Genomic DNA, 115343 nt, shown 5'->3' on the forward strand with positions numbered 1-115343 from the left:
CGCAGTGATGACTGGGATAAAGGTGATTCCGGACTTTACACGACACAGGAGTGGCTTGACTCGTTTATTGAAAATGATCCGGAAATCGAAGAAGATATCCGCAAAGTGTTCGAAGGATTTGGCGCGGCCATTGTCCCGTATCCGGTAACAGAACGTTGGCTTTCGTATATTCGTGAAAAAGGAATGAAAATGTACTATCTGTCCAATTATTCCGACGAAATGTACTGTCAGTCAGAGGAGCAATTAAGCTTTTTGAAAACATTTGACGGAGGGGTATTTTCCTGGAAAGAGAAATGTATGAAGCCGGATCCAAAGATTTATGAGATACTTCTTAAGCGTTATAAAATCGTTCCGGAACAGGCACTGTTCTTTGATGACAGACTTGAAAATGTGGAAGGTGCACGAAAGGTGGGCATAAATGGAGTCGTATTTAATACAGATATTCCATTGCAGATGCTTGAAAAATAATGTAATATATCAGAAGATAGTTTTTTCATAGGATGATAAATTATTCAGCATTACTAGATTATGTTATGTGGAGGAATACAAAAAAGATGATAAAGGTCGTAAAATTCGGAGGAAGTTCACTGGCCAGTGCTGCTCAGTTCAAAAAAGTAGGAGCTATTATCCGAAAAGAAGAGACAAGACGTTATGTGGTTCCGTCAGCGCCTGGAAAGCGTCATTCTGGTGACACAAAAGTGACAGACCTTTTGTATAAATGTTACGGACAGGCAATTTTAGATGATGACAGAGAAGAGGATTTTGAAGAAATCCTGAAAGTTATCAAAGATCGATATGATTCTATTATTAATGGATTGGAGCTTACGATCTCTCTGGACGATGAATTTAAGACGATCCGGGAAAATTTCAGCAAAAAGATCGGGAGAGATTACGCTGCTTCCAGAGGAGAATATCTGAATGGTATTATCATGGCAGCTTATCTGGGATATGAATTTATTGATGCAGCTGAAGTCATTTTCTTTGATGAAGAAGGAGAATTTGACGCTGAGAAGACAAACGAAGTATTATCCGAGAGACTGGCGCATACAGAGCGGGCAGTCATTCCTGGATTCTATGGATCTAATCCGGACGGAACAATCCATACATTTTCCAGAGGAGGATCTGATATTACAGGTTCTATCGTAGCAAGAGCAGTACATGCAGATATGTATGAGAACTGGACAGACGTATCAGGTTTCCTGATTGCAGATCCGCGTATTATCAAGAATCCAAAGGCAATCGACGTGATTACTTACAGAGAGCTTCGTGAGTTGTCTTACATGGGTGCAACAGTTCTTCATGAAGACGCAATCTTCCCTGTAAGAAGAGAAGGAATTCCAATCAACATCCGGAATACGAATGCTCCGGAAGACAAGGGAACTCTGATTGTTGAAGCAACATGCCAGAAACCGAGATTTACGATCACTGGTGTGGCTGGTAAGAAGGATTTTGCCTCCATTACAGTCGAAAAAGCCATGATGAACTCAGAGGTAGGGTTCTGTCGTAAAGTTCTGACAGTATTTGAAGATAATGGAATTTCTATTGAACATATGCCATCTGGAATTGACACTATGACAATCTTCGTTCATCAGGACGAATTTGCTGAGAGAGAGCAGAAAGTGATTGCGGGAATCCATCGTGCAGTTGAACCGGATTTCCTGGAACTGGAATCAGATCTTGCGCTGATCGCGGTTGTAGGACGCGGTATGCGTGCCACAAGAGGAACTTCCGGAAGAATATTCTCAGCACTGGCACATGCAAATGTTAACGTAAAGATGATCGATCAGGGTTCCAGTGAGCTGAATATTATCATTGGTGTGAGAAATCACGATTTTGATGCAGCAATTAAAGCAATTTATGACATTTTTGTAAATACAAGAATTTAAAGGAGAAACTATGATCATAGATTTTCATACGCATATGTTTCCAGATAAAATTGCTGCAAGAACAATTGATTTCCTGTCAAAGACAGTCGGTGACATGAATCCGTTTACCGATGGAACATGGAAAGGACTAAAAGAATCTACAAAACAGGCAGGTATTGATCATTCTATCGTGCTTCCGATTGCAACCAGACCAGGTCAGTTTCATACAATCAATGAATTTGCAACACATTTTCAGGAAGGGACACTCATTTCTTTTGGAAGTCTGCATCCGGAAAGTGAGAATTATAAAGAAGAACTGAGACAGATTCAGGATATGGGCATGAAAGGAATCAAACTTCATCCGGATTATCAGGATACTTATTTTAACGATATCCGTTATAAGAGAATTATTTCCTATGCTACTGAGCTTGGACTGATAATCAGCGTGCATGCAGGTCAAGATCCGAAGTGTCCGGATAATATACACTGCACGCCGGCCATGGCAGAAGAAGTATTGAATGAAGTGGAACCAGAGAAACTGGTGCTTGCGCACATGGGTGGTAATGAGCTCTGGAGTGAGGTGGAAGAACGGCTGGTTGGAAGAAATGTTTATTTCGATACAGGTGTGATTCTTGACCGTATGCCGCAAGAACAGTTTCTTCGTATGGTACGCGAACACGGTGCAGACAGGATTGTGTTTGGAACTGATTCTCCGTGGGCAGATCAGAAAAAGTTTGTAGAGATTTTGAAGGAAATGCCTTTGGAAGAGGAAGAACGAAATCAGATTTTTGCTGGGACAGCAGTAAAATTACTGGGATTATAATTACACATTAATTGTGAACGGTTCTGCAGTTTTTGATAAGCGATGAAAATTATTTTTGAATTTTTGGAAAAAGACTTGATTTTTGAAAAATCATATGCTAATATATACAGGTATGCCGCACAATGAGGTTTTAAAGTCTTGCAAAATTATTTTGCAGACACCGTAATTGGCGAGTAATGATAATAGGAGGTGCCATATGTACGCAATTATAGCAACAGGTGGTAAACAGTACAAAGTAGCTGAAGGCGATATCATTAAAGTAGAGAAGCTTGGTGTTGAGGCTGGAGAGACTTATACTTTCGACCAGGTGCTCGCAGTAAGCAACGACGGATTAAAGGTTGGTAATCCGACTGTTGAAGGTGCAACAGTTGAAGCTTCTGTAGTTGAGAACGGTAAAGCAAGAAAAGTTATCGTTTACAAGTATAAGAGAAAAACTGGATACCATAAGAAAAACGGTCACAGACAGCAGTACACTGCAGTTAAGATCGAGAAGATTAATGCATAATTAATTTTTGGAGATTATCCATGATTCATGTAGTCATTTATCAAAATGAGAAGGAAGAATGTACAGGATTTCAGACAGAGGGACATGCTGAATATGCAGATCCAGGACAGGATATTGTGTGTGCAGCAGCATCGGTATTGATTATCAATACGATGAATGCAATTGAACTTTATACAGAAGATGCATTTTCTGTATTTTCTGATGAAGAGACAGGCATGATTTCCTGGCATCTGGAAGGTAATCCTTCTAAAGAAGCCGGACTTCTTCTGAACACGATGATTCTCGGACTCAAAGGAATGGCTGATGACGAGAACTACGAAGAATATATTGATTTAACTTTCGAGGAGGTGTAACAACCATGATGAACTTAAATCTTCAGTTTTTTGCTCATAAAAAAGGAGTTGGTTCTACAAAGAACGGTAGAGATTCCGAGTCTAAGAGACTTGGTGCTAAGAGAGCTGACGGACAGTTTGTAAAAGCTGGTAATATCCTTTACAGACAGCGTGGAACAAAGATTCACCCAGGTCTTAACGTAGGACGTGGCGGAGATGATACATTATTCGCTCTCGTTGATGGCGTTGTAAGATTTGAAAGAAAAGGAAGAGATAAGAAACAGGTTTCTATCTATCCAGTAGCATAATTAAGAATGAGCAAAAGATGCTGCAATATAACTGATGCTAGTTGTTAGTTATGTGCAGCATCTTTTTTCTTTATCATAAAACAGCATTTTATTATAAAAAAGGAGAAAGAACATGTTTGCAGACAGAGCGACAATATCGATCAGATCCGGAAAAGGTGGCGATGGACACGTCAGTTTCCGAAGAGAATTATATGTTCCCAACGGCGGACCGGACGGCGGTGACGGTGGTCGTGGCGGAGATGTAATCTTTGAAGTAGACGAAGGATTGAATACTCTTCAGGATTACAGACACCGCAGAAAATATGCAGCGAAAGACGGTGAACCAGGCGGAAAGAAGAGATGCCATGGTAAAGACGCTGATGATATCGTATTGAAAGTTCCTGAAGGGACTGTCATCAAAGAGGCTGAGTCAGGCAAGGTCATTGCCGATATGTCTGGAGACAACAGACGTCAGGTCATCTTAAAAGGTGGAAAAGGAGGCCTTGGAAATCAGCATTTTGCGACAGCGACTATGCAGATTCCGAAGTATGCACAGCCTGGACAGCCGGCAAAAGAGCTGATGGTAAAACTTGAGCTTAAGGTAATCGCTGACGTTGGACTGGTAGGTTTCCCGAATGTCGGAAAATCTACACTTCTTTCCAGAGTAACCAATGCACAGCCGAAAATTGCAAATTATCACTTTACAACACTCAATCCGAACCTTGGAGTTGTTGATCTTGAAGGCGCAAATGGATTTGTTATCGCAGATATTCCGGGACTTATTGAGGGAGCATCTGAAGGTATCGGACTTGGACATGAGTTTTTGAGACATATTGAGCGTACAAAGATGATGATTCATGTTGTAGATGCAGCAGGAAGTGAAGGGCGTGATCCAGTGGATGATATTCATAAGATCAATGCAGAACTACATGCATACAATGCAGAGATTGCAAGCCGTCCACAAGTCATTGCAGCGAATAAAATAGACCTGATTTACGATGATGGTGAGTCAGAAAATCCGGTAGAACGTTTGAAAAAAGAATTCGAACCACAGGGAATCAAAGTATTTCCAATTTCTGGTGTTACAGGAGCAGGAATCAAAGAACTTCTTTATTATGTTTCTACTGAGATCGAGAAGCTGGATGTTGCGCCAATTATCTTCGAGCCTGAGTACTTCCCAGATGAAGAACTTATTAATCTGGATCTTCCATATACAGTTGAGAAAGAAGACGATATGTATATAGTAGAAGGACCAAAGATTGAGAAGATGCTTGGTTACACGAACCTGGATTCGGAAAAAGGATTTGCGTTCTTCCAGAAGTTCTTAAAGGATACAGGAATCCTGGAGCAGCTTGAAGAACTTGGAATAGAAGAAGGAGATACTGTGAAAATGTATGGCCTTCAGTTCGATTATTACAAATAAAATAGAAAGGAAATTAAAATCACGTTATGACAACGAAGCAGAGAGCATATTTAAAGGGTCTGGCTATGACTATGGATCCAATCTTTCAGATTGGAAAAAGCAGTATGACACCAGAATTTACAAAAGCAATCGCTGAGGCACTGGAAGCAAGAGAACTGATTAAGATTAGTGTTCTGAAGAACTGTGCAGACGATCCAAAAGAATTGGCAAGTATGCTGGCAGAGCGTACACATTCTCAGGTTGTTCAGGTGATCGGCAAAAAAATTGTTCTTTATAAAGAAGGAAAAGATAAGAATAAGAAGATTGTCCTTCCGTAAATGATATCAGAAGAAGCAGTAACAAAAAAATGTATGGTATCAGTGAGGTGATATCTATGAAGATAGGAATTATGGGAGGTACATTTGATCCGATCCACAATGGACATTTACATCTTGCCCGGACTGCACTTACGCAGTTCGATCTGGATCAGATCTGGTTTATGCCAAATGGAATGCCTCCGCATAAAAAACAGTCTTCTATTGAGTCAGATATTCATGAAAGAATTGCCATGACCCGGATTGCAATAAAAGCTAATAAGCAGTTTTATCTGCAGGAATATGAAGCGAAGCGGGAAAAAGTATCTTACTCCTATAAAACGATGGAACATTTTCGGAAAATGTATCCGGACGATGAATTTTATTTTATTATAGGAGCAGATTCCCTTTTTTCAATCGAAACATGGAAACACCCGGAAAGACTTTTTAAGGCATGTATTATTCTTGCAGCGTGCAGAGATGAGGCGGCGACCAAAGAGTCCTTAAATGGACAGATACAGATGCTTAAAGGAAAATATGGAGCATATATAAAGTTCCTTGCAATGCCTTTAGAACACGTATCGTCTCATGAAATCAGAAAACTTATAGAATCAGGAGAACCTGTGTCAGAATACATTCCGGCAGAAGTCGAAGCTTACATCAGAAAGGAAGGACTGTATGGATCAGGAAATCGAAAAAATCAGTAAAAAATTAATGAAAGAACTGGATGAAGACCGCTATCGCCATACACAGGGGGTAATGTATACTTCAGCAGCACTGGCAATGCGTTATGGCGCAGATTTGAAAAAGGCTTTACTTGCCGGACTTTTACATGATTGCGCAAAATGCATTCCAGGACATACAAAGATAAAAATGTGCGAAAAATACAATCTGGAGATTTCAGAAATCGAACGAAAGAATCCAAGTCTCTTGCATGCAAAATTAGGTGCTTATCTAGCGAAAGATAAGTATGATATAGAAGATGAAGAGATTCTTATGGCAATTCGCTCTCATACGACAGGACGTCCGGGAATGAGTCTTTTAGAAAAGATTGTATATATTGCAGATTATATGGAGCCGGGGCGCAAAGAGCTGCCCAATATGATGGATGTGAGACATTTGGCATTTGAAGATATTGATAAGTGTCTATATCGTATTTTGCGAGATTCCCTGGTGTATCTGAAAGCGCAGGACATGCCAATTGATCAGACAACCGAAGAGACTTATCAATATTACAATGAACTTTATTCCAAACATTAATAATTAATAGCAGATATGCGATGGGCGATGGCGTCCACGATAGGTGACGGGCAACAAAATCACTCGCATTCCTGCAAATTTAAAATAACAGGAGGAGACAGAATGAATCAGGCACTGGAAATGGCACGCGTAGCATATCAGGCACTGGATGAGAAAAAGGGTGAAGATATTCGTGTGATCGATATATCTGGGATATCTGTCATTGGAGATTATTTTGTTATAACAAACGGAACCAGTGACAGTCAAGTACGTGCACTTGTTGACAATGTAGAAGAGAAGATGCATAAAGCCGGATATGAGTTGAAAGAGCAGGAAGGTAATAACAGCGGTACATGGGTACTTCTGGATTACGGTGATATCATCATTCATATTTTTGACAGAGAAAACCGTCCATTCTATAATCTAGAGAGAATCTGGAGTGATGGAAAAGACGTTGAGATGAATGAATTATCTTAATAAATGAATTTAGATGATGCCAGGATTGTGGGAGTGCAACGCACGGAACAATCCGTAGGCATCATAGTTGGGGCTTTTGACCCCAACATCATTTAGATACAACAGAAGAGTGGAATATAAAAAACGGTATGGCGCAGTGATATGTACCCAGAATCCTGGACACATATTTATGAACTAGGCTGAACACATGGATGCTATCCTGTATTGTACAGGTGGCATCCATTTTGTTTTTGCCTGAATTCTTTTGTTATTATAATAATCTATATATTCTTCAACCGCTTGTGAGAATTCTTCGAAGGAAGAATAGTCTTTCTCATAACCATAATACATCTCATTTTTCAATCTTCCAAAGAATGTCTCCATAATACAATTGTCATAGCAATTACCTTTCCGTGACATGGATTGTACAATGCCATGTTCTTGTAAGGCATTTCTAAAATTGACATGCTGATACTGCCACCCCTGATTAGAATGAAATATTAATCCTTCGACAGAAGGAAATTTTTCAAAAGCTTTATTTAGCATTCTTTCTATCTGGCCAAGATTAGGAGTCCTAGATAAATCATATGAAATAATTTCGTTTGTATTCATATCTAGCACTGGCGATATATAACACTTTCCCCATGAAAAATTGAATTGAGACACATCTGTGGTCCATTTTTGTAAAGGCGAAGTTGTGCTGAAATCTCTGCCTATTATATTATCAGCAATCTTACCAACTTGTCCCTTATAGGAATGATATTTTTCCTTTGGTCGTTTGCCGGCTAATCCTGATTCATGCATAAGACGCTGAACTCTCTTATGGTTCACCTGATACCCGCGATTAATAAGTTCCTGGTGAACCCTTCTTACGCCATATCTGCGTTTGTTCTCCTCAAAAATATTTTTTATTTCTTCTAGTACTTCTTGATTGCGTTCGGCAACAATATCGTTTCTGTTAATCTCAAAATAGTAAGTAGATTTAGCCATATGCATTGCTTTTAGGAGATACTTTAGTTGATATCCTTTTTCTCTGAGTTCTTTGATGATTGCTGCTTTTTCGCCTTGAGTTGCGCAACCCATTTTTCTTGCCTCAAGGCAATCCGTTTTTTTATTACTTCATTCTCGGCTTTGATATATTCATTTTCAGTTCTCAAGCGTATCAGTTCTTCTCGTTCCGATTCTGTTAAAGGTAATGGATTTGTTGATTTTTTCATTCTCGGTTCCTTTGTTGGTCGTCCTCTTTTACTTTCTACCAATCCATTATATCCTTGTAATTTATATTTGTGTACCCATTGATAAAGCAGTCCTGCATTAATGCCTGCTTCTATGGCAACTTTCGTTCTTGGTGTGCCTGCAATAACCTTTGAAATCAGTTCAAGTTTTTCTTCGGGTGTCCATACCTTATTAAACACCTTATGTTTTAAAACTTCTGGACCATGTAAATCAACCAATCTGGACCATTCTCGTATATGCCTTTTGAGAGTATTGGGATTCAGCCCCTCTGGGATGTCAGGATACGAACCCGAATGATACAATTCAACACACATCATTTTAAACTCATAACTATAACGCATAAAAATACCCTCCTTACTGATTGTCCAGTAAAGAGGGTACATATCACAGGTCATACCGTTTTTATAATAAAGATACCAGGGTTCCAATATGAGCATAAAAGTGGAGTGAAAGCAGGATGTGAAAATGAAATCCTATGAGTTACTATGGAAAAGCACTTGTGCAATGAAATACACAAGTGCTGAAGCCGTACTAAAAATATGAAAATTATTTAAAGAATCTAAATACACCAATCACCTTGCCAAGAATCTGGCAGTCTCTTACGATGATCGGATCCATAAAGTCGTTCTCCGGTTGAAGTCTGATAAATCCCTCTTCTTTATAAAAAGTCTTTACAGTTGCACCATCATCGATCAATGCAACAACCATATCTCCGTTATCTGCTGTCTGCTGTTGTTCTACCAGTACCATATCCCCGTTAAGAATACCGGCATTGACCATACTCTCACCGCAAACAGTCAGCATGAAGGTCTGATTATTCGGCATGAATTCCATCGGAATAGGAAAGTAGTTTTCGATATTCTGCTGTGCCAGAAGAGGTTCTCCGGCTGCTACACGACCGATTAGCGGAACATTGACCATCTCACGTCTGTTAAAATTAAAAGACTCATCTAAAATCTCAATTGCCCTCGGTTTTGTCGGGTCACGCTTAATATATCCATTCTTCTCCAAAGTCTCAAGATGAGAATGGACAGAAGAAGTAGATTTTAGATGAACAGCTTCACATATGTCACGTACTGCAGGTGGAAATCCACGTTCCAGTATCTGTGATTTGATATAATCTAAAATCTCTTGTTGTTTTGGAGTAATCTTACCCTGTGCCATAATTATAATAACCTCCCGTATATTCACACCAGCTCTTTTAGATAGTTATAGTTTAGCAGTATATGACAGAGCAACAAGCCCTTTTGTAAAACTATATAAGAACTGTACAAAATTGTTTCATTAACGTTCGTTGGCTTGATATAGAGCCTCTAATTTGATGGTTATATTTTATCACAGGGCATATTAAAAAGCAAACAAATGTTTAGAAAATATGTTCGGATTTTTATAAAAAGATATTGACATCCAAACAACTGTTCGATATAATATAATCACGAACAAAAGTTCGAGAACATTCATTCGATACTACAAAAAGATATAGTTACAATTTAGAATTTCATGTTAGGGAATCAAAAAAGAGGAGTGTAAAAGTTATGAGAATGGGTAACGAATATGCAGTAGAAAGAACAATGGGAAGAACAGAATCAGGAAAGTGTCAATCGAAAACGCATAAGACATACAGAGACACATTAACACTTTGGATTGTAGCATTTATTATGATTGCTGGATTAAGTATTGCACTTGGAAGCAATCTGGTATCCGCCCACGATAAGAGTGAACAGCCAGAACAGAAATTTTACAAGAGCATTGAGATCAAAGAAGGTGATACGTTATGGGGAATCGCTAAAGAATACAGAGGTGATGACTACGATTCTATTTATGACTATATTGATGAAGTAATGTCTATTAATGGACTTACATCAGATCAGATCCACGCAGGACAATACCTTACAGTAGCTTATTATGACACACAGGCAAGATAATTAGTCTGTTGTGTAAATAATATAGCGTTTAAGATATATTTTATTACTCAGATATATAAGAATGTTATTCTCTTATATATAAACACTCACCCATGGACAGGGCATAAGATTAGAGATAGTTTTATGCCCTGTCTTTATACTAAGAAGAGAATTGACAATAGAATTACAAGAAGTTATCATAAATATATTAGACGTAAATAAAATAGTTAATTTCATTATAGGGAGGCATAGACGTGAGTGAAAAATTGAAATTTAGTTTGCTGATATGTTTTTTCTTTTTATTAATGATAATTTCAATATGTCTTATTATAAAACGTTGGAATCGATATAGTACATTTTCAAACGGAACATATAAAAATGCAGGGCAAAAATTAATTTTCGAAATTTTCTTTTCGAAGGAGGAAGCAATACAAAGATTATATAGTCCTGCTGAAAGTGATACTTTGGATTATGAATTTTGGAACGATAATGGAGAGTATTATATAAAAGTAAAAGGTATTAAACGTTTTCAGCAAATGAACGGAGTTTTAACGGCTGCTTTTAAAGTGGATTTTATACAACAGAACGGTAAGAATTATATGGTTGTAGACCACATTAATAATATGCAGCTTTTATATTCGGCTGGATACGAAGCAGAATTATTTGAATTTATGACTAAAAAACTAAACTGTGTTCCTGTTTCAGAAGAAATTATAAAAGTAGATTGTTATAATTAATTTTAGATTTAGATTTTTTAGCAATATAACATATATATATATAGGAGGAACCAAATGGAATATTTAACATTTGTGGAAGAATTAAAAAAACATATACTAAAGAATGAAAAATGGAACATTTCCGAAGAAAATTATAAATTTTATCCCGACGGATATAACGCTGAAAGTGATATCGAAAAAGAGTTTATACGAAATACAAATGTAAAATATAATCGTGTGGAATCGGACACGTTAATCGGTGACTTTCTTAATTTAACTGTAACATTAGAGGGCAGGACAGATACTTATTGCCGATTCTCTGTCAAAGAGTTATATAATGAATATCAGGAATATGGCTGGGAGAGAGTTGATTTTATTATCAGTGAAAATATTAAGCTGGCATCATTTTACAGTCCGGATGAGATTATGAAGAATATTACAGATTATGAGTTTATTCGTAATCGTCTGATTGTCCGGCCAATAAATTTTACCGATAATAAATATGAATTAAAGGATTGTGTATACAAGAAGATTGGTGATATTGCACTTGTATTATATGTATTGCTTTATGACGATGAAAAAATGGGATTAGGCACTGTGAAAGCCCAAAAAGCATTTATTGATAAGTGGGAGAAGGATTATGGGGAGATATGGGAAGATGCATTACGGAATACGAATGTCTGGGCACCGCCGCGTATGTACATGCGTGCAGAAGATTTAATTGATCCACCATATACTCAGGGAGCGTTTATGGCATTTGGATATAAGTTTGAAAAGATAAATCCGTTATTTGCACCGACAATTACGACAGTGAAAAAGAAAAATGGAGCAATTGCAATGTTTTATCCTGGAGTATTAGAGAAACTGGCAGAAATTTGTGGCGGAAGTTATTATGTATCATTTACAAGTATTCACGATGTACGAATTCACCCTGTATCAACAGTGCAGCCGAGACGGATTCTTCGCTCTTTAAAAGATGTAAATAAAATGTTTAATCAAGCGAGTGATATTCTGAGCCGTCAAATATTTGTTTATGATAACGAGAAGAAAGAATTAAAACCTATGGAAATGTAACTTTGAAATATTTTCAGTTGGCAATCCACCTGTAAATGTTCCAATGTTAATTAGATAATATAAATAAAAGGGAGGTCCTAGTTATGCCATTACCAAAAGAACAACATAAATATACAGTTGATGATATTTTGGCTTTACCAGATGGTCAGCGTGCAGAATTAATAGACGGACAGATTTATGATATGGGAACACCGACAAAAACACATCAAGATATACTTGGATATTTATTTTTTAGTGTACAGAGCCATATCATGAATAATAAAGGTTCTTGTCAGGCAATGTTGGCACCATTTTCCATTTTTTTGAATAACGATGATAGAAATTATGTCGAACCGGATTTATCTGTAATATGCAATCCATCAATTCTTGATGAAAAAGGGTGTCATGGAGCACCGGATTGGATAATTGAAATTGTATCTCCAAGTAGTGAACGGATGGATTATGTTGTAAAAACATTCAAATATCGGACTGCTGGAGTTCGAGAGTATTGGGTTATAGACAAAACCTTGCAAAAAGTAACAGTTTTTGATTTTGAAAATGACAATATGTTTGAATATGATTTTACACAGAAAATTCCCGTTTTGATTTATGATGGCGAATTGGAAATTGATTTATCCAGATTTATTTAGCTATGATTTAGGAGGCTAAAGTTCATTCTAGAGTTATTTATATATATGTTCACATTAGTAAAATCAATCTATACGACAAACACCGATTTTTCCAAAAGATGTAGATATGAAGATGAAGTTATGGTATAATTTACGTAGATTTTTATATGAAATAAAGGATATTCCAATATTCAAAGGATCATATAGACACATAACGTAATTAATACGAGGGGAAAATATTATGGCAGACAAAACAATAACTAAATCATCAACTATGACAAGCGATTATTACAAGCAGACACAGATAGACCAGACACTGAGACTTAGAGAAGTCTTAAAGACTTTGCCGCCATTCGCGAAGGATTATTTCCGGGCTATGGAGCCCAAATCGTCTGCAAAGACGAGAATCAATTATGCATATGATATCCGGGTGTTCTTTCATTTTTTATTAGAAAATAATCCGATTTACAAGAATTATACGATGGATCAGTTCCGGGTTCAGGATCTGGAGCGTATTGAGCCTGTTGATATTGAAGAATATATGGAATATCTGAAGGTTTATAAGCGTGAGGACAACGAAATGATTACCAACGGTGAACGTGGGTTAAAACGTAAAATGTCAGCGCTTAGAAGCTTTTATTCGTATTACTTTAAGCATCAGTACATTGCCACGAATCCGACGCTTTTAGTAGATATGCCAAAGCTTCATGACAAGGCGATTATACGTTTGGATATTGATGAGGTGGCAATGCTTTTGGATTATGTGGAATCTGCAGGAGAACATCTGACTGGACAGGCACTTGCATATTATCAGAAAACAAAGAATCGTGATCTGGCGATTCTTACACTTCTTCTCGGTACTGGAATCCGTGTTTCAGAGTGTGTAGGTTTAAATCTTACAGATGTAGATTTTAAGAATAATGGAATTACGGTTACGCGAAAAGGCGGAAGCCAGATGGTTGTTTATTTTGGTGATGAGGTTGCGGATGCACTTGAGAATTACATTGAAGCTGACAGGAAAGTCATTACTCCCCTCTCCGGCCATGAAGAAGCCTTATTTTTGTCAACGCAAAGAAAGCGTATGGGGGTTCAGGCAATTGAGAATATGGTGAAGAAATATGCCCGTCAGGTAACTCCGAATAAAAAAATCACACCTCATAAGCTTCGTAGTACCTATGGCACGTCGCTATATAAGGAAACAGGTGATATTTATCTTGTGGCAGATGTCCTGGGGCATAAAGATGTTAATACGACCAAAAAACATTATGCAGCTATTGATGAAGACAGACGCCGTATGGCGGCGTCTGCAGTGAAATTAAGAGAATAAATTTTAAAAATTAAAATTTTTTTGATTTTTGATGTAAGAAAATAGTATTCAAACAAAAAACTAAAACAGTTGAATAAAAAATAAGAAAGCAGAATCTATTTCTGACTGAGAAAATGTTCCGCTTTCTTATTTTTTATTGTTATATAAGACTGAAGTTAAAAGGTCTCAACTATGATACCCGGGATTTTTTCATTTAGTATATCTTTTTATTAATTTTCTGATCATCTTTGATTTCAATCAGTTTAAGAATCGCGTCAACAGTACCTTCAATGCCGAGTTTGGAACTATCCAGACAGAACTGATAGCTGTTTGCATCTCCCCAGCGTTTGTTTGTATAATAATTATAATAGCTGCTACGCTGTTTATCTGTCTTACGGATCATATCTTTTGCCTTTGCATCTGTCAGATCAAAATCACGTGCGATACGGCGGATACGGGCATCCATATTTGCATGAATAAATACGCTTAAAAGCTCAGGATTATCTTCTAATGCATAATCTGCACATCTTCCGACAAGAACACAAGGTCCGGCTTTTGCAATCTTTTTTATCGCATCAAATTGTGCAAGAAAAACCTTATGATTTAATGGCATATCCGTATAACTTCCGGATGAATAACCAAAGGAATATGTATCCATTACTAGAGAATACAGAAAGCTGTTTGTTGGTTTTTCATCATGGCTTTCAAAAATCTCCTGGCATATTCCGCTTTCTTTTGCTGCAAGATCCAGCATATCTTTGTCGTAACATTTAATACCTAATTTTTCAGCTAATTTATGACCTATCTCGCATCCTCCACTACCAAATTCACGTCCGATTGTAATAATTGTATTTGTCATATTTATCACGCTCCTTTAAATATATAGACATTATACTATAAATTGCGTGAAATGTATAGAAAATTTAATTTAATTTCTCTAATAAATTCAAAAAATAATCAGGTAAAGGAGCATTTACTTCAATATATTCATTAGTACGTGGGTGGATAAATCCAAGTGTTCTAGCATGCAGGGTCTGCCCTACGAGCTTAGAAAATGGACATTTTTTGGGGCCATATACCTGATCACCGAGAAGTGGGTGTCCAATACTTGCCATGTGTACGCGAATTTGATGTGTACGCCCGGTTTCAAGCTTACATTGGATATAAGTGTAGTCGCCAAAGCGTTTCAGCACTTTGTAATGGGTAATGGCATTTCTTGCATTTTTAGCATGGATGCTCATTTTCTTACGATCTGTTGGATGACGTCCGATAGGTGCATTTACAGTTCCTTCTTCTTCTTTGATATTTCCATGTACAATGGCTTCGTAAATTCGATTAATAGAGTGTTCTTCTAATTGCACAGCAAGGCTCTGGTGAGCCATGTCATTTTTACAGATGATCAGAGAACCGGTTGTATCCATATCGATGCGGTGTACGATTCCGGGACGGGAAGTGCCGTTGATACCGGAGAGCTCATTACCACAATGATACATTAAAGCATTGACCAATGTTCCACTGTAATGCCCAGGGGCAGGATGGACTACCATTTGTTTTGGCTTATTGACGACAATTACATCTTCATCTTCATACAAAATGTCCAGAGGAATGTTTTCTGGCTCGATATCGGGTTCTTTTGCCTCTGGGATACATACTTCTACCCTGTCACCTAAAACAAGCCTGTAATTGGCTTTTACAGGCTTGTTGTTGACTTTAATATATTGTTCTTTAATTAATTTTTGAAGATATGATCTAGATCGTTCCGGCATCTCCTCAGCAAGATAACGGTCAATACGGTCTCCTTCTTCATTTTCAACTGTGAAATATTCTGTCAAGGTCTTCCTCCTTATAATAAAACAACAATAAAAAAGCAAGTATAAATGTTCCGACTGTTACATAGATGTCAGCTACATTGAAAACTGGAAAGTCGATCAGTTTAAAATAAAAGAAATCCACGACATACCCTAGTTTTAACCGATCAATAAAATTGCCAATTGCACCAGAGAAAATAAATACGGCACAAATTCGTAATGGCAGTAGTTTTTTTGTCATTGGGACATGCAGATAGAACCAGATAATAAATACTGAAATGATCAGTACAATGATAAAAAAGAAAATCTGTTTATTCTGCAGAATGCCAAATGCTGCTCCGTGATTCTCTAGGTATTCAAACTGAAACACATTTTTGAACAGAATAAAAGGATCCTGTCCTTTTAGATGATCCACAGCTAAAGTTTTTGTGAACTGATCGAACCATACACCAACTAATACAAGTAATATTGCTGAAATATAATGTCTGCCGCGTGATTTTATTGAATCCATAATTTATAAAAGTCCTTTCTGATTCGAAGTTTCAAAAATACTGTCATATTCCGGATATTTTAAATATATTTTCTAAGAGAAATCATGTAACGTCCTTTTTTTGTCTCGGACAGAATTCCTGCATAAGCGATTCGTCCAAGTCCACGGACGGAAATCAAATCGCCTTCATTCAGATGATAGCCATTATTCGTGATCAGTTTACCGTTTACAAACACTTTTGCAGCTTCGATATATGTGGTCAGTTTACTCCGGGAAAGTGGGTATGCGACCGAAAGCACAGTGTCAAGGCGCACGGAAGGAACTGTTCCTTTCAATTCCTCAAAATGAGGTTCATAGGAAATATCTGAAAGTTCTCTGCGTTCCACGGTGATAGTTGTATGCCTGATCCGTGTGAGATTTTTCATAATATAGTCTGAAATCTCCTCTTTTACAAAAACAATAGCACCATCGTCTGCTTGAATAATATCACCGATCTTGGTACGACTGGTTCCAAGATTCATAATAGCCCCCAGATAATCACGATGTGTCAGATCTTCTGCAAAACGCTTGTTCACCGGACAGATTTTAAGAGCCTGCATTGGGTAACCGTAGTCATAATAAAGAGCATCAGGTAGAAATGCAACCATCTGACGCTCTGCTAACTCATAACCTCCATACGTTTCGAACCTCGCTTTAAACTGATCTTTCGGGGTCCTGTGCAGGATATTCAATTCATTCAAATTCAGAAAATCTGAAAATGTAACAATATCACGACTGAATGCAAGATTAGATAATTCAATCAGCCGTTTTTCCAATAATTGTTCCTCTTTATTCATAAACGCTCACTATTATAAATACTCTGAAAAACTTTTAATTAAAATCTTGTACGCATTGAAGATGTGTCAAGAGAAGTGTTCAGTAAATCCTGTAAATCTCCGGAAATGTCAACATTAGTAGGTGTGACAAGGAAGATGTAATTGGATATCTTCTGAAGATTTCCACTGATTGCATATGTAGCACCAGATGTAAAATCAATGATTCTCTGAGCAACCTCAAGATCCAGTCCTTCCAGATTCAGAATAACAGTACGTCCGCTTAATAATGTTTCTGTGATCTCTCTGGCATCTTCTACAGATGTCGGTTTAATAACACAGACTTCCATGCTTACACCTGTGCGACGTGCTGGCTGACGCATCGGAGTTACTTTATTATTAGAACGGGCCGGACGCTGCTGAGACTTGGCAGGAAGTTCGTAATCGTCTTCGTCACTTTCATCATGAGTCTTTTCTCTGCGGAAGATACTCTTTTTTGGCTTTTCTTCGTATTCATCATCATATTCGTCATCATCAAAGAAGTCATCTTCATCATACTCATCATCATCACTTAACTTCATGATGTCCAAAAACTTATCTAATACTCCCATTTTGTAATATCTCCTATCTTACGTTTGTTTGAGCATAATTACGGGCACCAAAAATGGCTGTTCCCACACGAACCATTGTTGCACCTTCTTCAATTGCAACTTCATAATCATTGGTCATACCCATGGAAAGTATACTCATAGACATATTATGGGCGTTTTTACGCGCTATGTCAACAGATAATTTCCTTAATTCTGCGAAAATTGGTCTATTTTCTTCTGGATTATCAACAAATGGAGCGCTTGTCATGAGTCCCATAAACTGAATATGTGAAAAATCAGAAGCTTTTTCAACAAAATCATCTAATTCTTCCGGAAGAAATCCGAATTTGCTCTCTTCTCTTCCTACATTTACTTCAATCAGGACTTTTGCAATTACATGTTTCTTAGCTGCTTCTTTTTCAATCGCTTCGGCAAGTCTCAAACTGTCAACAGAATGAATCAAATCCACTTTATCAATGATATATTTGATCTTGTTGCGCTGAAGATGGCCGATCATATGCCAGTGAATATCAGCAGGAAGTACTTCCGACTTATCCATGATTTCCTGAACTTTATTTTCACCGAAAAGACGGATTCCAAGATCATAAGCTTCCTGGACCATTTCTGCCGGTTTGGTTTTACTGACTGCGATCAGAGTAACTTCTGAGCGGTCACGCCCACTTCTTTCGCATGCAGCCTGAATTTTCTGTTCTACATTTTCCAGATTTTCTTTTAACATTTTTATCAGCTCCTTAATAAACAATATCATTTTCTCTTACATCTTTGCCAACAAGTGCAATATGGTCATAATTAGCCAGACCATAGGAATTTCCAGATTCAACGATATAGTATTCATCACTTTCACACAGTATATGGATTTGTTTAAATACAGCATATCCTTTATTGATATTATAGACTCCCTGTAAAGATTTTGTTTTCTTAAGCTTGTATGTTTCAGGTGAATCAGGTTTTATTAAAGTTGTATTTTTATCAAATGCATTTGGATCCAGATAAACCATGCCAGTTTCTGTATCTCGATAATAGATATCAACTTTTTTAAACTGGGCATCGTCAGAATCGTTATTGATTAAAACACCAGTTTCTTTACTGTTGCCGCCTTGTGTCAGATAATTTTCCGGTACAAGATAAAAGTCTTTTTTTGTCACAGAGGACTTTGGAATTTTAAGTCCGGATTCATCTTCTAAAATTAATTCAATATCCAGATAACGGTCTTTCGCATAGCGGACCATGGAAGTATGAAATGTAAGGATACCAAGGTTTGTGTTTTTGGCACTGTATACTTGAAAAGAGGCACGTTCTTTCACCTGATCTTTTGTGAACTGAACCTTTACGCTTTTCGTATCAGCCAGATTTTTAGCTGTTTTATCATCCAGTGGAATGACCAGTGACCAGTCATCATCTTTCACAAGTTTATAGATAGCTTCTCCGGAATTTACCTTTGAATTGTTTTTTATGTTTACGGAATTATAGTTCTTTTTTGAAAGCATATCAGCAGTGACATCACTGACGGTCAGATTCTCATATCCATCTGTAGAATAAAGAATCACACCGTCGGACTGAGCATTGAATACCTGAAGCCCGTCAGTACCTGCCTGTACCATCTCATCTAATTGTGCCTGGCGACTTTGATTAGATTTGCTTTCCAGAACAGAGGAAATTTCATCTCTTAAAGAATAAACCTCGTTGAAACTGCTGCCATTGTAATTTTCACTAAAGGACTGGGTCTTTAAATAGATGGAATCTCGTTCTTCGGCAGTCAGTTCCTGCGAATCTGTAGAAACTGTGTCATTAAATTCTAATTGTTTTGGAGAAAGAGAATATACTTTTGTTTTTGCACCAACTTTGCTGGCTTCTGACACAAAATAGTTAATATAACCTGACTGCTCGGCAGTCACGACCTCTTCATTGCGGATTGCCAGTCCGGTATAGGCATTATCTTTTAAAATGCTGCCCTCTCTGACTTCATATGCCGAAATATGCTTACTTGTCAGGTACATAAGAACCGTGACAAGCAGATATATGAATACCACTCCAAAGATGACAATTCCGATATTAATATTCCATTTTTTCCGAAATGCAGTAATATTTGTAGTATGATTTTCTGCCAACGTCGGCCTCCTTTTAATGATTCAAGATTCTTAGACAAGTCGTAATATTTAGATCTGCAAAGCAGACAAAGTATTATAAATTATCAGAGCCATCTAAAGACCTTAAAGCTGCTCCATGTAAATAATGATACATTTTTCCCTGGTAGCTGTCTGTTTTCTGCATCGTGCTAAGTAGTTCATCTTTTAGTTTCCACCAGCTTGTGCCCCAGTTACAAAAAACGGCATCATTTTCGGGAATACGGCTGAAAAGCCGTTCCACGGCAATTTCTGGATTAAGGTATTCCAAAAATGTAATTGCACGTGTGATATATTCTTCTTTTGAACACAGAGTTATTGTACCATTTTCATAAGCTTCACACAACCTTGTGTTTTTAGCAATATAGAGAGAATGGAGTTTGACTGTGCTGACCTGAAGTGCAGACAGTATCTTTGCAGATTCAATAGCATCAATCAGATCATCACCTGGCAAGTTGAGAATAACATGTGCACAGGTGTCAAAGTGATAATCTCGGATCATCCACACAGCATCAATAAATTCGGCTAATGTATGTCCGCGATGTATATTTCTTAATGTATGGTAATTTACAGTCTGAAGTCCAAGTTCCAAAGTAATCTCTACTTGAAATTCTGAACGGATTTTTTCAAGAATTTTCAAATAATCAGAGCGGATACAGTCCGGTCTGGTCGAAATGGAAATTTCTACAACATCCGGAAAGCTTGCGCCTTCCCGCATATATTTTTCAAATCTGTCAATGGGTAAAAATGTATTCGTGTAGTTTTGAAAATAAGCAATAAATTTATGTGCATGATATTTTTTTTCAATCTTTTCTCGAGTCAGAGTTAATTGTTCTCTCACAGATAATTGAGGATTTAAAGCTTCAAATCCTGTTCCCTGTTCCGCACAGAAATCGCAGCCACATGCTCCGTTTAAACGGTTTGGGCAGGTAACAGGAAGATTGACAGGAAGTTTATAAACCTTTTCATGATATTTATTTTTTAAATAATCTGAATAAGTGTAATACATAAATATGGTCCTTTTGCATAAATCCTTGAACTTTGTACATAATATAGGTAGTACAAAAAAGGAGGAATCTATATGAAATGGTTTGACAATACAGCTCTTACAATTGTAATTATCGGGGCTGTCAACTGGTTGCTCGTTGGGATATTCCGGTTTGATCTGGTAGCTTTCTTATTTGGAAATCTGTCCTGGTTATCCAGGATTATCTATACAATCGTAGGTATCTGTGGACTTTACCTGATCAGCTTGTACGGTCGCATGAAAGATATGACAGATGTCTGCTCATAAAGCAGGCTAAGAACAAACCAAGGGGTATCCCTATGAGGATGCCCCTTTTGATATACCTTTTTAGTGCAACTAAATTTTACTGAGCATAGATGTCATATCCTGATAAAGAAGAGGCTTTGATCCGGCTCCCATAATAATGGAAATGTAGGGATTTCCAGAACTGTCCTTTGTAAGGAGAATTAGGCAGTTTCCGGCTCCTTTTGTTGTACCGGTCTTGCCGCCGATGATCGTGACATTATCAGGAGGAGTCGCTTCTCCTTTTGCATAATAGTTGGTAGGCTCCCATTTCACATCTCGTTTTGTTCCATCTGCACCGGTAATATGTGCAGTATAGGAACTGCTGTTAATAATCTTTACAAAATCATCATGTTTGATACATTCATTAAAAATCAGATACAGATCATAAGCAGTCGTATAATGGTTATCGTCATGAAGACCACTTGGATTCACAAAATGACTGTTTGTTGCCATGAGTTTTTTGGCTTCAGCATTCATCATCTCTGCAAATTTTTCTGTACTGCCTGCAATGTGGTCAGCAATGGCAACAGCATTGTCGTTGCCGGAATATAAAAGAAGACCGTTCAACAGATCTTCCAGTGTGAGCTGATCACCTGCTTTGATGCCACATGTCTGTTCATCTGCTGCAAATTTACCAGAATCAGCTTCATCAGCCACTGTGACCGTATCAGATAAATTTCCATTCTCCAAAGCAACCAGGGCGGTCAGGATCTTCGTTGTGCTTGCAGGATAGATTTTCTTATGAATATTATAAGCACAATCTGTTTCGGCGTTATTCACGTCAAAAAGCCCTACTGCATGTACGGACTCTGGTTCAAAACCAAGTGGATTACCAGCAGCAGAAGCATTTTCGGAAACTGAGTCAGAACCAGTATCGGAAGATTTAACAGATAACGGAATGTCTTCAGATGCTGTACACAGATTTTCGGCAAATAGCTGCCCCCGATACAAAGTTTTTGTATAATTGGAAGTTTCATATTCCTGTACCAGAGATTCTGTTTTGTTGCTGCCTTTATAGATATTGACAGCTGCAATACACTGTATCATAAGAATAACAGACAGGCATGCGACCCATCTGTTTCTTATTTGTTTTTTTCTTTTATTTCGTTTATTTCTTGCTCTTCTGCTTTTGGAAGAGTTATCTGTACATTTCACGCCAGTCTAAATCTCCTCTGTCAATTGCTAAAATAATCAGTTCAGCTGTTGCAAGATTTGTTGCCATTGGGATATTATAAGTATCGCAAAGGCGGAATAAATCATTGACCTCCGGCTCATGAGGTTTTGGGTTCATAGGTTCTCTTAAAAAAATTAATGCATCAATATCATTCTGAGCAATCTGAGCTCCGAGCTGTTCCTTTCCACCAAGTGGACCAGCTAGATATTTGTGAACATTCAGATTCGTTACCTCTTCGATGAGTCTTCCAGTTGTACCGGTAGCATAAAGTTCGTGTTTACTCAGAATTCCACGGTAAGCAATACAGAAATTCTGCATCAGTGTTTTCTTTGAATCATGAGCGACAAGACCTATATTCATTGCGTTCACTCCTTTATTGATATTTTTTTTGTTGCAGTCCGACATTTAAGACAAATCCAATACCGATATATAAACTTACAAGTGATGTCAGGCCATAACTGATAAATGGCAACGGTACTCCGGTATTCGGAAGCATATTTGTTGCTACACTTATATTAATAAAACTTTGGAATCCAATCAGACCTCCAACGCCACTACATATGATCTTTCCAGCGAGATCCCGCGATCGCATTCCAATCAATATACATTGTATCACAACAAGTAGTAATAACGCAATAATAATACAACATCCAACAAACCCAAGTTCCTCGCCAATAATGGCGAAGATAAAATCCGTCTGTGGCTCTGAGATATAGTTACCATTTTTTACAGAGGTAGTAGTATTGTTATTCAGACCTTTTCCGGTAAGCTGACCAGATCCGATTGCCATCTCAGAGTTATTCTGCTGATATGCTTCATCACTGGCATACTTTTCAGGCTCCAGGAAAGCAAGAATACGCTTTTGCTGATAGTCTTTCAAAAATGGCTGGTTTGGCTGGACAGCGATACTTAAAAAGATAATAGCCACTGGAACTAATATAAGAAGTACAGTTCCGATAAATTTGTAACTCAGTCCTCCAACATAGATCAACAGGCAGATGACAAGTGCAGTGCAGATCGTAGTAGAAAGGTTCGGCTCTACCAGAATTAAAGCAAGCGGAATTCCGGCAAGCACTGCATATTTAATCAATGTGACTGTATCGTTAATATCATCTTTGTGATCCATAAGAAATCTTGCAAAAAACAAAATTAAAAGAATTTTTGCTAGTTCTGATGGCTGAAAAGTTGTAAATCCCAAGTCAATCCAACGCTTTGCGCCGTTGGCTGTGTGCCCGAAGACAAGTACAGATAACAAACTTAATATTGCAACTGCGTATATAATCCAGTAAAAATTAAGAATCCATATATAATCGATCAAAGATACAATCATCATAAGAATGAATCCTACACAGACACCAAAAATCTGCTTGTTCTGAACAGATGCCTTCGCACTGCCTACAACCATAACGCCAATCACGGATAATGCAAATACAAGCAGAACAAGGCTGAACTTGTAATCTCTGAGTTTATAAGGTTTTGTTAATCTTGGTAATCTCACGTTTCTTCTCCTACATATGAAATGAAAATATGTGTTCTGTATATTTCAACATGAAAGTTATCTTCTGTAAGTTCCAGATATTTGGATAATGTCTGGAATAAATCTCTGGAAATGTTCTCATATTCTGCCGGAGAACAGCTTATGCGGTCTGACACGATCAGCAGTTTCAATCTGCTTTTCGCAACAGACACAGAAGATTTTTTTAACATGCTGTATGTACCCTCCTATTTTTTATGAAAGACACCGGACAGCTTTGAAAATAGTCCTTGATGTCCGGAAAGATTCAAGAAAGGTACTTCAAGGCCGAGAATACGCTTGCATATATTTGTATAGGCTTTTCCGGCCAGGGAATCCAGGCTGATGACCGGTTCCCCCTGATTCGTGGCAACAACAACCTGCTCGTCATCTGGAATGGCTCCAATCAGTGGAATGGAGAGAATTTCAGTCACATCATCAATGGACATCATATCCCCTCGTCTGACCATATCCATTCGGATGCGATTAACGATTAGCGAACTATTGCGAATCTGATTTTTTTCCAACAGTCCAATGATGCGGTCAGCATCACGGATTGCGGAAACCTCCGGTGTTGTGACAACAAGAGCACGATCAGCTCCGGCTATTGCATTTTGGAATCCCTGTTCGATTCCGGCCGGACAGTCTAAAAGTACATAATCAAATTCCTCTTTCAATTCTGAAGCCAGCTTTTTCATCTGTTCCGGTGAAATTGCTGATTTATCTTTTGTCTGGGCAGATGGAAGCAGATAGAGATTTTCATATCTGCGATCCCGGATTGCTGCCTGTTTCAATCGACAGGTTCCTTCAATCACATCGACCAGATTATAGACAATCTGATTTTCCAGTCCCATAACTACGTCAAGGTTGCGAAGACCAAGATCGGTATCAATGACAATGACTTTCTTTCCTAACCAAGAGAGTCCCGCACCAATATTTGCTGTTGTAGTGGTCTTACCTACACCGCCTTTTCCTGATGTAATAACAATTACTTCGCCCATGAATAACTTCCTCCTGTCAATGGCTTTGTTTCATGCTTTTAAATATTCTTTTCGCTATGTGTTTCATGAACCATTTTGTCTTTTGAAAGGCAAGCTGCTCCTAGCCTTCATTTGAAGCATTTGAACCAATGCTTGAAGCTGTTCCGGTTATCAATTCATTTTCCGGAGTGAGCTGGTAATAATATTTCATAACGTCTCTGGCTACTTCTGCTGCATAAGTAGAACTATAACCATTGGCGATACGAGTTGCAAAAGCAACTTCCGGTGAATCGCTTGGCGCAAATCCTATGAAAAGCGCATGGTCCGGATGCGTTTTACTCTGCTGAGCTGTTCCGGTCTTACCGGATAACTGGAATCCGCTCCTGTTAATATCCGAAAATGTACTACTATGAGATACAAGTACTACATTACGCATTCCTTCGTGTACAGCATCCCATGTGCTCGCAGAAATATCTGACAGAGTATTATCGATTTTTGGCTGTGATTCTTCAATGACATTGCCTTTGACATCAGTGGTCTTGTTCAGGAGTGTCAGATCAAAAAGTGTTCCTTTATTTGCAATCGTAGTAACATAGCGGGCAAGCTGACTTGTCGTGTAGTTGTTGGTACCCTGTCCAATTGCAGATGGTACAGAAGAATCATCGGAAATTTGTGGATCAGCCTCTGGAATTTCCATTCCAGAAGTGGTTCCAAGTCCAAACATCTGAGCATATTTTGAAAGCTTCTGGAGTCCAAGTTCACTGGAATAGTAAGCATTCGTTGCATCACCTTGATTATTATCCTGGCTGATGGAATTGATTCCGTTGTCTTTCAGACTTAATCTGTAACCGACTTCATAAAAGAAACTGTTACAAGAGTTCTCAATTGCACCTGACACATCCAGACTGCCATGTGCATTTGGGTAAATCCAGCATTTTGGATTTGGTTCAATCTTTTCATAAATACCATGGCACGGAAGATGGGAATCTGTACTGATAACACCTTCGGTAAGTCCGGCTATGGCAGACAAAGGTTTGTAAGTAGATCCCGGTGCGGTCTTTTCCTGTGTCGCATTATTGTAGAATGGACGGGAACTTGCTGTTACAAGCTGATTGTAATAAGTTGAGTCCATATTGTTTGCAAGTCGGTTATTGTCATATCCCGGATAAGATACACATGCCAGAACCTGACCTGTGGAAGTATCTGTCATGACAAAAGAACCTGTACATGGTTCCAGACCGAGCTGTCCAGGTGTAATCTCCAGTGTCTGGATCTTTCCACGCATAAAGTCATAAGCTGTTGTTGCGCCACTTGCGAGTGCATTATATTGAGATTCATCGTAATTAAGTATATTCTGCTCGTAGAGAATCGTACAAAGTTCACGACCAGTAATGGATCCGGCTTTGATCATGTATTTGTAGATCAGCTTGTCAAAACTGTTATCTGATTGTAAATGTTCATTTAAGTATGAAATAATTGCCTGAAAAGTTTCCGAGGAATCCGAATATTTACCCCCATTGCTTGTATAATTTTGAAGCTTTGAGGTATCAATCCAGTTCTGAGAAACAGCATAATTTAAAAATGTGTAAACATTGATGGTCTCATCTGTTTTCCATGCTTTATAGGTTTCATCATTTTTGTCGATGACACTGGAATTTAAAATGCCGGTATTATTTGTCAATATATCTGTAACAATATAACTCAGATAAGCCTGCATTTCCTTAGAATCATCTTTGTATGCAGCTGCATTAGGATCTGCAAGTGTACTGGAAAGACTTGCCAGAACCTGCTCTTTGTATCCGGAAAATGTATTATAAACTTCTTGTTCGGTTGATTTTGCATCATTCTCACTGAAATGAGTCATATTTACAACATCATTGGTAATGAGTGCGTTATAAACATCGCCAATCGGAATCATAACGTCACTTCCGTCACTGACAGAATTCCGATCAAAATCCAAAGCGTTTTGGATTTTGGAAAGAAGAATTCCGGCAAGCTCCTGTTCCAGAATATTATAGGCTGCTTTTTGAAGATTAGCATCCAAAGACAGATATACATCATTGCCAGCTTTTGGTTCTGTAGACTGAACGGTGTCCAGAACTTTACCAACGTTATTTACATATAATTTCACTTCACCCTTTTTGCTGCGAAGTGTGGAATCCAGGACTTTTTCAAGTCCGGATTTTCCGACAGTATCCGTTTTGGAATAAGTTTCCTGATCCTCTTTACTAAGTGCATCATATTCGTCTGTTGAAATCTGTCCGGTATAGCCAATTACATTTGAAAAACATTTACTGTCTGTATATCGGCGTAAGGATTCTTCTTCAATGTTAACGCCCTGCAGAGAATCACTGTTTTCCATAATATCAGCCACAGTCTGGTCACTGACATCGGATGCAATCGTAGTAGAGATATATTTCTGATAACTGTTCAGAGACATTGCATAACGTACATTGACCAGTTTCAAAATCATAGTCTTGTCCAGCTTTTTCTCGTTGATACCATAACCGTAAGTTTTATCGGTACATAAGTAATGCATGATGTCGGCAGCAGACTGGGACTTTTGCTTGTCCGATAATTCATCAATGGTTTTTTTGCCGTATACATCTGCGATGAAACGCAGGCGCTGGGTATCACTTTCTGCTACAAAAGAGTATTCACTATTGGCATCCAGAATAATACCAAAATCATTGATGACGGAATCACCATTACTTTCCACAATATTAATAACTTTCGTTACAATTTGATTTAAAGCTTTATTTTTTTCGGATTTTTTATCATAGTCTCCATTATCCTGAATGGTAACAGAATAAGCCAGTTCATTGTAGGCAAGCAGAACACCGTTGCGGTCATAAATATTGCCGCGGGTTCCTTCGACCTCTTTTGTTTTTTGAATCTGAAGTTCATATTTGTCGGTATAGTTCTGTCCTTTCACAATCTGCAGATAAAATACTCGTTGAAGTAATACTGCTGACAAGACGCAGAACATGATAATTGCAATAAATGTTCTTGATTTTACGATATCACTTATGCCGGATTTGATCCGGTTCCACAAATTATACAAATCGGCTTGCACTCCTTTGCTCTTCTGCTTCTAGTTTTTTGTTAATGTGTAAGATGATCTGATATACGATCAAAGTTGCTAAAATAGTGTATACAAGTTCTGGCAGGATAATATGAATCAGATAGGTTCCGAAACTAAAGTCACCTTTCAGGATATATCCGCAAAAGCAGATAATGCCACCGTAAATTAGTTCACTGCCACTGATAAGTACTAAAGGCAGTTTAATATCTTCATCATAAAACAAACGTTCAAATGTTCCGTTTAAATATCCAATCACAGTATATAAAAGTATATAAAATCCAATTGTGTTTCCCCAGAAAACGTCTGTCAAAAGTCCACAGATCACACCAACAGCCATACCTTCTTTACGTCCTCGCATAAATCCGAAAGATGCTGTTACGATTATAAAAAGATTTGGCTGCACGCCGGCAAAAGCCAGTGATGGGAAAATGGTACTTTGCAAGAGAAAACACAGGATAATAATTGCCAGTGTTATGAGCTTTCGTTTCATAGATCACTACTCTCCCTTTGCTGTGTCGGAAGCAGACTCATCGTCTGCCCCGTTCGTCATATCTTCTTTTGTCTTTGTGAGAACAAGGACTTCCTGAATTTTGCTAAAATCTACCGCAGGTGTGATATAACCGGAACGAGTCAGGTTATTGGAATCCACATTGATCTCACTGATATATCCGATAAAGAGACCTTGAACAAAGCGGTCACTTACATAGGAAGTAACAACCTGTTCACCGACCTTTATGTCATTGTCATTATTAGCCAGCTTTTCAAAACGAAGACGTCCATCGTCCATTAATTTCAAATCTCCACGCACGATGCAGGTATCTGAAGTAGAGAGGATCATAGCACTTACGTTGCTGGAATTGTCAATGATTGAACGTACTCTCGCATAGTGGGGACCAACTTCTGTGACAAGTCCTACCAGCCCGCTCCCGGCCAGTACGTTACAGTTCACTTTGATGCCGTCTGCACTTCCTTTGTCTATAGTAAAATCACTGAACCAGTTCGTTCCGTTGTTCGCAATGACATGTGCACCGATTTTTTCGTAATCAGAGTAGTTCTGATCCAGTTTGTACAGATCGCGCAGACGTTCTAATTCGTATTCGTCCTGGCGAAGTCTTGTATTATCAATAGTCAGTTCATCTACTTTGGACTGCAAAGTTTCATTTTGCTTTTTCATATCCTGAAGTGTCTCAAAGTTATCAGAAAGATCACTTAACCATCTTCCAACATAGCTGATACCTTTCTGCATTGGAACAACTGTATAATCACCGATAAATCGAAGCGGCCCCCCGCCGTCTGTCACCTGATCGATTCCCAAAAGAATCACACAGATGACTGCAATGATTGCCAACCAGTATTTACTTGGAATTGAGGATTGGTTTTTTATCTTCATATTATCTCATCCACCTATAACTTTCGTCTAACATTGAGTATGCTAATTTACTGAGATCCTTGGAAAGCATGATTTTCTTTAACCCATTAACTGCACAAATGCCCGGTTTTTCAGCAACAGTTGTGTGGATTTTAGTCATACTTTCTACATAAGCATCCAGACCGCTCATATTCGCAATTCCACCAGTCAGATAAATCCCATTCTGGTAAATAGCTTTTCGGATCTCCGGCGGTGTACGGTCCAACATAGAGCGGACGGCTTTCATACATTCCAGAAGAGTATCTTTAAATGCGGCTCTTACAAGTGTGATGGAAATGGTCTTTCGCATAGGGAGTCCGGTGATCAAATCCCTTCCTGCTACAGAGAAAGCGGTCTCAGAATCGCCGTTAAAAACATCGAACTGCTGTCTTAATATTTCTGCCGTTCTACTTCCAATCAAAAAATCATGACTGTTCCGTACAAGATTCACAATTTCCTGATCCAGTGTTGTACCGCCAAGTTTTAACAGGCGGTTAAAGACGATACCACCTTCGGTGAGGACGGATAATTCGGTTGTCTCACCACCGAAATTAATAATCATAACACCCGTTGTATTTTGGACATCAATACCAAGACCGACTGCATCGGCAATGGAACGTTCTACGATATTAACTTCTCGTGCCTTTGCATTTGAGTGGATCACAAGGTCAAAAAAGGCTTTTTTCTGTACCTCAGTTACATCAGTTGGTACCGCAATCACATATTCTGCACCCCGGCTGAAATGTCGGTTCTTTTTTAGAATATTCTGAAGCAGGTTCTGCATATCATTGAAACGGGAAATAACGCCGTCACGCATTGGAAATGCAACTTCAATATCCGGTGGAGTCTTTTCATACATCTGATAAGCATCTTCACCGATTGCAATAATTTCTTTTTTATCCTGAACTGCAAGCACATTCTTTTCTTTCCAGATGGTATCTTGCTTTTTGTCATAGACTTTGATTTCGTAGGATCCCAGATCCAGTCCATAGGTGTTCCTTGCCATATGATTCAAATCCTTTCTACAGCATTCCTTCTTCGCGAAAACTCACATAACAATTATTCCCAATGATGATGTGATCTAAAAGCTCGATCCCGATTAGAGCTCCCGCATCCTGAATGCGCCTTGTAATGAGCCGGTCTTCCCTGCTTGGTGTCGGCTCACCACTTGGATGATTATGTAAAATAATAACAAATACAGCATTCTTTTGTAATGCTTCAATAAATAATTCTCTTGGCGTAATTAAGGAAGCATTCACCGTTCCTTTTGATATATTCGTTTCGCCAATGAGTTTTGATTTGGAATTCAGCATGAGCAGTTTCATGATTTCCTGCTTTTCATGCCGGAGATCTTCCATGTAGTACCTTGCAATCGAATCCGGATTTTCAAAACTTAATAATTCCCCGGCAGAGGCTTTGGAAAGTCTCTTCGCAAGCTCTGAGATACAGGATAGCTGGACTGCTTTCACGCGTCCGACACCGTGAATTTTCTTCAATCGCTCAATACTGAACTGATGAATACCGAGAATTCCGCTTTCGCCGTTGTGATAAAGAATACGGCTGGCAAGTTCGAGAGCATTCTCCCCTCTCGTACCGGTCCGAAGCAGCACAGCTAAAAGTTCTGTGTCACTCAGAGCACCGGCGCCGAGCTTTTCGCATTTTTCATAAGGCCTGTCGGCACTCGGTATCTCTTTCATGGTAACTTTTTGATTCATATATTCCTTTAGATTCGATGATTCTCTTCGGTAGACTATAAGAAGCGGTAAATGATAATTGCAATCACAACGCCTATAATGCTGGCAATTGTAATCTTGATCGTAAGACCAAATGTAATGACCAGAAGTCCCAGATTGACTACAATCGGTGTATCAAGCCCGAACGTCTGCCCATAGCCAAGCCAGCTAAGTGCCGGCACCCCTTCTGCCAGCATGCCAATAAAGCCTCCAAGGACGATTCCTGTTAATAACAACAGAAAAAGTGCCCAGGAGTTCTTTCCGCCTGCTCCTTTCATATGTACTCCTCCTCATGTTTCTTCTATCTGAAAACTCCATACATTTTAGCACATTTCTGAAAATGTGTATAGACTTATACCCTTAAAAAATTCTTAAACATTCTTAGGATTGTCGAAAGCCATGTATTTTTGACTGACAGCTTCTGCCACTTTCAGTCCATCCATGGCGGCTGATGTAATACCGCCTGCATATCCTGCACCTTCCCCGCATGGATAAAGTCCTTTTACAGAACTTTGCAAGGTCTCGTCACGCAGAATACGGACTGGTGAAGAGGTACGGCTTTCTACACCGGAGAGGACTGCATCATCGCGGTCGTAGCCTGGGATTTTCTTTCCAAATTCCGTAATTCCCTCTTCCAGGCATCTCGCAATAAACTCAGGGAAAATGCTCCTTACATTGCCCCAGCTATAAGCACCTTTCATCTGTGGGGCTATAGCACCTGCACTGGAAGATGGCACATTTTTCTTAAAGTCACCAAAAAGCTGGACCGGAATCTTCCCTTGCCCTTCAGCAAATGCAGCCTCTTCTAATTGGCGCTGAAAAGCCAGACCTCCGAGGATGCCTTTTTCTGGGAAATCTTCCGGTGAGACGGTTACGATTACTGCACTATTGGCATTTTTGCCATTTCGCCCGCTATAACTCATGCCGTTTACTGCAAGTCGGTTCTCTTCAGATGAAGCATTTACTACATAACCGCCTGGACACATGCAGAAAGTATAGACACCTCTGCCCTCTTTTGTCTTAGCTGTTAATTTATATGCAGCAGCAGGAAGGCTCTCAGGTGCATTTTTACCATATTGAGATTCGTCAATCATATCTTGTGGATGTTCTACGCGTACGCCTACAGCGAATGGTTTTGGCTCCATTTTTATATCTGAGAGATTTAAAAGCCCAAAAGTGTCTCTGGCGCTGTGACCAATGGCAAGTATTGCAACGTCCGTCAGTAAATCTTCTCCGATGTTTGTTCTGGTATCTTCCAGATGAAGCATCGCAAGTGCCGGCTCATCTGAAAAATCAATGCTGCGTTTTGTACGGATTCCTGTCACTTTTGTATGAAAACGAACTTCACCACCCATAGAGATGATTGCCTCACGTATATTTTTAACGACCTTTGCCAGAATATCAGTTCCGATATGTGGCTTTGCATCATAAAGAATGGATTCCGGTGCCCCATATTTCACAAAAAGACGTAGGACTTCCTTTCCTCTGTTATGGGTATCGTGTACAAGCGTATTTAACTTCCCATCCGAAAATGTACCTGCACCGCCTTCGCCGAACTGGACATTAGACTCAGGATTTAGTTTGCCTGTTTTCCAGAAATCTTGTACGTCTTTCTGGCGCTCTTCCATAGAAGCACCACGTTCTAAAAGAATTGGACGGTATCCCATACGTGCAAGCGCATAACCACAGAACAGACCGGCCGGTCCGGTCCCGATTACAACAGGCCTGTAAGTCAGTACATGTGTTCCGGTCGGAGTGCAATGATAGCTATCATTTTCTTCTTTTATTGTAATATTTTTATTCCGGTTCTTTTTAATGATCCGCTTTTCATTCTGAACGTTTGCTGCAATCGTGTAAACATAAAAAAGATTTGGTTTCTTTCTGGCATCCAGAGATTTTTTTTCAATATGCCAGGTCAGAAGATCTGAACTGGAAATTTTTAATGTTGTATATATTTTCTTTTCGAGGTCACTTTTTTTATGAGTAACCGGAAGCTTTAACTGACTGATTCTGATCATGTTTTCCTCCTTGTACATGTAATCGATAACGAAAAAACCAAAGCCATTTTAGCTTCCGCGAAAAATGGCCTTGGTTTAGTATAGCTCATATTTATGTTTCAGACAAGTATACGATTAAAGTTTCCAGATATCCCGGTTATATTCGGCAATGGTCCGATCAGAAGAAAAATATCCGGCTTTTGCAGTATTTATTAACATTTTTCCAGCCCAGTTCATACGATCCTCGTAGTCAGCCATTACGTTCTCTTTCACAGCAATGTATTCTTTTAAATCGAGCAAAGTCATAAACCAGTCTTTACTGATCAAATCTTTGTATAACCGGCACAGGTTTTCCGGGTCACCGATACGTATCATTTCTTTGCTGATAATAAAATCAACGAGATTTTGTATCAGTGGATCATTGTCGTAATATTGGTCAGAATGGTATCCGGACGTCTCATATAATTGAATCACTTCCTGACTGGATTTACCAAAAATATAAATGTTATCTTTTCCGACCAGATTACAGATTTCAACATTGGCGCCATCCATAGTTCCCAGTGTCACAGCTCCGTTCAGCATGAATTTCATATTGCCGGTTCCACTTGCTTCTTTTGATGCAAGCGAAATCTGTTCAGAAATATCACAGGCAGGTATTAGATGAGATGCCTCTGTAACATTATAATTTTCAACCATAATCACTTTTAAATAAGGTGATACCTCAGGATCTGATAACGTAAGCTTTTGGAGGCAAAGGATCAGATGGATGATATCTTTTGCAAGTGTATAAGCAGGTGCAGCTTTTGCCCCAAAGATCATGGTGATCGGCCTCTGTGGAAGCTGGCCGGATTTGATCTGTTTATATTTATAAATGGCATAAAGCGCATTTAACTGCTGTCTTTTGTATTCGTGCAGTCTTTTGATCTGAATATCAAAAATGGAATTCGGATCAATGTCCAAATCTTGCTTTTCTTTTAAATGCATACATAGTTTTTGCTTATTCTTCTGCTTGATCTTAAGAAAATGATTCAATACCTTAGTATCGTTCTGATACTCAAGAAGTTTTTCAAGTTTCGAGGAATCTTTCTTCCAGGAATCACCGATTAGACTGCTGATATATTCCGAAAGTTCCAAATTACAGTGCATCAACCAGCGGCGGAATGTAATACCATTTGTTTTATTATTAAATTTTTCCGGATAGATCTGATAAAAAGCTTTTAATTCGGAGTTTTTTAAAATATCTGTGTGGAGGGCTGCAACTCCGTTTACACTAAAGCCATAGTGAATGTCCATGTGAGCCATATGCACACGGTCTTGCGAATCAATGATCGCAACAGACTCATCTTTATATTTTTCTTTTGCTTTAGCGTCTAATTTTTCAATAATCGGAACCAGTTGCGGCACGACCTCATTCAGATAATCGAGCGGCCATTTTTCCAAAGCTTCTGCCAGAATCGTGTGATTTGTATAGGCACATGTTCTGGATACGAGATCAGTTGCAGTATCAAAGTCAATGCCTTGCTCCATGAGAAGCCGGATAAGTTCCGGGATGATCATAGATGGATGGGTATCATTAATCTGAATGACAACATGTTCAGGAAGCGAAGTAAGTTCAAAATTCTGTTCTTTTAGTTCTTTTAAAATAAGCTTTGCACCACAGCAGACCATAAAATACTGCTGATAAATACGGAGCAGATGTCCGGCTTTGTCACTGTCATCCGGGTATAAGAATAAAGTCAGGTTTTTGGGAATATTTTCTTTGTTAAAATGAATGCCATCTGTCACAAGTGATTCATCAATGGAGTCTGCATCAAAAAGATGTAGTTTGTTGATTCCGTTACCATATCCGGGAATGTCAATGTCATACATGGACGCCTGTAAAGTAAAAGAACCAAACTGAACCGGAAAATGAACATCTGTTTTTATAAGCCAGTTTTCTTTTTCAATCCATGGATTTTTCAACTCTTTTTGCTTTTTGTTTTCAAAAACCTGTCGGAAGAGACCGTAATGATAATTCAGACCAATTCCCGATCCCGGAAGTCCAAGTGTTGCTATAGAATCAAGAAAACAAGCAGCCAGGCGGCCGAGCCCGCCATTTCCAAGTGATGGTTCCGGTTCGAATTCTTCAATTTCCTCCAGAGATTTTCCGTTTTCATGTAAAAGCTTCTTTATATCATCGTAGATTCCAAGATTGATCAAATTGTTGGAAAGAAGTTTTCCTATCAAAAATTCTGCCGAAATGTAGTAAATCTTTTTTGTTCCTTGATTTGCTGTTTTCTCTTTGCATAATTCTTTTGTCAGATGAAGCAGTGCATAATAAACACTTTTATGATCAGCTGCTTCAATAGATGTCTGAAGCTGGTCTTCCAAATATTTTTTGTAATTCATTGTTACTCTCCTTTTTGTTGTAAACTGCGCGCGCATAATTGAGTAATTTTTTTAATTTTTGCTGCCAGATTATCCGTGAAGCTGTCTGCGTCTGAACGCCAGATCCAGTTTCCGCCTAATGTAGAAGGGGTATTTATGCGTGCTTCGCAGCCAAGACCTAAGTAGTCCTGAACAGGAATAATACATGTATCTGCCACACTTCTCATAGCGAGCCGAATATAATCCCAATGAATGTCTGCTTCCGGAGTAAATCGATTTCCAATATATTCCAAAGCCATTTCTTTATCTTCTTCTTTTAAAGCTTGATACCATCCTTGAAGCGTATCATTATCATGGGTACCGGTGTATACAACACAGTTTGGATGATAATTGTGTGGAAGATAATCACTGTCTTCCCTGGAATCAAAAGCAAATTGAAGAACTTTCATACCTGGGTACCCACTATCTTTTAAAAGTTGTTTTACGGAATCTGTCAAAAATCCAAGATCCTCAGCAATAATTGGAAGATCACCAAGTTCTTGTTTTATTTTGTGAAATAAATCCATACCAGGCCCCTTTTCCCAGTGCCCGTTTTCAGCAGTTGGATCACCATAAGGAATGCTGTAATATTCATCAAAGCCCCGGAAATGGTCAATTCGTATAATATCATATAGTCTAAAACAACCTCGGATCCGGTTTACCCACCAGGAAAATCCGGTTTCTTTGTGATAATCCCACCGATATAAAGGATTTCCCCAAAGCTGTCCGGTAGCAGAAAAACCATCCGGAGGACATCCGGCTACTGCTGTTGGCTGTCCACTTTCATCTAATTGGAACAACTCTGGGTGTGCCCACACATCTGCACTGTCATAAGCAACATAAATTGGGATATCTCCAATAATCTGAATCCCTTTTTGATTTGCATATTCTTTTAACATGTTCCATTGTTTGTAGAATTCGTATTGTAGAAACTGATAAAAATGAATTTCATCTGTAAGTAAGTCCTGATAATGCGAAATTGCATCTGGTCTGCGAAGACGGATATTTTCCTCCCATAGATTCCAGCCAGCTCCATGAAAATAATCTTTTACAGACATATAAAGAGCATAGTCTGAAAGCCATTCATTTTGTTCGTTCAGAAAATCCACGTAATCAGAAGAATTCATGATCTGCTGTTCTTTTGCATGTTCATAAGCTACCTTTAAGATATGAAATCGGTTCTGATAAAGCATGCCATAATCTATCTGATTCGAATTATTACCAAAATCTGCCTGCCTGCATATGTCGTCTTCAAGCAGTCCTTCCCGGGCCAGTGTTTCAAGATCAATAAAATAAGGATTTCCGGCAAAAGTCGAAAATGACTGGTAAGGAGAATCCCCATAACTGGTCGGGCCAAGTGGCAGAATCTGCCACAGTGACTGGCCGCTTTTTTGCAGCCAGTCGACAAATTTATAAGCTTCCTTTGAAAATGATCCGATTCCGTATGCACCAGGAAGTGCAGATACCGGCATTAAAATTCCACTTTGTCTCATGATATAAACTCCTTTTTTCAGGCATGTACCTAACCTTTAACGGCTCCTGCTGCCACACCCTTGATAATATGTTTCTGACAGGACAGATAAAAGATGATGACAGGGATAACTGCAAGAATCAAAGCAGCCATAACAGCACCCATATCAACACGGCCGTAGCTTCCCTTCATATACTGGATTGCGATAGAAATTGTCTTATATTTGTTCAGATCCAGTACCAGATAAGGAAGTAGGAAGTCATTCCAGATCCACATTGTCTCAAGAATACCAACAGAGATGTAGGTCGGTTTCATGATCGGAAGTACTACACTGAAAAATGTACGGATTGGTGTGCAGCCGTCTATCATTGCTGCTTCCTCTATCTCGATTGGAATTGATTTGACAAATCCACAGAACATAAATACTGCAAGACCTGCACCAAAGCCCAGATAAATAATAATGATACCCCAAGGAGTACGAAGTCCGGTACGGTCAGCAACCAGTGACAGGGTGAACATAACCATCTGGAAAGGTACGACCATTGAAAATACGCATAAAAGGTAAAGCATTTTTGTAAATTTAGATTTGACTCTTGTAATGTACCATGCACACATAGAAGTACATACAAGAATTACAAGAACAGATCCAACAGTAATAAATACTGTCCAGCCAACTGCACTTAGAAGATTATATTTATCAATTGCAGTCATGTAGTTTTCAAGTCCGGCCATCGTTTTTCCATCCGGAAGCTGGAATGGCTGTTTATTAATATAAACCTTCTTTTTAAAAGAATTCATAAGTACGATTAAAATAGGCAGTATATAGACAATTCCTACAATTGTAAATATACCGGTTCCGGCTGTGCTAAGAGCACTTCTTTCCTTTTTCATTTATTGCTGCACCTCCTTGGAACGAGTCATATGTAACTGAATCATACTAATTGCAACGACAAGAACAAAGAACAGAACGGCTTTTGCCTGTCCGACACCTTCCCATCCAGTACGTCCGTAAAACGTGTTAAAGATGTTCAGTGCCATCATCTCAGACATCTTGGAAGGTTCACCGGCTGTCAGTGATAAGTTCTGGTCAAATAATTTAAATCCGTTTGTCAGTGATAAGAACATACAAATGGTAATGGATGGCATCATCATTGGAATCGTGACTTTGAATAATTTTGTCCATTTTCCGGCACCATCGATCTGTGCCGCTTCCATAACATCACCCGGAATAGATTGAAGACCTGCAATATAGATGATCATCATATAACCAATCTGCTGCCAACTTACAAGAATGATCAGTCCCCAGAATCCGTACCATTCGTTTAATGCAAGTGCAGTTCCGTATTTTTCAAGAATACCATTAAAAATTAACTGCCAGATATAACCAAGAACAATTCCACCAATCAGGTTCGGCATAAAGAAAATAGTACGGAAAATATTAGTACCACGCATATTCTTGGTAAGTGCACTTGCCAGAGCGAAAGCAACGGCATTAATAATAATTAAAGATGCAACTGCAAACAATGCAGTGTACCAGAAAGAATGACGGAATACCGTGTCTTCAAAAGCCTTTTTGTAGTTGGAAAATCCGATGAATTTCGCATCTGTTACCGTTGTGAATTTACAGAATGAAAGCCAGATTCCCATGATAAAAGGAATGATAAAGCCCAAGATAAACGCACAGAATGTAGGAAGTACGAATATGGGCATATAGCGTTTTACAGCCTTTTGCATAAAAGGCGCCCCCTTTCCTTAAAAGCGGCGGGAGAATTGACCCTGCCCGCCGCATGAACATATCACGATTAATATTTGATATTTCTTATTTGGAAGCTGCTGCTTCAGTTGCCCAGCCGTCTACAAAAGCACTTACAACTTTTGCCCAGTTCGCATCTGTCTGATCTGCTGCATATGCAGTTAATGCAGAACCAACACCATTCTTCCACTCCTCAGAAGGCATTGTTGAGAAGTTCCATGAAACAGGAGTTTTGCCATCTTCCAGATATTTGTTTGCTTCATTTACAAGTACGTTATCAGAATCAAGATTTGCTTTGAATGGAATCGTGAATCCCATTTCTTTGCAAAGACCATTAACGCCTGTATCAGATGTTACACACCAGTTCATGAAGTCTAAAGTAGCCTGAATGTCATCTTCTGAAGCTTTGGAGTTTACACACCAGTAGTTCTCTGTACCAGTACAGATTCCCTGATTCTCCTCTCCGTCTACACCAATGTAGATAGGAAGAATTCCAAGATTATCATCACCAATATCTTTGATGTTGTTGTATTCCCATGTACCGTTCTGATAGAATACAGCCTCTTCTGTTACGAAATCTGCAGTTGCATCATCAGCTGTCTTTGTAGAAAGAGCAGTTGGCTCGCAAGTTGCGTTGTTGATGTACAGATCCCAGATCTGACGATAGTTGTCAAGGTATGTACCTTTGATTGCATCTGTATTATCAATACCGTCTGCTTTATACTCATAGTAGATTGGAAGGTTTGCCAGATGAGTTTTAAATCTCCAGTCAGAAGAACCGTCCATACCTGCTGATGTAAATGCAGAGAATCCAAGTTTGTCTTTATTTGCTGTAATGTCTTCCACAACTTTCTTGAAGCTGTCAAAGTTTGTGATATCTGATGCGGAGTAACCTGCTTTTTTAAGAAGCTCTTTGTTGTAAATGATACCGTAACTCTCAACAACGTAAGCAATACCTGCCATCTTATCTCCGTCCATCAGAGCAAAGTCATCATCTGTCAGCTCTTTTGCTATATCAGAATCTTTCAGATCATAGCAATAATCTTTCCAGCTTGCAAGTCCTACCGGACCATTTACCTGGAATAATGTAGGAGCATCTGTTTTTGCCATCTCGGATTTTAATGTTTTTTCGTATTCACCGGATGCAGCAGTGAGTACAGTTACCGGAACTCCCGTTTCATCTGTGTATTGCTCCGCAAGTTCCTGCCATTGCTCATCTTGCTCTGGCTTGAAATTCAGATAATATACCTTTCCTTTTGCATCAGACTTTGCAGTTTTTTTGCCCGATGAGCTGCCGCAGCCAGTTACCATTCCGATAGTCATTGCTGCAACAAGTAAAATTGATACAACTTTACGCATTTTCATAATTGTTCCCTCGCCTTTCTGAGAATCTTTTTTGTTCTCTTGATTTACTCATATTTTAGCAGGAAATTTGCGTAAAACTGTATCAATAAAAAAACCTCTAATATAAAAAATTAAACTTTCCGTTATTGTTCTTCTTCAAATTGTCGTATGCTGTCATCTGCATAATTTAGAAAATCTTCCGGGGTAATACGTCCTTCCGCAAGCTGAGGCAGGTATTTGGAGAGAGTATTTTCCTGGAAAACGGAATTCCATTTGACCTGGTAATTCGGAACAAATGTCGGGGAATTCGAAAATGCCTTCAGGTAGTCGCGTTCCACCTGGCTTATGTATTTTTCCTCCATTGAAAACATCTTTTCTTTTTCCAGAAGATTAAATTCTGTCCGGAATTTAAAAAATGCAAGTGCTCCTTCTTTTACTTCTTCACTGCATCCAGACGTCAGTGCCCAGCCAAATGTTTCCGGAGAAGAAACCAGTGTATTTCCAGGGAAAGAAGAAAAACGAACACACTGTTCCCATCCGTCAGGGATCTGGTCGATCATCCAATATCCATTTGGAACCATAGCTGCTTTCCCGGTAAAAAAGTTATTGTATGCCGTGTCAAAATCATTATACAGGGCATTCGATGTTGTATAGGAAAACAGCCGTTTTAAAGTATTTGCCAATTCCAGCCCGGAAGCATTCTGGTAGGTGTCCGGATAGATCAGACTCATAAATTCAGCACCTTCTTCCGATGAAGAAGCGACTGCTGCACTTGCCAGTAACATAGGTGCCCATCCCGTTCCATCTGTATGTAGTGCCAGTGGCGTGATACCTGCGTTTGTAAGTTTGTCACAACACGCCCAGAACTCATCCCATGTTGTTGGAAAGGAATCAATGCCGGCTTTGTTAAACAATTCCTGATTCCAGAATATGCCGCAGCAGGAAAAAGCCGCAGTTGAAATTGGTGCAAGATAAATATTTCCGTCTGCGTAAGTGCAGCCTTCCTGTACAACAGGTTCGATCATGGAAGACCACTCTTCGTCTGCATCAATATATGGAGTCAGATCCGCAATTCGGTTTTCTGCAATCATTTTCTGATAAAAAGAAGGAAGCATTCGAAGATCTGTAATAATATCTGGAAGTTCATCGGTTGCATTCAATCGTTTCAGGTTTTGACGATAGTCAGCTTCTGTCTCTACGATCCAGTCAACATCCAGTTCATAGGTTCCTTTGTATTTTTTATTAAATGCTTCCACTACTTTCTGTTCATTTTTCGTTCCGGTAGATGGATCCACGGTCAGAATAATGGATATTTTTACTGGTTCTTTGGATTCTTCTGCCAGTTTTTTTTCAGATGTTTTACAACCGGTCAGCAGGCAGATCATAAGTAGAAGTATAAACATACTTCGGATTGTTTTTTTGATATGTTGCTTTTTCATGATTCCTGCTCACCTCCTTTTGGCACTTTTATCGTACAAGTTGTACTTGCATCGGTTGTTTCGTAGTAATATGTAATTTTATCACCGTATTTTAACCGCAGTCTAGTCAGTATATTAAATACACCGTATCCATGTTTTTTGTCAGGAAATGCCTCTTTGATCTGAGAAATAGGTAAATGCGTAAGTCCGTTGATCTTTTCTACCATATCTTTATTCATTGGCATGCCGGTATTATAGACAGATAGCACCAGAACATCATTTTCTTCTGTAATCCGTATCCGTATATAGCCCCCCTCATAGATTTCACTGAATCCATATTTTACTGCATTTTCTACTAATGGCTGAAGAATCAGCTTCAGGATTTTATTTTCTTTTGCATTGACCTGACAGTCAATTTCATACTCAAACAGATCTACGTTTCGGATCTGCTGGATTTCCATGTAGCTTTTCACATTTTCCAGCTCATCTTCTACGGATACAATATCACTTCCTTTACTGAGGCAGAGGCGCAGGTACTTTGAAAGAGCCTGGATCATACGCATGGTCGTTTCCTCTTTGTTCATACGCGCAAGCATATAGATGGTATCCAGTGTATTATACAGAAAATGTGGATTGATCTGACTGATCAGCATATTTAATTCACTGGTGCGCAGTTCTTTTTCCTGTAATTTAATTTCATTGACAAGTTGTTCAATATTGCCAAGCATTTCATTGTAAGAATGTCCAATCTGATCTAATTCCGTGTTTGTGTGAAGTTCCGGCATATGTGTATAATCTCCACCGTCAAATCCAGTCATATATGTGGTGATTTCCTGGACCGGTCTGGTGAACCGATTAGAGAACAAGATACTGAGTAATAGGGCTAATACTACAATAATCAGGTAAATCAGAACCAATACAATTAAAATCTGGGTGGTCTGACTTGTAACAACTTCATTTGGCACATACGTAAAGATGGAAAACGAACAGTCCTTTTGATAGTAAGCAGACAGATAACCACCCGTTACAGCCTCTCCATTGAGAATAATTCCCGTATCAGAGGATTTTTTACATGCGCTTATCAAAGTTTTCGTCACATTGTCCGGCAAGGCAGTGTTTTTCTGATTCAGAGCATAAATATTTCCATTCTGATCCATTATTCCGGTTAGAATGGAAGAATCTGCCTTTTCGGAATCCATCGTTACGATATGATTCAAAAAGGAAGGATTCATTTTCAGAATAATAATTCCCGGTTCACTTGGATAGTCCAGAGAATGAACATATCGGGTGATGAACAAGGAATCTTCTTTTCCGTTAAAGAGTGTATCTTTTGCAATGAACCAGACTGTTTTTGCGTACTCTGTACCAAGTTTCTTCTGAAACACAGTGTTTTTAATGTCAAAAGCATCTACATAACTATAGGATCTGGTATATATGTTTCCTTTATTATCCATATAACAATAATCTTGAATAGAATCCAGATCCAGATATGAGAAATATTTGCCAACGGCATTCTTTTCATTATCAGTCAGTTCTTCTGCGTTCAGACTTTTTTGGATCGTTTCATTAAGAATAGCTTCTGCAGTCACTTCTTTCGATTTCGTATAAAGATTATCCAGTAAAATTCCCATCTTCTCGTCTGCAAACTCGTATTTTTCTATAATATTATTTTTTAAAGTATGGTGCATATAACTCCATACTCCGATCATAGATAATAAAAGTGCAAGAAGAAGTAATATAAGCGTAGATTTTAAATATTTTTTCTGGATACCTGAACTTAAATATTTTTGCTTCATACTTCGTATTCCTTTTTATACTCACTTGGCAGTTTTCCGGTATATTGCTTGAATAATTGTGAAAAATAAGAAGGATTGCTGATACCAACTTCTTCACAGATTGTTCGGATACTGGTATTTCCTTCTTCCAGCATTCTTTTTGCTTTATCCATACGTTTTTTGACCAGGTACTGTTTAAAAGTCATATGGAAGGTGCTTTTAAAGATACGTCCAAAGTAAACCGGGTTTAAATATACATGAGCTGCTGTTGCAATGATTGACAAGTCTTCCTCTTGAAGATGTTCTTCGATATAAGCGACAGCTTCTGTCATGTATTCTTTAAAATAACCCGTTTCATTTTTTCCGGCTTCTTCCTGACGCAGTTCTATTGCACGGCATAAAATTTTGTAGCAGACATCTACTGCTTTTACAGCCGGCAGATGATTCAGGTTAGAATAATAATTTGCAAATTGATTTTTCATATCCTCGTTCATACCATAGGTGTCCTGAAGCATGAACTGTACTCGGAGCATAACTTTATGAAGGTACTGGCATTGCCGTGCTTCTTCTTTTGGAAGATGGTAAATAAAATCAATAAATGTTTCTTTTAGTTCCACAAAATCATTTTTCCGTATGCTGTTCATAATCCGGATTTCCCTGTCTTCAGAAAACTGCTTCGAATCGTCTTCCTGTTCTTCTAAATCTTCTGGAATTGTAAACGCACTGGCACCGGAAGCACTGGCAATTCCAAATAATTTTTGTGCTTCTTCATAGCTTTTCCTGATTCCGGATATCCCTTTATATGGCTTGGAAATAGAAGCGATGACCGGACATTTTTCTTCATTCTTTGCCTGTTCTAATAAAGTTTTGATCTGCCTTACTGCATTTTTTTGCTGAGTTTTTATAATGAAAACATAATTGCCGTCTTCCCCTTCAAATTTCCAGTACGAAAAATGTTCAAAAACATGTGCTTCTATTTCCTGGATTACGGCATATCTGGATGCTTCATAATCTAAAGAATTTGTAATTTTATAAATTAAATCAATATCGGCGCACACTGTGATAAAAAAATCATGATTATCCGGCAAATCATGAAGTACAGAAAATACTTCTGCAATCTTTTCCTCCGGAATCAGATTCTGAACATATTTTTGTATTACAACCTGCAGAAAACTGTCACCGTCTTTTAAAAGGAGTTGTTCCCAGCTTTCGTATTTTTCTTCACTGCGTAGCTGTTTGATACATGTGTTATAGGCTCCGGTCATTGTGGAGCGAAGCTGTTCATCATCAATTGGTTTTAAAAGATATGCATAGGCGCCAAGATCACAGGCATGTTTTGCATATTCAAAATCACGGTATGCACTAAGTACTACAAAAAGACATGAGATCTGTTCTTTTTGAATTTCTTCCATAACCATAAGTCCTGTCATTTGCTTCATTCGAATATCGGTTAGAACGACATGTGGCTGTTCACGTCTGATGACTTCCAGTGCCTGAACTCCACTTTTGGCAGATCCGACAACCTCAAATCCCATACCCTCCCAGTCATAGGTATCTAAAAGTCCCTGTAATAAAATTGGTTCATCGTCCACAATTACCAGTTTTAGTAATTCCATTCTTTTTCCTCACTTTTTTTATGAATCGGCCGAATTTATATATTTCTTAAAGTAATTGTTATAGATCAGATGCCGCATGTTTTCCTGCCAGATAACCGGTAGCCCATGCCCACTGTAGATTATAACCGCCACAAATTCCATCAACGTCAAGAAGTTCTCCGGCAAGATAGAGATCTTTTGTAATACAGGACTGCATCGTCTCCATATCTACTTCTTTTAAGCTGACACCGCCTGCGCTAACTTGAGCATTGTCAAACCCGTTGGTATCAGAAATGTTTAACCTGCAAGACTTTATGACCTCACACAGTCTTGTAAGTTCTGCTCCTTTGATCATATTTAGTTTCGCAGAAAAACGGATGCCTGAAATTCGGAGTATTTCCGGAATTAGTTTTGTGTGAAGAATTCCGGTCAGAAGGTCTTCCGGTTTTGACTTTTGGTTCTCGCTCAGGTGCTGAAGTTTTTTGCTAAATAGTTCTCTAAGTGAAGCTTCCTCTAATTCCGGCAGAAAGTCAATCATAACCTGCGCATTTTGCTTTTCATATAAAGCCCTGGAAATATAGCGGCTGACTTGGAATACAGGAATTCCGGATATGCCATAATTGGTAATCTGAAGTTCACCGGTATCTGAGACAGCCATACGCCCATTGATCAAGGCTGTTACTTTTGCATCTGTCCTGACTCCTGAAGCTTTTTGAAAGGCAAAATCCTTTACTTTTAACTGCACCAGTGCCGGAACAACCGGCACAACAGAATGCCCCAGTGATTTGACAAGGGTATAACCGCTGCCATCAGAGCCGAGTTTCGAAGAAGCCTTTCCGCCGGCTGCTAAAATGATGCGGTCAGCTTGAATTTTTTCGCTGCCGGTCTCAATCTGGAATCCTTTTTTTGTCCGGCATATGGATGTCACTGCGTTCTCACGTCTGATGTCTGCGCCCAGTTCTTTTAAACGATTATCCAGAACAGAACGGACGACAGATGCCTGATCACATCTTGGATAAATGTATCCATTTCTGGATTTCATCAGAAGTCCCAGATTTTCGAAAAAACGAATTGTATCCGAATATCCAAAGGCTTTTAGAACAGAAGAAATCAATTGCGGCTCATCACTTCGGAAATAATCCAAAGACATGTTTTTATTTGTCAGATTACAGCGCCCATTTCCGGTAGACAAAATTTTCTTTCCAAGAATATCCTTCTGATCAAAGATAATGACCTGAATGTCTGGATTTGTCTCAAGGGCGGTGATGCCCGCCAACATACCGGAAGCACCGCCTCCGACAATTGCAAGTGTTTTCATATCTGAACTCCTTAACTTTATATTATAACTCTGTTACAAGGTCTTCTCTTACCAGATACTCTAAAGACATTAATATTCCAAGCTTTGCATGCTGCCATGTAAGTCCGCCCTGGAAATACACTGCATATGGCTCTTTGATCGGACCATCGGCACTCAGCTCGATAGAGGAGCCCTGAACAAATGCTCCGGCTGCCATAATAACATCGCTGTCATATCCTGGCATCGGCCATGGCTCTGGTGTGACATAGGAATCAACCGGGGCGGCAGCCTGGATTCCTTTACAGAATGCGATGACACCTTCCGGTGTTCCAAGTTCTACTGCCTGAATAATATCGTGGCGGCTCTCCGTACCATTTGGAATGACACTGTAACCTAATTTTTCGTAGATGTTTGCTGCAAAGATGGCTCCTTTTAAAGCACCTGCTGTCACAGTCGGTGCCAGGAAAAGTCCCTGGAAGAAGGACTGCATGACACCGAGAGATGCACCAACTTCCTTTCCAAGTCCTGGAGAAGTCAGGCGGTATCCACAATTATCAATCAGATCTTTTCGTCCTGCGATATATCCGCCAATTGGCGCAAGTCCACCGCCCGGGTTCTTGATCAGGGAACCAACGACCATATCTGCACCCACATCACTTGGCTCAATCGTCTCTACAAATTCACCGTAACAGTTATCGACCATACAGATAACGTCTGGTTTGATACTCTTTACAAATGCAATCAGTTCTCCAATCTGTGAGACGGAAAAGCTTGGTCTTGTCTGATATCCTTTGGAACGCTGGATTGTTACAAGCTTTGTTTTTTCATTGATTGCTTTTTTGATATTGTCATAGTCAAATGCACCGCCTTCTAGAAGATCTACCTGGCGATAGGAAATTCCGTACTCCGCAAGAGAACCATTCGATGGGCGGATTCCAATGACTTCTTCCAATGTGTCATAAGGTTTTCCGACTGGAGATAGAAGCTCATCGCCCGGGCGCAGATTTGCAGCCAGTGCCAGTGCCAGTGCGTGAGTTCCGCATGTGATCTGCGGTCTTACAAGAGCACTTTCTGTATGAAAAATCTCTGCGTACACTTCTTCCAGTGTGTCACGTCCCGGGTCGTCATAACCGTATCCGCTGGCGTATTTGAAACAGCCGGCATTGACTTTACATTTCTGCATTGCATGCACGACTTTCAACTGATTGTACTCTGCCACTTTGTCGATGGCATCAAAACGTTCTTTTAAAGTTCCTTCAATCTGGCTCCCGAAATCGTAAACCTCTCTGCGGATTCCCATTTCCAGATACATATCTTCTATATTTAACATGATTGTCCCTCCAAAATATCTTTTTTAATAGATTCGAGCATCACTTCCAGAATCTTATCTTCATCATAATTGTAATCTTTTTTATTAATCCATGTCACATGCTTCTCTCGCTTGAACCATGTAATCTGACGTTTTGCAAAATGTCTTGTATCTCGTTTGATTTTGTAAATGGCATCTTCTAATGTGCATACTCCGTCCAGATAGTCCAGAATTTCTTTATATCCAAGTCCCTGCATAGAAACCATACTGCGGTCATAGCCACGCGCTTTTAAAGCCTTAACTTCCGCGACAAGCCCCTCTTCTATCATCTTGTCAACTCGTAGATCTATACGGCGGTACAGGTTCTTGCGGTCATCATTTAAGATAAAATATACAAATTGATAGGGCGACTCTTTTTGTCGCTCTGTTTCATTGTGCTCAGAAATTTTCATTCCGGTTTTCTGATAAAATTCCAATGCCCGAATGACCCGCTTTATATTATTTGCATGGATAGTATCTGCCGATTTTGGGTCCACTTCGCGAAGTTTTTCATGAAGTGCCTCTGCGCCATGTTCTTCTGCAAATGTTTCTAATTCTGCGCGGAGCGAGGTGTCATTATCATTATCTGTAAAATCAATATCATAAAGTAGTGCCTGAATATAAAATCCGGTTCCGCCTACTACGATTGGAATATGCCCGGCAGCATAGATCTTTTGCATAGCTTCTTTTGCCATCTGTTGAAAACGGACAACATGAAATTCATCGTCTGGTTCCAGTTCATCTACTAAGTAATGTGGAACATGCTGCATTTCTTCCGGACGGATTTTTGCGGAACCAATATCCATATATTTGTAGACCTGCATGGAATCTGCAGAAATAATCTCACCACCGATTGCTTTTGCAAGACCAATGGAAGCCTTTGTTTTACCGACTGCAGTAGGTCCGGTGAGAATGATTAAAGGTTGTTTTTGCATGATATATCATCCCTTACATTTTTCATATTCGATATTAAACAATACGTTTGAATTTCTTTTCCAGTTCGCGCCTTGACATGGCGATAATGGTGGGTCTCCCATGTGGACAGTGATAAGGATTGTCCAGTGACAGAAGTTCCGTGATCAATGTGTCTACTTCTGCAGCACTCAATCGCATATTTCCTTTGACAGCTGCCTTACAGGACATAGATGCAATCTTTTCGTCAATCAGATTAGATGGCGCATTTCGGTTGATTTCATCAGACAGACTGTCAATCATCTCCATGAGCAGTTCTTTTTTTGCAATACTGAACAGATTGTCCGGTACAGCGCGGACTGCATAGGAATCCTGTCCGAATTCTTCTATCTCAAAACCAATCCGCGTGAACTGATCCATATAAAGCCTGAGAAGTTCTGCCTCCTGCATAGACAGATTCAGTATGATTGGCGGACTAATAAGCTGAGAAGTAAACTCCCGTGTCTTCATGCCCTTCAATGTCTGTTCATACAGAACTCTCTCATGAGCTGCATGCTGGTCGATAATATATAAGTTATCATGAAATTCTACCAGCCAATAAGTATCAAAGACCTGGCCAATAATCTTATGTTCAGCTTTTGCCTGTGGCTCCAGAAGTTTTTCTTCAAAGAAATTGAGCTGCTGTGGTTTTTCCGCAGGAACTTGTCTTGCAGTATAATTTGGCATCTCTGCAATCTGAGAGCCTTGTGTCTGCACATTTTGTTGTGATTTATATGAGCTTTGTGCCTGCACATTTCTCTGTGGCTTGTAGGAGTTAGGAGCTGGTATATTTTTCTGTGGTTTATAGGAATACGGCACTGGTACATTTTTCTGTAGGTCACAGGCATCTGTATTGGATGAAGCAGGTGTTGTTTCTTGCTTATTTTCGTGCAGCGCTTCATGGTAAGAATATACTCTTTTCTTCATCTCATTCATAAAGTATTGCAGCTTTTCATCTTCATTTTGTGGTGACTGCAAAGAGGTTCGCAGCTTTTCGGTATGTTCTGCCTCACTTTTTTTCGGCAGATCCATCTTCGACTCTTTTGGTTCTTCTGGAAAATTACTTTTACAATCTTTCGGTTCTTCTGGAATTTTTATATCATCCAATGTCACTTCGGGAATCAGCTCCCGTTCATGTAGTCCGTCATCGACAGCCGCAAACAGGGTATTATAAATCTCCTGCTGATTATTAAAACGGACATCCATCTTGGTCGGATGCACATTAACATCTACATGTTCTGTGTCTACGTCCAGGTAAAGCACGACAAATGGGTATTTGTGCTGCATAGTAAAATCTTTATATCCGTCTTCAATTGCCTTGGAGATGATACTGCTCTTAATGTATCTTCCATCTACGAAATAATTTTCAAAATTACGGTTGCCGCGGGAAATCAAGGGCTTTCCAAGATATCCGGTAATGTGGATTCCTTTTCTTTCAAAATCTACTTCAATCAGATTCGATGCAATCTCCCGTCCGTATATATGATAGATGACATCCTTCAAATTTCCATTGCCGGAAGTATGAAGTTTAACCTGACCGTTGTTGATAAAACGGAAGGAAACTTCCGGATGAGACAACGCTAGTCTTGTGACCAGGTCTCCGACGTGACTAGCCTCTGTCATAGCAGTTTTTAAAAACTTTCTTCTGGCAGGTGTGTTGTAGAAAAGCTGCCGGATCAAAAATGTCGTGCCATCCGGGGCACCGGCATCTTCAAGTGATTCTTCCTTCCCACCGGCAATCTTATATCGCACGCCAAAATCTGCTTCCTTTGTCTTGGTCAGAAGCTCTACCTGAGAGACCGCTGCAATACTGGAAAGTGCTTCGCCACGGAAACCAAGAGATGAAATGTGTGCAAGATCCTCTGCACTTCGGATCTTACTTGTAGAATGGCGTAAAAATGCAGCACGGACATCTTCTTTATCAATTCCGATTCCGTTGTCAGCGATTCGCATAAATGTAATGCCACCTTCCTTGATCTCGACAGTTACAGCAGTCGCACCGGCATCAATTGCATTCTCAGCAAGCTCTTTGACTACGGATGCCGGACGTTCTATGACTTCCCCGGCGGCAATTTTATCAATTGTAATCTGGTCTAATACCTGTATCTTACTCATGGTCTACCACCTGTTTTTTAATTTGTTCTGAAGCTGATAAAGGGTATTGAGTGCTTCAATTGGTGTCAGGTTTCCAAGATCAAGCTCTTTTAACTCTTTTAATACGTCATCATCTTTCACTGTATCGAACAATGACATCTGAGCCAGATCCACGTCATCATATTTTTTTGCCTTAGGTTTTGGGGCACCCAAAACAGCAATATCTTTGATCCGGCTTGTAATATCTGTCTGAACCAGTTCTTCTACAATTTCCTTTGCCCGGTCAGTAACAGACTCCGGCACCCCTGCAAGCTTCGCTACCTGGATACCATAACTTTTGTCCGCACCACCTTTGACAATTTTTCTAAGGAAAATGATATCGTCGCCGTTCTCTTTAACAGCAATGCAATAGTTATTCACGTTATCTATTTTGCCTTCCAGCTCGGTCAGCTCGTGGTAATGTGTGGCAAATAAAGTCTTAGCACCAAGAAGTTTGCTGTTACTGATATGTTCGATGACTGCCCAGGCAATGCTGAGCCCGTCAAATGTACTCGTTCCACGGCCGATCTCGTCAAGTATTAAAAGACTCTTGCTAGTGGCATTTCTTAAAATATTTGCGACTTCCGTCATCTCGACCATAAATGTACTCTGACCACTTGCCAGATCATCGGAAGCTCCTACACGGGTAAAGATACGGTCTACCAGACCGATGTCGGCTTTGGAGGCAGGAACAAAAGAACCAATCTGAGCCATCAGAACAATCAGGGCTGTCTGGCGCATGTAGGTAGACTTTCCGGCCATGTTCGGTCCCGTTATAATTGCGATCCGGTCTTTTTTATCGTTCAGATATGTATCATTGGAAATGAACATATCATTTGGAATCATTTTCTCAACTACCGGGTGACGGCCGTCTTTGATGTCAATGACACCTTTTTCATTTATCTTCGGACGCACATAATTATTCTGCTCTGCAACAAGAGCCAGAGAAGCCAGTGTATCAATCTGGGCGATCACTTTGGCAGTTTTCTGGACACGGACAACATCTTTGGCAACACGGCTTCGGATATCACTGTAAAGCTCATACTCCAGAGAATAAAGCTTATCTTCCGCACCGAGAATCGTATCCTCCAGTTCTTTTAATTCCGGAATAATATAACGCTCTGCATTGGCAAGGGTCTGCTTTCTTGTATAATAATCCGGAACCAGATCTTTAAAAGAATTGGTCACTTCCAGATAGTAGCCGAATACTTTATTGTATTTAATCTTTAGATTTTTGATGCCGGTTTTCTCACGCTCGTCACTTTCCAGTTTTGCAAGCCAGTCTTTCCCGTCAGACTTAGCAGAGCGGAGTTTATCAACTTCCGGATTATACCCGTCGCGGATAATACCGCCTTCCTTCATGGCAAGCGGCGGATCTTCTTGGATTGCATCTTTGATCAGTGTACACAGATCTTCCAGAGTATCTAAATCTTCATAAAGTTCTTTCAAAAGAGGACTTGTCATCTCGCTTAAAATATATTTGATATGAGGCAGCATAGAAAGAGAACTTTCAAATGCGATCATATCTCTCGGGTTCGCAGACTGATATGTAATCTTGCTGACCAGACGCTCAAGATCATAGATCGGTGACAGATATTCCCGGATCTCTTCTCTTGAAATCGCGTTATCTAAAAGCTCATTGAGAGCATCCAGACGTTTCTCAATATCATATTTCTGAACCAGTGGCTGTTCAATATATTTTCGGAGATTTCTGGCACCCATGGCGGTTTTCGTCTTATCCAGTACCCAGAGAAGGCTTCCCCTCTTCTGCTTCTCTCTTAAAGTCTCACAAAGTTCAAGATTCCGTCTTGTAGCACTGTCGAGAAGCATATATTTTCCGGCAGCATATGGAATCAGACGTGACATATGGGAAAGAGATGTCTTCTGAGTCTCTTTCAGATAGATCAAAAGGGCTCCGGAAGCAATGATCCCACAGTCATAATCTGCAAGACCAAGACCAGTCAATGATCCGACTTTGAAATGTTCTTTTAATGTATCCTGACAGATTGCATCATCAAAATACCATGGATCCAGTGAATAAATGGTAATTCCAAGGCGGTTCTTCAAATCCTCGATGTTCATGCCACTCATGAAAAATGCTTCATTACAGATAAGCTCCGACGGCATAAGTTTATAGATTTCGTCAAACAGTTTTTCTTCTGTATTAATCTCCGTAACAAAATAATCGCCGGTCGTAACATCAGCGACAGACAACCCAAAACGATCTTCCATGTAAACAACACACATAATGTAGTTGTTCTTTGTCTCGTCTAATGCCTGCATATCCAGGTTCGTTCCAGGTGTGGCAATCCGGACAACCTCACGTTTGACGATTCCTTTTGCAGTTGCCGGATCTTCCATCTGTTCGCAGATGGCGACCTTGTAACCTTTAGATACGAGCCGGTTCAGATAACCGTCTACTGCATGGAACGGGACACCGCACATCGGTGCACGTTCTTCCAGTCCACAGTTTTTTCCGGTAAGGGTGATGTCCAGTTCTTTTGATGCTACCAGTGCATCATCAAAGAACATCTCATAGAAATCTCCCAGTCTATAAAATAAAATGCAGTCTTTGTATTCTTCTTTTGTTTTCATATACTGCTGCATCATAGGTGTTAATTCAGCCACTTTTTTATCTCCTCTTGTGTAATACTTGTGAATTCAGGAATGCCATTGGCAATCTCGAAACTTCGGCATCTTTATATTATAACATCTCATCCTGTTTCATGAAAGTCGAAATTTTAGACAAACAGGAAAAGATTAGTTATCACTACCTGCCACATGTTTATCAAATATCAAAACGGATGATGTAACACTACCAAATGCGGTAATGTGGTATTGGTTCTCTATAGAACCAATGGAGCAGATATCCGGACAGAAGGATACCCATAGTACATAAAAAAGAAAAAATAAGCGCAAAGGGAAGACAAATCTGCCCCCATAACTGCAATGGCATATCCGAATAATCCCAAACTGCCAGGTGATACCATTTGTTTACGATAATTCCAGTGATAAATTCCATACTCACAACAAAGATCGTACAACGTGTAATCTGTCTTGGCAGAGCATCCTGCCATTCTGTCAGCCGTCCCTGCCATGTAAAAAACTGCATACACAGTCCGCCAAGCATGAACATACTTATATGTGAAAAACCGCGAAATAAGACTTCAATCCCATAATAAATACATCCTCCGACAGCCCATAGTACAAGATATTCACTTATATTTTTTAAATAAATGTTTTTCTTTGATAAGCTATTCTTCATATAAAAACGCCCTCACTATCTGTTCTTACAAAATAGTGTGAGCGTTTTCTACTCGTTTTATCAATATCATCACTGGTATATTTTTCTATACCTGTTCTCCAATATAATAGAAGCCTTTACATTGATCCAGCTTCACATTGACATAATCGCCGATCATAGATGCATCTCCCCGGAAATGAACAAGAATGTTATTGCTGAGTCGTCCGGTTACCATATGGTCATCATGGTCACTGACAGATTCAACCAGCACTTCCTGAACGGTTCCTTCATGTACAGCACATACCTCTGCTGCAATTGTCTGAACTTCTTTCAGTAGACGGTCAAAACGATCTTTTACAACTTCCTCCGGAACCTGATCTTCCATTGTGGCAGCAGGCGTTCCGGTTCTCTTGGAGTAGATAAATGTAAATGCACTGTCGTATCGCACTTTTCTTACAATATCTAAAGTTTCCAGGAAGTCCTCTTCTGTCTCACCAGGAAATCCGACAATAATATCTGTTGTCAGAGAGATATCCGGCACAGCGGCACGGATTTTATCTACCAGTTCCAGATACTGTTCTTTTGTATAATGGCGGTTCATCTTCTTTAAAATACGACTGCTTCCGGATTGTACGGGAAGATGAAGGTGTTTACAGATTTTTTTACTCTTGCCCATCACTTCGATCAATTCATCAGAAAGATCTTTCGGGTGGGAAGTCATAAAACGGATTCGATGAAGTCCCTCGATCTGCTCGATTTTTTGTAGTAGTTCTGCAAAGGGCAACGGTTCTTCCAAGTTCTTTCCGTAAGAATTTACATTTTGTCCAAGAAGCATAACTTCTGTGACACCATCAGCTACAAGACGTTCGATTTCCCGCACAATTGCTTCTGGTTTACGACTTCTCTCACGTCCTCTTACATATGGCACGATACAGTAACTACAGAAATTATTGCAGCCAAACATAATGTTGACTCCGGATTTAAAGGAATATTTCCTGTCGTTTGGAAGATCTTCGACAATCTTATCAGTATCTTTCCAGATATCAATGACCATGCGGCCACCTTCGTAAACTGCAGTAATTAGTTCCGCAAATTTATAAATGTTATGGGTGCCGAAAATAAGATCTACGAAGCGATAGCTTGTACGAAGTTTTTCTACAACTTCCGGTTCCTGCATCATACAGCCGCACAAGGCAATCTTCATATGTGGATTTTTCTTTTTATGTGACTTTAACTGACCAAGGCGTCCGTAAACTCTTGTATTCGCATTTTCCCGGACAGTACACGTATTAAAGATTACAAAATCTGCCTCTTCTTCAGACGCTTCTTCGTAGCCTATTTCAAGTAGAATTCCACGTAATTTTTCTGAATCGCGCGCATTCATCTGACACCCAAAGGTTGTGACGCAGAAAGTCATCGGCCTTCCTGCTTCTTCTGCTTCTTTTCTTACGTATTCTTTCGCTTTTTCTATGAAATAATATTGTCTTTCTGGTTCCTTATGAGGTACAGGATCAGACAAATTGATTCCTGATGTTATCGTATTCATAATCAATCCCTTTCAACGTATCTGTAATAGATGTTTTTGTGATTTCGCGGTCTTCGCATAGTGCGTCCAGCGATGGATATTTATCTCTGAGTTCTGTATTGATCACGCTAAGAAGCATGACTGGATCTTTTGGTAATTCCATATATAATATTATCCTTCCTGATAAATGTTTGTTTCTGTCACAAGAAGCTGTGGCTTAATATCTTGTTCCTCTGCCGGGACTTCAAATAAGACTTGCATATCAAAAGCCAGTGCCAGTGTATGAAGCTGAGGATGTGACTCCAGATATCGGTCATAATAACCGCCTCCATAGCCGACACGATTGCGGTTTGTATCAAAGGCAACTCCTGGCATGATCATAAGTCCGTCGTCTGCCGATGCAGGTATTCCGGCAGCGGGTTCGAGAATACCATAAGCACCAGGTTTTAATTCATCAAAAGAAGTAATTTCATAAAAATCCATTGTTTCGCCGTGAACCTTCGGAACCCAGACAGTTTTTCCGAGTTTCCAGGCTTCCAGCATAAGTGGCCGAGTCCCCACTTCCCCTCCGAAATCTATATAACAATAAATATCTGTTGCTTCCCGGAATACATCCAGTTCGCATGTCTTACGACAGATTTCAGCCGTCTGTGACTGCCAGATAATTGGATCCAGTTCTTTGCGTTGCTTACGGATAATCTGCCTAATGGACTTTTTTGTTTCCATATTTTTCACCTAGATTCGTAATACTTCCATCTGCCTCTTTGACAGAAATATTGTCAAGCTGTCCCCTAAGATTACGGCGGACGCTGTCAATATATTCTTTTCTTAAGATAAGCTGTTCTTTTAATTCTGCATCACTTAATCCGACCTCTTTGGATTTGTGATAGAGTTCATTAATACGGGCAATTTTGCTTTCGTCCATGTGCTTTCGTTCCTTTCTTAATAAAGACGTCATCTATTTATCTTACACTATCCGGAACAAGAAGTCTACAGAAAAATCCAGGATACATTAACTGGAATAATTTTCGAGAAAGCCATAAAGCTCAGCGGTACTTTCAATATACTTTCCATTTCTGATTTCCTGTCTTAAAAGTTCTGGAAGTTCATCATAATGAATGTCTGTATACTCATAAGGTGTTTTCTTATCGCTGAAATACACAACAATGTATCCGTTCACTTCCATCAGATAATAGCAGTCATTTTTGGAAGCCTTGCTGCCGGTCGTGACAGAAGATGAATCCTCATTTTCCATGGTCTGCTGCTCTTCTATTTTTAGTTTTTCAGCTCTCGCCTTTGCTTTTTGATAACTGAACTGATATGCAAATGTCATGGCAATGATCAGGCATGCACAACAACTTAAAAAGCCAATGCTGTACTTACTTTTCATGGAAATATCTCCTTTTTAAGTACAGTATTGACTTTATTATTTACTTCTATTCATGATCCGTGTCATGCAGCATTAAGAACAGCCTAGGAACGGAATAAATGAGCTTTCTTGCATATTTTGACTAACATTGGTCCCTTTGGCATGGAAGATAGCTCTTTTTCTGTTACACCGCCAAGAAGTACAAGCGCAACACCGTAAACTGCAACAGCAACACACAATGCAATGACAGTTGCAATTCTTGTTCCTACGAACAATTCAAATAACAAATGTACAACAAGTGTAACGATCCCCATAATGATCGAGGCAATTGCCGGTATGACAAATGTTTTCTTCTGCTCCTGAACATATCCGATTCGTTCTCTCAATGCATGTGCATTTAAAATACAGGTAGAAAGAGAAAAAACAATCTTGCTCAAAACAACTGCATAAATGCCCCATTTGAAAACAACCATCATAAGGAACAGGGAAATGATATGTATAACAAGAGAGATGGCGGCACTCTTTACCGGTACCATCATATTATCGAGTCCCTGAAGCACTGCATTCGTTACAGTAGAAAGATTGTAAAATACAACAGAGATTGCTCCCATCTGTAATAATACACCGCCAAGAGTATTATTCTCTGTAAAGAATAATAAATCCAGAAGTGGTTTTGCCAGTACGATAAATCCGGCTGCACATGGAATCGCAATAATCATATTAAAACGCGTAAAAATATCAATCTTTTCATGAACCTGTCTGCGGTTTCCGGTCTTTGCTGTAAGTACAATGCTTGGGATCAAGGAAGATCCAAAGGCACTGGAAATCGCAAGAGGCACATTCATCAGTGTATCGTATTTTCCGGTTACAATACCAAGAAGGGCGGCATATTCGCTTTCTTTATGCCCCTGAATAGACATAATTGTCCCAAACATAGCATTATCTACAACACCACAAAGATTGTAGACCGTTGCGCTTAAAATAACAGGTGCAATCGTTAATAGAAGCACTTTAAAAACTCTCTTATAACTTTCAGTTTTATTTCCACGATCACGCTCCATCTGACGGCGGAATTTCTTCCGGAAAGCTAAAAATAAGAAAAATAAAAATAATAACGCAGCAAGTGCTCCCATCACGGTACCTAGTGTACCGCCAGATGCTGCATAAGCCGCACCATAAGAATCATTATTTTTCTGGGCAGCAACTTCTTTACCAACCTTAAGGAGCATGTAAGCACCGACTACGCTGACAACTGCATTGACAATCTGTTCGATGATCTGGGAAACAGCTGTCGGAATCATGGATCCATTTCCCTGGAAAAATCCACGGAATACACCAAGGATTGCCACGATCAGAATGCACGGAGCCAGTACTCGCAAAGCTAACGTACTCATTTTCATTGCCATCAGATTCGATGCGATAAAATCAGCGCCAAAGAATATGATGGCACCGACGATACCGCCTGCTGCAATTGCAAATGTCATGGCACCCCGAAAGACGCGATATGCATTTTTATATTGTCCTGTTGCAAGTCTTGCAGAGACAAGCTTGGATACTGCAAGGGGCAGACTGTAAGAAGTCAGTGTAAGTGCAATCGCGTAAATCTGAAACGCGACTCCGTAGTAGCCCATACCTTTATCACCCAGTATATTTACGAGGGGAATTCGGTACACTGCTCCGATAATTTTAGTTATGACTCCGGCTATAGCCAGAATGGAACCCTGAACGAGAAAGTTCTTCCCGGTTTCACTTTTGTTTTCACTCATAATTTACTCCATGTTAACGTAATATATTTAGCTCATTTAAAATTTCACGCTGAAGAGTCTCCATTTCAATACGTTCCTCTTCTTCCATATGATCATAACCGGAAAGATGAAGGACCGAGTGTGCAATCAGGAATGCGTATTCACGTTTGACGGAATGACCGTATTCTTCAGCCTGTGCAATGACTTTTTCTTTGGAAATCACAATATCTCCAAGCAGAAGCTCACCTGTCTCCGGATCGAAGCAGTCTTCTTCGCTTTCAAAATGAGAGAAGTCTCCCGGAGTTTCATATTCCAGCATCGGGAAAGAAAGTACATCTGTTGCACGATCAATGTTACGGAAATCCCGGTTCATCTCATGAATCTCATCGTTCATAGTGAGTAAGAGATTGACCTGAACTTCATATGGACAATGAATATATTCCAATGCGCCATTTATGACTTCACGGGCAAGCGCCTGGCAATCAAAAGGGAGCTTTAATGCTCCTTCTTCTTCATAAAATAATGTCATGATTTTCTCCTTTTCTCTCGGCTGCGATTTCTTGATTTGTTCTGTGTCTTTGTCTCGTATTCTTCGTAAGCTTTTACAATTTTCTGGACAAGCGGATGGCGGACAACATCTTTGCTTGTAAGACGGCATACTCCAATGTCATTGATCTTGCCGACAACACGGACAGCTACATCAAGTCCGGAAGTCTGACCACTTGGCAAATCCTTTTGTGTCTCATCACCGGTAATTACAACTTTTGAGCCAAATCCGATTCTTGTTAAAAACATCTTCATCTGCGCCGGAGTTGTGTTCTGAGCCTCGTCCAGAATGATAAATGCATTGTCTAATGTACGTCCACGCATGTAAGCAAGCGGTGCGACTTCAATCAGTCCTTTTTCAGAATTTTTCAAAAAACTTTCTGCTCCCATAATCTGATAAAGAGCATCATAAAGCGGACGCAGATAAGGATCGATCTTGCTTTGCAGATCTCCCGGAAGAAATCCAAGCTTTTCTCCCGCCTCAATGGCAGGTCTTGTCAAAATGATTCTTCCAACTTCATTATTTTTAAATGCAGTGATTGCCATAGCCATGGCCAGGTATGTCTTTCCTGTTCCGGCAGGACCTAGTCCAAAGACAATCATTTTTTCCCGAATTTCATCTACATACTGTTTTTGCCCAAGTGTCTTTGGTTTTATTGGCTTCCCCTGTAAGGTGTGACAGATAATATCTTTATCAATTTCCAAGACATTATCTTCACTGTCTTCCATGACAAGTGCCAGCGTATAATTCACATTTTGTTCTGAAATCGTGTTACCTCGACGGGATAATTCAAGAAGCTGTGAGAGTACATTTCTTGCGCGTTCTACAGCATTGCTGTCCCCCATGATCTTGACAACACCATCTCTGGAAATCAGTGTCACATGAAGGGAGCGCTCAATCTTTTTTGCAAAAGCATCAAATTGCCCGAATACATTTGCTTCATGCTCAGCCGGGATTTCAAGAACAGTTTCCATAATTCCCATATATCTTATTCTCCTAATTGTTCAGTTTGTTCTTCCGGATCATTCGGAAGCTGCAGAATCTCAGATTGTCGGGACTGTCCGGTATTGCAGATGATGGTCAGTGTACCAGATATAGCTCCCTCTTTTGACCCTGTGTCTATTTTAACATCATTCTGAATAATTTCTACCCCCTTTTTATCTAAATCTTCACAATATCGTAAGAAATATCTGTTCAATTTGTCTTGAAGCTGTTGATCTGTATATTTTTTCATAACAGGTTTATAAGGGGTCAGACCTACAACGCCGATATATACCGGCAGATAAAAATGATCTAGAAGTTTCAGCCGTGACTCCATTGTGCTTTTTGAATAGTGTTCATACGGAGACCAGATGAAAAATGGTGACAGACGATATTTACCAATGCGAAAATACAGATAGAACAAACGGGGGAACTTTACACTTGTTTTTTTTACGTATTTTCTGGGCAAAGTATTCTCGTAATGAATCTGAGTCTGGATGAAAATATCAGCATCTGAATGACAGGACTCATATCCTGTGATCTCTTTTGCATCATTAAGAATAGGAATCTGACCGGAAACAAGAATATCACCGGGATTTACAGATGTTCCCTCCCGCACCATAGGAATACCTTTTCGAGTGATAATGCGTACAATAGTCCCTGTGCAATCTGAAACAAGGTCCGTCCCAGCATCAGAATTTGGATATATATCCTCTTTTATATCTGTTTTATTATCTGTTTTATTATCTATTTTAGCATCTTCGTTTTCTTTGATTTGAATGATCAGTCTGGTTCCCTCTATAGATGCAGATACCCAGATGATGTCGTCAAATCCTTTCCGAATATCTTTTACAATACGGTCGCAATCAATGTTTCCGCGCCGTATGCCGGTATTCACATGATTCTCCTTTAGAAATGTTCTTATGACTTCTTCGGTCTGTGTATGTGTGCCAAGGATTTCAATATCCCAGATATAACCAGACATTATCAATAGTAAAACGGTGGCAGTAAGTATGCCAGCAAAGAAAAGCTTGCGTCTTCGATGGTCAAACAGATAAAAAGGAAGTCCATATTTTTTTACAATCGTAATTTTTGTGGAAGTTTTATGAGAAATGTGACGCAGCTTTTTGAAATCTTTTACCCATAGATTCATTTCGTAAGAGCCATCGCTGGCTGATAAATCCCAGATTTTTATTTTTCGGTAATTGCATGCGTTAATAAAACGTTCCATACGATGACCGGTAATCCGGATTCTTACATATCCTCGAATATATTGATATATTTTTAAAAGCAATGAATGAATCCCCCACCTTATGTCTGATATTCAATATTCTGAATTTTCCCCGTAATTTTCATATCATCATTCGTATAAGAATCAACTTGAAGGTGCTTTCCGGTAATTCGTATCTGACCGATTTTTGTCTGAACTCTAACGAGTTGATCTGTATATTCAATCAGTCCCCGATAATTTTCAATTCGCATTTCAGAATGTCCCAGAATTTCAACATTAGGCATTCCAAGAACAACATCTTCTGGAAATTTGGATGCTTTGGCAGCTTTTCTTTTGCTATTTTCCAAATCTATACTCATAAAACTCCATTTTTCAATTTATGAAAATATCGTTTGTAATAATGTATGAATGAAGGTATGTCTTTCATTACTGAAGTAAAAAAGAAACACACAGCTTTAAAATATCATAAGCTATATGTTTCTTTTATCAAATTATAAATTGGTATTATTAAAATGCTCCAAGACGTTTTCTGGCATTCTCTACACGCTCAGCAGTCGGAGGATCAATTCCTTCTAATGGATACTCCATACCAAGTTCTTTCCATTTGTATGCACCAAGTGTATGATATGGTAGAACTTCTACGCGTTCTACATTATGAAGAGTCAGAATGAATTCATGCAGTCTGTCCAGATATTCATCTTTGTCGCTGCGCTTAGGAACAAGAACATGTCTGATCCAGACAGGCTTCTTCATATCAGACAGATAAGTTGCCAGATCTAAGATGTTTTTATTCGTATGCCCTGTCAGACGTATATGCTCCTTTTCATCAATGTGTTTGATGTCAAGCAAAATGAGATCGGTATATTGCATTAATTCATTAAATTTGCTAAAGAAAGGTTCTTCTCTTGTGAAAGGATTACCACTTGTATCTAGTGTTGTATGAATTCCATTTTCCTTTGCTTTTTTAAAAAGTTCAGTCAGAAAATCAATTTGAAGAAGCGGTTCACCACCACTGACAGTAATGCCACCTTCATTCCCCCAGTAAGAACGATATCTGAGGGCTTTTTTGATCAGGTCATCCGTAGAAGTCAGTGTACCTGTTTTCATATTCCATGTATCCGGGTTATGACAGAACTGACAACGCATGGGACATCCTGCAGTAAAAATGACAAAGCGAACTCCTGGTCCATCTACAGAACCAAAACTTTCTGTGGAATGAATGTATCCTTCCATAATAACAATCTCCTATCTATATATTTTTAAAATGTATTTTCAATAATGGTTTATTATTTTGAAAATTTACATAATTAATTATAAGACCCCGCGAAGAGCATTGTCAAACACGAGGTCTTATATGTGTGAAAATTACATTTCTTTATGGCATGTTCTGGAAATTACATCTAACTGCTGCTCGCGAGTCAGGTCGATGAATTTTACAGCGTATCCAGATACACGGATTGTAAAGTTTGCGTACTCTGGTTTCTCTGGATGCTCCATAGCATCGATCAGTTTCTCTGTACCAAATACATTGACATTCAGATGATGAGCTCCCTGATCAAAGTATCCATCTAATACGTGTGCAAGGTTCACACTTCTCTCTTCATCATTGTGTCCAAGTGCTCCTGGGCTGATTGTCTGTGTATTAGAAATTCCATCTAATGCAAGTTCATATGGAAGCTTAGCAACAGAGTTCAAGGAAGCAAGAAGTCCTGCTTTTTCTGCACCGTATGATGGGTTAGCTCCTGGAGATAATGGCTCTCCTGCTTTTCTTCCATCTGGAAGAGATCCTGTAGCCTTACCATATACAACGTTTGATGTAATTGTAAGGATAGATGTTGTCGGTGTAGAATCTCTGTAAGTATGGCATTTGCTCAGTTTGTGCATGAATTTCTTCAGAAGCCAAACTGCAATGTCATCTGCACGGTCATCATCATTACCATATCTTGGGAAATCTCCCTCGATTTCAAAGTCAACAGCAATTCCGTCCTCGTCACGGATTGGTTTAACCTTTGCGTATTTGATAGCGCTTAAGGAATCTACTACATGTGAGAATCCTGCGATACCTGTAGCAAATGAACGTTTTACATCTGTGTCGATGAGAGACATCTGTGCTGCCTCATAATAATATTTATCATGCATGTAGTGGATCATGTTCAGTGTGTCAACGTACAGTTTAGACAGCCACTCCATCATCTCGTCATATTTAGCAAGTACTTCATCGATATCAAGGTACTCAGATGTAATTGGCTGGTAGTTTGGTCCAACCTGTGCTTTTGTCTTCTCATCAACACCACCGTTGATTGCATACATTAAGCATTTTGCAAGGTTTGCACGAGCTCCGAAGAACTGCATCTCTTTACCAGTCTCTGTGGCAGATACGCAGCAGCAGATGCTGTAGTCATCACCCCATACCGGACGCATAACATCGTCATTTTCATACTGGATAGAACTTGTCTCAACAGAAATGCGAGCAGCAAATTTCTTGAAGTTCTCTGGCAGTCTTGAAGAATAAAGGACTGTTAAGTTCGGCTCTGGAGAAGGTCCCATGTTCTTTAATGTGTGAAGGAAACGATAATCGTTCTTTGTTACCATAGAACGTCCATCTTGTCCAAGTCCGGCTACTTCCAGAGTTGCCCATGTAGGATCTCCTGAGAACAGTTCATTGTAAGAAGGAATTCTTGCGAATTTAACCATACGGAACTTCATTACAAGGTGATCAATTAATTCCTGAGCTTCTTTCTCTGTAAGCTTACCGTTTTTAATATCACGATCAATATATATATCAAGGAAAGTAGACACACGTCCAACACTCATAGCAGCACCGTTCTGAGTCTTGATTGCTGCAAGATAACCAAAGTATAACCACTGTACAGCCTCTTTTGCATCTTTTGCAGGCTGTGAAATGTCATAACCATAAGCAGCAGCCATTTCTTTCATATCACGAAGTGCTCTCATCTGATCAGCAAGCTCTTCACGAAGACGGAAGTCTGTACCTTTCATGCCGTGTCTTGCGTAACGCTCAAAATCATACTGTTTTTTCTCAAGAAGAAAATCAATTCCGTACAGAGCTACACGACGATAATCACCAACGATACGTCCACGTCCGTAAGTATCCGGAAGTCCTGTAATGATTTTGTTATGACGAGCTTTTTTCATCTCTGGTGTGTAGATATCGAAAACTCCCTGGTTGTGTGTTTTATGATATTTAGTAAAGATTTCATGAAGTTTTGGGCTTGGCTCATATCCATAAGTTGTACAAGCCTGCTCTGCCATCTTAATTCCACCGTAAGGCATGAATGCTCTCTTCAGAGGCTTGTCTGTCTGAAGACCTACAACCTGCTCAAGGTCTTTCATACTCTCATCGATATACCCTGGGCCATATGCTGTCAGTCCGGATACAACTTCTGTTTCCATATCTAGAACGCCGCCTTTTGCACGTTCTTCTTTCTGAAGTTCCTGAAGTCTTCCCCACAATTTGTTGGTTGCCTCAGTTGGTCCCTCCAGGAAAGATTCATCTCCATCATATGGAGTGTAGTTATCCTGGATAAAACTTCTAACATCTACAGAATGTGTCCAGTTTCTTCCTTTAAATCCTGCCCACTGTTCGTACTGTGCCATATCTTTACGTCTCCTTTTCCTAAATATGTATTTCTTTTTACGGGCACAGTATAGCATCGGTTTTTTTCGATTGCAAGTATTTAAATGAGTACAATTAATCAAAAAGCGCTTGTACTTGATTTTGTGCAATTTCACCGAGAAATTGCATTTTAGAGAGTACAATTCATGTGTTTTGTATGTAATTTTATACAAAAAATATTTGTTAAACTATTGACAAATTCAAATAAAAGTAATACGGCTATCCTCAAAATATATGATATCATAATTTAGATTTTCCCCTGATATCTGCATATGTAAATGATAAAAATGCTGTTCAGATATAAGAAAAAGAAGCATGAAACACCTTAAATGGATTCTCATACTTCTTTTTTCTTACGACAAATACCTTTTTAATAGTATCATAAATTCAACTGATACAACTTTAAACTTGTATTCTTGCCGCCGCATCATCGCTAATTGCGATTCTTTTGTGTTTGTTCCCGATAATCAGACCACCATTGAACTTTTCAAAGACCCGGATTTCACTGCCCTCCTCAATCTGACAGTTACGGATGATATCCAGAACCTCCGGAAGGCCGAACATCCATTTGATGGTATATACTTTACCGGGTGCTGCTGTTGACAAAGCCTGCATACTCGCACCTTCTTTGCTTTTTTCTTATTGTAGAGCGAGAAATAAATGTTAGTCAACAGCAACAGTATGCATGGACTTATATTACATGAAGTCCTTTTAAGGAAATATCAAGAATCGGTGCAGAATGGGTCAGTGCTCCACTGGAAATATAATCCACACCAAGTCCGGTCAGTTTTTCAATATTTTCCTTTGTAACATTTCCGGAACATTCTGTCTCGGCATGTCCATCAATGATTAATAAAGCTTCTTTCATCTCGTCATAAGACATGTTGTCTAACATAATGATGTCTGCACCTGCTTCTACCGCTTCCTTTACCATGTCAAGATTTTCTACTTCCACCTCGATTTTCCGAACAAACGGTGCATAATCCTTTGCCATCTGTATTGCTTTTGTGACGCTTCCGGCTGCACCAATATGATTATCCTTCAAAAGGACGCCATCAGATAGATTATAGCGGTGATTATATCCGCCTCCGACGCGAACTGCATATTTTTCGAAAATACGCATATTCGGAGTTGTTTTTCTTGTATCCAAAAGTTTCGTTTTAGTTCCAGCAAGCAATTTTGCAACAGAATTCGTGTATGTGGCAATTCCACTCATGCGTTGCAGATAATTCAGTGCCACTCTTTCTCCAGATAACAGTACACGGATATCGCCTGTAACAACACCCAGAAGTTCCCCGCTTTTTACTGCGTCGCCATCTTTTTTATAAAATTCAATCTTTGTATTAGCATCCAGCAATTCGAATACTCGTTTAAATACTTCCAGTCCTGCAATAATACCGTCTTGCTTGCAGATAAGATTTACTTCTCCTTGAACAGCTTCTTTCATGACTGAATTTGTGGTTACATCTTCGCTGGATATATCTTCTCTTAAGGCTTCTTCGATGAGATGGTCAGCCTGTAGTTTCATTGTAATTGTATTCATGACTCTTTGAAAATCTCCTTTTTTATAGCATTTTATTACTGTTTTATGCGGTTGCCTTATTCATCTGTTTTTCAGACATGATTTTCCTGGCAGCTCTTTTAGCAAATACAAGACTCTCCAAAAGAGAATTGCTTGCAAGTCGGTTCTTTCCATGAACACCGTTGCAACTTGTCTCTCCTACTGCATATAAATTTGGCATAGATGTATGACTATCGGAGTCAACCCAGATTCCCCCCATAAAGTAATGCTGAGCCGGCACGACTGGAATCCACTCTTTTGTCGCATCATAACCTTCTTCCAGGCAATGCTGGTAGATATTCGGAAAATGACTTAGGATTATTTCCTTTGGAATCTTTTCTAATGACAGCCACACATGATCTGTCCCATCCTTCTTCATCTGTTCCTGAATGGCTTTTGTGACAACATCTCTTGGGAGCAGTTCATCTATAAATCGATTTCCGTTTTTATCATACAGAAGAGCGCCTTCACCACGCACAGATTCGGAAATCAAAAATCTGCGTCCCGGCTTTTTAGAATAAAGTGTTGTTGGATGGATCTGTACATAATCTAAATGTTCCAGTCTGATGCCATGCTTTTTTGCAATATCAATGGCATCTCCAGTTAAATGCGGAAAGTTTGTAGAATGCTTATAACGACCTCCGATACCGCCGCTTGCAAAAATAGTCTGATCAGCGTGGATATAAATCTTTTTATGATCAGATGTTTCAGCCTCAATCCCGGCACATGCCCCTTTGGAAATAAGGATGTCAGTCATCGTCGTATATTCCATAATCTGGATATTTTTACGTGTCTTTATCTGTGCAAGAAGCTTACTTGTGATTTCTTTACCAGTAATATCTTCATGAAACAGAATTCGAGGCCTGGAATGGGCGCCTTCTCTTGTGTACAGAAGTTTACCATCTTCCTTTGCAAAATCCACACCATACCCGATCAGATCATGAATTACATCCTGTGAACCGCGGATCATAATATCTACAGACTCTTTCCTGTTTTCATAATGACCAGCCCGCATTGTGTCTTCGAAATAACTGTCATAATCATCGTCATCATGTAACACACAGATTCCTCCTTGTGCGAGAAATGAATCGCTGCTTTCAAGATCTGATTTTGTAATCATAATAATGGATAAATCTTCGGACAGATTCAGGGCTGAAAAGCAGCCGCCTACGCCTGTGCCGACAATGACCACATCGGCTTGCAAATTATTTTCCTTACTATTACTTACATTTTTCATATTATCTGTTTGATTCATATTCAAATGCCTACTTTCCAAGCTCTAACATACGTTCCAGAGGTTTTTTTGAATTTTCACGAAGGCTGTCACTGACATGAACTTCGTTCTTGCCGGTCTTTAATACATGAAGCACTTTTTCCAAAGTATTCTTTTTCATGTTCGGACATACCGGAACAGTCTTCGGATAGTAAAAATGTTTATTCGGATTATTCTGAACGAGTTTATAGTGTACACCCTCTTCTGTACAGATGATAAATTCATTACATGGACTTTCCGTTGCATATTTAATAATTCCTGAAGTACTTCCTATATAATCGGATAATTTTAATACTTCTGTATTACATTCCGGGTGAGATAACACCAGTGCATCCGGGTGTTCTTCTTTTGCTTCGCGGACTTCATCAGCTTCCATACGCTCATGTGTCGGACAGAATCCTTCATTATAGATAAAATGTTTCTCTGGAACTTGATCTGCTACAAAATGAGCCAGATTCCGGTCCGGAATAAAGTAGATATTCTTATTCGGTAACGCTTTTACTATCTTGACAGCATTTGCTGACGTTACACATACATCGGAATATTCTTTTAAAGCTGCTGTAGAATTAATATAGCAGACCACTGCTACATCTTTATACTCTTCGCGGATTTTTTTAATGGATTCTACATCTGCCATATGTGCCATCGGGCAGTCAGCAGCCGGATCCGGCATCAGAACAGTTTTGTCCGGATTTAAGATCTTTGCGCTCTCGCCCATAAAAGAAACGCCGCAAAATACAATCGTACTCTCAGAAAGCTCTGTTGCGACACGGCTTAGATAGAAAGAATCTCCTATGTAATCTGCAATATCCTGAACTTCAGGTCTGACATAATAATGAGCCAGGATCACTGCATTTTTTTCTTGTTTTAGTTTTTGTATTTCTTCTACAATTGTCATATGTTTTTCCTCCCATATGATCTGAAATTTCATTGCAGACAATTATAGCACATGTTTTTACATGTGACAAGACAGTAAGTAATTATTGACAAACAAGAAATAAAGACTATACTAAAGCTGAACATAATATGCTATATATGTATAATTAAAATATCAAACATACATAATTTATATGGCTGCAAAAATATTTATACTAAGCTGACGATATGGTCAGTTCAGTGAAGAAAGAAGTGATTTATATGCAAGTGATCCACAAAAATCACATGGAAATTTTATGGCATGATTATGCAGAAGCAATTGATGATATCCCGATTACAAGTGCCGGAATTATTGAAAAATCTTCTGTGATTGGACGGACAGGTCTTATGCTTCTGTCATGTGGAACCGGAGCCTGGCGTGTCAGACAATCTATGAATACACTCGCAGAACAGTTGGGGTTGACTTGTACTGCAGACATCGGATTAATGTCTATTGAATACACCTGTTTCGATGGAGAGGAATGTTACTCTCAGTCCTTATGTCTTACAAATACAGGAGTAAACACATCAAAACTGAATCGTCTGGAACAGTTTATTAATAAATTTTCATCCGAAGGTGTATACATGACTGGTGAGGAATTACATTCTCATCTGGATCAGATTGAAAAAATACATGGTCTCTACTCTCCGACCGCACTTGGTTTTGCAGCCGCACTTGCCTGTGGCGCATTTACCTTTTTACTTGGAGGCGGACCGGTAGAAATGTTTTGTGCATTTGCAGGTGCCGGTATCGGGAATTTTGTCCGATGCAAACTGGGGAAGCATCATTTTACACTATTTTTATGTATCTTCGCTTCTGTAACATCAGCCTGTCTGGTCTATGCGGGATTATTTGAAGTGATGAAACTGATACTCGGGGTGTCAGAACAACATGAAGCAGGATATATTTGTTCTATGTTATTTATCATTCCAGGATTCCCATTCATTACCAGCGGTATTGACCTTGCAAAATTGGATATGAGATCAGGTCTGGAACGATTAACTTATGCAATCATTATTATCACTGTTGCAACAATGACTGCCTGGATTATGGCACTTGTCTTAAAATTGCAGCCGGTGGATTTTCTAACATTAAATTTGCAAGTCCCGGTACAAATTCTCTTCCGACTGGCAGCAAGCTTTTGTGGAGTTTTCGGATTCTCTGTTATGTTTAACAGTCCAAGAAAACTGGCAGCTACAGCCGGATGTATCGGAGCAGTTGCCAATACTCTTCGTCTGGAAATGGTGGACCTTGCAAATATGCCCCCAGCTGCTGCTGCATTTATCGGCGCGCTTGTCGCAGGAATTCTTGCTTCTATGATTAAAAATGTTGCGGGATTTCCAAGAATATCCGTAACGGTACCTTCTATAGTAATTATGGTACCTGGCCTTTATTTGTACCGTGCTATTTATAATCTGGGAATCATGTCCCTGCATACATCAGCAGAGTGGTTCGCTGCCGCATTTATGATCATACTTGCATTGCCGCTTGGATTGATTTTTGCAAGGATTTTGACAGATAAAACATTTCGTTATTGCACGTAAATTCAAAGATTCGACTCTCAATTATATAAGTTCACTTGTCACTTATATAATTGGGAGTCTTCTCAACTGAACTAAAAGAGGAACCGTTCATTTTCAAGTGAATAGTTCCTCTTTCTTATAGATTATATAACAAATTATTCTTTATATTGATAAACAATCTTCTTCGCTGTCTCAATATGTTTTTCCAGTCGTTCTGAAAAATGTGTAAATGGAAGAAAAACTCCAAGTTCATCAAAATGCTCGCCTTTTTCTTCAAGACATTCTTGTCCATAATAAACAATGGATTTTGGCAATTCTTCCTGCAATTGCATAACCAGATCCATAACGGCGACATAAGACTGAGCTTCAGTCTCTTTCATTTTGATAGTATCCGGCAGTTCATATACAAGCAAAACACCTAACTGCTCTCCCATTCGATAATCTTTTACTTCCATAGTCACTTCATCATAACAATGCCTTTTTCGATATCCTTCTGCCAGATACATTTTCACATCATCATTTTGTGCGTAGACTTTTTGGAATTTATGATACATTTTGTCAGGTACAGCTTTCTTGCAATCATTTAACAGATTGCCGAATCCATCCGTTAAAATATAAGGATTGGTATGTCCGTCAGCATTAAAACGAAACGGAACAAGGTATGCATTTCTAAGAAGATCGAACATGCTGTGCTGACAGATTGCCAGAAGGAAAGCGGTCAGATCTTTATTCTTATAAGCGTCAAATAAAGCTTTTGCAAATTTCTCCGGCGGCAATACTTCTCCTGAATATTCGCCGTCAGATTCTACTGATTCATAAAATGTTTCCATCAACCGTTCGCATGCCTGCGGATTTTCCAGAATTTTGTCAAATAAGTATTCTGCTTTTTCTTCTCTTGGAAATATGGTTGCCATTTTTATTCATCTCTTTTCTTATTGATTTTTTATCTGCTATATATTATAGTTGTCTTACGTTAAAATGTAAAAGATATATTTAGTATCATGGATATATCAATTTGGAATGAGAGGATTAGATATGATTACTTACGATTATTACCGCATATTTTATTTTGTAGCACGTTATAAGAGCTTTACAAAAGCAGCAAAAATGCTTGGCAACAATCAGCCCAATATTACACGCTGCATGAATATCCTGGAGCAAGAATTAAAATGCACTCTTTTCCTACGGTCTAACCGTGGTATTTCGTTAACACCAGAGGGGAAGAAATTATATGAGCATGTAGCAATTGCATATGAACAGTTACAGATTGGCGAAGAAGAAATCCGTCAGAATGGTGAACTGGAGAATGGATTAGTATCCATCGGTGCCAGCGAAAACGCGCTGAGACTGGTACTACTTTCAAGACTTGAAAAATTTCATGAACAATATCCGCATGTCAGACTTCGTATTTCGAATCATTCGACGCCACAGGCAATTCAGGCATTAACAAGTGATATTGTGGATTTTGCTGCGGTGACAACACCACTTGACATCAAAAGTCCACTGGAGAAAATACCTCTTGCCTCTTACCGCGAAATACTAATCGGAGGGAGAAAATACAAAAAGCTTGCAGAACATACCCAGAAGCTTGAAGATATTGCTTCTCTTCCATTTATTAGTCTTGATGAAAATAGCAGTACAAGAGAATTATATAACAGTTTTTTTCTGGAACAGGGACTTTCCTTTGCACCGGATATGGAGACCGCAACAACCGATCAGATGCTTCCTTTGATCACTCATAACCTTGGAATCGGTTTTTATCCTAAGAAAATGGCTGAACTAGCTTTGACCAAAGGTGATGTATATCAGATTCCGTTGGAAGAAAAACTGCCCCTTCGGAGAATTTATTTAGTCACGAATGGCAGCACTGCAAAGAGTACTGCCGTTCGTAAGATGATCAAGTTCATTCAAGAATATCATAAAATATAACAATTTATTTGTTAACGCATCTGCATTCCTGCTTTTAAGAGCCGGAACATTCGTCTAGCTGCACCAAGATATAATTCTTCAGCATGATTTAAAGCATCAGACAGAGGCATAATATTATTTACCGTTGTGATAATAGATTCAATTCCATAATCGAAGATATCTTCTGCACCGCTTCCCATACTTCCGACAATCGCTACAGCTGGTATATGGCGCTTTTTGCAGTGTACACCAACTCCCTGCATGACTTTGCCAAATACAGACTGCCAGTCTGTAGCACCTTCTCCGGTTACGACAATATCGACATCTTTCAGATGTTCATCGAAATCCACAAGATCAAGTACCGTCTCAATTCCAGATTTCAATGTTCCGTTTAAAAATACCATAAGAGCAGTCCCGAGACCACCAGCTGCTCCGGAACCCGGTATATTATCCATATCCAGATCAAATTGCTCTTTAATAATGTCCCGGTAATTACACATACCAGCTTCCAAATCATTTTGAATCTCAGGGGTTGCACCTTTCTGTCTGCCAAATGTATAAGTAGCTCCGTCTTTTCCGCAAAGCGGATTTGTGACATCACACATTACCGTGAATTTACATTCTTTTATCAATGGATTCAGTCCAGAAAGATCTATCTTTCTAATTTTCATCAAATCCTCGCCGCACCCCTTTAATTCCTGATTATTCTCATCTAAAAATTTTCCACCCAGGGCGCGTATACAGCCGATTCCACCATCGTTTGTAGCAGAGCCGCCGATGGCTATGGATATATCCCGGAATCCTCTTCTAAGAGCATCTGCAATCATTTCTCCAGTTCCATAAGATGTAGTATAGCGTGGATCTCTTTTCTCTTCTGGAACGAGAGGCAGTCCGGAAGCTGCAGCCATTTCCATTACTGCACGATTTTCATCCAGCATGCCATAATTACTTGTAATATCCTCCCAGAGAGGTCCATGAACTTGCACAGGTAAGTTTTTTCCATTTGTAGCCGCAAGTACTGCTGCTGTTGTACCTTCGCCACCGTCTGCAACGACAATGCTGTCACATTGACAGTCCGGAAATATCTCCCGGGCTGCTTTTGCCAGAAGTTCTGCTGTCTTTTGCGAAGATAAACTCCCTTTAAATGAATCTGAAGCAAATAAAAATTTCATAAGCTTCCTCCTGTAATTACCTCTTTATAAAATAAAAAGATTTTTATTTTTTTAATACAAGTGCTACAAATACAATTGGTTCTGTTCCGTGATTCTTAATTCCATGTCCGTCTCCATCTTTGCAAAATGTAACATCGCCGGTTTTGATCTCGTATTCTTTATCGTTGTCCATATAAGTCGCACTGCCGGAAAGTACATAATAAGTCTCAGTTTCTCCATGATGCTCATGATAACCAAGTTCACAGCCTGGCTCAATGGTTACCTGAGAAAATATACGGCAATGCTCTCCTCGTTCTTCTTCATTTAAAAGAGCCTCCATAAGCACATGACCTGCTCCGCCATTTACCTGTTCTTTTTTTGCAATCTTACGTTCGCCTGCTCTTGTCATTGTTCTAGAACCTCCTGAATTCAATTTTAATATTATAAGTATATCATAGCATATCTTGTGCAGAATAACTTAGTGAATCACAGAAAAATGAAAGAATAATTAAAAAGTGTTTGCTATTGTATTCCTGTCAAGTCGTGATATAATGTAAAAGACTTATAAGAGTTTAGAAAGGACAGAAAAATGAAATTTATATATCCAGCAGTATTTCATGAAGAAAAAGATGGAAAATACAAGGGCTATTTCCCTGATTTAGAATGTTGTTACGGAGAAGGTGACACGATAGATGATGCCATAGATGATGCCAATGAGGCCGCCAGAAACTGGCTGAGTCTGGAACTTACAGAAGAAGATCCATTCATCCCGTATGTATCTGACGAGGAAGATATTGACTTAAAAGAAGGGGAATTTATTCGTAACATTTCTGTAAATATCCGGTTTTACGAGGGCTGGGACGAATAATATCCAGCTATTTTTTACGGAAGATATTTTTTGACTGGAGACATTTATGAAAATTACTTTAATTACCGTTGGAAAAATAAAAGAAAAGTATTTAAAAGATGCTATTGCAGAATACAGTAAGAGACTCGGCCGTTATTGTAAGCTTGAGATTGTCGAAGTTGCTGACGAAAAGACGCCGGATCACGCAAGCGAGACTGTTGAAAATGCAATCCGGGATAAAGAAGGCGAACGCATTTTGAAATATGTCAAAGAAGATTCATATGTAATTACATTAGAAATTCGTGGCAAAATGCTGACCTCTGAAGAACTTTCCGAAAAAGTCGACACGCTTGGCGTTCAAGGCATCAGTCATATTATTTTTATTATAGGCGGCTCTATTGGTCTTGGCAAAGAAGTTTTAAAACGCTCAGACTATGCACTCAGCTTTTCAAAAATGACGTTTCCTCACCAATTAATGCGTGTGATCTTATTGGAACAGATATATCGCAGTTATCGAATTATAAATCATGAACCCTATCACAAGTAAATGAGATTTTTTACATTCTGTTATCAATCGTCATAACTAGTGTAAGTTTATAAATTAAAAGAATAAAGGAGAACATGTTACTTTATCGAACATGTTCTCCTTTTATTCATCTTTATGCTTTCTAGCCCAACGCTACATCTAATATCATCATTAATACAAACCCAAGCGAAAAACCTATTGTGCCGACATTGCTATGGGTTCCTTCAGATGATTCCGGAATTAACTCTTCCACTACAACATAAATCATAGCACCTGCTGCAAATGCAAGTAGATACGGCAATACAGGTGTAATTTTAGATGCAAGCAAAATTGTTATACCACCACCAATTGGTTCCACAATCCCAGAAAACATACCATATAAAAAAGCTTTTATCCGCCCTTTTTCACTTCTGACAGGCAGTGAAACAATAAAGCCTTCTGGTACATTTTGAATTGCTATGCCGATAGACAGTGCAAATGCTCCGGCAAGTGTCACTTTTGAATTATTCATAAGAAGTCCTGCAAATACTGCGCCACCAGATATTCCTTCCGGAATATTGTGAATTGTAACTGCCAAGATCAGCATCGTCGATTTCTTTAATGAAGCTTTAGGACCTTCTGATTCTTCACTCCCAAGATGCAGATGTGGAATGAGGCGGTCCAATGCAAGAAGAAATACAATGCCGACAAGAAAGCCAACAGCAGCCGGTAAAAATGCCAGTTGTCCCAGATGATCAGACATTTCCATAGCTGGAATTAAAAGTGACCATACAGAGGCCGCAACCATAACTCCCGCTGCAAAACCAAGTAAAGACTTTTGAATCACAGGTTTTAATTCATTTTTTATAAATAATACGCATAATGCCCCAAGAGTTGTTCCGATGAACGGTATCATTAGTCCCCAGAAAATTGTCATGTATCAAACACTCCTTTTTATTATCTATTAGTATTATATTCAGAATCTCGATATCCTAGAATAACCGTATTAAATTAATCTGCGGAGGTTAGGCGCAACTAATTCTAATATTATTTTATACAAAAGATTTAGAAGTGTCAATAAAAAAGTCAACTTCATAAATTAAGGGCACCCCTTTTATGAAAAAAGGGACACCCTTAATCAATGATGGAGACGTAGCATTTTAAAGTTTTACTACGTCCCCATTCAAGAATTTATTTGTTGCTTAATAATTCATGAATTCCTTTTGCTCCGGCTTTTCCGGCACCCATAGCAAGGATTACTGTTGCTGCTCCTGTTACAGCATCTCCGCCAGCGAATACACATGCTTTTGATGTCTGTCCATTTTCTTCTTCTGCAACAATACATTTTCTCTTGTTTGTCTCAAGACCTTTTGTTGTAGAAGCGATCAATGGGTTTGGAGATGTTCCAAGAGACATGATAACTGTATCAAGTTCAATCTCGTACTCTGATCCTGGAATTTCTTCCGGACGTCGTCTTCCTGATGCATCAGGCTCTCCAAGCTGCATCTTAACAACCTTCATTCCTTTTACCCAGTCATTCTCATCTGCAAGAATTTCTTTTGGATTTGTAAGAAGATCAAATATAACGCCCTCTTCTTTTGCATGATGTACTTCTTCAACTCTGGCTGGAAGTTCTTCCTCGCCACGACGGTAGATTACATGTACTTCTGCTCCAAGACGAAGTGCTGTTCTGGCAGCATCCATTGCTACGTTACCGCCACCGACAACTGCAACTTTCTTACCTGCTGCAATCGGTGTATCATAAGAATCATCGAAAGCTTTCATAAGGTTGCTTCTTGTCAGATACTCGTTTGCAGAGAATACTCCGTTTGATGCCTCTCCCGGAATTCCCATGAACATCGGAAGACCTGCTCCGGAACCGATGAATACAGCTTCAAAGTTTTCCTCTTCCATCAACTGATCGATTGTTGTTGATTTACCGATTACTACGTTTGGCTCAAAATGTACACCTAATTCTTTTACTTTTTCGATTTCTTTCTTTACGACTTTCTCTTTTGGAAGACGGAACTCTGGAATACCATATACAAGTACTCCGCCAAGCTCATGAAGTGCCTCAAATACTGTTACTTCATAACCAAGCTTTGCAAGGTCTCCGGCGCATGTAAGTCCGGACGGACCAGAACCGATAACTGCAACTTTATGTCCATTTGTCTTCTCAGGTTTTGCAGGTTTAATGTCATGCTCAAGAGCGTAATCAGCAACGAATCTTTCAAGTTTACCGATTGAAATCGGGTCACCTTTGATTCCACGGATACATTTGCTCTCGCACTGGGACTCCTGTGGACATACACGGCCACAGATAGCAGGAAGTGCTGAGGACTCTCCGATTACTTTATAAGCTTCCTCAATATTACCTTCTTTTACATGACTAATAAATCCTGGAATATTGATAGATACAGGACAGCCCTGAATACATCTTGCATTCTTACAGTTGATACAGCGCTGTGCCTCTTCCATTGCTTCTTCTTTGTTATATCCATAACATACTTCTTCGAAGTTTGTTGCTCTTACTTTTGGATCCTGTTCTCTTACAGGAACTCTCTCTAATACATTTGCCATTATTTGTCACCTCCGCAGTTTCCGCATCCACCATGATGAGTGTCACCTTCCTGTAATTTCAGCATTGCACGACCTTCTTCTGTCTTGTAAAGCTGCTGTCTCTTCATAGCGTTATCAAAATCAACGAGATGTCCGTCAAACTCTGGTCCGTCTACGCATGCGAATTTCACTTCGTCTCCAACGATCAGACGGCAGGCACCGCACATTCCTGTACCATCAACCATGATTGGGTTCATGCTGACAACTGTCGGGATCTCCAGTTTCTTTGTAAGGAGACAGACAAATTTCATCATGATCATTGGACCGATTGCAATACATACATCATATTTGTTTCCATTATTTACAAGTTCTTCGACCATTGTTGTAACCATTCCGGCATGTCCGTAGGAACCATCATCTGTACATGGGTAATAGTTACCAGATACAGCTTCCATAGCATCTTCAAGGATCAGCATATCTTTTGTCTTTGCTCCGACAATAACATCTGCTGCTACGCCGTGTTCATGTAACCATTTTACCTGTGGATATACAGGAGCAGCTCCAACTCCACCTGCTACGAATAAGATTTTTTTCTTTTTCAAGTCTTCTATGTCTTCTTCAACGAGCTCTGAAGCACAGCCAAGAGGTCCAGTGAAATCACGGAATGAATCCCCGGCCTTTAAGTCAGCCATCTTTACAGTAGATGCTCCGACTTCCTGGAATACGATTGTAATAGTACCTGCTTCTCTGTCATAGTCACAGATTGTAAGTGGGATACGTTCTCCCTTATCGTCCATCTTAACGATAACGAACTGTCCAGGCTGGCAGTGTCTTGCAACACGTGGTGCCTCAACATCCATAAGATAAATCTTGTCAGCTAATTTTTCAGCTTTTAATATCTTATACATCTTGCTTCCTCCTAATTCTAACCCCCATTGAAATACCGGGAATAATAATAATCATCTATATAATGATACAACATTGTTATGAAAATATCAAGTAACTTGCTGTGAATTTAATTTCTAAATAAATTCTGAAAACCGCACCAAAAACGGCAAATATTATTATAATACCTGCCGTTTCATCATTATTTTATTAAAATTATTTTTTTAACATTGTTGTTAATTAAAAATCAACTTCTGTTCCATAATAAATACATGTAAACAGTCTTTCCATTGTAGCTGGATCAATTGTTCTTGGATTAGAACCTGTACAGGCATCTCCAACAGCATTTTCAGAGATTGTAGCAATTTTTTCTTTAAATTCATCTTCTTTGATTCCGAAATCCTTTAATGTAGCCGGAATATTTAAGATAACATTGAATTCATTGATCTTCTCACAAAGACTGTTGATGAGTGCTTTTTCAGATGCTCCACCAAGTCCTACAAATCTTGCAATTTCAGCATATCTCTTAGCTGCTACAGGATCTTTTGCATTATATTTGATTACATATGGAAGATACATTGCATTTGCAAGACCATGTGTAATATGTCCTGTAGAGAATGCAGCTCCTGTTTTATGAGCCATAGAATGTACGATTCCAAGTAATGCATTAGAGAATGCCATTCCAGCCAGACACTGTGCATCGTGCATTTTTGCTCTTGCTTCCATATTGCATCTGTAGGATGCCGGAAGATAATCAAATACCATCTCGATTGCTTTGAGTGCAAGCGGATCTGTATATGGACAGTTCAATGTAGATACATATGCCTCAATCGCATGTGTCAAGGCATCCATACCTGTGTAAGCAACCTGCTTTACAGGAAGTTCAGCTACAAGAGCCGGGTCAACAATTGCAACATCTGGCGTGATGTTAAAATCTGCCAGAGGGTACTTGATTCCTTTTGCATAATCTGTGATAACAGAAAATGCTGTTACTTCAGTTGCAGTTCCGGAGGTTGAAGGAATTGCTGCAAATTTTGCTTTCTGTCTTAATTCCGGGAAACTGAATGGTGTAATCAGATCTTCAAATGTTATTTCCGGATACTCATAGAAAGCCCACATAGCTTTTGCTGCATCAATCGGTGATCCACCACCCATAGCTACGATCCAGTCAGGCTCGAATTCCTGCATAGCCTTTGCACCTTTCATTACAGTTTCAACAGACGGGTCTGGTTCTACACCTTCGAAAAGAGCAACTTCCATTCCAGCTTCTTTCAAGTAGTCTTCAACTTTTGCAAGGAATCCCTGGCGTTTCATTGCGCCGCCACCGACAACAACGATTGCCTTTTTACCTTTTAAGTTCTTCAGCTCTTCTAAAGCTCCTTCTCCATGATAAATGTCTCTTGGTAATGTAAATCTTGCCATGATTTTTCTCCTCCATAAAATAATTGCGTTAAATTTTTATCACAGTTGCATTATAGCATTGATAATAATTTAACGCAATATTTTTCTGGTAATTTTTTCTTTTTTTACATAATAAGATAACAATTATTGGTTATCATACATATAATTTCTAGTGGTAATACCACTCATACGCCCCTTTCCATTGACAAGTACGACTTTAAAAAGAGTTTCTCCCTTTGGCATGTCGATTGGCCCGGTATATTTTGTAGATGCTGTTGTCGGGTCTGTACCGTCTGTCGTGTAATATGCAGTATATCCCTCCGGTACTTTTACTTCAATCTGAACTGCTTCATCGTACTGTCCTGTTGACGGGGAGACCGCCGGTGCATCTTCTACAGGGAATTCTACCGTGTAAGTCTTCTTACCGATTGCACTCGGCACCCCTTTTTTGTTGACAGCAATTGCTTTTATGGTTGTCTCACCCTCGCTGATCTGTATGCCTTCACTAGTGTACTTCGTACTTGTCAGATCAGGATCTGTACCATCCGTTGTATAGTAGATTGTATCTTTATCTGCAGTCAGAAGTAATTTTTGGACATCATCATAAGTCGTAGAATCCTCCAGACTGAACTTTGGTTCATCTACAACATAATCGCTTAATTTCTCCAACATGGAATCATTGACAGAATCCAAAAGTTCTGGAATTTCCATGTTCTGATCTGATTTCAAATAAAAATCCATACATGCTTTATAAAGTTCAACATTACCAGATTGCTTGCTAACTGCTTCTTCAAATAATGTTGTACCTTCATCTGTCTTATCCTGTGACTGATAAACATCTGCAAGACCTGTGTAAGCATCTGCTTTTTTAGTATTTTTGGAAATTGCCTGTTTATAATAAGCTTCTGCAGTGGTATAATCTTTTGACTGCGCGGCTTTTTGTGCTTTTTTCATAATCCCGTTATAGGAATTCTGATATACAACATAGAATCCGGCACCTGCTAATACTACGATTGCAGCCATAATAAGCAGGACGATTCGTCTTTTTCTGCGCAAAGCTTTCTTTCTTGCTGCTTTTGCGCTCTGCCGTTTTCTTCTTTCCTTTTCAGTTAGCATCTGCCCCGTAGTATTCCCGGTCATTCTTCTTCCAGTCATAGCCGCTGTTGTTCGTGATGCACTTCTTCCTGTATTTCTGCCAGCAGATTGTCCTGTCCTGTTATTATTTCTGCGTTTTTGATTTATATATTGATCGAGCTCCGATTCCTGCTCATTGCCATCTAATTGGATCTGAGCCGTTAACATTTCTTCAAGTGGATTGTAATCTGGTACAATCTGTACCTCTCGCCCACATTTTTTACAATATAATTCCCCTTCTGGTATTTCTGCCTTACAATACCTGCATTTCATTGTCTATACTGACCTCCTCTGATTATTCAGTAGTATTTATATTTTGTATGTATTGTTCAAATTCTTCTGGTGTCATGAGGATTTTTCGCGGTTTTGTTCCCTCTTCGCCACCGACAATCCCCGCTTCACACAATTGATCCATAATACGTGCTGCACGGTTAAAGCCAATCTTGAATGCTCTCTGCAGCATCCCTATGGAAGCCTTGTCCTTATCAATGATAAGACGACCTGCGTCTATAAAATAGGCATCTCGCCCATTACTTTCATCGGCACCAGGTCCGTTTGAAGATACCATGCCAATATTGGATGTATTTACATGATTGACAACTTCTTCATCGTAATTGGCATTGCCATTTTTGTCAATTAAATAATCAACAACTTTCTGCACCTCTTTATCCGATACAAAAGCTCCCTGGACTCGTACCGGTTTCTGATAACCGGATGGATAAAAGAGCATATCTCCTTTTCCAAGTAATTTTTCAGCGCCATTCATATCAATGATGGTTCTGGAATCAACTCCAGAAGTTACAGAAAACGCGATTCTTGACGGCATGTTTGCTTTAATCAATCCTGTGATAACATTGACAGACGGACGCTGTGTTGCAATGACCAGATGAATTCCTGCTGCTCTTGCAAGCTGTGCCAGCCGGCAAATTGCTTCTTCAACTTCGCCAGGAGCAACCATCATAAGATCTGCAAGCTCGTCTACAATAATGACAATCTGCGACATCTTATGTCCTTTTGCTTCATCTGCATGATCCGGCATAGATTCAATCTTCGCATTATATCCTTTGATATCACGTACATTCAATGACGCAAATGCCTGATAACGCCTTGTCATCTCAGCTACTGCCCAGTTCAAAGCACCAGCTGCCTTTTTCGGGTCTGTCACCACGTCAATCATCAGATGTGGAATGCCTTTGTAAACACTTAATTCTACAACTTTAGGATCGATCATAATTAATTTGACTTCATCCGGAGTTGCTTTATAAAGGATGCTCATGATCAATGTATTAATACAGACAGACTTACCGGAACCTGTAGCACCTGCGATCAGCACATGTGGCATCTTTGCTATATCTGTAACGACAACCTTACCTCCGATATCTTTTCCAACTGCAAACGATATTTTAGAGGTACTGTCTTTAAATTCTTTGGACGCTAGAAGATTCCCAAGCATGACTGTAGAATTTTCCTTATTCGGAACTTCAATTCCTACAGCTGCTTTTCCCGGAATCGGTGCCTCGATTCGAATATCTGCGGCGGCCAGATTCAGCTTGATATCGTCTGCCAGTCCGACAATCTTACTTACTTTCACACCCATTTCCGGCTGAAGCTCATAACGCGTGACAGCAGGACCACAGCTTACATTTGTAACTGTTACATTTACTCCAAAATTCGCCAGAATCTCCTGAAGCTTCATAGCAGTTTCCCGAAGCTTTGCATCCGATTCCTGACGTCCTTCACTACCACGATTCAGAAGTGATACCGGTGGCATTTTATATGCTTTTGTTCTTACAGCCGCTGTTGTCTTCGCAGCTTCTGCTGCAACACGCGCAACTTCATCGGCAACCGGAGCTGCTCCCATCTTACTTTTACGCACAGAACTTCCCGAAGAAGAGTCTGTCGGATTCTTGTCTGCCTGTGTAAAATCAAAGGCTTCCTCCGTCACATCTGATTCTTCCGGAATATCTTCTATTGGAATATCAGGAGCCCTGTTGATCACAAAATCCGGTTGTTTTTTTGTTTTATCTTCTTCCGGTATCATTTCCGGATTACTCTTTATTTCCTTCATCTCCGGTGACTGGAACTTATCAGAAAGTCTGGTTGCCAGAGAAACTCCCGTTACGCGGTGATCCGATCGTTTTTCGTTAGGGTTTGTGTTTTTGGCAGCTTTTTGTTCCTGCTCACGCATCTTAGCACGCTTAGCTTTACGTTCTTCTGAAATTTTACGTCTTCTTTTGGCATCTTCTCTTGCGCGGCCATAGGCCTGATCACCTTTTGCTTTTACTCCCTTTAAAGCAGATTTACCAGTAATGATCACTCCACAGATAATCATACAGATTATTACAATTACATATGTACCTGCCACTCCGACTGCGGGTATAAGAAGGTTTGCAATAAAGCTTCCAAGTCTTCCGCCCATCTCATGAATCAGGTCTAAAAGTGTACAGGTAAGGATCATAAAAACCAGCACAAGCGCAGATTTTATATATGCGATTCTATTTTCTTTATTTGATATTAAAAATGATACGATTCCAAACAGTAAAAATGGGACAAGATAGGCAACGATCCCAAAGCCGTGCTTTAGAGCCCCGGATACATGATAGCCAATGTTTCCGCCAAATCCGAAATTACTGATCAATAGCAAAATACTGACTGCCAGAGTAACCCAGACAAAGATTTCCTCCCCTAAAAAACTTTGTTCGGTCTTTTTTTTCTTTGTCTGCTTTCTGCCAGTTTTCTTTTTTGACTTTGCAGCCATATTTTTTACTCCCCCTTATGCGCAAAACATATCACACTATAGTATACATGAATGATTATTTTTCGTCAATCATCTGGTGAAGTTTCCTTAATGCATGGCTCATTCCTCCAACTTCATCAATCAGACCTTCCCTGACCGCATCTTCTCCTTCCAGAAGTGTGCCGACATCTTTGACAAGTTCTGTCGGATTAAGCATCAGTTCTTCGATACGTTCTTCGTTCATATGGGAATGAGCTGCAAGAAACCCTGTAATGCGTTTTTGTGTCCGAATCATATTTTGGAGACTTTGCTGTACTCCAATAAACATGCCATTTGATCTGACCGGATGTATGATCATAGTTCCGCTCGGGACGATAAATGAGTAATCTGCCGCCACTGCCAGCGGTCCTCCGATAGAATGGCTGCCTCCAAGGACTAGAGAAACTGTCGGTTTACTAATAGAAGCAATCATCTCTGCAATAGATAGTCCTGCTTCCACATCCCCGCCCATTGTATTTAAAAGGATCAGAAGTCCATCAATCTCTTCGCTGTCTTCTACTTCAGCCAGCATCGGCAAAAGATGTTCGTATTTTGTCGCTTTTGTATTCCCGGATACTGCTTCATGACCTTCAATCTCTCCAATAATTGTCAGAAGACGTACATTATGTTTCCGGTTATTAGAGTCAAGTTTCATGCTGCCGGTTTCTTTCATTTCATCTCTTTTTTCCTCAGTTGTTTCTTTTTCCATAAAAAATACCTCCATACTTTTTTCTTAGTATGGAGGTATTTAAATACTTTTATACCTGTTCAAGTGCCTGACTTAAATCAGCAATAATATCATCAATATTTTCAATTCCAACACTGAAACGGATCAGATCCGGCTGTACTCCAGCTTCTTTTAACTCCTGATCATTCATCTGACGGTGTGTGTGACTTGCCGGATGGAGAACACAGCTTCTTGCATCTGCAACATGAGTCACGATTGCAATCATCTTCAGGCTGTCCATCATGCGGACTGCTTCCTCTCTTCCACCCTTCAGACCAAAAGTAATGACTCCACAAGTTCCGTTTGGCATATATTTCTTAGCAAGTGCATAATGTTTATCACCTTCTAGCATCGGACAACTTACCCACGCTACTTTTTCATGTGCCTGCAGATATTTTGCAGCTGCCAGAGCATTTTCACAATGACGCTCCACACGTAATGGAAGCGTTTCAAGCCCAAGATTCAGAATAAATGAATTCTGAGGTGATGGAATAGAACCTAAATCTCTCATTAACTGAGAAGTCGCCTTTGTAATATACGCAGCTTTTCCAAATTTCTCTGTGTATACGATTCCGTGATATGTCTCATCCGGAGTTGTAAGTCCCGGAAATTTATCTGCATGGGCAGCCCAGTCAAAGTTACCACTGTCAACGATAGCTCCTCCGACACATGTGGCATGTCCATCCATGTATTTTGTAGTAGAATGTGTTACGATATCTGCACCCCACTCGAACGGACGGCAGTTGACCGGTGTTGCAAATGTATTATCCACAATAAACGGTACGCCATGTGCATGAGCAGCCGCTGCAAATTTCTCGAGATCTAATACTACAAGAGCCGGATTGGCAATGGTTTCACCAAATACAGCTTTTGTATTCTCTTTGAATGCGGCATTTAACTCTTCTGTCGTACATTCCGGATCAACAAATGTTGCATCAATGCCCATCTTTTTGATTGTATGGGCATACAAGTTATAGGTACCGCCATATACTGCAGAAGCACATACAATATGATCTCCTTCTTCACAGATATTCATGATGGCATAGAAGTTCGCTGCCTGACCAGAAGATGTCAGCATTGCTGCAACTCCGCCTTCCAAATCGCAGATTTTTGCTGCCACTGCATCATTGGTTGGATTCTGCAGTCTTGTATAAAAATATCCGGATTCCTCCAATGCGAACAGACGACCCATCTGATCACTGCTATTGTATTTAAATGTTGTACTCTGATAAATCGGAAGTACACGCGGCTCTCCATTGCCCGGCTCATAACCGGACTGGATGCATTTTGTTTCAATCTTGTAATTACTCATAAGCTTATCCCCTTTTTATGTTTTACTCGTCCCAGTTATGATAAACATCCTGAACATCATCATCATCATCAAGCATATCCAGAGTCTTCTGAATATTTGCGATGTCTTTCTCATCTGTCAGTTCGACATATGTCTGAGGAATCATTGTAACCTCTGCACCTGCCATTGGAATTCCAGCTTCTTCAAGAGCCTGACGTACAGCACTGAAATCTTCCGGTGTTGTAAAGATCTCAAAGCTGTCTTCTTCCTCTGAGAAGTCCTCTGCTCCGGCATCAAGCGCGGTCATCATGAGTTCATCAGAATCCCCGTCGAACTCTTCCTTATCTACAATGATCTGACCTTTTTTATCAAACATAAAGGATACACATCCAGGTGTTCCTACATTTCCCTTACCTTTTGTAAATGCATTCTTTACATTCGTAGCTGTACGGTTTCTGTTATCTGTCAGAGCCTCTACGATGATAGCAGTTCCGTTCGGACCATATCCTTCATATGTAATGTGCTCGTAGTTTGCTGCATTGGCATCCCCTTCGGCTTTTTTGATATTTCTGTCGATGGTATCATTCGGCATATTGTTAGCTTTTGCTTTTGCAATAACATCACGCAGACGGCTGTTGTTAGCCGGATCAGCGCTTCCACCTTCTTTTACGGCAACTGCAAGTTCTTTTCCGATTTTCGTAAAGATCTTACCCTTTGCTGCATCATTTTTCTCTTTCTTATGTTTAATATTGGCAAATTTTGAATGTCCTGACATTTCTATTCCTCTTTTCTATCTGTTTTCACACGTTCTTTATTCTATCACGCCATCGGAAGTTTTTCAATCTTTACTCTTTGAATTGTGTTATCATTCACTTCCAGAACGGTAAATCGGTAGTTCTTATATACTACAATGCACTCTTCGCCTTCATTCGGGATACGTTCCAGCTTGTCGATCATAAAGCCATTGAGTGTTCCATACTCTTCCGTGTCAAATGTAACATGCAAAAGGTCTCCCAGTTTTTCCAGCTCCAGCATACCGCTCGCGATATAGGAACTGGCAGAAAGTACAATGATCAATTCTTCTTCCACGTCATGCTCGTCCATAATATTTCCGACAATTTCTTCCAGTATATCTTCCAGTGTCACAAGACCGGAAGTCTGCCCATATTCATCCATAACAATTACGATATGGTTTTTCTTTGCCTGCATCTCCTTAAAAAGGCGATCAATATTCTTAGACTCCGGTATAAAATCTACAGGTCTTATGTAAGAATGTAATTCTTTGACCGGAACATTTCTGTAATTGTTTTTCAAATAGCATGTCATGGCCTCACGCAAATGCATAAAACCGATGATCTCATCAATACTTCCTCTGTAAATCGGAAATCTTGAATAATTCGTCTCCAGCATAAAATGCAGTGCATCTTCCAGAGATTCCTCCTCATCTATCGCCACAATATTCTTCCTGTGAGTCATGATATCCCGGGCGTTCTTATCCATGTATCGGAACACATTACGGATCAGCTTATCCGCGGTTCCCTGTCTGGCCTCGTCCATAATTCTACTTTCTTTCACTCCTTTGATTATGTATGAAGCTCAAAACTGACTTTGATTGCTTCATCTACTTTGTACATCATTTCTTTATCCAGGTGACAAACCATGTCCTTTAAGCGCTGTTTGTCTATGGTTCGGATCTGTTCTAATAATACCACAGAATTCTTTACAATCTGATATTTTCTTGCATCTATCTCTACATGAGTTGGCAGCTTCGCCTTATTCATACGGGAAGTAATCGCCGCACATATGACAGTCGGGCTGTGACGGTTTCCTACGTCATTCTGAATGATCAGCACCGGACGAATCCCTCCCTGTTCTGAGCCGACCACCGGACTCAAATCTGCATAATAGATATCACCACGTCTTACCTGCACAATGTCCACACTCCGATTTTACTATGATACTACAAGTATTTCCAGCTTTTTCGGAAGTATTCTTATATTTTCATGCAAGAATAAAGCAAAATCCATTCACAGGCATCCCAGTCTGGGCTTTTACCCTTTCTTACTATTACACATCAAAATAATCGACCTGTTCTATGACCTGCCCATTCTGAATGTATTCTCTTGGAATTCTCTTTCCGAGATCACAGACAAATTCATAGTTAAATCTTCCAGACAAATCACTTAAAGTCTCCACCGGGAGAAATTCATCACCATCTTTACCGACCAGTGTTACTTTATCACCAAATTTTACATCTGGAATATCTGTCACATCGACCATAAACTGGTCCATACAAACTCTTCCGCGGATTGGTGCTTTTTTGCCATGGATCAGTACATAACCTTTGTTAGAAAGACTTCTGGGATATCCATCTCCGTAGCCGACCGGAATGGTCGCAAGAGAAGTCTCTTTTTCTGTCACATAGGTTCCGCCATAGCTGACCGGAGTTCCTTCCGGAACTGTCTTTACATAAGAGACATGACTGATCAGTTCCATGGCCGGTCTTAACGGAACATTCTTTTTTTCTACCTCCTCGGAAGGATACAATCCATAAATGGATATTCCGGCACGTACCAGATCCATGTTCGCTTTCTTAATATCAATGATACCGGCACTATTTGAGCAGTGGTAAATCGGAAATGTGACACCTCGCTTTTTAAGTTCATCACGCATATAGTTGTATTTTCCAATCTGAACATCTGTATATGCCTTGTCTGTTTCATCTGCTTTTGCAAAATGTGTGAACATTCCTTCTAATTTAAGTCCCGGCATTTTTGAAATTTCTTCAATTGCATCTACACTGTCTTCATGAATCTGGAAACCAAGTCTTGACATTCCGGTATCCAGCTTAATATGAATATATGCATCTTTTCCCATTTTGACCGCAAGATTCGAAACTCCTTTCGCCATTTCTACTGTGTAAGTGGTCATCCGGACTTCATTTTCAATCATTGCTTCCCACTGATCCGGGAAAATGCATCCAAGCACAAGAATTGGTTTTTTTATTTCATTTTTTCTCAAGACGACAGCTTCGTCCAGTGTTGCAACCGCGTAGCCCCAGATATAGTCTACCGGTTCCAGTAACCGGGCAATCTGGACTGCACCATGTCCGTATCCATCTGTTTTGATAACTGCGATCATCTGTACTCCATCTTTGATATTTGCTTTCATCATCTGGAAATTATAAAAAATTGCATCCAGATCCACTCGTTCACATACTCTGCTGTATTGTTTCATAATCTAGTTTTCCTCCTGTATCGTCATGGCTGTTCCTGCCTTTTGTGCAAGTTCCCTTGCGAGAAGACTGTATGCGCCTTGTTCCTTCTCTATAATCTCACCAGCTCTTCCGTGAATATAAACACCGAGAAGCGCTGCTTCCCATTCAGAAAGTCCCTGTGCGAGATACGATGCGATAATGCCTGCCAGCACATCCCCGGATCCGGCTTTTGCCATAGCCGCACAGCCGGATAGATTTACCGCTACCCGCTCTCTCGGCTTTGCAATGGTTGTTCTGGAATCCTTCAGTACACAGGTAACGTCATATTCTTTAACAAATGTACGAAGTGCTGCAATACGATCTTTTTTTACTTCAGCAATCTTCAAACCGCTGATCCGTTCAAATTCTTTCATGTGCGGTGTAAAGATAAAATGTTCACAATCTGCACCACACAGATAATCCATATGTTCAGACAAAATATTGAGTCCGTCTGCATCTATGACACAAGGTTTCTTTGTATATGCAATGGTTTCTTTTAAAATCTTCCTTGCAGTCTTCTTTGTTCCAAGTCCGGAACCTATAGCTACGACATCTGCCCAGTCGATCAAGCGATGTAGTTCATTGACATCATATTTTTCATAAGTTGTAATAATCGCTTCCGGGATCTGGCTCTGTAAGATCACGAGATTCTCTTTAGCAGTATAGATCTGCACCAGCCCGGTACCTGTCCTGTAAGCTGCAAGTGCGCCAAGATATGCAGCACCTGACATACCTTTGCTTCCGGTGATCATAAGAAGCTTTCCGTAAGTTCCTTTATTGGAGTCCGCATTTCGTTTCGGAAGAAGTGCTGCATAATCACTGCCCTCCAGTGTACAAACTGTTTCCTCATCTCTTTCCAGTGGAAGTGATACAATTCCGATATCCTCGGATACACAGATTCCTGCATAACTTCTTCCCGGATCAAGTACAAGACCAACTTTCGTCTCCTGAATTGTCACAGTATAGTCTGCACGCACTGCAGTTCCTAATACATTTCCTGTAGTTGCGCAAATTCCGGAAGGAATATCCACGGACATACGGACTGCATCAGACTGATTCACACACTCTATAATCTGTGCATATCTGCCTCCAACCTCCCGGCAAAGTCCAACTCCAAAAATTGCATCGATAATTAAAGTATACGGTTCACTTTCAAATGCTTCTTGCTCAAACTGCTCCTTAAACTGTGCCCCTGTATTTTTCAACTGTTCTATCTGATGGGCAGTCTCTGGTGTGCAGTGATTTCTGTTTCCGACCAGAACTGCTGTTACGTCACACCCTTCCCATGCAAACATTCTGGCAATCGCAAAGCCGTCCCCGCCATTATTTCCAGAACCACAGAGGACACATATTTTATTTAAATTAATTTTCCAGTCTTTAATGTGATCTACACATGCTCTGGCAGCCCGTTCCATAAGTTCCAGGGATGGGATTTTAAGTTCATTTATCGTAAATGAATCTGCCGTTTTCATCTGTTTAGCATCTGGCAAATATCTCATAGTTTTGATTCCTCCTGATAGAAAGAAACGTGCAAAGCCAGGATGCTATCTGAACAAACCTGTCTTTACACGTTATCTCCTTAATTATGTTCTTCCTTGTAGCGGCATATATTATATGACAGCCTCATCAGACTCTCGGATAAATGTACATTCTCAACAATCACACTTTCCGGGAGATTCAGATCTGTATGTGCAAAATTCCATATTCCGTGAACATTGTGTTCTGCCAGAAATTTTGCAACTTTGATTGACTCATCCTTTGGAATCGTCAATGCTGCAATATCGATACTGTTCTCATCTACAAATTTCGGAAGCTCGTCCATCATCTGAATTGGAACACCACGAACTTCCTGCCCGTCAAGCTCCGGATTGATATCAAACAATCCTTTTAAGATAAATCCACGCTTTTCAAATGACGCATAGTTCGCAAGTGCACGCCCCAAATTACCAGCACCAATAATAATAATATTATGATCCTGTTCCAATCCAAGAATTTTTCCGATTTCTGAGTACAGATATTTTACATTATAGCCATATCCCTGTTGTCCGAATCCGCCAAAATTGTTAAGATCCTGACGAATCTGGGAAGCTGTGACTTTCATTCTTTTACTAAGCTCATTGGAAGAGATTCGTTCTACTCCCTGCTCGATTAGCTCCCCAAGGTATCTATAATATCTGGGTAATCTACGGATAACTGCCTGTGAAATTCCCCTGTTTTGCATGATCCGTACCTCCTTCCTTCAAAAATTTCTACTCATTATTATAGGCAATCGTTAGTATAATGTCAAACTTTTTAGTTGTTTTTTGTAGTATTTTCGTTATAATAGTATAAGATGATGCCAAAATTATGCGGTCGCAGCGCCGGACGCAGCCCTGCGGCATCTTTATTTCTCAAAATCACAGGATTTTTATCAAGGAGGATAGGATGATACTTGCATGTCACAATATCGAAAAAGCCTTTGGAGAAGAAGTAATTGTCTCCGGCGGCTCCTTTCATATAGAAGACCACGAAAAAGCAGCTCTCGTAGGACCGAACGGTGCCGGAAAGACAACACTTCTTAAGATGATCGTTGGTGAGATACAGGCGGACGGCGGCAATGTTGTTCTGACACGCGGCAAGACGATGGGATATCTGGCACAGCATCAGGATATGAATAATGACCATACGATCTATCAAGAGGTGCGCACAGCAAAAGCCGATATTCTCGACATGGAGCGGCAGATTCGTGAGATCGAACAGGAAATGAAGCATTTAAGCGGAGAACGTCTGGAAGAACGTATGAATACATACCAGCGGCTTACAGCAGCATTCGAACGTGAAAATGGATACGCCTGCGAAAGTGAGATCACTGGTGTTTTAAAAGGACTTGGATTTACAGAAGAAGAATTCGCAAAACCGGTCGCGACTTTATCCGGAGGTCAGAAAACCCGTGTCTCTCTCGGAAAACTGCTCCTCACAAAGCCGGATATTCTGCTTTTGGACGAGCCAACCAACCATTTGGATTTAAATTCCATCTCATGGCTGGAAACTTATCTTCTGAATTATCCCGGTGCAGTACTGATTGTCTCTCATGACCGGTATTTTCTGAACCGGGTTGTAACAAAAGTCGTCGAGATCGAACTGGGCAAGCTTACCACTTTCATGGGCAATTATACAGATTACGCCAAGAAAAAGGAAATGCTCCGTGAAGCCAGAATGAAAGAATATCTGAACCAGCAGCAGGAAATTAAGCATCAGGAAGCGGTCATTGAAAAGCTCCGCTCCTTCAACCGTGAAAAATCCATCAAGCGTGCAGAAAGCCGTGAAAAGATGCTGGATAAGATGACCCCGGTTGAAAAACCGATGGAACTGCATACAGATATGCACTTAACACTGGAACCTTCCTGTGTCAGCGGTAATGATGTCTTAATTGTCGAGCATTTAAGCAAGGCATTTCCACCACAGATTTTATTTGAAAATGTCAGCTTCGAAATCAAGCGAGGGGAACATGTCGCGATCATTGGAGACAATGGAACCGGAAAAACAACAATCCTTAAGATTTTAAATCAGGTACTTAAAGCTGATTCTGGAAGTTTCCGTCTCGGTTCTAATGTAAAGATTGGTTATTACGATCAGGAACATCACGTTCTGCATATGGAAAAAACTATTTTCCAGGAGATTTCCGATGACTATCCTAATCTTAATAACACGCAGATCCGTAAAGTGCTGGCAGCATTTTTATTTACCGGAGATGATGTATTTAAACTTATTAGTGACTTAAGCGGTGGCGAACGTGGACGCGTGTCCCTTGCAAAGCTGATGCTTTCTGAAGCGAACTTCCTGATTCTCGATGAGCCGACCAACCATCTGGATATTACATCAAAAGAGATTCTGGAACATGCACTGAATAATTACACAGGAACGGTTCTTTATGTTTCACACGACCGTTACTTTATCAATCAGACTGCAACACGTATCATGGATCTTGTTAATCATACGTTTGTAAATTATATTGGAAATTATGATTATTATCTTGAGAAAAAAGAAGAACTGACAGCCGCATATTCCAATACGTCTCGCTTAGAAAATAATTCCTCTTCTGCAGCTGCTGACTTGGCCTCCGATTCAAAGTTAAGCTGGCAGGAACAAAAAGAAGCTCAGGCAAAAGAACGGAAACGCGCTAATGAATTCAAAAAGACAGAAGAACGGATTGGTGTTCTGGAAGATAGAAGTGCTGAAATTGATACTCTAATGTCGCAGGAGGAAGTTTATACGAATTCAGTAAAATGTCAGGAACTTGCAAAAGAACATGCAGAAATTGACGCTGAACTTGAAACTTTATATGAAAAATGGGAAGAGCTGGCCGAATAAGCCAGCTCATTTTTCTACTCTTCAAAAACACGTTTGATACTATCATAATGCAGGAAGATTCCTTCGTCAGCCAGAGCCTTGATCTCATCAGCTGTTGCAATCTTATATCCTGCAGTCTCTTCTGTCTGAAGATGCAGGTCTTCTTCTTTAAAATCCTTCTCAAAACGATAGACATCTACAAAATAATTGTCGCCTTCTCCAGGATTTTCTCTGTGATAGGTAAACATATAACCGCCCACACAGCCATTTACATCCAATCCTGTTTCTTCCAGTACCTCACGACGTACCGCTTCCTCGGAGCTTTCACCTGCCTGTGCAGCGCCTCCGGAAACTTCCCACCAGCCTGGTGCCCATGCCTTTGTCAGAACGCGGCGGGTAATCAGATATTTCCCATCTGGACGGCGGATCACACCTAACACTGTCAAGTGATACTCATCCTCTTTCAGGCACCAGTCATTGCGCTTCATTTTTCGCCCGGTCAGCTGTTTGTTTTTATCATAAATATCCCAGTATTCCATGCATTTCAACTCTTTCTATACTAACTTTTCAGCAATCGCTTTAATAAAGTCTTCACTGTTTAACACTGTTGGATTCGGAAGTGTTGTGATAAGAGCCAGATCTTTTGTCATCTTTCCTTCCTCAATTGTATCAATCGTTGCCTTCTCTAATTTATCTGCAAAATCCATCAGCTCCTGATTTTGATCCAGTTCACCACGTTTACGAAGAGCTCCGCTCCATGCAAAGATTGTTGCAACAGAGTTAGTAGAAGTTTCTTCGCCTTTCAAATGCTTGTAATAATGACGCTGTACTGTACCGTGAGCAGCTTCATACTCGTAATATCCTTCTGGTGATACAAGCACGGATGTCATCATGGCAAGAGAACCAAATGCAGAAGAAATCATATCGCTCATAACATCTCCATCATAGTTCTTGCATGCCCAGATGTAGCCTCCTTCAGATTTCATAACACGCGCTACAGCATCGTCGATCAATGTGTAGAAATATTCGATACCGGCTTCATCGAATTTTTCTTTATATTCTGAATCAAAGATTTCCTGGAAAATGTCTTTGAATGTGTGGTCATATTTCTTAGAAATTGTATCTTTTGTTGCGAACCAGAGATCCTGCTTTGTGTCTAATGCGTAATTGAAGCAGCTTCTGGCAAAGCTCTCGATAGAACCACAGAGGTTATGAATTCCCTGAGCAACCCCTGGTCCGTCATATTTGTGGACAAGTTCTTTGATCTGTGTTCCATCATCTCCTGTATACACAAGCTCTACCTTTCCAGGTCCAGGAACTTTGATTTCTGTATTTTTATATACATCACCATAAGCATGTCTTGCAATGGTAATTGGCTTTTTCCAATTTTTAACGCATGGCTCGATTCCTTTTACAACGATCGGTGCACGGAATACCGTTCCATCTAAAATTGCACGGATGGTACCATTCGGGCTTTTCCACATTTCCTTCAGATTATACTCTGGCATACGCGCAGCATTCGGTGTAATTGTTGCACATTTTACTGCTACTTTGTACTTCTTTGTTGCTTCTGCGGAATCAAATGTAACCTGATCATTCGTCTCATTACGATGTTCAAGTCCAAGATCATAGTAATCTGTATTTAACTCAATAAATGGATTCAGAAGATGTTCTTTGATCATCTTCCAGAGAATTCTTGTCATCTCATCTCCATCCATCTCTACAATTGGTGTTGTCATTTTAATTTTCGCCATGTCTTTGTCCTCCTGCCACTATATAAACTTTACTTATATGATTCTTACAATTTGAAACATTAATCTTCAATTTCGATATGAAGATTTTCCATTACATGCATGATGTGCAGATTTGCAAGTCTTTCCGCTTCATCAGCATCCCCTTTTTTGATTGCTTCCAAAATTGCCTTGTGCTCCTCGATGGACTTCTCAGCCCGGTTTTTTGCGCCTACAGACAACATACGTGCCATCTTTACATATTTATGAAAGTCCGATAACGTATGTTCCATAATCCGGCTGTTGGATGCTTCATATAGAACATGATGGAATTTACCGTCAAGATCTGACACCTGAACAACTTTGTCCTTATCCTTTTTCAAATGAAACTCAGATAAAAGAACAATTTCTTCCAGCTGCTCAATCTGTTCTGGAGTGATATGCTCTGTCGCCCATCTGGCGCACATACCTTCCAATATAGAACGAATCATGTAAATATCCTGAACGTCTTTCGGCGTAATACCTGTTACATAGGCTCCTTTATTAGGAATAATCTTTACAAGTCCTTCCAGTTCCAGTTGCCTAAGTGCCTCACGGACCGGAGTCCTGCTGACTCCCATCTCCTCACCGATTGTAATCTCCCTAAGTTCATCACAATCCTTATAGACACCGGATAAAATATCCTCCCTCAATTTTTCAAATACCCTTCCTCTAAGAGAACGGTCCTGATACTCTTCCATAATTTTAACCTTCTTCGTGACCTCCTGGAATCTTTCTGATACTAAAAAGTCACCTTTCTTTTTATATAATGCACTTCGTGTATAATTGTATACAATCCAATCTCATATGTCAAGAGACAAAACAAAAATCCTTCAAAAATCCCATAGCAAAAAGAGAAAACCCGAAACTTTTTTTGAATCTTGCTCTTTCTGGTTTTCTCTTCTATGATATTTTTATTCAAGAATGCCGAGGCATTCTTGCTGCAAGGTGCGCGTCATGCAATTGCATGACATACTTCTACTGCGCACCTCTGCAATCCTGCCGGAGGCTATATCAGCTGGGGGATTGACTCCCAGCTAATATAATTTTGCACCGATCTCTCTTGGCCGGAATCCTTTTTCTTCCAGAGCTTTCATAATCTGGTTCTTATGCTCTGTACCGTAAGCTTCCATTGTAATACGAAGCTCCACAGCAGCATTACGGTTGGTGCTAACGAACTGGTTATGTTCCAGTTTAATAACATTTCCCTGGGCATCAGCAATCGTCTGAGCAACAAGCGCAAGCTGTCCCGGTTTATCCGGAAGTAATACAGATGCCGAAAAGATACGGTCTCTCTGAATCAGTCCATGCTGTACAATGGAAGACATTGTGATAACATCCATGTTGCCTCCACTTAAAATTGCAACCGCCTTCTTTCCTTTCAAATCTAACTGCTTGAGTGCTGCAACTGTCAGCAGTCCGGAATTCTCAACAATCATTTTATGATTTTCGACCATATCGAGGAAAGCTCCGACAAGCTCATCATCTTCTACAGTCAGCATCTGGTCGATGTTCTTCTTTGCATACTCGAAAATGCGGTCTCCGACACGTTTTACTGCAGTACCGTCTGCTATGGTATTTGCACTGTCCAATGTAACCGGCTCGCCAGAAGCAAGTGCCATTGTCATACTTGGCGCAGCAGCAGGCTCAACACCAATCACTTTAATCTTTGGATTCAACATTTTTGCAAGTGTAGATACACCTGTAATCAATCCGCCGCCACCAACTGGCGCAAGAATATAATCGACGGTCGGAAGCTCCTGCACAATTTCCATTGCAATACTTCCCTGACCTGCTACGATGTCCAGATCATCAAACGGATGCACAAATGTACTTCCGCGCTCCTGGGCCAGTTTTTCGGCATACGCACAGGAATCATCATAGACATCTCCGTAAAGAATCACCTCTGCGCCGTAGCTTTTTGTACGATTTACTTTGATCAATGGTGTTACTGTCGGCATAACGATTGTAGCCTTACATCCGAATTTCTGTGCTGCGTATGCAACACCCTGTGCATGGTTTCCGGCTGATGCAGCCACCAGTCCTTTTGCTCTTGCCTCTTCAGACATTGTGCTGATCTTATAATATGCGCCACGCACTTTATAAGCTCCTGTATACTGCATATTTTCCGGCTTCAGATAAACCTTACCACCCGTCTGCTGGCTTAAGTTTTCACTGTATACCAGTTTCGTCGGAAGAGTTACGTTTTTTACAATTTCGCTTGCCTCTTCAAATTTTTCTAATGTTAACATACTTCATGCTCTCCTTTTACATCAAACAATGCATTTACAAATGTATCAGAATTAAATTTCTGCAAATCGTCAATCGTCTCGCCGACACCGATATATTTTACCGGAATACCAAGTTCCGCCTGGATTGCAACTGCAATACCACCTTTTGCAGTTCCATCCATTTTTGTCAGGATAACACCTGTAATATCAGCCACTTCATTAAATTCCTTTGCCTGAGCAAGTGCATTCTGACCTGTTGTGGCATCTAGCACTACCAGTGTCTCACGATATGCGTCCGGAAATTCACGGTCAATGATTTTATTCATTTTACGAAGCTCTTCCATCAGGTTCTTCTTATTGTGAAGCCGTCCGGCAGTATCAATCAAAAGTACATCGGCATGTCTTGCCTTGGCAGCTGCAACTGCGTCATAGACTACGGCTGCAGGATCAGAACCTTCCTGGCCTCCGATCAATTCTGCTTGTGCACGGTTCGCCCACTCTTTCAACTGCTCTCCCGCTGCAGCACGAAATGTATCTGCGGCAGCCAGCACAACTTTTTTATTCTGACTGCGGAGTTTTCCAGCTAATTTACCAATCGTAGTTGTCTTTCCGACACCATTCACTCCAATGACCATGACCACCGAAGTTCTCTCTTCAAATTCATAAGCAGCTTCTCCGACGTCCATCTGCTCTTTGATGCTGTCAATCAGGATTTGTCTGCATTCAACAGGTTCTTTGATATGCTGGGTTTTTACCTTTTCTCTTAATTTGTCCAGAATATCATAAGTTGCCTGAACTCCGAGATCGCCCATGATGAGGACTTCCTCCAGTTCTTCATAAAAGTCCTCATCAATATGTGTAAATCCGTTAAAAATACTGTCCATGCCGGACACAATATTATCTCTTGTCTTTGTGAGACCATCGACAAGTCGTCTGAAAAAACCTTTCTTTTCTTCTGCCATACTTTTACTCCTTTCAAGGCCGGCCCCCTGCCATTCAAGAATGCCGAGGCATTCTTGCTGCGAGGTGCGCGTCATGCAATTGCATGACATACTTCTACGTTCTATCTTACCTGCACTTTCTCTAATCGTCCAGTTCATCTTCCAGAAGACTGACGGACACAAGTGTCGAAATTCCTTTTTCCTGCATGGTGATTCCGTACAGACGGTCTGCCGCAGTCATTGTACCTCGTCTGTGCGTAATGACAATGAACTGTGTATTCTTTGTAAGCTTATGCAGATACTGTGCAAAACGGTCAACATTGCTATCGTCCAGTGCTGCCTCAATCTCGTCAAGCAGACAGAACGGGGACGGCTTGAGATTCTGAATTGCAAATAATAATGAGATTGCTGTCAGAGCCTTCTCTCCACCAGATAACTGCATCATATTCTGCAGTTTCTTTCCAGGCGGCTGAGCAATAATACGAATTCCTGCTTCCAGAACATCTTCATCGTCCATCAGTTCCAGTGTACCTTTTCCGCCTCCAAACAATTGCTTGAATACATGGTCGAATTCCTGACAAATGTGTGCGAACTGCTCTGTGAACTGCTTTCGCATCGCTTCGTCCAATTCTGCGATAACTTTTTCCAGTGTTGCTTCTGCTTCCACGAGATCATCATGCTGCGTCTTTAAGAACTCATATCGCTCCGATACATTTTTATAGTCCTCAATGGCATTGACATTAACATTTCCCAAAGCGCGTATTTCTCCTTTTAATTCCTGAATACGCTTTTTCATCTTCGCAACATCCGTTAAATTTTCATTCCTAAGTTCCATCGCACGATTATAAGTGAGTTCATACTCTTCCCACATATAATTGATCTGCTTCTCGGCAGCTTCTTCATAACTGTTTTTCTGACTCTCCAGACGGAAGATTTCTTTATCCAGATCAGAAATCTGCCTGGAGAGGTCTTCACGCTTCTGTAAGAATTCTTTATGGCGCTGGTTCAGATCTTCACGTGTCTTCTTCGCCTTTTCAATCTCATCCTGAATTTCCACAAATAATTCTCCGGAATTCTCAATCGTCTGGCGCAATTCCTGAATCTGAGATTCTTTTTCCTCGATTTCTCTGCTTGTACCGCCTTTACTTGCTTCCAGCCCCTTCAACTCTTCGCGGAATTTTTGCATCTCTTCCTGAATACGTTCTGCATTTTCCATTACGAACAGAACCTTTTGTTCTGTAGCAGCACAGGATAAATGTGCATTTTCCGAAGCCTGCTGCTGTAATATTTCCTGATGTTTCAGATCATCTAACTTTGTCTGCCCTTCTTCAATCTGTTTATTCAGGTCACGTTCTAACTGTTCAGACGTATCCAGCTCCACATTGATGGACTGCTGATTATCCATGATGTCACTGATCTCCTGATCCAGTTGCTGTGTCTCTTTCTGAATTTCCAGCGCAGTCTGATTCGCTGCTTCGATCTTACTCTTTGCCTGATCGGCATTCATCTTCGCTGTATTTTGGCGGACATATGCTTTCTGTAGTAGATCTTTGATCTGTTCGATTTTATCATAGTAACCGGAACGATTGTTTTTCAGCTCCGCGATCTCCTGCTCTGTCTTTGCTACATCAGCACGGAGTTTTTGGACAGCCTGCTCCAGTTCTTCTATCTCACGGCGTCTGCTTAAAAGGTTGCTGGAATTCTTGAATGCTCCACCAGTCATAGAACCGCCCGGATTGATCAGATCACCTTCCAGCGTTACAATTCGAATAGACTGCCTGTATTTTCTTGCAATGGCAAGTCCGTGATCAATATGATCGACAACCAGTGTTCTGCCAAGCAGAGAGCCTGCCAGTTCCAGGTACTTGTCTTCCACCATAACAAGAGTGTCTGCAAGACCGATAACCCCTTCTTCATTCAATGCCTGTGGCTGAGCGATTCCTCCATGGGAACGGATCTGCGTCAGTGGGAGAAATGTTGCACGACCGAATTTATTCTTTTTCAAAAATTCAATCATACGTTTTGCTGTCTGTTCGTTATCTGTAACAATATTCTGGATACTGCCGCCAAGAGCCGTCTCAATGGCTGTCTCATATTTTTTTTCTACTTTAATAATATCTGCAACAACACCTAACAGCCCTTTTTCATGACTGCGGTTATCCATAACACGCTTAATACTGTTACCGTATCCGTCGTAGCGTTCAGTCATATTTCTAAGAGACTCCAGGCGTGAATGCTCTCTGTGGTAAGCACTCTGACTTGCACGGATCTGCTCATTTTTTTCATTTAGAGACTTTTGAAGTTCCTGAATCTGTGATTCATAGTTCTTCTTCTCTTCTGCAAAGGAAATAATCTGATCTGATACTTCTTTTAATTCCGCATAAAATGTCTCATATTGTTCTTTCTGAAGACCGGCTTCACTTTGCGCACCAAAATATCTCTGGTTCAGTCCGGATTTCCGCACCTGGATCTGTTCCATCATAGTATCGAACTTCTGGATCTGAGCTTTTGTGGATGCACGGTTTCCGAGAATTTCCCGAATATCATTCTGGTTCTTTTCAATATCAGAACTAAGACTTGCAATACGGATCTGAAGCTTGTTCAGATTCTCTTTTTCAAGTGTTTCTGCTTTTCGGCCGGAATCTAATTCTGCCTGGAGTCTTGTCTGATCCGAAATCAGAGTACCAAGCTGTTCCTCACGCTCAGAAAGTTCCCGTTCAATGGACTGGGCACGATTCGCGTAATGCTCATCATTCATTCTGGCACTGTGGATCTGCTCCTTCAAAAGAGCAATCTGATTCTCCAACTGTTGTTTTAACATGCTTGTCTCAGTAAGCTTGCGATTATAAGTCTCAATAGACGCGTCCATCGTATCGACTTGTTCTTCAATACTTTCATATTCCTGCTTTGTATCTTCATACAAGCGGTTTGCTTCTCCCATCTGAGCCTTTGTCAGATTATCTTTTGCTTCCACATCCCGGATCTGCTCTTTCAGGCGGTCTGCTTCTAACAGAAACATATTGATATCATAAGTCTTCAGTTCTTCTTTTTTCTTCAGATATTCTCTTGCTTTCTCAGACTGCCGTTCCAATGGGCCGACCTGCTTCTCAAGCTCCGAAAGAATATCATTGACACGGATCAGATTCTGCTGTTCCTCTTCCAGCTTCTTCACAGACATACTCTTACGTCTTTTGAATTTTACAATACCGGCAGCCTCATCAAACAACTCTCGCCGCTCTTCCGGTTTACCACTTAAGATCTTGTCAATCTGTCCCTGTCCGATAATGGAGTATCCTTCTTTACCGATACCTGTATCATAAAATAATTCATTAATATCTTTCAGCCTGCATGCACTGCCATTGATCAGATATTCACTTTCACCAGAACGGTATAACTTTCTTGTTACCGTAACTTCTTCGAAATCAATCGCAAGTTTATGATCTGAATTATCCAATGTGATTGCTACAGACGCATAGCTTAACGGTTTACGGTTCTCTGTACCGGAAAAGATAACATCTTGCATTGTGCCGCCTCGAAGCTGCTTGACACGCTGTTCACCAAGTACCCACCGCACCGCATCGGCTACATTACTCTTACCACTTCCATTTGGTCCGACAATTCCTGTAATACCGTTGTGAAAATCGAATTTTATCTTATTTGCAAAGGACTTAAACCCCTGCACTTCTATGCTTTTTAAATACATACAACACCTACTTTATATTCTTTTTGCGGAGCATCAGAATGGTCTTGTAGGCAGCTTCCTGTTCTGCGCTCTTTTTTGTACGTCCTTTTCCGATTCCATAGACCTGTTCTCCGATCTGAAGTTCGACCTGGAAAGTTTTATCGTGATCTGGTCCCTCTTCCCCAACCAGATGGTAAGAAAGTTCTTCTTTAAAATGTGCCTGCACAATTTCCTGCAGGATAGTCTTGCTATCATAAAAGAGCTTTTTATTCTCCAGGTCTTTTAAAATGAATCGGTTGATAAACTCTTTTGCATTAGCAAAACCACCGTCTACATAGATTGCACCAATCAGTGCCTCCATAGCATCAGAAGTAACAGATTCTCTCTTCCTTCCTCCTGTTGCATCCTCTCCTTTTCCAAGAAGCAGATATTCTCCAAGTTCAATCTCCCGTGCACAAAATGCGAGTGCCGGTTCGCAGACCATGCTGGCGCGGGTCTTTGTTAATTCTCCTTCCGGAGTTGTCGGATGTTCAAAAAATAAAAATTCACTGGACACAAGTTCCAGTACTGCATCACCCAGGAATTCCAGGCGCTCATTACATTCATACTTCGGAAGATGCTCTTCATTCACATAGGAGCTGTGACTCATCGCCTTCTTAAGAAGCGCAAAATCCTGAAATGTATATCCGATTCTATGTTCTAGTTCTTTTAAATTTCTCTTCATGTTCATTCTCCTATAGTCAGAAAGAGAGAAAGCCCTTTTTTCCGGACTTTCTCACTTATAATATCTTAGTTGTTTCCAGTTGCATTCTGGATCTGCTCAACAGCATCTCCTACCGTCACGATCTTCTCAGCATCTTCATCACTGATTTCAAGTTCAAACTCATCCTCTATAGCTGTAACAATCTGGAATACATCCAAGGAATCTGCGTCCAGATCATCCTTGAATGTAGAATCCATTGTAATTTTGTCCTCGTCAACATCACAGACCTCTGCAATAATTTTTTTCAGTTTTTCAAACTCCATAATTACGTCTCCTTTTGCTTGTTTGTTCATTCTATTATTCAGCGGCAGCTTCTTCCGCCTGAATACTTGCTTTGATTTTCTCACTGATATTCTGTTGTTTAAATGTGACACACTGAATGATCGTATTCGTCACTTCTTTTGCTTTCGCACTTCCATGGGTCTTAACTACAAGACCGTTCAGTCCCAGAAGCGGAGCTCCACCGTACTCTGTAGCATCGAATGTCTTCAAAGTCGTCTTAAGCGCCGGTTTTACAAGCAACGCGCCAATCTTGCTTCGAAGAGTGGACATCATACCGCCTTTGATCTTATCGACAAGAACAGCCCCCAGTCCTTCATAAAGCTTTAAGATCACATTTCCCACAAATGCTTCACAGACAATTACATCTGCCTGGCCATGTGGAATCTCTCTCGCCTCCACACTTCCGATAAAATTAATTCCCGGAAGTTCTTTTAACTGTGGAAATGTGTCTTTGACTAGTGCATTGCCCTTCTCTTCTTCCGCACCGATATTCACGATACCTACTTTCGGATCCTTTATACCAAGAACATTCTCCATATAGATGGACCCCATCTTGGCAAACTGAAGAAGATGTGCCGGTCTGGCGTCTACATTCGCACCACAGTCAATCAAAAGAGAAACTCCTTTTTCCGTTGGAATAAGCGGAGCTAATGGCGCACGGTCAACACCTTTGATTCTGCCAACGATCACCTGTCCGCCCACAAGAATCGCTCCTGAACTTCCTGCAGATACAAAAGCATCTGCTTTTCCCTCTTTTACAAGCTTCATCCCGACTACGATGGAAGAATCTTTCTTCCTGCGTATAGCATGTACCGGCGGCTCTGCTGTCTCGATCACTTCTGTCGCATTCACAATCTCGATCTGCTCTGGATTGTAGGTCTTGCCTTCCAGACCTTTTCTTATGACGTCTTCAATACCGACCAGAATGACTTTTACATTCTTTTCCTTGGAAATGGCATCAATTGCGCCGTCAATCATTGCAGCCGGAGCATTATCTCCACCCATAGCATCCAGTACTACTGTTGTAATTTCTGACATGATATTTCCTCCTGTCTCTACTGGTAATATTCTACTAAACATCACCGGAAAAATCAACACGTATCTTTACAACATGACAATCAATGCAGCTGTGATCAGTCCGATACTGATCAGCATCGAAATGGAATTAATTGTACTGGAAAGCTCATAATCTTCTCCCAGAGCATCTGTATAAGCCGGGCAGGCGCTGGCAATCGGGCTTAAAAATGCAAGAACAAGCGCTTGTCTGATCTGCAGTGGGAATGGCAGATAGAAAAAAGCAATCGCAGCAAATGATATGGTCACTGCATAACGCGTGAACAAAATCCGGATCACATGACTGATTCCATCTTTTTTAATATTCAGTTTGAATCCGACCCCAATCATCAGCATCGCCGTAAATGCATTGGCATTGGAGCCAATCTGTGTAACCGACAATACAAGTCTGGGAATCGGAATCCCTAGAATCAGAACGATCAACATCCCAAAATAAACAAGAAACGGAGTGGATCTACTCAATGCCCGCCCCATAGTCTTCAGCGAATTTTTTAACTGCGTTTTGGTATCTGTCTCTGTCCCCGGCATTCTATGTATAGAGTTTTTAAATACTTCCGCAACTGCCTTTGCCCCACCGTTACAATAAAAAGCATTTCCCATATCAAATAATGTGATGCCAAGAAGACTGAGCGGCTCTAAAAAGCTCTGTGCAAACGGCAGGCAGAAATTTCCAATATTGTATCCTGACAAATTCAAAATATTAAACGGAATATTCTCTTTTTTTCCTGTCATTCTCGATGTAAAAAACGCAATAAACATCATAAGAATTCCAACAAAAAGACTTAGTACTGTCACTGTTAAAAGCGAAATCTGAAAATCTACTTTTGAAAATGAATAGATAATTGCACATGGCAACGTGATATTTAACAAAATTTTTGCAAGTGTACGGAAATCCTGTTCATGAAAAAATCCGACTTTCTTCAGAAAAACTCCAAGTGCAATAATAAGCAGATACGCTGCTGCGCGGTATAAAATGTCATTCATAATCTGTCCCTCTACTTCTATTTTACTCAGGTTTTACTATACCACAGAATTTCATTTTATCAATCCTTAACTTCCAATCTTATATAGTTACCGTTCATAGTACCTGTGCTCAGTAACCTTATATCCACCCACAGTAATCCCAATCACGAATCTTGTTGTCATATAAAATGGCACAAAAAAAAACAGCTTTAAGCTGCTACGAAGTTAAATCAATAAAATTTATATACAAGGACTATACATAACCGTTGAAATTCGTTTGTTTAAATTGGGGTACAGAGTGGGGTACATTTTAGAAAATACCGCTTTATCACGGGGTTAAGGAATGCCTCAACCCCTAGATTTACAGCGTTTCTTGCTTATTAATCCTGAGCAATGATTTCTTTTTTGTTGTAGCTTCCGCAAGCCTTGCAGACTCTATGAGGCATCATTAATTCGCCGCATTTGCTGCATTTTACCAGGTTCGGAGCACTCATCTTCCAATTAGCTCTTCTCTTATCTCTTCTAGCTTTTGAAGATTTGTTCTTTGGACAAATTGACATAGGTTACACCTCCTTAAAATTCTTAAAAACATCGCGGATAACTGACATTCTAGGGTCAAGACTCGTATCTTCACAGTTACAAGTTCCCTGATTCAGGTTTTGACCACATACGTTGCAAATCCCTTTACAGTCTTCGCTACACAGAATCTTCGTCGGCCACCCTATTAGAATCTCGCTGCCGACCAGTTGATCAACATCGAGTGTATATCCGTCAATATAATTTGCTTCGTCTAAATCCTCTGATTCCACTTCACTCTCATCTGTGACATTTCCCTTTGTGATGCGTGAAATATTCAGATCGAATACTGTCGCCACCGGTTCCAGACATCTGTCGCACGGAATCTCAACAGTCAGCTTGCAAGTTCCTTCTATCTGAAGTTTTCCGTTCTCCATATAATTAATCTTTACATGAACATCAGAACTTTCAGTGACCGGATACTCACCAAGCCCGTTCCGAAATATTTTAAGTTCACATGGAACTGTCTCATCAACAGATCTGTGTGGTTCGGATAAGACATTGGATAGGTCAATCAACATATTAATCACCCCTATTCATACCTGTCTATTATATCATGGAAAAGCTGTTTGTCAACTACATTTTAGAAATTATTTTTTGATTATTCCAAATATTTTTATACCCATCTTCTTTTCGAACTATACATCATACTTTGTTCTGTCCGGAAAATATTCTACATCTTGTAATTATTACAGACATACACCCTTCCGTATTCAGACGGAAGGGTGTAAATAATCAAATCAATAACTTTTTTACAATAGTTTTAGATTAAACTAATGCTACTGTCTCACGTGCGATTGCAAGCTCTTCGTTAGTAGGAATAACCATAACAAGAACTTTTGAATCTGGTGTAGAGATTGTAATCTCTTCTCCGTGAGTATCATTTGCTTTCTCATCTACTGTAATTCCAAGGTATCCAAGATATTTCAGAACAGCGCTTCTAACTGTACCTGAGTTCTCTCCGATTCCTGCTGTAAATGCAATTACATCAACACCATTCATAGCTGCTACATAGCTTCCCACATACTTAGCTACACGGTAAGCGAATACTTCAAGAGCTACTTTAGCCTGAGCATTTCCTTCGTTAGCTGCGTTCTCAAGGTCACGGAAGTCGCTTGAAAGGTTGTTGGAAAGTCCATATACACCTGACTTCTTGTTGAGCATTGTCATAAGCTCAGAAATATCAAGTCCCTCTTTCTTAGCTACGAACTCAAGGATAGCCGGATCAATATCTCCGGAACGTGTTCCCATTACAAGTCCCTCAAGTGGTGTAAGACCCATAGATGTATCTACGGATTTTCCATTCTCTACTGCACAGATACTTGCACCGTTACCAAGGTGGCAGACAACTGTCTTAAGATCATCGTAAGATTTTCCTGCAAGCTCAGCAGCTCTCTTAGATACAAAGCTGTGGCTTGTACCATGGAAACCATATCTTCTTACTTTGTATTTGTCATAATACTCATATGGAAGACCATACATGTAAGCTTTCTCCGGCATTGTCTGATGGAATGCAGTATCGAATACAGCTACCATCGGTGTTCCAGGCATTAACTTCTGGCATGCATTGATACCGATTAAGTTTGCCGGGTTGTGAAGTGGTGCAAGATCATTACACTCTTCAATTGCAGCTTTTACCTCATCAGTAATTACAACAGAGCTTGCAAACTTCTCTCCACCATGTACGACACGATGTCCGACTGCCCCAATCTCATCCAGACTCTTAACAACACCTGTCTCGGCATCTGTTAATGCGTCGATAACAAACTGAATAGCCTCTGTATGTGTAGGCATAGCTTTGTCAGATTTAACCTTCTCACCGCCTGCTGGCTGGTATGTAAGGCTTCCATCAATTCCGATTCTCTCGCAAAGTCCTTTTGCAAGTACTTTCTCTGACTCAGAGTTGATGAGCTGGAACTTCAGTGAAGAACTTCCACAGTTGATTACTAATACATTCATTTCATTTACCTCTCTTTTAGATTAGAATTCTTAACTTATATAATAAGGACTTTCGTCCCTAATGTCTATCCCTAATTTGAAAAAATTTCAGCCATATGCATATTTTTTGTGCAAAATACATATGGCTGATCATTAAAGATATGAAATTTATTTATCTTCTGCCATTGCCTGAACTGCTGTAATTGCGATTACACCCTCAATATCCTTAGCGCTGCAACCGCGGGAGAGATCATTGACAGGCGCTGCGATTCCCTGTGTAAGAGGACCGTAAGCTTCTGCTTTTGCAAGTCTCTGAACTAATTTGTATCCGATGTTTCCAGCATCAAGGTCTGGGAAGATCAGTACATTCGCTTTTCCTGCAACCGGGCTTCCCGGTGCTTTAGATGCTCCTACTGACGGAACAATTGCTGCATCAAGCTGGAATTCTCCATCAATGAGAAGTCCTTCCGGAGCATTCTCTTTTGCAATCTTTGTAGCCTCTACAACTTTATCTACGTCAGCGTGTTTTGCGCTTCCCTTTGTTGAATGTGAAAGAAGTGCTACAACTGGCTCTTTTTCTGTCAGAAGTCTAAAGGAGCCTGCGGATGAAAGTGCGATTGCTGCAAGTTTCTCCGGATCCGGATTCTGCTCAAGTCCGGAATCACCAAACAGGAATGTTCCATTGGCACCCATCTCACAATCTGGTACTACCATAATAAAGAATGCGCTTACGAGCTTTGTTCCAGGTTTTGTCTTCAGGATCTGAAGGCTTGGTCTTAATGTATCTGCCGTTGAGTGGCATGCTCCGGATACCATTCCGTCAGCATCTTTCATCTTAACCATCATAACACCATAGTAGAGATAATTAGTCAGAAGAAGTTCTCTTGCTTTTTCCTCTGTCATTCCCTTTTTCTCACGTAATTCTACAAGTTTTGCGATGTAGGCGTCTGTCTTCTCGCTCTTTGCAGGATCTACGATTGTGGCTCCGCTGATATCGAAAGAACCTTTGTTCTTTGCAATCTCTTCTTCGCTGCCGACAAGGATCAGGTTTGCTGTTCCTTCTTTCAGAACTGCTTCTGCTGCTTCATATGTTCTGATATCCTCTGTCTCCGGAAGTACAATTGTCTTTTTACTTGTTTTTGCTCTCGCTTTAATATCATCAATAAATCCCATGACTTAAAGACTCCTTTCGTTTGTATTCAGTTATTTCAACGTTCTCATTATAATACAAAGGATTGGCATGGACAAGTTGTATCTACGTACTAAATTCAGTACATTGGGATTGTTTCTGATTAAATACAAAATGTTATTATAAGTGGAATACATGGCTGACGATCATAAAGTATACAGTTACCGTGCTGATATCTACAAGGGTAGAAATAAGCGGGGTCGCCATGATTGCGGGATCGAGTCCGATCTTGGAAGCAAGCATCGGAAGCGTACAGCCTACGACTTTTGCAATCAGGACGGTACAGATCATAGTTCCACCAATGGATAATGCAATGAGTGCATCTCCTTGTCCCATAACAATGATCCTGATTCCATTCACAACTGCCAGTATCACGCTGACCACTGCTGCCACCCGGACTTCTTTAAATATAACTTTGAATAAATCCCGAAATTCTATTTCTCCTACAGACAATCCACGAATAACCAGCGTAGAACTCTGTGAACCGCAGTTTCCACCAGTTCCTGTCAGCATTGGAATAAAACCGGCAAGCTGTGGCATAACTACAAGTGCGCTTTCATAGCTGTTCATGATCATCTGTGTCACTGTCGCAGAAAGCATCAGAAATAACAGCCATGGAAGCCTGCTTTTTACATGTTCCACAACAGATGTTCCAAAATAAGTCTCTTCACTTGGAGACATACCGGCCATGATACTGATATCTTCTGTTGTCTCTTCCTGCATTACAAGCATGGCATCGTCAACAGTTACGATACCGACCATGCACATTTCATGATCCACGATTGGAAGGGCAATAAGACCATATTTATTGATCATCATAGCTACATCTTCCTGATCGTCTGTTGTATGCGCGTAAAGCACATTCGTATCCATAATCTCTTCGATTGTTCTGGATTCACCGGTTGTCAGAAGTTCTTTGACATCGACCCGTCCGATCAGTTTTCGTTTTTCCGTAACATAACAAGTGTAGATAGTCTCACGATTCAGACCAACCTGACGGATTTTTAAAATAGACTCTTCGACCGTCATCTCTTTGCGGAGTGCAATGTACTCCACATTCATAATACTTCCGGCACTGTCTTCCGGATATTGCAAAAGCTGATTGATCTGGGCTCTTGTCTCTTCATCGGTAACCATCAAAAGACGATCCACAACATTCGCAGGCATCTCTTCCAGGACATCGACCGTATCGTCCAGATACATCTCTTCCATGACCTCTTCCAACTCGGAATCGGTAAGTGCCCCGATCAGTACCTCGCGCATGTCACTGTTCATATAAGTAAATGTCTCAGCAGCCTCTTCTTTTGCCAGGAGACGGAACACCATAACGAGCGGTTTCTGCTCAAAATCTTCCAGTGTCTCGGCAATATCGACGGGGTACATATTTCCCAGTTCTTCTTTTAATTCTTTGTACTGACCTGCATCAAGCATATCAAGAATCTGTTCTTTTGTCAGCATCTGTTCCTCTTCCATACATACCCTCCTGCCTGTTGTCATTCATTTGCAAGCAAAACATAGTTATAGTATAATAAATTTTATTAACAGTGACAAGGAGAAAGTGTATGAAAATTGTTGGAATTATCGCGGAATACAATCCATTTCACAAAGGGCACGAATTCCATCTAGAAAAAGCAAAGAAAATCACAGGCGCTGATGCTGCAATTATTATTATGAGCGGCGACTATGTTCAGCGTGGAATTCCTTCCATCATGCCAAAGCATCTGCGTACCCAGATGGCACTTGCATGTGGTGCCGACGTAGTTTTAGAACTACCAGTCTGTTACGCAACCGGAAGTGCAGAATACTTTGCCACCGGTGCGGTCAGCCTCCTTGAAGCTCTCGGCTGTGTAGATTATCTGTGCTTTGGAAGTGAGTGCGGCGAAATAAAAATAATACAACAGATTGCCGATGTTCTTTGTAAGGAACCCGCGCATTACAAAGTTCTCCTTCAAAAACATTTTAAAAATGGAAATACATTTCCTGCCGCAAGAAAACTGGCTTTTATAGAATATTTAAATCAACACAAATCCTTATCCTGTATTCCCGAACAGATCAGTAAGATTCTGGATTCGCCAAATAATATTCTGGGTATTGAATATCTAAAAGCGCTTTCTTGTCTGAACAGTTCCATCGAACCGGTGACTATTACACGCGAAGGAGCCGGATATCATGACCAGACACTCGGTGGCCTTTTCAGCTCTGCCTCTGCACTCCGGCAGGGATTACAGGATTGTGAACTTACAAAAAATGCGAATCACACTCCTGCTATTAATCATATACTTCAGGAACTGCCGCAAAACTGTCACAAGATTTTTAAAGAAAACTATCACAAATGCTTTCCTGTGTTTGCAGATGATTTTTCCTTGCTTTTAAAAGCAAAGCTTTTGACCGAAACAAAAGATACACTGACGCGATATCTGGATATTACACCGGAGATTGCAAACCGGATCATCACATTTAGAAATGATTTTTTAACTTTCAGACAGTTCTGCGACCTGATAAAAACAAAAAATGTAACTTACTCTCGCATCAGCAGATGTCTGATCCACATTTTACTCGGCATCAGCAAATGTGATGTACCGGATCAGGCAGCAGATTCCAGGTGTGGATATGCCAGACTTCTTGGTTTCCGCCAAGAATCCTCATGGGTACTTACTTCTATCAAAAAAAATACCGGCATTCCTGTTATCTCGAAATTATCACAGCCTGCCGGTATAGATATCCATATGCTGGAACAGAATATTTTTGCATCAAATCTGTACGAAAGTGTTGTGACAGACAAGTATCATACATCTTATAAAAATGAATATCAAAAACAGATTATTCGATTTAAGTCTTAAGTATAATATTCAAGAATGCCTCTGCAAGTCTACACTCCGTTTCGGTCGGCGCAAAACCATTGTCCACCGGACAATGTGCGCCCTGCCGGAGGCTATATCAGCTGGGGGATTGACTCCCAGCTGATATTAAAACCCACCACTTCGTCCACCGTGTGACCGGCCGGAAGAACTGACATGTGTTGTGCTTCCGCCTCCGCCACTGTGGCCGTGATCCTCATCATCTCTTGGAATCAGGCGTTTTGTCACAATACTATTGATATATCGATCCTCTTTTGTTGTCACTTTCATACTGCCTTGTTTCTTATACGCATTGGCAGCAACTTGATTTTTGACAGATTTTAATTTGCTTTTCTTCACCTGCGCCATTATGAATGCAACAACAAATCCTATGAGCAGATCCACAACGCCCCAGAAGATCATAGTGAAAACATCTGGCTTATCATCATCGCTGTCTACATCATATGGATGCCCATCTCTCGCCTGGGTAAGAAGATCATCGCAAAGTGTGGCATATTTTGAAAATGCTTCCAAATATTCACCATCACTTAAATAAGACAAGAATTCATCTTCCATATATTCCAGTCCATAATCTGTAAATGCAGTGATACCATAGCCGTATGTAGTAATTGCCCATTTCCGTTCGTCCATTCCAATCAGAAACAGAACACCGCTGTCATCATCACCGTATCCATATCCATTATAATCAAAGAAGTCATCCGCATAATCCTGCGCGCTTTTTCCATCTAATGAATTTTCCGTCACTACAACAACATCACATTGCTGTTTTTCACTGATTTCGTCCAGTTCTGTGTTAAGCTCCTGTTCTTCACTGTCTGTCAGAAGATCTGCATCGTCTACCAGTCTGGGGAGTTGTCGATCCTGCGGAATTTCTTCAGCACATACCGGGATCTTCAAAATGCTAAGCCCGACTATCAATGTCAGTACACATAGCAGGGTGAAAATTTTTCTTGTTATTCTATTTTCTCTCATATTCCCACCCTCCTACAAAAACATGACAACCATCATGATGATATAAAGGATCACACTGATAAGAATCCCTCTTGTTCCTACATATTTCCAGAATGCACCTTCGTCCGCCGGCAAATCTCCTACAATCTTTCCACTCTGTCCGTTCATGGCAAATGTGTACTTCTGTCCTTTCCACGTAGTATTCAGAAGCCATACCGGATACATGGCATAACTGGTCTTGGAATCCCGGATATTTACTGTACTGCTCTGCGTAGAAAGTGCATAATATCCGTTGACAGTCTCCCGAAAAGAATCTTCCGTACTCCGTCTGATTCTCTTTTTCGCCCGTTTCATGCATTCATCTTGGTCTACATCGTATCGGTCGGCTACATAACCTGCCAGGTACGCAGATTTAAATGGTACAGCATCTTTAAAGTCATAAGGCTCCAGTGATTCCATCAATGCATCATCCATTTTTACAGAACCGTCTTCCGGCACATGTTCAAAATAGATTGTGCCTCCCCGGCGGATTTTATAATATTTGTGTTCTGTATATTCGGTATCCCCGGACTTCCAGACACGGATTTTTTCTGCGTCATAGGATATATCAGCTTCTGATTCGATATTGAATACCCAGAACGGAACATATAAACCTACAATCTCGTCTATATGATTCTCCTGTCTGAACACAGACGGGATAAATGCTTTTCCTGTCAGATGCTTATAATAAGCTTCTTTTGCAGCTATTTTATCTAATTTGAATGGAATGACATAATCCGGTTTTAACGCTCCTTCAAACTGTCCTTTTAAAACAACACGATTTCCGCAGAACGGACAAGTTGTAGCGCCTGTATTTTTATCTGCCGTGATTTCACCGCCACAAGACTGACAGATATAGACAACCATATTATCAATCTCATCCTGATTCCAGTCATGTGCAGTATAGTTTTCGGACTTCTTCTGTTCTGTCTCGACATCTGATGCTGCATCTGCGGCAACTACCTGATCTGCCTTTGCGATCAACGATTCATATTCGTCCACGGAGATCTCTGTATCACAGTACGGACACTTCATTTTCTGGCTTTTGCTGTCAAATTCCATGGCACCGCCACATGCCGGACATTTGTATTCTTTTATCTCTGACATTCGTGTTTCTCCTTACAAAGTCTCTTCTTATGCAATTCTGTGGGAGTTAAATTCTGTCGTCATCTGTAAACGGATCTCCGCACTCCGGACAGAATTTCGGAGGATTTGCAGGATTTTCCGGTTCCCAGCCACATTTATCGCAGCGATAGTGTAATTTCTGCGGTTTCGGTTTTCCACACTCCATGCAGAATTTTCCTTTGTTGAGCGTTCCACAGCTGCAAGTCCAGCTATCGTCATCCTGTGGTTTTGGCTTACCACACTCGATACAGAATCTGCCATTGTTGACCTGACCACAGGAACAAGTCCAGGACGATGTTTCTCCACCTGCTGCCGGGTCTGCTGCTTTGTTTTGCAGATTTTTTGGGTTACCTGCCTGTGGATTCTGTCCATTTACCTGATTCTGCTCTTTTTGTACCTGCTGCTCTTGCTGCGCCTGTTTCTGAGCGGCTCCCTGGTCATAGAGTCCCTGGATATTCATGCCGCCGCTCGCCATATTCATTCCCATAAATCCCATCATAGCACCATTCGGATTGCTGGCCGCATTCTTCATTGCCTCTGCCTGTGCCATACCAAGTGTCGCTGCCATCATGCTTGGATCTGTATACATAGATGTATTTTGTGCCTGACGGATTGCCTCAGCATCTTCTTCTTTGAGTGTGACTGGATTAAATGCAACAGACACAATAGAAAGTCCACGGATCTCAGACCATTTTTTCGTCAAAATCTCGTTCATGGCGTCACCAATCTCGGTGGCATGTGCCGGAATCTGGCTTGGGCGTATCTCCATCTCTGCAATCTTAGCAAATGCCGGCTGCAGCGCATCTACGAACTCCGTCTTAAGCTGCGGCATGATCTCACTTTTTTCATAACATTCTGTCACATTTCCGCTAAGACTTGTGTAAAACAAAAGTGGATTTGTAATTTTAAAGGAATACACTCCGTTACAGCGGATCTCAATATCTTTGTCCAGATTGATGCGTTTATCTACTACACGGAACCAGACTGGATTAGCAGTACCAAACTTATTATCTGTGATTTCCTTTGTGTTGATATAGTAGACTCTCTGATCTTTTCCTGTATCACCGCCATAACTGAATCTCTTTCCGATCGTCAGAAATGTATTTTTGATACTGTCACTTAAATTTCCCGCAAAAATACTTGGTTCAGAAGACGTGTCGTATGTATATTCTCCCGGCTCCGCACACACTTCCGCAATTTTCCCCTGATCAACAATCAGCATACACTGACCATCTGCCACTGCGATTCCAGAACCATTGGAAATGATGTTGTCGTTACCGTTTGTATTTGAGGAACGGCTTCCTGTGCGCTTTTTTCCTCTTACAAGCAGTGTATCGTTATCAAGAGAATCACAATAGAAGAATTCCTTCCACTGATCTGCCATGACCGTCCCTGTTGCGGCTTGAGCTGCTTTTATTAATCCCATAATATTCCTCCTATTTACACCCTGCAATCTGGCGTCTCGTCTCAGCCAGATTACAGTATATTTTGATCAATTAATACATATTTTGATTATAACATTTCAGTGACATTTTGTGTGATTTTCTTTTTATTGTCTGAAAAATCTATTTTATTTTCCCTGCAGCAAATTCAGTAATCTGCCATACACCTCTTCATTTTCAAGTATGACCAAAGCCAGACTTTCTTTTACCTGATTCAAGTAATGAAAAAGTTTTCGGACATCAGACATTTCTTTTCTTCCCTGCTTGTTTGATCTAAGATACCCTTCTTCGTCATAATAATACTGGTCATTAAGCACCACTGCCAGATACTCTGCATGCTCTTGTCCGGTAGTATTATCATTTGCATCATATGACTCTTCCCGATATTGATACCCCTGACATTTGTAATTCTTTATCAATTTTTCCGCTTCTATTGAATCATTTGCATAAACGACTTCGATATGTGGGTAGCCTTTCTGACTTTTCCCGGCTGGCAGATGCATCATATTCTGGATAAAAGAGGATACCTCTGCATTAGCGCGGATTCGGTTTGTCAGGCGAAAGATCTGTATCCCCGGCAAATGTTCGATTCTGT

Annotated in this window: 112 protein-coding genes (2 of these 112 cut by a window edge); 23 read left to right on the forward strand and 89 right to left on the reverse strand. The window is 40.1% G+C overall.

What is annotated here, in order from left to right; genetic code table 11:
• The 11 genes from NQ560_RS07515 to rsfS all read left to right on the forward strand — a co-directional run.
• A protein-coding gene (locus NQ560_RS07515) for an HAD family hydrolase (RefSeq protein WP_005332809.1) crosses the window boundary here: on the forward strand, nucleotides 1–468 show its 3' portion. Its footprint begins 141 nt before the window's first position; the window shows 468 of its 609 coding nt (coding positions 142–609); the start codon falls outside the window, past its left edge; its stop codon occupies nucleotides 466–468.
• Nucleotides 469–554: 86 nt separating this feature from the next.
• On the forward strand, nucleotides 555–1886 hold the full coding sequence (locus NQ560_RS07520; RefSeq protein WP_040015449.1) for an aspartate kinase: 1332 nt from the start codon (nucleotides 555–557) through the stop codon (nucleotides 1884–1886).
• A gap of 10 nt (nucleotides 1887–1896) precedes the next feature.
• Complete coding sequence (locus NQ560_RS07525; protein ID WP_005332806.1) at nucleotides 1897–2688, forward strand: amidohydrolase family protein; 792 nt, start codon at nucleotides 1897–1899, stop codon at nucleotides 2686–2688.
• Nucleotides 2689–2884: 196 nt separating this feature from the next.
• Nucleotides 2885–3193 (forward strand): 50S ribosomal protein L21, encoded by a 309-nt coding sequence (rplU, locus tag NQ560_RS07530; protein ID WP_005332804.1) that lies wholly within the window; start codon nucleotides 2885–2887, stop codon nucleotides 3191–3193.
• A gap of 20 nt (nucleotides 3194–3213) precedes the next feature.
• Complete coding sequence (locus NQ560_RS07535; RefSeq protein ID WP_005332802.1) at nucleotides 3214–3546, forward strand: ribosomal-processing cysteine protease Prp; 333 nt, start codon at nucleotides 3214–3216, stop codon at nucleotides 3544–3546.
• 5 nt (nucleotides 3547–3551) lie between these two features.
• A complete protein-coding gene (gene rpmA / locus NQ560_RS07540; protein WP_005332800.1) occupies nucleotides 3552–3833 on the forward strand; it encodes a 50S ribosomal protein L27 in 282 nt (93 codons plus the stop codon).
• A 112-nt stretch (nucleotides 3834–3945) separates the two neighbouring features.
• On the forward strand, nucleotides 3946–5235 hold the full coding sequence (gene obgE, locus NQ560_RS07545; protein ID WP_005332798.1) for a GTPase ObgE: 1290 nt from the start codon (nucleotides 3946–3948) through the stop codon (nucleotides 5233–5235).
• A gap of 26 nt (nucleotides 5236–5261) precedes the next feature.
• On the forward strand, nucleotides 5262–5552 hold the full coding sequence (yhbY, locus tag NQ560_RS07550) for a ribosome assembly RNA-binding protein YhbY (RefSeq protein ID WP_005332792.1): 291 nt from the start codon (nucleotides 5262–5264) through the stop codon (nucleotides 5550–5552).
• Between the two features lie 56 nt (nucleotides 5553–5608).
• On the forward strand, nucleotides 5609–6235 hold the full coding sequence (nadD, locus tag NQ560_RS07555; protein ID WP_040015479.1) for a nicotinate-nucleotide adenylyltransferase: 627 nt from the start codon (nucleotides 5609–5611) through the stop codon (nucleotides 6233–6235).
• Nucleotides 6207–6788: a bis(5'-nucleosyl)-tetraphosphatase (symmetrical) YqeK gene (gene yqeK, locus NQ560_RS07560; RefSeq protein ID WP_005332788.1), complete on the forward strand. Its 582-nt coding sequence runs from the start codon at nucleotides 6207–6209 to the stop codon at nucleotides 6786–6788. Before nadD ends, yqeK begins: the two co-directional genes overlap by 29 nt.
• A 102-nt stretch (nucleotides 6789–6890) precedes the next feature.
• Nucleotides 6891–7244: a ribosome silencing factor gene (rsfS, locus tag NQ560_RS07565; RefSeq protein ID WP_005336327.1), complete on the forward strand. Its 354-nt coding sequence runs from the start codon at nucleotides 6891–6893 to the stop codon at nucleotides 7242–7244.
• A gap of 174 nt (nucleotides 7245–7418) precedes the next feature.
• On the opposite strand, the gene NQ560_RS07570 is transcribed toward rsfS, so the two are convergent.
• The 3 genes from NQ560_RS07570 to lexA form a co-directional block, all read right to left on the reverse strand.
• Nucleotides 7419–8306: an IS3 family transposase gene (locus NQ560_RS07570; protein ID WP_005332784.1), complete on the reverse strand. Its 888-nt coding sequence runs from the start codon at nucleotides 8304–8306 to the stop codon at nucleotides 7419–7421.
• Nucleotides 8237–8800 carry a transposase gene (locus NQ560_RS07575; RefSeq protein WP_040015448.1) on the reverse strand — a complete coding sequence of 188 codons (564 nt, stop codon included), beginning with the start codon at nucleotides 8798–8800 and terminating at the stop codon, nucleotides 8237–8239. Before NQ560_RS07575 ends, NQ560_RS07570 begins: the two co-directional genes overlap by 70 nt.
• A gap of 205 nt (nucleotides 8801–9005) precedes the next feature.
• Complete coding sequence (gene lexA, locus NQ560_RS07580) at nucleotides 9006–9623, reverse strand: transcriptional repressor LexA (protein ID WP_005332774.1); 618 nt, start codon at nucleotides 9621–9623, stop codon at nucleotides 9006–9008.
• Nucleotides 9624–9994: 371 nt separating this feature from the next.
• On the opposite strand from lexA, the gene NQ560_RS07585 reads away from it, so the two are divergent.
• The 5 genes from NQ560_RS07585 to NQ560_RS07605 all read left to right on the forward strand — a co-directional run bounded on the left by NQ560_RS07585 (nucleotide 9995) and on the right by NQ560_RS07605 (nucleotide 14088).
• On the forward strand, nucleotides 9995–10384 hold the full coding sequence (locus NQ560_RS07585; protein ID WP_005332771.1) for a LysM peptidoglycan-binding domain-containing protein: 390 nt from the start codon (nucleotides 9995–9997) through the stop codon (nucleotides 10382–10384).
• 233 nt (nucleotides 10385–10617) lie between these two features.
• The gene (locus tag NQ560_RS07590) at nucleotides 10618–11100 is read left to right on the forward strand and encodes a hypothetical protein (RefSeq protein ID WP_040015447.1); all 483 of its coding nucleotides are present in this window, start codon (nucleotides 10618–10620) and stop codon (nucleotides 11098–11100) included.
• 54 nt (nucleotides 11101–11154) lie between these two features.
• On the forward strand, nucleotides 11155–12153 hold the full coding sequence (locus NQ560_RS07595; RefSeq protein WP_005332767.1) for a DUF5688 family protein: 999 nt from the start codon (nucleotides 11155–11157) through the stop codon (nucleotides 12151–12153).
• Nucleotides 12154–12236: 83 nt separating this feature from the next.
• Nucleotides 12237–12782: a Uma2 family endonuclease gene (locus NQ560_RS07600; RefSeq protein WP_005332765.1), complete on the forward strand. Its 546-nt coding sequence runs from the start codon at nucleotides 12237–12239 to the stop codon at nucleotides 12780–12782.
• Between the two features lie 220 nt (nucleotides 12783–13002).
• A complete protein-coding gene (locus NQ560_RS07605) occupies nucleotides 13003–14088 on the forward strand; it encodes a tyrosine-type recombinase/integrase (protein ID WP_005332763.1) in 1086 nt (361 codons plus the stop codon).
• Nucleotides 14089–14281: 193 nt separating this feature from the next.
• On the opposite strand, the gene NQ560_RS07610 is transcribed toward NQ560_RS07605, so the two are convergent.
• The 8 genes from NQ560_RS07610 to mnmL form a co-directional block, all read right to left on the reverse strand.
• Nucleotides 14282–14926 (reverse strand): cytidylate kinase-like family protein, encoded by a 645-nt coding sequence (locus NQ560_RS07610; protein WP_005332761.1) that lies wholly within the window; start codon nucleotides 14924–14926, stop codon nucleotides 14282–14284.
• Nucleotides 14927–14990: 64 nt separating this feature from the next.
• Nucleotides 14991–15899, reverse strand: coding sequence for an RluA family pseudouridine synthase (locus NQ560_RS07615; protein WP_005332760.1), 909 nt, complete (start codon nucleotides 15897–15899; stop codon nucleotides 14991–14993).
• Nucleotides 15877–16386, reverse strand: coding sequence for a signal peptidase II (gene lspA, locus NQ560_RS07620; protein ID WP_005332759.1), 510 nt, complete (start codon nucleotides 16384–16386; stop codon nucleotides 15877–15879). The genes NQ560_RS07615 and lspA overlap by 23 nt, the downstream gene beginning before the upstream one ends.
• A 59-nt stretch (nucleotides 16387–16445) precedes the next feature.
• Nucleotides 16446–17201, reverse strand: coding sequence for a YlmH family RNA-binding protein (locus NQ560_RS07625; protein ID WP_005332758.1), 756 nt, complete (start codon nucleotides 17199–17201; stop codon nucleotides 16446–16448).
• Nucleotides 17202–17239: 38 nt separating this feature from the next.
• On the reverse strand, nucleotides 17240–17788 hold the full coding sequence (locus NQ560_RS07630; protein WP_005332757.1) for a cell division protein SepF: 549 nt from the start codon (nucleotides 17786–17788) through the stop codon (nucleotides 17240–17242).
• A gap of 13 nt (nucleotides 17789–17801) precedes the next feature.
• Nucleotides 17802–18506 (reverse strand): YggS family pyridoxal phosphate-dependent enzyme, encoded by a 705-nt coding sequence (locus NQ560_RS07635; protein WP_040015477.1) that lies wholly within the window; start codon nucleotides 18504–18506, stop codon nucleotides 17802–17804.
• Nucleotides 18507–18519: 13 nt separating this feature from the next.
• Entirely contained in the window at nucleotides 18520–19896 is a 1377-nt protein-coding gene (locus tag NQ560_RS07640) for a biotin/lipoyl attachment domain-containing protein (RefSeq protein ID WP_005332754.1), read from the reverse strand.
• Nucleotides 19897–19969: 73 nt separating this feature from the next.
• Nucleotides 19970–20920 (reverse strand): tRNA modification radical SAM protein MnmL/YtqA, encoded by a 951-nt coding sequence (gene mnmL, locus NQ560_RS07645; RefSeq protein ID WP_005332752.1) that lies wholly within the window; start codon nucleotides 20918–20920, stop codon nucleotides 19970–19972.
• Between the two features lie 72 nt (nucleotides 20921–20992).
• Between mnmL and NQ560_RS07650 the strand changes: the two genes are divergently transcribed.
• Nucleotides 20993–21205, forward strand: coding sequence for a DUF378 domain-containing protein (locus NQ560_RS07650; protein WP_005332750.1), 213 nt, complete (start codon nucleotides 20993–20995; stop codon nucleotides 21203–21205).
• A gap of 69 nt (nucleotides 21206–21274) precedes the next feature.
• On the opposite strand, the gene NQ560_RS07655 is transcribed toward NQ560_RS07650, so the two are convergent.
• The 42 genes from NQ560_RS07655 to nadA all read right to left on the reverse strand — a co-directional run bounded on the left by NQ560_RS07655 (nucleotide 21275) and on the right by nadA (nucleotide 68615).
• A complete protein-coding gene (locus NQ560_RS07655) occupies nucleotides 21275–22378 on the reverse strand; it encodes a D-alanyl-D-alanine carboxypeptidase family protein (RefSeq protein WP_005332749.1) in 1104 nt (367 codons plus the stop codon).
• On the reverse strand, nucleotides 22362–22757 hold the full coding sequence (locus NQ560_RS07660) for a methylglyoxal synthase (protein WP_005336385.1): 396 nt from the start codon (nucleotides 22755–22757) through the stop codon (nucleotides 22362–22364). The genes NQ560_RS07655 and NQ560_RS07660 overlap by 17 nt, the downstream gene beginning before the upstream one ends.
• 13 nt (nucleotides 22758–22770) lie before the next feature.
• Nucleotides 22771–23895, reverse strand: a complete 1125-nt coding sequence (locus NQ560_RS07665; protein ID WP_005332746.1) for an FtsW/RodA/SpoVE family cell cycle protein — start codon at nucleotides 23893–23895, stop codon at nucleotides 22771–22773.
• Complete coding sequence (locus tag NQ560_RS07670; protein ID WP_005332744.1) at nucleotides 23892–24104, reverse strand: cell division topological specificity factor MinE; 213 nt, start codon at nucleotides 24102–24104, stop codon at nucleotides 23892–23894. Before NQ560_RS07670 ends, NQ560_RS07665 begins: the two co-directional genes overlap by 4 nt.
• A 15-nt stretch (nucleotides 24105–24119) precedes the next feature.
• Nucleotides 24120–24911, reverse strand: a complete 792-nt coding sequence (minD, locus tag NQ560_RS07675; RefSeq protein WP_005332740.1) for a septum site-determining protein MinD — start codon at nucleotides 24909–24911, stop codon at nucleotides 24120–24122.
• 100 nt (nucleotides 24912–25011) lie between these two features.
• Complete coding sequence (locus NQ560_RS07680; RefSeq protein WP_207635667.1) at nucleotides 25012–27954, reverse strand: penicillin-binding transpeptidase domain-containing protein; 2943 nt, start codon at nucleotides 27952–27954, stop codon at nucleotides 25012–25014.
• Entirely contained in the window at nucleotides 27947–28465 is a 519-nt protein-coding gene (gene mreD / locus NQ560_RS07685) for a rod shape-determining protein MreD (RefSeq protein WP_005332738.1), read from the reverse strand. Before mreD ends, NQ560_RS07680 begins: the two co-directional genes overlap by 8 nt.
• Before the next feature lie 6 nt (nucleotides 28466–28471).
• Nucleotides 28472–29365, reverse strand: a complete 894-nt coding sequence (mreC, locus tag NQ560_RS07690; protein ID WP_005332737.1) for a rod shape-determining protein MreC — start codon at nucleotides 29363–29365, stop codon at nucleotides 28472–28474.
• A 1-nt stretch (nucleotide 29366) separates the two neighbouring features.
• Nucleotides 29367–30389, reverse strand: coding sequence for a rod shape-determining protein (locus NQ560_RS07695; protein WP_005332736.1), 1023 nt, complete (start codon nucleotides 30387–30389; stop codon nucleotides 29367–29369).
• Between the two features lie 16 nt (nucleotides 30390–30405).
• Nucleotides 30406–31098, reverse strand: a complete 693-nt coding sequence (radC, locus tag NQ560_RS07700; protein WP_005332734.1) for a RadC family protein — start codon at nucleotides 31096–31098, stop codon at nucleotides 30406–30408.
• Nucleotides 31099–31133: 35 nt separating this feature from the next.
• Nucleotides 31134–31394 (reverse strand): DUF4321 domain-containing protein, encoded by a 261-nt coding sequence (locus NQ560_RS07705; RefSeq protein WP_005332732.1) that lies wholly within the window; start codon nucleotides 31392–31394, stop codon nucleotides 31134–31136.
• Between the two features lie 93 nt (nucleotides 31395–31487).
• Nucleotides 31488–33134, reverse strand: coding sequence for an NAD(P)/FAD-dependent oxidoreductase (locus NQ560_RS07710; protein ID WP_040015446.1), 1647 nt, complete (start codon nucleotides 33132–33134; stop codon nucleotides 31488–31490).
• A gap of 114 nt (nucleotides 33135–33248) precedes the next feature.
• Nucleotides 33249–35501 (reverse strand): glycogen/starch/alpha-glucan phosphorylase, encoded by a 2253-nt coding sequence (locus NQ560_RS07715; protein WP_005332730.1) that lies wholly within the window; start codon nucleotides 35499–35501, stop codon nucleotides 33249–33251.
• Between the two features lie 2 nt (nucleotides 35502–35503).
• Nucleotides 35504–37012 (reverse strand): 4-alpha-glucanotransferase, encoded by a 1509-nt coding sequence (gene malQ, locus NQ560_RS07720; RefSeq protein ID WP_005332729.1) that lies wholly within the window; start codon nucleotides 37010–37012, stop codon nucleotides 35504–35506.
• 29 nt (nucleotides 37013–37041) lie between these two features.
• Entirely contained in the window at nucleotides 37042–37881 is an 840-nt protein-coding gene (locus tag NQ560_RS07725) for a carbohydrate ABC transporter permease (RefSeq protein ID WP_005332728.1), read from the reverse strand.
• The gene (locus NQ560_RS07730; RefSeq protein WP_005332727.1) at nucleotides 37882–38724 is read right to left on the reverse strand and encodes a carbohydrate ABC transporter permease; all 843 of its coding nucleotides are present in this window, start codon (nucleotides 38722–38724) and stop codon (nucleotides 37882–37884) included. It abuts the gene before it with no gap.
• A gap of 85 nt (nucleotides 38725–38809) precedes the next feature.
• On the reverse strand, nucleotides 38810–40108 hold the full coding sequence (locus NQ560_RS07735) for an ABC transporter substrate-binding protein (RefSeq protein WP_005332726.1): 1299 nt from the start codon (nucleotides 40106–40108) through the stop codon (nucleotides 38810–38812).
• Between the two features lie 122 nt (nucleotides 40109–40230).
• Nucleotides 40231–41526 carry an ABC transporter substrate-binding protein gene (locus NQ560_RS07740; RefSeq protein ID WP_005332725.1) on the reverse strand — a complete coding sequence of 432 codons (1296 nt, stop codon included), beginning with the start codon at nucleotides 41524–41526 and terminating at the stop codon, nucleotides 40231–40233.
• Nucleotides 41523–43301, reverse strand: coding sequence for a sensor histidine kinase (locus NQ560_RS07745; protein ID WP_005332724.1), 1779 nt, complete (start codon nucleotides 43299–43301; stop codon nucleotides 41523–41525). The genes NQ560_RS07740 and NQ560_RS07745 overlap by 4 nt, the downstream gene beginning before the upstream one ends.
• Complete coding sequence (locus NQ560_RS07750) at nucleotides 43298–44896, reverse strand: response regulator (protein WP_005332716.1); 1599 nt, start codon at nucleotides 44894–44896, stop codon at nucleotides 43298–43300. Before NQ560_RS07750 ends, NQ560_RS07745 begins: the two co-directional genes overlap by 4 nt.
• 58 nt (nucleotides 44897–44954) lie before the next feature.
• On the reverse strand, nucleotides 44955–46193 hold the full coding sequence (locus NQ560_RS07755) for a BaiN/RdsA family NAD(P)/FAD-dependent oxidoreductase (protein ID WP_005332714.1): 1239 nt from the start codon (nucleotides 46191–46193) through the stop codon (nucleotides 44955–44957).
• A gap of 22 nt (nucleotides 46194–46215) precedes the next feature.
• Nucleotides 46216–47502, reverse strand: a complete 1287-nt coding sequence (locus tag NQ560_RS07760; RefSeq protein WP_005332713.1) for a methionine gamma-lyase family protein — start codon at nucleotides 47500–47502, stop codon at nucleotides 46216–46218.
• On the reverse strand, nucleotides 47496–48455 hold the full coding sequence (miaA, locus tag NQ560_RS07765) for a tRNA (adenosine(37)-N6)-dimethylallyltransferase MiaA (protein ID WP_005332698.1): 960 nt from the start codon (nucleotides 48453–48455) through the stop codon (nucleotides 47496–47498). Before miaA ends, NQ560_RS07760 begins: the two co-directional genes overlap by 7 nt.
• 34 nt (nucleotides 48456–48489) lie before the next feature.
• Nucleotides 48490–50586: a DNA mismatch repair endonuclease MutL gene (mutL, locus tag NQ560_RS07770; protein WP_005332696.1), complete on the reverse strand. Its 2097-nt coding sequence runs from the start codon at nucleotides 50584–50586 to the stop codon at nucleotides 48490–48492.
• A gap of 3 nt (nucleotides 50587–50589) precedes the next feature.
• A complete protein-coding gene (gene mutS / locus NQ560_RS07775; RefSeq protein WP_330371172.1) occupies nucleotides 50590–53232 on the reverse strand; it encodes a DNA mismatch repair protein MutS in 2643 nt (880 codons plus the stop codon).
• A gap of 187 nt (nucleotides 53233–53419) precedes the next feature.
• The gene (locus NQ560_RS07780) at nucleotides 53420–53869 is read right to left on the reverse strand and encodes a putative ABC transporter permease (RefSeq protein ID WP_005332685.1); all 450 of its coding nucleotides are present in this window, start codon (nucleotides 53867–53869) and stop codon (nucleotides 53420–53422) included.
• An 85-nt stretch (nucleotides 53870–53954) separates the two neighbouring features.
• Nucleotides 53955–55394 carry a tRNA (N6-isopentenyl adenosine(37)-C2)-methylthiotransferase MiaB gene (gene miaB, locus NQ560_RS07785; protein WP_040015445.1) on the reverse strand — a complete coding sequence of 480 codons (1440 nt, stop codon included), beginning with the start codon at nucleotides 55392–55394 and terminating at the stop codon, nucleotides 53955–53957.
• Complete coding sequence (locus tag NQ560_RS07790) at nucleotides 55360–55536, reverse strand: DUF4250 domain-containing protein (protein WP_005332682.1); 177 nt, start codon at nucleotides 55534–55536, stop codon at nucleotides 55360–55362. Before NQ560_RS07790 ends, miaB begins: the two co-directional genes overlap by 35 nt.
• A gap of 8 nt (nucleotides 55537–55544) precedes the next feature.
• Nucleotides 55545–56099 (reverse strand): 5-formyltetrahydrofolate cyclo-ligase, encoded by a 555-nt coding sequence (locus NQ560_RS07795; protein WP_005332681.1) that lies wholly within the window; start codon nucleotides 56097–56099, stop codon nucleotides 55545–55547.
• Nucleotides 56077–56298 carry a DUF896 domain-containing protein gene (locus NQ560_RS07800; RefSeq protein WP_005336417.1) on the reverse strand — a complete coding sequence of 74 codons (222 nt, stop codon included), beginning with the start codon at nucleotides 56296–56298 and terminating at the stop codon, nucleotides 56077–56079. The genes NQ560_RS07795 and NQ560_RS07800 overlap by 23 nt, the downstream gene beginning before the upstream one ends.
• A gap of 87 nt (nucleotides 56299–56385) precedes the next feature.
• Nucleotides 56386–56763 carry a hypothetical protein gene (locus tag NQ560_RS07805; RefSeq protein ID WP_005332679.1) on the reverse strand — a complete coding sequence of 126 codons (378 nt, stop codon included), beginning with the start codon at nucleotides 56761–56763 and terminating at the stop codon, nucleotides 56386–56388.
• Between the two features lie 83 nt (nucleotides 56764–56846).
• The gene (locus tag NQ560_RS07810; protein ID WP_005332678.1) at nucleotides 56847–58508 is read right to left on the reverse strand and encodes a putative polysaccharide biosynthesis protein; all 1662 of its coding nucleotides are present in this window, start codon (nucleotides 58506–58508) and stop codon (nucleotides 56847–56849) included.
• 13 nt (nucleotides 58509–58521) lie between these two features.
• The gene (gene ybeY / locus NQ560_RS07815; protein ID WP_005332677.1) at nucleotides 58522–59016 is read right to left on the reverse strand and encodes an rRNA maturation RNase YbeY; all 495 of its coding nucleotides are present in this window, start codon (nucleotides 59014–59016) and stop codon (nucleotides 58522–58524) included.
• On the reverse strand, nucleotides 59013–60017 hold the full coding sequence (locus tag NQ560_RS07820; protein ID WP_005332676.1) for a PhoH family protein: 1005 nt from the start codon (nucleotides 60015–60017) through the stop codon (nucleotides 59013–59015). The genes ybeY and NQ560_RS07820 overlap by 4 nt, the downstream gene beginning before the upstream one ends.
• 5 nt (nucleotides 60018–60022) lie before the next feature.
• Nucleotides 60023–61309, reverse strand: coding sequence for a sporulation protein YqfD (locus NQ560_RS07825; protein ID WP_040015444.1), 1287 nt, complete (start codon nucleotides 61307–61309; stop codon nucleotides 60023–60025).
• A gap of 17 nt (nucleotides 61310–61326) precedes the next feature.
• Nucleotides 61327–61605 carry a sporulation protein YqfC gene (gene yqfC / locus NQ560_RS07830; protein ID WP_005332674.1) on the reverse strand — a complete coding sequence of 93 codons (279 nt, stop codon included), beginning with the start codon at nucleotides 61603–61605 and terminating at the stop codon, nucleotides 61327–61329.
• A 148-nt stretch (nucleotides 61606–61753) separates the two neighbouring features.
• Complete coding sequence (gene pflA, locus NQ560_RS07835; protein ID WP_005332673.1) at nucleotides 61754–62479, reverse strand: pyruvate formate-lyase-activating protein; 726 nt, start codon at nucleotides 62477–62479, stop codon at nucleotides 61754–61756.
• A gap of 132 nt (nucleotides 62480–62611) precedes the next feature.
• Nucleotides 62612–64864, reverse strand: a complete 2253-nt coding sequence (gene pflB, locus NQ560_RS07840; RefSeq protein WP_040015443.1) for a formate C-acetyltransferase — start codon at nucleotides 64862–64864, stop codon at nucleotides 62612–62614.
• Between the two features lie 421 nt (nucleotides 64865–65285).
• Nucleotides 65286–65498 carry a FeoA domain-containing protein gene (locus tag NQ560_RS07845; protein ID WP_005332670.1) on the reverse strand — a complete coding sequence of 71 codons (213 nt, stop codon included), beginning with the start codon at nucleotides 65496–65498 and terminating at the stop codon, nucleotides 65286–65288.
• Between the two features lie 76 nt (nucleotides 65499–65574).
• Nucleotides 65575–66426 carry a carboxylating nicotinate-nucleotide diphosphorylase gene (gene nadC, locus NQ560_RS07850; protein ID WP_005332663.1) on the reverse strand — a complete coding sequence of 284 codons (852 nt, stop codon included), beginning with the start codon at nucleotides 66424–66426 and terminating at the stop codon, nucleotides 65575–65577.
• Nucleotides 66427–66469: 43 nt separating this feature from the next.
• Nucleotides 66470–67699: an L-aspartate oxidase gene (locus NQ560_RS07855; protein ID WP_005332656.1), complete on the reverse strand. Its 1230-nt coding sequence runs from the start codon at nucleotides 67697–67699 to the stop codon at nucleotides 66470–66472.
• A 10-nt stretch (nucleotides 67700–67709) separates the two neighbouring features.
• A complete protein-coding gene (gene nadA / locus NQ560_RS07860; RefSeq protein WP_040015442.1) occupies nucleotides 67710–68615 on the reverse strand; it encodes a quinolinate synthase NadA in 906 nt (301 codons plus the stop codon).
• A gap of 206 nt (nucleotides 68616–68821) precedes the next feature.
• Between nadA and NQ560_RS07865 the strand changes: the two genes are divergently transcribed.
• Nucleotides 68822–70177: a threonine/serine exporter family protein gene (locus NQ560_RS07865; RefSeq protein ID WP_005332652.1), complete on the forward strand. Its 1356-nt coding sequence runs from the start codon at nucleotides 68822–68824 to the stop codon at nucleotides 70175–70177.
• A gap of 134 nt (nucleotides 70178–70311) precedes the next feature.
• Here NQ560_RS07865 and NQ560_RS07870 read toward each other — a convergent pair whose 3' ends face one another.
• Nucleotides 70312–71070, reverse strand: coding sequence for a DUF4866 domain-containing protein (locus tag NQ560_RS07870; protein WP_005332651.1), 759 nt, complete (start codon nucleotides 71068–71070; stop codon nucleotides 70312–70314).
• 121 nt (nucleotides 71071–71191) lie between these two features.
• Here NQ560_RS07870 and NQ560_RS07875 point away from each other — a divergent pair, with 121 nt between their 5' ends.
• Nucleotides 71192–72085, forward strand: a complete 894-nt coding sequence (locus tag NQ560_RS07875) for a LysR family transcriptional regulator (RefSeq protein ID WP_040015441.1) — start codon at nucleotides 71192–71194, stop codon at nucleotides 72083–72085.
• 11 nt (nucleotides 72086–72096) lie between these two features.
• Here NQ560_RS07875 and NQ560_RS07880 read toward each other — a convergent pair whose 3' ends face one another.
• Both NQ560_RS07880 and NQ560_RS07885 read right to left on the reverse strand, forming a co-directional pair.
• Nucleotides 72097–73236, reverse strand: coding sequence for a glycerate kinase family protein (locus tag NQ560_RS07880; protein ID WP_005332648.1), 1140 nt, complete (start codon nucleotides 73234–73236; stop codon nucleotides 72097–72099).
• A 43-nt stretch (nucleotides 73237–73279) separates the two neighbouring features.
• Nucleotides 73280–73624: a cupin domain-containing protein gene (locus NQ560_RS07885; RefSeq protein WP_005332647.1), complete on the reverse strand. Its 345-nt coding sequence runs from the start codon at nucleotides 73622–73624 to the stop codon at nucleotides 73280–73282.
• Between the two features lie 180 nt (nucleotides 73625–73804).
• Here NQ560_RS07885 and NQ560_RS07890 point away from each other — a divergent pair, with 180 nt between their 5' ends.
• On the forward strand, nucleotides 73805–74083 hold the full coding sequence (locus NQ560_RS07890) for a type II toxin-antitoxin system HicB family antitoxin (RefSeq protein ID WP_005332646.1): 279 nt from the start codon (nucleotides 73805–73807) through the stop codon (nucleotides 74081–74083).
• 46 nt (nucleotides 74084–74129) lie between these two features.
• Nucleotides 74130–74609, forward strand: a complete 480-nt coding sequence (gene rlmH / locus NQ560_RS07895) for a 23S rRNA (pseudouridine(1915)-N(3))-methyltransferase RlmH (protein ID WP_005332645.1) — start codon at nucleotides 74130–74132, stop codon at nucleotides 74607–74609.
• Nucleotides 74610–74730: 121 nt separating this feature from the next.
• On the opposite strand, the gene NQ560_RS07900 is transcribed toward rlmH, so the two are convergent.
• From NQ560_RS07900 to NQ560_RS07965, 14 genes are all read right to left on the reverse strand, one after another.
• Nucleotides 74731–75504 carry a ZIP family metal transporter gene (locus NQ560_RS07900; protein WP_005332644.1) on the reverse strand — a complete coding sequence of 258 codons (774 nt, stop codon included), beginning with the start codon at nucleotides 75502–75504 and terminating at the stop codon, nucleotides 74731–74733.
• Between the two features lie 254 nt (nucleotides 75505–75758).
• The gene (gltA, locus tag NQ560_RS07905) at nucleotides 75759–77147 is read right to left on the reverse strand and encodes an NADPH-dependent glutamate synthase (RefSeq protein WP_005332643.1); all 1389 of its coding nucleotides are present in this window, start codon (nucleotides 77145–77147) and stop codon (nucleotides 75759–75761) included.
• Nucleotides 77147–78034, reverse strand: a complete 888-nt coding sequence (locus tag NQ560_RS07910; RefSeq protein WP_005332642.1) for a sulfide/dihydroorotate dehydrogenase-like FAD/NAD-binding protein — start codon at nucleotides 78032–78034, stop codon at nucleotides 77147–77149. Before NQ560_RS07910 ends, gltA begins: the two co-directional genes overlap by 1 nt.
• Nucleotides 78035–78251: 217 nt before the next feature.
• Complete coding sequence (locus NQ560_RS07915) at nucleotides 78252–79433, reverse strand: iron-containing alcohol dehydrogenase (protein WP_005332637.1); 1182 nt, start codon at nucleotides 79431–79433, stop codon at nucleotides 78252–78254.
• 123 nt (nucleotides 79434–79556) lie between these two features.
• Nucleotides 79557–80819 (reverse strand): chitobiase/beta-hexosaminidase C-terminal domain-containing protein, encoded by a 1263-nt coding sequence (locus tag NQ560_RS07920; protein WP_005332635.1) that lies wholly within the window; start codon nucleotides 80817–80819, stop codon nucleotides 79557–79559.
• A gap of 22 nt (nucleotides 80820–80841) precedes the next feature.
• On the reverse strand, nucleotides 80842–83304 hold the full coding sequence (locus NQ560_RS07925) for an FtsK/SpoIIIE family DNA translocase (RefSeq protein WP_005332634.1): 2463 nt from the start codon (nucleotides 83302–83304) through the stop codon (nucleotides 80842–80844).
• A 55-nt stretch (nucleotides 83305–83359) separates the two neighbouring features.
• Nucleotides 83360–84031 carry a ClpP family protease gene (locus tag NQ560_RS07930; RefSeq protein ID WP_117606137.1) on the reverse strand — a complete coding sequence of 224 codons (672 nt, stop codon included), beginning with the start codon at nucleotides 84029–84031 and terminating at the stop codon, nucleotides 83360–83362.
• Between the two features lie 49 nt (nucleotides 84032–84080).
• Nucleotides 84081–85361: an O-acetylhomoserine aminocarboxypropyltransferase/cysteine synthase family protein gene (locus NQ560_RS07935; protein WP_005332630.1), complete on the reverse strand. Its 1281-nt coding sequence runs from the start codon at nucleotides 85359–85361 to the stop codon at nucleotides 84081–84083.
• A 22-nt stretch (nucleotides 85362–85383) separates the two neighbouring features.
• Nucleotides 85384–86115 (reverse strand): YebC/PmpR family DNA-binding transcriptional regulator, encoded by a 732-nt coding sequence (locus tag NQ560_RS07940; protein ID WP_005332628.1) that lies wholly within the window; start codon nucleotides 86113–86115, stop codon nucleotides 85384–85386.
• 44 nt (nucleotides 86116–86159) lie between these two features.
• A complete protein-coding gene (locus tag NQ560_RS07945; RefSeq protein WP_005332626.1) occupies nucleotides 86160–86897 on the reverse strand; it encodes a hemolysin family protein in 738 nt (245 codons plus the stop codon).
• Nucleotides 86898–86923: 26 nt separating this feature from the next.
• Nucleotides 86924–87271: a type II toxin-antitoxin system PemK/MazF family toxin gene (locus NQ560_RS07950; RefSeq protein ID WP_005336494.1), complete on the reverse strand. Its 348-nt coding sequence runs from the start codon at nucleotides 87269–87271 to the stop codon at nucleotides 86924–86926.
• A gap of 136 nt (nucleotides 87272–87407) precedes the next feature.
• Nucleotides 87408–88577 (reverse strand): alanine racemase, encoded by a 1170-nt coding sequence (alr, locus tag NQ560_RS07955; RefSeq protein WP_005332622.1) that lies wholly within the window; start codon nucleotides 88575–88577, stop codon nucleotides 87408–87410.
• A gap of 3 nt (nucleotides 88578–88580) precedes the next feature.
• Complete coding sequence (locus NQ560_RS07960; protein WP_005332621.1) at nucleotides 88581–90095, reverse strand: bifunctional ADP-dependent NAD(P)H-hydrate dehydratase/NAD(P)H-hydrate epimerase; 1515 nt, start codon at nucleotides 90093–90095, stop codon at nucleotides 88581–88583.
• Nucleotides 90096–90175: 80 nt separating this feature from the next.
• Nucleotides 90176–90817, reverse strand: a complete 642-nt coding sequence (locus NQ560_RS07965) for a redox-sensing transcriptional repressor Rex (protein ID WP_005332619.1) — start codon at nucleotides 90815–90817, stop codon at nucleotides 90176–90178.
• 203 nt (nucleotides 90818–91020) lie between these two features.
• Here NQ560_RS07965 and NQ560_RS07970 point away from each other — a divergent pair, with 203 nt between their 5' ends.
• On the forward strand, nucleotides 91021–92946 hold the full coding sequence (locus NQ560_RS07970) for an ABC-F family ATP-binding cassette domain-containing protein (RefSeq protein WP_005332618.1): 1926 nt from the start codon (nucleotides 91021–91023) through the stop codon (nucleotides 92944–92946).
• Nucleotides 92947–92960: 14 nt separating this feature from the next.
• Here NQ560_RS07970 and NQ560_RS07975 read toward each other — a convergent pair whose 3' ends face one another.
• The 15 genes from NQ560_RS07975 to mgtE all read right to left on the reverse strand — a co-directional run bounded on the left by NQ560_RS07975 (nucleotide 92961) and on the right by mgtE (nucleotide 109806).
• A complete protein-coding gene (locus tag NQ560_RS07975; protein WP_005332616.1) occupies nucleotides 92961–93464 on the reverse strand; it encodes an NUDIX hydrolase in 504 nt (167 codons plus the stop codon).
• A gap of 15 nt (nucleotides 93465–93479) precedes the next feature.
• The gene (locus NQ560_RS07980; protein ID WP_005332614.1) at nucleotides 93480–94679 is read right to left on the reverse strand and encodes an NADP-dependent isocitrate dehydrogenase; all 1200 of its coding nucleotides are present in this window, start codon (nucleotides 94677–94679) and stop codon (nucleotides 93480–93482) included.
• A gap of 59 nt (nucleotides 94680–94738) precedes the next feature.
• The gene (locus tag NQ560_RS07985) at nucleotides 94739–95395 is read right to left on the reverse strand and encodes a GntR family transcriptional regulator (RefSeq protein WP_005332613.1); all 657 of its coding nucleotides are present in this window, start codon (nucleotides 95393–95395) and stop codon (nucleotides 94739–94741) included.
• A 336-nt stretch (nucleotides 95396–95731) separates the two neighbouring features.
• The gene (gene ilvA, locus NQ560_RS07990) at nucleotides 95732–96946 is read right to left on the reverse strand and encodes a threonine ammonia-lyase (protein WP_005332608.1); all 1215 of its coding nucleotides are present in this window, start codon (nucleotides 96944–96946) and stop codon (nucleotides 95732–95734) included.
• Complete coding sequence (gene ftsY / locus NQ560_RS07995) at nucleotides 96940–97887, reverse strand: signal recognition particle-docking protein FtsY (protein ID WP_040015440.1); 948 nt, start codon at nucleotides 97885–97887, stop codon at nucleotides 96940–96942. Before ftsY ends, ilvA begins: the two co-directional genes overlap by 7 nt.
• A gap of 121 nt (nucleotides 97888–98008) precedes the next feature.
• The gene (smc, locus tag NQ560_RS08000; protein ID WP_005332606.1) at nucleotides 98009–101569 is read right to left on the reverse strand and encodes a chromosome segregation protein SMC; all 3561 of its coding nucleotides are present in this window, start codon (nucleotides 101567–101569) and stop codon (nucleotides 98009–98011) included.
• 7 nt (nucleotides 101570–101576) lie between these two features.
• Nucleotides 101577–102272 (reverse strand): ribonuclease III, encoded by a 696-nt coding sequence (rnc, locus tag NQ560_RS08005; protein ID WP_040015439.1) that lies wholly within the window; start codon nucleotides 102270–102272, stop codon nucleotides 101577–101579.
• A gap of 65 nt (nucleotides 102273–102337) precedes the next feature.
• A complete protein-coding gene (acpP, locus tag NQ560_RS08010) occupies nucleotides 102338–102574 on the reverse strand; it encodes an acyl carrier protein (protein ID WP_005336507.1) in 237 nt (78 codons plus the stop codon).
• 34 nt (nucleotides 102575–102608) lie between these two features.
• Nucleotides 102609–103631, reverse strand: coding sequence for a phosphate acyltransferase PlsX (gene plsX, locus NQ560_RS08015; RefSeq protein WP_040015438.1), 1023 nt, complete (start codon nucleotides 103629–103631; stop codon nucleotides 102609–102611).
• A gap of 66 nt (nucleotides 103632–103697) precedes the next feature.
• Nucleotides 103698–104651, reverse strand: a complete 954-nt coding sequence (locus NQ560_RS08020) for an AEC family transporter (RefSeq protein WP_005332601.1) — start codon at nucleotides 104649–104651, stop codon at nucleotides 103698–103700.
• A 359-nt stretch (nucleotides 104652–105010) separates the two neighbouring features.
• On the reverse strand, nucleotides 105011–105190 hold the full coding sequence (rpmF, locus tag NQ560_RS08025; RefSeq protein WP_005332600.1) for a 50S ribosomal protein L32: 180 nt from the start codon (nucleotides 105188–105190) through the stop codon (nucleotides 105011–105013).
• Nucleotides 105191–105193: 3 nt separating this feature from the next.
• Entirely contained in the window at nucleotides 105194–105727 is a 534-nt protein-coding gene (locus NQ560_RS08030; protein ID WP_005332599.1) for a YceD family protein, read from the reverse strand.
• 247 nt (nucleotides 105728–105974) lie between these two features.
• Nucleotides 105975–107165 carry an acetate/propionate family kinase gene (locus NQ560_RS08035; protein WP_005332597.1) on the reverse strand — a complete coding sequence of 397 codons (1191 nt, stop codon included), beginning with the start codon at nucleotides 107163–107165 and terminating at the stop codon, nucleotides 105975–105977.
• A 147-nt stretch (nucleotides 107166–107312) separates the two neighbouring features.
• Nucleotides 107313–108317: a phosphate acetyltransferase gene (gene pta, locus NQ560_RS08040; RefSeq protein ID WP_005332595.1), complete on the reverse strand. Its 1005-nt coding sequence runs from the start codon at nucleotides 108315–108317 to the stop codon at nucleotides 107313–107315.
• Between the two features lie 136 nt (nucleotides 108318–108453).
• On the reverse strand, nucleotides 108454–109806 hold the full coding sequence (gene mgtE, locus NQ560_RS08045; RefSeq protein WP_005332593.1) for a magnesium transporter: 1353 nt from the start codon (nucleotides 109804–109806) through the stop codon (nucleotides 108454–108456).
• A gap of 89 nt (nucleotides 109807–109895) precedes the next feature.
• Between mgtE and NQ560_RS08050 the strand changes: the two genes are divergently transcribed.
• Nucleotides 109896–111173, forward strand: coding sequence for a nucleotidyltransferase (locus NQ560_RS08050; RefSeq protein WP_005332591.1), 1278 nt, complete (start codon nucleotides 109896–109898; stop codon nucleotides 111171–111173).
• Nucleotides 111174–111299: 126 nt separating this feature from the next.
• Here NQ560_RS08050 and NQ560_RS08055 read toward each other — a convergent pair whose 3' ends face one another.
• The 4 genes from NQ560_RS08055 to NQ560_RS08070 all read right to left on the reverse strand — a co-directional run.
• Entirely contained in the window at nucleotides 111300–112163 is an 864-nt protein-coding gene (locus NQ560_RS08055) for a TPM domain-containing protein (protein WP_005332590.1), read from the reverse strand.
• 12 nt (nucleotides 112164–112175) lie between these two features.
• A complete protein-coding gene (locus NQ560_RS08060; RefSeq protein WP_005332589.1) occupies nucleotides 112176–113288 on the reverse strand; it encodes a TFIIB-type zinc ribbon-containing protein in 1113 nt (370 codons plus the stop codon).
• Between the two features lie 46 nt (nucleotides 113289–113334).
• On the reverse strand, nucleotides 113335–114732 hold the full coding sequence (locus NQ560_RS08065; RefSeq protein WP_005332587.1) for an SPFH domain-containing protein: 1398 nt from the start codon (nucleotides 114730–114732) through the stop codon (nucleotides 113335–113337).
• Between the two features lie 144 nt (nucleotides 114733–114876).
• On the reverse strand, nucleotides 114877–115343 hold the 3' end of the coding sequence (locus tag NQ560_RS08070; RefSeq protein WP_005332586.1) for an ATP-binding protein. It continues 976 nt past the right edge of the window; the window shows 467 of its 1443 coding nt (coding positions 977–1443); its start codon lies off the right edge, out of view; it ends in the stop codon at nucleotides 114877–114879.

Origin of the sequence: Dorea formicigenerans, assembly GCF_025150245.1 — a bacterium.
GTDB lineage: Bacteria > Bacillota > Clostridia > Lachnospirales > Lachnospiraceae > Dorea > Dorea formicigenerans.

Excerpts from the sequence above, each read along its gene's own strand:
- NQ560_RS07520 (WP_040015449.1), top strand. The coding sequence starts at position 555 with ATGATAAAGGTCGTAAAATTCGGAGGAAGTTCACTGGCCAGTGCTGCT.
- NQ560_RS07780 (WP_005332685.1), bottom strand. The coding sequence starts at position 53,869 with ATGAAGAATAGCTTATCAAAGAAAAACATTTATTTAAAAAATATAAGT.
- NQ560_RS07980 (WP_005332614.1), bottom strand. The coding sequence starts at position 94,679 with ATGGCGAAAATTAAAATGACAACACCAATTGTAGAGATGGATGGAGAT.
- NQ560_RS08060 (WP_005332589.1), bottom strand. The coding sequence starts at position 113,288 with ATGTCAGAGATAAAAGAATACAAATGTCCGGCATGTGGCGGTGCCATG.
- NQ560_RS07735 (WP_005332726.1), bottom strand. The coding sequence starts at position 40,108 with ATGAAAATGCGTAAAGTTGTATCAATTTTACTTGTTGCAGCAATGACT.
- yqeK (WP_005332788.1), top strand. The coding sequence starts at position 6,207 with ATGGATCAGGAAATCGAAAAAATCAGTAAAAAATTAATGAAAGAACTG.
- smc (WP_005332606.1), bottom strand. The coding sequence starts at position 101,569 with ATGTATTTAAAAAGCATAGAAGTGCAGGGGTTTAAGTCCTTTGCAAAT.
- NQ560_RS07880 (WP_005332648.1), bottom strand. The coding sequence starts at position 73,236 with ATGAAATTTTTATTTGCTTCAGATTCATTTAAAGGGAGTTTATCTTCG.
- NQ560_RS07625 (WP_005332758.1), bottom strand. The coding sequence starts at position 17,201 with ATGAATAAAGAGGAACAATTATTGGAAAAACGGCTGATTGAATTATCT.
- NQ560_RS07845 (WP_005332670.1), bottom strand. The coding sequence starts at position 65,498 with ATGCAGGCTTTGTCAACAGCAGCACCCGGTAAAGTATATACCATCAAA.
- rsfS (WP_005336327.1), top strand. The coding sequence starts at position 6,891 with ATGAATCAGGCACTGGAAATGGCACGCGTAGCATATCAGGCACTGGAT.
- NQ560_RS08030 (WP_005332599.1), bottom strand. The coding sequence starts at position 105,727 with ATGTTGATTGACCTATCCAATGTCTTATCCGAACCACACAGATCTGTT.
- NQ560_RS07920 (WP_005332635.1), bottom strand. The coding sequence starts at position 80,819 with ATGAAATGCAGGTATTGTAAGGCAGAAATACCAGAAGGGGAATTATAT.
- NQ560_RS07970 (WP_005332618.1), top strand. The coding sequence starts at position 91,021 with ATGATACTTGCATGTCACAATATCGAAAAAGCCTTTGGAGAAGAAGTA.
- NQ560_RS07935 (WP_005332630.1), bottom strand. The coding sequence starts at position 85,361 with ATGAGTAATTACAAGATTGAAACAAAATGCATCCAGTCCGGTTATGAG.
- NQ560_RS07875 (WP_040015441.1), top strand. The coding sequence starts at position 71,192 with ATGATTACTTACGATTATTACCGCATATTTTATTTTGTAGCACGTTAT.
- mnmL (WP_005332752.1), bottom strand. The coding sequence starts at position 20,920 with ATGTATTACACTTATTCAGATTATTTAAAAAATAAATATCATGAAAAG.
- NQ560_RS08065 (WP_005332587.1), bottom strand. The coding sequence starts at position 114,732 with ATGGGATTAATAAAAGCAGCTCAAGCCGCAACAGGGACGGTCATGGCA.
- rnc (WP_040015439.1), bottom strand. The coding sequence starts at position 102,272 with ATGAAGAGAAATTTAAAAGAACTAGAACATAGAATCGGATATACATTT.
- NQ560_RS07600 (WP_005332765.1), top strand. The coding sequence starts at position 12,237 with ATGCCATTACCAAAAGAACAACATAAATATACAGTTGATGATATTTTG.
- NQ560_RS07760 (WP_005332713.1), bottom strand. The coding sequence starts at position 47,502 with ATGTTAAATATAGAAGATATGTATCTGGAAATGGGAATCCGCAGAGAG.
- NQ560_RS07945 (WP_005332626.1), bottom strand. The coding sequence starts at position 86,897 with ATGGACGAGGCCAGACAGGGAACCGCGGATAAGCTGATCCGTAATGTG.
- pflB (WP_040015443.1), bottom strand. The coding sequence starts at position 64,864 with ATGGCACAGTACGAACAGTGGGCAGGATTTAAAGGAAGAAACTGGACA.
- rplU (WP_005332804.1), top strand. The coding sequence starts at position 2,885 with ATGTACGCAATTATAGCAACAGGTGGTAAACAGTACAAAGTAGCTGAA.
- NQ560_RS07965 (WP_005332619.1), bottom strand. The coding sequence starts at position 90,817 with ATGCAAAACAGGGGAATTTCACAGGCAGTTATCCGTAGATTACCCAGA.
- NQ560_RS07595 (WP_005332767.1), top strand. The coding sequence starts at position 11,155 with ATGGAATATTTAACATTTGTGGAAGAATTAAAAAAACATATACTAAAG.
- NQ560_RS07570 (WP_005332784.1), bottom strand. The coding sequence starts at position 8,306 with ATGGGTTGCGCAACTCAAGGCGAAAAAGCAGCAATCATCAAAGAACTC.
- NQ560_RS07585 (WP_005332771.1), top strand. The coding sequence starts at position 9,995 with ATGAGAATGGGTAACGAATATGCAGTAGAAAGAACAATGGGAAGAACA.
- miaA (WP_005332698.1), bottom strand. The coding sequence starts at position 48,455 with ATGCAAAAACAACCTTTAATCATTCTCACCGGACCTACTGCAGTCGGT.
- NQ560_RS07525 (WP_005332806.1), top strand. The coding sequence starts at position 1,897 with ATGATCATAGATTTTCATACGCATATGTTTCCAGATAAAATTGCTGCA.
- ftsY (WP_040015440.1), bottom strand. The coding sequence starts at position 97,887 with ATGGCAGAAGAAAAGAAAGGTTTTTTCAGACGACTTGTCGATGGTCTC.
- NQ560_RS08050 (WP_005332591.1), top strand. The coding sequence starts at position 109,896 with ATGAAAATTGTTGGAATTATCGCGGAATACAATCCATTTCACAAAGGG.
- NQ560_RS07670 (WP_005332744.1), bottom strand. The coding sequence starts at position 24,104 with ATGTTAAAAAAATCTTCTGTGTCTGTTGCGAAAAGCAGATTGAAACTG.
- yqfC (WP_005332674.1), bottom strand. The coding sequence starts at position 61,605 with ATGAGTATAGATTTGGAAAATAGCAAAAGAAAAGCTGCCAAAGCATCC.
- NQ560_RS07745 (WP_005332724.1), bottom strand. The coding sequence starts at position 43,301 with ATGAAGCAAAAATATTTAAGTTCAGGTATCCAGAAAAAATATTTAAAA.
- obgE (WP_005332798.1), top strand. The coding sequence starts at position 3,946 with ATGTTTGCAGACAGAGCGACAATATCGATCAGATCCGGAAAAGGTGGC.
- ilvA (WP_005332608.1), bottom strand. The coding sequence starts at position 96,946 with ATGTTAACATTAGAAAAATTTGAAGAGGCAAGCGAAATTGTAAAAAAC.
- lexA (WP_005332774.1), bottom strand. The coding sequence starts at position 9,623 with ATGGCACAGGGTAAGATTACTCCAAAACAACAAGAGATTTTAGATTAT.
- NQ560_RS07725 (WP_005332728.1), bottom strand. The coding sequence starts at position 37,881 with ATGAAAAAGGAAAGAAGTGCTCTTAGCACAGCCGGAACCGGTATATTT.
- NQ560_RS07740 (WP_005332725.1), bottom strand. The coding sequence starts at position 41,526 with ATGAAAAAGCAACATATCAAAAAAACAATCCGAAGTATGTTTATACTT.
- NQ560_RS07865 (WP_005332652.1), top strand. The coding sequence starts at position 68,822 with ATGGTCAGTTCAGTGAAGAAAGAAGTGATTTATATGCAAGTGATCCAC.
- gltA (WP_005332643.1), bottom strand. The coding sequence starts at position 77,147 with ATGGCAAATGTATTAGAGAGAGTTCCTGTAAGAGAACAGGATCCAAAA.
- yhbY (WP_005332792.1), top strand. The coding sequence starts at position 5,262 with ATGACAACGAAGCAGAGAGCATATTTAAAGGGTCTGGCTATGACTATG.
- rpmF (WP_005332600.1), bottom strand. The coding sequence starts at position 105,190 with ATGTCAATTTGTCCAAAGAACAAATCTTCAAAAGCTAGAAGAGATAAG.
- plsX (WP_040015438.1), bottom strand. The coding sequence starts at position 103,631 with ATGTCAGAAATTACAACAGTAGTACTGGATGCTATGGGTGGAGATAAT.
- NQ560_RS08035 (WP_005332597.1), bottom strand. The coding sequence starts at position 107,165 with ATGAATGTATTAGTAATCAACTGTGGAAGTTCTTCACTGAAGTTCCAG.
- NQ560_RS07960 (WP_005332621.1), bottom strand. The coding sequence starts at position 90,095 with ATGAGATATTTGCCAGATGCTAAACAGATGAAAACGGCAGATTCATTT.
- NQ560_RS07695 (WP_005332736.1), bottom strand. The coding sequence starts at position 30,389 with ATGGCAAGGAACACCTATGGACTGGATCTGGGATCCTACGAAATCAAA.
- minD (WP_005332740.1), bottom strand. The coding sequence starts at position 24,911 with ATGGGCGAAGTAATTGTTATTACATCAGGAAAAGGCGGTGTAGGTAAG.
- NQ560_RS07635 (WP_040015477.1), bottom strand. The coding sequence starts at position 18,506 with ATGTTAAAAGAAAATCTGGAAAATGTAGAACAGAAAATTCAGGCTGCA.
- lspA (WP_005332759.1), bottom strand. The coding sequence starts at position 16,386 with ATGGATTCAATAAAATCACGCGGCAGACATTATATTTCAGCAATATTA.
- NQ560_RS07730 (WP_005332727.1), bottom strand. The coding sequence starts at position 38,724 with ATGCAAAAGGCTGTAAAACGCTATATGCCCATATTCGTACTTCCTACA.
- mgtE (WP_005332593.1), bottom strand. The coding sequence starts at position 109,806 with ATGGAAGAGGAACAGATGCTGACAAAAGAACAGATTCTTGATATGCTT.
- mreC (WP_005332737.1), bottom strand. The coding sequence starts at position 29,365 with ATGAAGATAAAAAACCAATCCTCAATTCCAAGTAAATACTGGTTGGCA.
- ybeY (WP_005332677.1), bottom strand. The coding sequence starts at position 59,016 with ATGACATTATTTTATGAAGAAGAAGGAGCATTAAAGCTCCCTTTTGAT.
- NQ560_RS07930 (WP_117606137.1), bottom strand. The coding sequence starts at position 84,031 with ATGGAAAAAGAAACAACTGAGGAAAAAAGAGATGAAATGAAAGAAACC.
- NQ560_RS07660 (WP_005336385.1), bottom strand. The coding sequence starts at position 22,757 with ATGAATATAGGTCTTGTCGCTCATGATTCAAAGAAAACACTGATGCAG.
- NQ560_RS07535 (WP_005332802.1), top strand. The coding sequence starts at position 3,214 with ATGATTCATGTAGTCATTTATCAAAATGAGAAGGAAGAATGTACAGGA.
- NQ560_RS07800 (WP_005336417.1), bottom strand. The coding sequence starts at position 56,298 with ATGGACGAAAGCAAAATTGCCCGTATTAATGAACTCTATCACAAATCC.
- NQ560_RS07795 (WP_005332681.1), bottom strand. The coding sequence starts at position 56,099 with ATGGAAACAAAAAAGTCCATTAGGCAGATTATCCGTAAGCAACGCAAA.
- rpmA (WP_005332800.1), top strand. The coding sequence starts at position 3,552 with ATGATGAACTTAAATCTTCAGTTTTTTGCTCATAAAAAAGGAGTTGGT.
- pta (WP_005332595.1), bottom strand. The coding sequence starts at position 108,317 with ATGGGATTTATTGATGATATTAAAGCGAGAGCAAAAACAAGTAAAAAG.
- NQ560_RS07715 (WP_005332730.1), bottom strand. The coding sequence starts at position 35,501 with ATGAATTACAAAAAATATTTGGAAGACCAGCTTCAGACATCTATTGAA.
- acpP (WP_005336507.1), bottom strand. The coding sequence starts at position 102,574 with ATGGAGTTTGAAAAACTGAAAAAAATTATTGCAGAGGTCTGTGATGTT.
- mutL (WP_005332696.1), bottom strand. The coding sequence starts at position 50,586 with ATGAGTAAGATACAGGTATTAGACCAGATTACAATTGATAAAATTGCC.
- NQ560_RS07940 (WP_005332628.1), bottom strand. The coding sequence starts at position 86,115 with ATGTCAGGACATTCAAAATTTGCCAATATTAAACATAAGAAAGAGAAA.
- NQ560_RS07755 (WP_005332714.1), bottom strand. The coding sequence starts at position 46,193 with ATGAAAACACTTGCAATTGTCGGAGGCGGTGCTTCCGGTATGTTGGCG.
- NQ560_RS08020 (WP_005332601.1), bottom strand. The coding sequence starts at position 104,651 with ATGAATGACATTTTATACCGCGCAGCAGCGTATCTGCTTATTATTGCA.
- NQ560_RS07855 (WP_005332656.1), bottom strand. The coding sequence starts at position 67,699 with ATGAATCAAACAGATAATATGAAAAATGTAAGTAATAGTAAGGAAAAT.
- NQ560_RS07900 (WP_005332644.1), bottom strand. The coding sequence starts at position 75,504 with ATGACAATTTTCTGGGGACTAATGATACCGTTCATCGGAACAACTCTT.
- NQ560_RS07870 (WP_005332651.1), bottom strand. The coding sequence starts at position 71,070 with ATGGCAACCATATTTCCAAGAGAAGAAAAAGCAGAATACTTATTTGAC.
- NQ560_RS08055 (WP_005332590.1), bottom strand. The coding sequence starts at position 112,163 with ATGAGAGAAAATAGAATAACAAGAAAAATTTTCACCCTGCTATGTGTA.
- NQ560_RS07790 (WP_005332682.1), bottom strand. The coding sequence starts at position 55,536 with ATGGAATTACCAAAAGATCCAGTCATGCTTCTTAGCGTGATCAATACA.
- NQ560_RS07910 (WP_005332642.1), bottom strand. The coding sequence starts at position 78,034 with ATGTATAAGATATTAAAAGCTGAAAAATTAGCTGACAAGATTTATCTT.
- radC (WP_005332734.1), bottom strand. The coding sequence starts at position 31,098 with ATGAATCAAAAAGTTACCATGAAAGAGATACCGAGTGCCGACAGGCCT.
- NQ560_RS07915 (WP_005332637.1), bottom strand. The coding sequence starts at position 79,433 with ATGGCAAGATTTACATTACCAAGAGACATTTATCATGGAGAAGGAGCT.
- NQ560_RS07705 (WP_005332732.1), bottom strand. The coding sequence starts at position 31,394 with ATGAAAGGAGCAGGCGGAAAGAACTCCTGGGCACTTTTTCTGTTGTTA.
- NQ560_RS07885 (WP_005332647.1), bottom strand. The coding sequence starts at position 73,624 with ATGACAAGAGCAGGCGAACGTAAGATTGCAAAAAAAGAACAGGTAAAT.
- NQ560_RS07925 (WP_005332634.1), bottom strand. The coding sequence starts at position 83,304 with ATGGCTGCAAAGTCAAAAAAGAAAACTGGCAGAAAGCAGACAAAGAAA.
- nadD (WP_040015479.1), top strand. The coding sequence starts at position 5,609 with ATGAAGATAGGAATTATGGGAGGTACATTTGATCCGATCCACAATGGA.
- NQ560_RS07575 (WP_040015448.1), bottom strand. The coding sequence starts at position 8,800 with ATGCGTTATAGTTATGAGTTTAAAATGATGTGTGTTGAATTGTATCAT.
- NQ560_RS07650 (WP_005332750.1), top strand. The coding sequence starts at position 20,993 with ATGAAATGGTTTGACAATACAGCTCTTACAATTGTAATTATCGGGGCT.
- NQ560_RS07810 (WP_005332678.1), bottom strand. The coding sequence starts at position 58,508 with ATGAGTGAAAACAAAAGTGAAACCGGGAAGAACTTTCTCGTTCAGGGT.
- mreD (WP_005332738.1), bottom strand. The coding sequence starts at position 28,465 with ATGAAACGAAAGCTCATAACACTGGCAATTATTATCCTGTGTTTTCTC.
- pflA (WP_005332673.1), bottom strand. The coding sequence starts at position 62,479 with ATGGAAGGATACATTCATTCCACAGAAAGTTTTGGTTCTGTAGATGGA.
- NQ560_RS07750 (WP_005332716.1), bottom strand. The coding sequence starts at position 44,896 with ATGGAATTACTAAAACTGGTAATTGTGGACGATGAACCAATTTTATTA.
- alr (WP_005332622.1), bottom strand. The coding sequence starts at position 88,577 with ATGAAACAATACAGCAGAGTATGTGAACGAGTGGATCTGGATGCAATT.
- nadA (WP_040015442.1), bottom strand. The coding sequence starts at position 68,615 with ATGACAATTGTAGAAGAAATACAAAAACTAAAACAAGAAAAAAATGCA.
- NQ560_RS07630 (WP_005332757.1), bottom strand. The coding sequence starts at position 17,788 with ATGGGAGTATTAGATAAGTTTTTGGACATCATGAAGTTAAGTGATGAT.
- NQ560_RS07975 (WP_005332616.1), bottom strand. The coding sequence starts at position 93,464 with ATGGAATACTGGGATATTTATGATAAAAACAAACAGCTGACCGGGCGA.
- miaB (WP_040015445.1), bottom strand. The coding sequence starts at position 55,394 with ATGAATACGATAACATCAGGAATCAATTTGTCTGATCCTGTACCTCAT.
- NQ560_RS07610 (WP_005332761.1), bottom strand. The coding sequence starts at position 14,926 with ATGACAAATACAATTATTACAATCGGACGTGAATTTGGTAGTGGAGGA.
- rlmH (WP_005332645.1), top strand. The coding sequence starts at position 74,130 with ATGAAAATTACTTTAATTACCGTTGGAAAAATAAAAGAAAAGTATTTA.
- NQ560_RS07710 (WP_040015446.1), bottom strand. The coding sequence starts at position 33,134 with ATGATCAGAATCAGTCAGTTAAAGCTTCCGGTTACTCATAAAAAAAGT.
- NQ560_RS07890 (WP_005332646.1), top strand. The coding sequence starts at position 73,805 with ATGAAATTTATATATCCAGCAGTATTTCATGAAGAAAAAGATGGAAAA.
- malQ (WP_005332729.1), bottom strand. The coding sequence starts at position 37,012 with ATGAGACAAAGTGGAATTTTAATGCCGGTATCTGCACTTCCTGGTGCA.
- NQ560_RS07985 (WP_005332613.1), bottom strand. The coding sequence starts at position 95,395 with ATGGAAGAGTATCAGGACCGTTCTCTTAGAGGAAGGGTATTTGAAAAA.
- nadC (WP_005332663.1), bottom strand. The coding sequence starts at position 66,426 with ATGAATACAATTACAATGAAACTACAGGCTGACCATCTCATCGAAGAA.
- NQ560_RS07805 (WP_005332679.1), bottom strand. The coding sequence starts at position 56,763 with ATGAAAAGTAAGTACAGCATTGGCTTTTTAAGTTGTTGTGCATGCCTG.
- NQ560_RS07605 (WP_005332763.1), top strand. The coding sequence starts at position 13,003 with ATGGCAGACAAAACAATAACTAAATCATCAACTATGACAAGCGATTAT.
- NQ560_RS07820 (WP_005332676.1), bottom strand. The coding sequence starts at position 60,017 with ATGGGAATTATGGAAACTGTTCTTGAAATCCCGGCTGAGCATGAAGCA.